Here is a 115343-nt window from a genome sequence, read left to right as displayed (position 1 = left end):
CGGCGGCGGCCTCCTCGCTGGTCAGATCGATCTCGGGCAGCTCGTAATCGTCGCGGTTGATCCGGTAGCCCTCCATCGTGGAATACCGGCTCACCGGCCCTACCTCGAGCGGAATGCCCAGGTCACGCAGCTCGTTCTTGTCCCGCTCGAACATCCGGCTGAACGCTTCGTCGCTGACCGACTCCTCGTAGCCGGCGACGCTGTCCCGAATCCGCTCCGCGGTCAAGAACTGCCGGGTCGACAGCAGCGCGATGACCAGATTCATCAGCCGCTCGACCTTGGATATCGCCACCCGAACAGGGTAATGGGCCGGGCGGCGCAACGGCGCGGCGGCGCACTATTCGCGCGCTACGGACGTGTCACACTTACCGGATGATCGTCGCTTTCTCCGTGACTCCGCTCGGCACCGGCGTCGACGTCGGCCGTGCCGTGGCCGAGGCGGTCCGGGTGGTTCGCGCCAGCGGACTGCCGAACCGCACCGACGCCATGTTCACCACGATCGAGGGTGAATGGGACGAGGTGATGAGTGTCGTGAAGCAGGCCACCGACGCCATCCTCGCGGTAGCACCGCGGTGCAGCCTGGTGCTCAAGGCCGACATCCGGCCCGGCGTCACCGACGCGATGACCACGAAAGTCGAGAAGGTCGAGCGGTATCTGACAGAGTCCTAGCCACGACTGTTCGCTTCGGCCACAAGAGTTTTCGTAGACCAGCAAGCGGGCCTGGGTACGAAAACCCGGGCCCGCTGTCGAGCTGCTCGCTACATCGAGGCGATGAGCCGGTCGACACGCTCGTCGACCGAGCGGAACGGATCCTTGCACAGCACGGTGCGCTGCGCCTGGTCGTTCAGCTTCAAGTGCACCCAGTCGACGGTGAAGTCGCGACCCGCCTCCTGCGCGGCGGTGATGAAGTCGCCGCGCAGCTTGGCCCGGGTGGTCTGCGGCGGAGTGTTGACCGCGGCGTCCACGGCCTCGTCCTCGGTGACCCGCTTGGCCAGGCCCTTGCGCTGCAGCAGGTCGAAGACACCGCGGCCGCGCTTGATGTCGTGATAAGCCAGATCCAGCTGGGCGATCTTCGGATCCGACAGCTCCATGCCGTAGCGGTCCTGATAGCGCTGGAACAGCTTGCGCTTGATCACCCAGTCGACCTCGGTGTCGACCTTCGCGAAGTCCTGTGCCTCGACCGCGTCCAGGGTCCGCCCCCACAGGTCGACGACCTGGTCGACGTGGGGATCGCGGTCGCGGTTACGCAGGTGCTCGACGGCGCGTGCGTAGTACTCGCGCTGGATCTCCAGGGCGCTGGCCTGCCTGCCGCCAGCCAGCCGCACCGGACGCTTGCCGGTCAGGTCGTGGCTGACCTCACGGATGGCGCGGATCGGGTTGTCCAGCGCGAAGTCGCGGAACGAGACCCCCGCCTCGATCATTTCCAGCACCAGCGAGGCCGTGCCGACCTTGAGCATGGTGGTGGTCTCGGACATGTTCGAGTCGCCGACGATCACGTGCAGACGGCGGTATTTCTCCGCGTCCGCGTGCGGCTCGTCGCGAGTGTTGATGATCGGCCGCGACCGGGTGGTCGCCGAGGACACACCCTCCCAAATGTGCTCGGCACGCTGCGACAGGCAGAACGTGGCCGCCTTCGGCGTCTGCAGGATCTTGCCCGCCCCGCAGATCAGCTGGCGGGTGACCAGGAACGGCAGCAGCACGTCGGAGATCCTGGAGAATTCACCGGCCCGGACCACGAGGAAGTTCTCGTGACAACCGTAGGAGTTGCCCGCCGAATCGGTGTTGTTCTTGAACAGGTAGATATCACCGCCGATGCCCTCCTCCGCGAGGCGCTGCTCGGCGTCGATCAACAGCTCCTCCAGCACCCGCTCGCCCGCCCTGTCATGGGTGACCAGCTGAGCCAAGTTGTCGCACTCGGCCGTGGCGTACTCCGGATGCGACCCGACATCGAGGTAGAGCCGAGCACCGTTGCGGAGGAACACGTTCGAGCTACGGCCCCAGGAAACTACCCGGCGGAACAAATACCGGGCTACCTCGTCAGGGCTGAGCCGGCGGTGTCCGTGGAAGGTGCACGTCACACCGAATTCGGTCTCGATCCCCATGATTCGTCGCTGCACACCATCGACATTACAGCCATGTCATGTACCCGCGTGGGAGTGCGGACAACCCGGATGCATACGTCTTCACAACGATTTTGCACGTCGGCGCAACATTCGACGGAAAAGTACCAGCGACGAACGAAACCCCCGGCGCTCCGTGGGACGGAACACCGGGGGCCTCGAGGACCGGATCAGGCGACGATCACTCCGACTTCGGAGCGTCCTCCGCTTCCGCCGCAGCGGTCGCTGCGGCGGCCTTGCTCTTGCTGCCCGATTTACTGCCGGCCAGCAGCCCTTCCAGGGCGGTGTCCGAAACCCGGCGAAACGCCCGCCGCGGCCGGGCCTGCTCCAGTGTGGCGACCTCGAGCGAGCTCACCCCGAGTATGCGCTTCTCCTTGTCCGCGCCCTCGGGAACCCCCGCGGTCAGCGCCTTGACGGCCACGCCGACGGCCGAGGACAGGTCGAGACCCGGCTGGTAGGACGCCTTCAACGCGGTGAGGATCGGCTCGGTCGTGCCGCCCATCACCACGTATTCGCGCTCGTCCACGATCGAACCGTCGAAGGTGATCCGGTAGAGCACCGAGGTCGGCGTCTGCTCCGGATACCCCACCTCGGCCACACAGATCTCCACCTCGTACGGCTTGAGCTGATCGGTGAAGATCGTGCCGAGAGTCTGCGCGTAGGCGTTGGCGAGGCCGCGACCGGTGACATCGCGCCGGTCGTACTGGTAACCCTTCAGGTCGGCCTGCAGGATGCCACCGCGGCGCAGCGCCTCGAACTCGTTGTACTTGCCCACCGCGGCGAACCCGACGCGGTCGTACAGCTCGCTCACCTTGTGCAGCGTCGCCGACGGGTTCTCGGCGACGAACAGCACACCCTTGTCGTACACCAACACGATGACACTGCGACCACGACCGATGCCCTTGCGCGCAAGTTCGGTCTTGTCGCGCATGATCTGTTCGGCCGACGCGTAATACGGCAGTGTCATGCTTGCGCACTCCCTTCTTCCGCGGCCTCGCGGTCGGCGACGATCCCACGCGCGATCTCCGCCAAACGCTCCTCCGGCACCAGATCGGCGCCCTCCTCGTTGACGACGATCGCCGTCGGATAGATGCCGCGCATGATGTCGGGACCACCGGTGGCGGTGTCGTCGTCGGCCGCATCGAAGAGCGACTCGACGGCGATGCGCAGTGCGCGGTCCTCGTCGATTCCCTTGGCGTACAGCTTCTTCAGCGACGACTTGGCGAAATTCGAACCGGATCCGACAGCGGTGTAGCCGAAACGTTCCTCGCTGCGGCCGCCGACCACGTCGTAGGAAACGATGCGGCCCGCTTTGTCCGGATCGGTGGCGTATTCGTCGTAGCCGACGAGCACCGGGACCACCGCAAGACCTTGAAGCGCCGCGGGCAGGTTGTCCCGCACCATCTTCGAGAGCTTGTTCGCCTTACCGTCGAAGGTCAGCGAGACACCTTCGATCTTCTCGTAGTACTCGAGCTCCACCGCGAAAAGCCGCACCATCTCGATGGCCATGCCCGCGGTGCCCGCGATGCCTGCCGCCGAGTAGGTGTCGGTGATGTACACCTTCTCCATGTCCCTGCTGGCCAACAGGTTTCCCATGGTGGCCCGCCGGTCACCGGCGATCAGCACGCCACCGCGATAGGAGACCGCGACGATGGTGGTCCCGTGCGGAGCCAGGTCCTTCGCGGCGGTGCCACCGGAGCTTCCGGTGGCACCCTCTATCGCGGCGAATCTGTTGCCGGGCAACAGTTCCGGTGCGTGCATGCGGAGATGTTCGGTGAATGACGAGAGAGCGTGTCCCGGGTGGAGACGCAGCGGGTCACCTGCTGTCACTGGCCACCCTTCTGCACGTACGCACGAACGAAGTCTTCCGCGTTCTCCTCGAGCACATCATCGATCTCGTCGAGCAGGTCGTCGGTCTCCTCCGCCAGCTTCTCGCGGCGCTCCTGTCCGGCGGCGTCTACGCCCTCCGGGCCCTCATCCTCGTCGCCGCCCCCGGCGCGCTTGGTCTGCTCTTGTGCCATGGCAGCCGACCTCCTCTGTCCTCATCATGACCAGGGCTCATGGTCCGAGCACGGCCCTGATCATGAGCAATGTCCGTGCTCGTCCTTCAACACTACCCAGCGACACCGACACGGTGTCGTATTCCGAGCCGATGTGCGGCCGAGTCGACACCGGATCTCACTCAGGTGGTCAACTGTTCGACAAGCTCGGCGGCGGTGTTGACGCCGTCGAGCAGCTTGCCGACGTGCGCCTTTGTCCCGCGGCGCGGCTCGAGCGTCGGGATGCGCACCAGCGAATCCCCGCCGAGATCGAAGATCACCGAATCCCAGCTCGCGGCAGCGATATCGGCGCCGAAGCGGCGCAGGCACTCACCGCGGAAGTAGGCGCGGGTGTCGGTGGGCGGCTTGGTCATCGCATCGAGAATCTGCTGCTCGGTGACGAGACGTTTCATCGATCCGCGTGCCACGAGGCGGTTGTAGAGCCCCTTGTCCAGCCGCACGTCGGAGTACTGCAGGTCCATCAGGTGCAGTTTGGGCGCGGCCCAGCTCAGGCCCTCACGCTTGCGCATCCCCTCGAGCAGACGCAGCTTGGCGGGCCAGTCGAGCAGGTCGGCGCATTCCATCGGATCACGTTCGAGCAGGTCGAGCACCAGCGCCCAGTTCTCGATGATGTCGCGAACCCGGGGATCGTCGTTGGCGCTGCGTGCCACGTACTTCTCCACCCGATCCAGGTAGATGCGCTGCAAGGCCAGACCGGTGAGCTCACGGCCGTCGGTGAGCGCCACCGTGGCGCGCAGGGTGGGGTCGTGCGAGATCTGGTGCACCGCGGTGACAGGGCGGGCCAGCTGCAGATCCGACAGGTCCTCGCCCGCCTCGATCAGGTCCAGCACCAGCGCGGTGGTGCCGACCTTGAGGTAGGTCGACATTTCGGCCAGATTGGCGTCGCCGATGATGACGTGCAGTCTGCGGTACTTGTCGGCGTCGGCGTGCGGCTCGTCGCGGGTGTTGATGATGCCGCGCTTGAGCGTGGTCTCCAGGCCGACCTCGACCTCGATGTAGTCGGCACGCTGGGACAGCTGGAAACCGGCGTGATCACCGGACTGGCCGATACCGACCCGACCGGAACCCGTGATCACCTGACGCGACACGAAGAACGGGGTGAGACCGACGATGATCTGATTGAACGGGGTTTCGCGGCTCATCAGATAGTTCTCGTGGGTGCCGTAGGAGGCCCCCTTGCCGTCGACATTGTTCTTGTACAACTGCAGCCGCGGTGCGCCCGGCACGCTCGACGCATGCCGCGCCGCGGCTTCCATCACACGTTCACCGGCCTTGTCCCAGATCACCGCGTCCATCGGGTCGACGACCTCGGGTGCGGAGTATTCGGGGTGGGCATGGTCGACATACAGTCGGGCGCCGTTGGTGAGGATCATGTTCGCCGCACCTACCTCGTCGGCGTCGATCACCGGCGCAGGCCCGTTCATCCGACTCAAGTCGAAGCCGCGCGCATCGCGTAGCGGCGACTCCACCTCGTAATCCCATCGAGTTCGCTTCGCGCGTGGCACACCCTCCGCCGCCGCATAGGCGAGGACCGCCTGGGTGGAGGTGAGGATCGGGTTGGCGGACGGCTCGGTGGGAGTGGAGATGCCGTATTCGACCTCGATGCCGATGATGCGCTGCATAGCGACGAGCCTAGTGTGCAGTCGCCCAAGGCCGTCGACAGTCCCACACTTGGACGAATGCGGCTGCGGCCCCGGTGTCCCCGGGGCGGCGTAAAGTCCGTCGTCGGCATCCGCGCTCGATCGAGGGCATCGGCCATCCGGCGGACCTCGATCTCATACCGTGGGTGGTACTTACGGAGGACCCATCCGGCCTCGGTGAACGGGATATTCGGACCATGACCGAATCGATCGCCGATTCCCACTCGGATACCGCGGGGCGACACCGCAAAGCGGATGAGCCGAACATGGCAGCACCGACTCCCGCCGCGCCCTCGCGAGTCGTCGCGCTGGATGTGCTGCGCGGCATCGCCATCCTCGGTACGCTCGGCACGAACATCTGGATCCTCACCGACGTAGCGGGCCTCGTCGGCTACCTCGACGAGCTGCACACCGAGGCGACCGGCTGGATGTGGGCCGAGCGGGTCATGCAGCAGGTGGCGCAGGGTAAGTTCCTCGGGCTGCTCACCATCATGTTCGGCATCGGGCTCGCCATCCAGCAGGGTTCGGCCGCGCGAGCAGGCCGCCGCTGGCCGGGCAGCTATCCGTGGCGGGCCGGGCTGCTATTCCTCGACGGACTGCTGAATTTCTTATTCATCGCCGAGTTCGACGTGCTGATGGGGTACGCGCTCACCGGACTGGTCGTCGCCTTCATCCTCGCGACAAGCACACGCGCGCAACGTCGTTGGCTGATCGTCACGGCGGGCATCCACCTCACGATGTTGACGTCGATCGCGGTCGGCATGGCGTTCGATTCCCGCCAGGACTCGGGGCCGGGACAGGCACTCGACCCGAATCCTTATGCCGACGGATCGTTCTGGGATCTGATGCTGTTCCGGCTGGAGAACGCGGGCATGTTCCGATTGGAGGCGATCTTCGTGTTCCCCATGTCGATCGCGCTGTTCCTGGCTGGTGCTCGGCTGTTCCGGGCCGGAGTCTTCCGACCCGAAGGCGCACGAATCCGCAAGCGGCTCATGATCGCCGGGTTCGTGGTGGCGGCTCCCCTCGATCTGATCGTCGGTGTACTCGGTGGGGGCGACATGCTGCTGTTCACCCGATACGGCACGGCACCGGTCGTCTCGTTCGGCATCCTGGCACTGGTGGCCGAGTTCTCTCTGCACCGCCCGCGTGTCGGATTCGTCGGCCGCCGCCTCACCGACGTCGGCCGCACCGCACTGAGCTGCTACATCCTGCAGAACCTGGTGGCGTCGATCCTGTGCTACGGCTGGGGTTTCGGCCTCGCCGCCCGGGTGTCTCCCGATGCCCGCATCCCGTTCACGCTCGGCATCTATCTGCTGGTCGCGCTGATCATCGTCGTCTTCGCGCACCTCTGGCTGCGCCGCTTCGAGCGCGGACCGGTGGAGTGGCTGTGGAATATCAGTTACCGCGCGCTCACTCGCGAACGGCCCGAGCATGAACACCCGTGACGAATCGGCGGCATAGACCGCGCCGGTCGAGTCGAGGGCAAGTACCCGTGGACGGTCACCGCCGCCGAAGGGCGGGAACGGCAGCTCTACCGCAGTCGCGGAACCGCCCGGTAGGTTCAGCACACTGCTATCGGCCACATATACCGCCCCGGCATCGCGAGCCACCGCGTTCGGCGAAACGAGCGGCGGAAACGGGAGGGTCACGATCCTAGGTCGCGATGATCAAGGCGATGCGCCTTGTCACGGCCGTCGCCCTTCTGCGGTGTGCCGCACCAGGAATGCCTCGATCAGTGCACCACGCTGGTCGGCCGTCGCGCGCTCCAGTTCGATGGTGTCACCATCGATTGTCACCGATATCTTGCGGGCCGCGGCCTGCCGGTTGAGCCAGTCACGCAGCATCTCGGTCAGCGCGGTGAACACTCCGCCGGATGCACTCAATGCGACAACCAGCGCGCCGATTGCGACGGGGTCGGCCGACTTCGCCGAATCCGGCACCGGACTGTCGCGAACCAGTGCCACCGAATCGACATCGAGTTCGGACAGTTCTGCGCGCAATTGCCGTGCCAGCCGGTCCACCTGGTCGGTATCGGATTCCGCGGCAAGGGCCATGACAATTCTTGCCGTCAGCACATGGGCTGCATCGCCTCCATTCATTCGACCACCTCCCGCGGCCATATCTTCAGGCACACATGTTCCCGCACCGAACCTGCCTGCACAAGGCTTCCACCGAAAGCCTGTCATGTGGTCGGCCGATCGCGGCCGAACGGCAAGCCAACAACGCGCTCGATTTATTGCCCGATCACATAACCGCACGTCGGGATACCCACGCGACCAGGCAGCGCCGCCTGCCCACCGGGTCGCGGCGGACCGGAATACGAGTGCGCAGCTACTCGTGCCCTCCATGGGACTGCGCCGGATTCTTACCCTGCGTCACCGATCTCGCGTCGACGTATCAATTCCATCAGCACCTGGAGGAGTGTCATGTCGGATCCGGCACGCGCAATGAGTAAAGATGATGCTTTCGCCGAACTCGAAAGTCATCGCCGATTTCTTCCGCAGCGTCTACGACTTCATCGCCACTGAATGGTAGGACACCTCCGACGGCGCGGACACCGCCGGCGTCACCAGCGCGATCGGCGACAGCAGCTTCATCATGCACCCGGACCACCCGGCGTCGCACCCATTGCCCGCCAAGAGCGGCCGCGAGGCGCATTTCAACCATATACATATGCAGATCGGCAAAACCGGCACAGAATAGCTACCGTCGTCGGTGTGACACTCGCCGACCGGTATCCCTTGCTGCACACCCCCACTCGCTGGGAGTGGGGCGGTCTGGACGTCCAGTTCTCGACCGACCCGCCGCCCGATGGTCTCGTGACAAACATCCATGTCGTCTGTTTCGTCGGCAACGAAATCGTGCTGTGCCGCGACGACCGCGACGTGTGGCTCGTCCCGGGCGGCACCCGCGAGGCGGGCGAGAGCATCGACGAGTGCATGCGGCGTGAGCTGCGCGAGGAGGCGGGTGCCCGGCCGGTGGGCTCGGTCCGGTGGCTCGGCGCCCACTACGCGACCTCCGATCATCCTGCGCCCTATCGCGATTGGCAGCCGCACCCGCACAAGGCGTGGCTGTGGTGCGCTGCCGACGTCGTCCTGGAATCCGCGCCCAGCAATCCCGACGATGCCGAGAACATCATCGAGGTGCGCGCAATTCCGATCCCCGAGGCCATTCGGCTCGCTTGCACCGACGGCGATCACATGGCCGAATTGCTCTCACTCGCAGTGGAACTCCACCGCCCGTAACTGCGCGCACCACACGCTGATCTCGACGGCACACAGCGACCTGCGCGCGAAACGAACACGACTCCGACGCACCCCACGCCCGGCACCATCCCGACATCGCACCCAGCCCGAGTCGCACCCACCGACATGGATGCCGCTCGCGAGCCGCGCCACCGTGCCGCAATGCAATCCAGGTTCCGCCCGTTTTGTCACCGGTGACGCGATCCAGTTCACGGACTCCGGATGACCGGGGCGGAATCGAGCCGTCGAGCACATGAATTTGGTCGAATGCACAAGGCTGCGGGCAACAGTCTTGGTGTTTGCCGCTGGTGCCACTGCTCGGGTATGCGGTGAGGTGAGAGATGCCAACGAGGTCGACCGAGTCGCAGGACGACGGTGCGCCTCGACCGGATGTGAGCAGAAGGTTGGGTCTTGGTTTCATCGACAGTCCCGGCGGGCGCGGCCCGTCCGGACACACTGTGTGCCGCATTTCAGGCGAATGCCGCGAAGTATCCCGACGCCATTGCATTGCGCACCATGGGCGGCGGGGTCACGATCACCTGGCGGGCCTATGCCGATCGAGTGCGCACCATCGCCGCAGGGCTGGCCGGACTCGGCGTGCGCCCCGGCGACACGGTCGCGCTGATGATGACCAACCGTCCCGAATTCCATTTGTGCGACACCGCCGTTCTGCACACCGGCGGCACCCCGTTCTCGGTGTACAACACCAACCCCATCGACCTGCTCGCCTACCAATTCGGCAACGCCGGCAATAAGGTGGTGATCTGCGAGCGCCAGTTCGTGCCACAGATCCGCGCGGCAGCGGCCAAGGCCGCCGAGCACGGCAACCGAGTCGAGCATGTGATCTGCGTCGATGAAGCACCGGACGGCACGACTGCGCTATCGGCCGTCGAGGCAGCGCTACTGGCGGACTTCGATTTCGACACCACCTGGCGCGCAGTGAAACCCGATGATCTACTGACCATCGTCTATACCTCGGGCACCACGGGGCCACCCAAGGGCGTCGAGCTCACCCACACCAACTTCATCGAAAACGCCCGTGTCATCGAACAATTCGGCGGCGGTGGACCGGACGATCGGGTGATCTCTTACCTGCCCGACGCGCACGCCGCCAACCGGTGGTTCGCACACTATCTGACCATGCTCGAGGGCGGCGAGATCACCACCGTCGCCGTTTTCGGGAAGGTGGCGGATGCCCTTACCGAGGTGCATCCGACAGTCTTCCTCGGTGTACCGCGCGTGTGGGTGAAAGTCAAAGGTGCTCTGGAGGATCGGTTCAACGCCGAGCGCCCGATCAAGCGCCGACTGGTGCTCTGGGCGATCGGCGTCGGCCGCGCAAAGGCTCGCGCAATCTCCGACGGTCGTACCCTCGGCCCGCTGGATCGACTCCGGCACCGGCTCGCCGAGCTCCTGGTGCTCGCCCCCATCCGCACCCACCTCGGCCTGGATCGCACGCGCGTCGCAGTCACCGGATCGGTGGCGATTCCGCCGGAGGTGCACGAATTCTTCCTCGGCCTCGGTCTGCCGTTGTGCGAGGGGTACGGCATGACCGAATGCACCGCGGGAGCAACGCTGAACGGGCCGGAGCGGGTCAAAATCGGCACCGTCGGCACGCCGCTACCCGGAGCGGAGGTGAAACTCGGCGACGACGGCGAAGTGCTGATCCGCGGCAAGATGGTGATGCGCGGCTACCGCAACGACCCGGAAAAGACCGCGGAGACGGTGGATGCCGACGGCTGGCTGCACACCGGCGACATCGGCATCATCGACGCCGACGGTTACCTCTCGATCGTCGACCGCAAGAAGGAACTCATCATCAACGCGGCGGGCAAGAACATGTCGCCGTCCAATATCGAGAACACGGTCACCGAGAACTGCCCGCTGGCGGGCACTGTCGTGGTGATCGGCGAGCAGCGCCCATACAACACCGCGCTGATCTGCCTCGACCCCGATCTGACCACTGCGTTCGCGCAACGCAACCAGCTCGCCGCAGCCACCGTCGCCGAGTTGGCGAAGAACCCGGAGGTGCTTGCGGCGATCGAACGAGGCGTGGCGGCCGCCAACAACAAGCTCTCCCGTGTGGAGCAGATCAAGAAATACCTCGTGCTCACCGAGGTGTGGGAGCCGGGCAGCGACGTTTTGACCGCAACCGGCAAACTCCGGCGAATCCCGATCGCCACCCGCTACACCGATACGATCGAGTCCCTGTACTCGACGTAGTCCGGGACGGAGGACAGCAATGATGTCAGCGCGGACCCGGAGGTGCAGATGAGCGATCCTGGCAAAGCCCCGCTCATCGGAACCGACCGGCTGCGGGCGCCCCGGACCGTGCCGGTGTTCGACGATTTGCACTGCAAGGTCGCGTCGATGATCGACGGGTTCTATACGGTGCTCCCGCCTTATCAGCGGCTGCCGCAATCCCTGGTCGAGACCGACTTCGCCCATGGAACGAAGCTGAATGTCGACCTGTTCTTCGAGTATCTGCGCAGCGGCGCGGAGCCGTCCGAGGAAGACACCAGAGAGCTCGTCGAGCTCGCGATGGAGCGGATGCGCGACGGCACACCGCTGCCCGAGGTGCTCGACCGTTACCGGCTCGGCGCGTCCTTTCTCTGGGAGCGGCTGCGCGAATCGGCCTCGCCAGCCGAGCGCGAGCTGCTGCTCGACGCGTCGCTGGTGCTGTTGAAGTACGTCACGCTGGTGACCGGGCGCATTGCCGGCGCCGCCACCCAGCGTTCGCACGATCCGCGCTGGGAGTTGCTCGAGCGCAGACGCGGCATCGCCGATGCCCTGCTCACCGGGCGCGACCCGATCGAGTGGGCCAATGACCCGGTGATCCCGGTGGCCGACGCATTCCTCGTCGCGGTGTTCCGCCTGTGCGGCACCCGAGGCGGGCCCGCAGCCGCACTGCGGCACCGGGTCGAGGCCATCGCCGGGGTGTTCCTGCGCCTGGACGCGGGTGGCTGGACTGCTCTCATTCCGCTGCTACCGGGCGATGACGGCGCGGCGACGCTGACCGCCCTCACTGCGCGCATGCCCGCCCAACTTCCCGGACAGCCGCCGCCGTACTGGGTGGGTGTCTGCGCTGCCCGGTCGCGTGCCGAGATTCCCGCGATGTTCGCCGAGTCGCGGGTGCTCGCGGAACTCGGCCGTTGCCTGGCGCGCCGTGAAATCCTGTGCCGCAGAACGAATTTGCAATTCGAGTACACCGTCGCGGTGAGTGACGCGGCCCGACCGGGACTGGCCTCGGTGCTCGCGCCGCTGGATGCGCAGCCGATGCTGGCCGAGACGCTCGAAGTATTCGTCGACAGCGGCTTCAATCAGCTGGCCACCGCACGTCAGCTCAGTGTGCACCGCAACACGGTCACCTACCGCCTCTCGCGTGTCCATGAACTCACGGGCCTGGACCCGCATCGGCCCGCGGACGCCATGACCCTCTCCGCGGCCCGCCTGGCTCGCCGCTTGGAGTCCGCCGACTTCGCCCCGTAACCGTTCGTTGGGTCGGTGTGCGAGCAATTGCCTGCACAGGTGTCGAGCCAGCTCGTCCGGGCAGGTTCTCGGGGGCTCCGCACACTGCTCGGCACCAGGCTCGACAATGCCTGCACCCTATACAGTTTCGCGCCGTACTTCCTCGGTGCGCTGAGCCGGAGCGAAACATCCACGGTGGTGGTCGGCTTCGACCACGCGATCTGCGACGCCTGGTCGATCACGATCACGATCGCGGTCGCCGAGCTGGACGAGCTCTACCAGGCGGCCAAAGACACAATTCAGCCGCAGCGCACCGCTGGACGACGTGCAGTTGTCGTTCACCCGCAGCTACGACGGCCTCGCGTTGCGCACTCGGTTCCCGGACACCCCCGTGGCCCGGCCTTTGGTCACCGAGTTCCTCGATCGGGTCGCCGATATCCTGACAACCGCCGTGCGCCCGGGATAGTCTCGGCGGGGGATCCGAACCGGGATTCGCAGTCTGCCGGGAGCATCCGATGATGAAGGCTCTGGTTACCTCGACCTCACCTCGATCCGCGAGCGCTGCCGTCGGCCCGCCCGGCGACGCTCGCAGCGAAGGTAGCGCGTTGCTGCGGGCCGGCGTGCTCGCCTTCGGCGGTTCGATCGGCCCGACCGCACTGCATGCCCATCACACCGTGCAGATCGTCGCCGCCTGTACCCCGGTAATCGTGGTGGACGCCAGCGGCATTCGCCATCAGGGCACCCACGTGATCGTCCCCGCCGACGCGCCGCACCGGATCGCCGCGGGCGCCGAGCGCGGCACGGCGATCTACCTCGATCCCGAGACCGTCGCGGGCGCGGCCGCCGACCGTAGGGCGCACACCTACGGTTGGGCAGACAGCGCCCACTCGCTGCCGGTCGATCCAACGGGAGCGGCACTTGCCGACGTGGTGGCCGATGTCGTCCGCGATCTCCAGCACGACGAGCACCACACCGGCAACCCCGCACGGCATGCCGCGGTGACCGAAGCGCTCGGGTTGCTTCCCACGTTGATCCGCAACGGCCCGATCCGCGGCACCGACGTCGCCCGCAGGCTCGGTATTTCAGCGACCCGGCTGACCCATCTGTTCACCGAACAGATGGGAATCCCGATGCGTCCCTACATCCTCTGGTTGCGCCTGCACGTCGCCGTGACCCGGGTCCGATCCGGCGACGACCTGACCGCTGCCGCCCGCGCCGCAGGCTTCGCCGACAGCGCCCAGCTCACCCGCACCTGCCGCCGCATCTTCGGTCTGCCCCCTACGGCGCTGGGCAGCCACGTCGACTGGGATCTCGGCGACGAACCATAGCCACAGGGATCAACGGTCCCGGGTGAACCAGGCCGTGGATTCGCCTCTGCAGAGCAGCACGAGGACCGCGACCGACAGGCCGAGACCGAGAAAGCCCGTCAGCGGGCCGATCGCCACCAGCCCGAGGCATACGACGGCTTCGACCGCAGCGAGAGCGACACCGATCACCTGGACCGGTCGACCGAAGATGCCGAATACGAACGCAACGACGGCAAGCAGCCAGGCGAATAAATATCCGAATACCATGGCGCCCGCCAATTCGACGTTCTCGGCTCGCCAAGCAATGGTAGTGAGTGCGGCTCCGAATGCGCCGAGAGACCAGGCGGCCACCTGGGCCGAACGGATGGTTTCCGGCATCCGCTGCCGACTAACGGGCTGCGAGATTCCCGCACGTGTGAAAGGAACCGCATATTCGGCGCCGCCACCGTGAGTCGATTCGTCGGGGACAGATTCGTAACTCAATGCGCACCCCTCCATTCACCGGTCAAACCTTTGACACCTGTGTGGAGCTCCCGCGAACCATAACTTCGGCGCATGTGTTCGCCGACACGACGCGCTCGAAGATTCGGCACGCAGCGCGATGTCGCAACACCGACCGGGTACGCTCGGGGAATGTTCGCGCGGGTCCAGCTCTCGACGTTTGCGGTTTGCGCAGTCGTCCTGCCCGCGCTCGCACTGATCGTGGCACCCACCAACGAGCACGGCTCACTGGCCTTGCTCGGCGTGGTCGCGGCTTCGGTGGTCTTCGCGCTCATCGCGCTGCAGACCACCCGCAGGCTGCCGCTACTTGTCGCCCGATCCGGCCCGCCGCCCGCCGCGCAACGCCGGCGACGGGGCTCCTTTCTGCGCCAGAGCCATCCTGACACTGCGGGTCGGCCGCGACCTCGAGCGCCCGGTCTCGCCGACGCCTGACGTCCACCTCGCACCCGGTGCGTGGTGTCGTCGGCATTCCGGCTGACCATTCCAATTCCCGTGCGCGCTCGCACGTTTCGCAGTCAGGTATTCCGTCATGCTCGACTTCATCTATTACCCCGTGTCCGCCATTCTCTGGATATGGCACACCGCATTCTGCGCGATCCTCGGCCCGGACAGCGGGCTCTCCTGGGTCCTTGCGGTGGTATTTCTCGTCGTCACCCTGCGCGCGGCGCTATTTCTGCCGTTCCTGAAACAAGCGCGCACCCAAGCCGCCGTCAAGCGCCTGCAACCGCAGATCACGGCGCTGCAGAAGAAATACGCCGACGACCGGCAACGGCAGGCGATCGAGATCCAGAAGCTGCACAAGGAGCACGGTGTCAGCCTGATCGCAGGCTGCCTGCCGATACTCGGACAGGGTCTGGTGTTCTTCGGCCTGTTCCACGTGCTGCGGTCCTTCGACCGAACCGGCACGGCCGGGCACCTGCCCTTCCTCACTGCTACCGCCCCGATGACGGCCGCCCAGAATGCCGTCACACCCAACTACGTGTTCAGCGCCGCGGACGTGCAATCCTTCATGCAGGCCAAACTGTTCGGTGCACCGCTGTCGGCAACGTTGGCCGATACGGGCGGCCTCGCCTCAACCGTTGCTCTGATCGCGATTCCCTTGATGCTGATCGCCGCTGTCGCAACACATTTCACCGCCAGAGCTGCCATCACTCGGCAGGACCCCACCACGAACCAGCTGCCGCTCATGAACACGTTGTCGCTGTGGGTGTTTCCCGCGGGCGCGATCGTCGGTGGCGCACTACTGCCGGTGGCGATCCTGTTGTACTGGGTGTCGAACAATGCGTGGACTCTCGCGCAGCAACACCTCGTCTACCGACGGCTCGACGCCGAATCGGCCACCGAAGCACGACGAGCCGCAGCGGCGCGGGCAAACACCGCTCCCAAGCCAGGCGTGAAGCCGAACCGACGCCGACGGTAAGCACTTCCGCCGCCCTACTTCCCGGGTGAGGCGGCATGGGGCCAGCCGGGCGCGCCTGCACGTAGTACGCGGCTCGACAGCGCGCGGATCACCTCAGCACGGGCGCTCGCTGGGCTCGCACCTCACCAGTTCCATGCTGTTGGCCGATCATGTCTTCCTCGGCGCCGTAATACTCACGATCAACGACAAGATCCTGACGTGGCGCGACCCGCAGCTGGCACCACCGCGTTTCGGCATGAGGGGTCCAGTTGAACGGAAACTGGCGCTAGCGGGTGCTGGCGACCGAAATGCTTTGCTGTGGAGGTTAATTCGCTGGATCGGCGGGTGCTGGCGGGTGTGTGGTGGTTGCATGTCGGTTTTGTGGGTGATGAGGGCGGGGCCGGGTACGGCCCGTTCGGTGTGCTGTCGAGGGTCGAGCTGGAGCAGTTCTTTTATCTCGACAACAAAGGATCGGGAGCTGATCGCGGGCCGCCGGCGGGATTCGAATCGCCTGGGACTCGCGCTTCAGCTGGTCACTGTTCGGTACTTGGAGATGTTCTTGCCTGATCCGCTCGATGTTCCTGGTGAGCTGGTCGATTATCTGGCCGAGCAGTTGGAGATCGCGGATCCGTCGTGCGTGAAGTCCTACATCGACCGGGAGAAGACCAGGTTCGAACACGCTTGGGAGATCCAGCGCAGGGAGGGGCTGGTCTCGTTCGCGCAGGTCGAGGCCGAGCTGCTGGAGTGGATCGCTGATCAGGGGTGGATGACCGGCGACGGCCCGAAGGTCCTGCTCGCGGGCGCGGTGGGCTGGCTGCGGGAACGCAATGCTCTGCTGCCGGGTGTCACGACCCTGGAACGGCTGGTCACCGACGGCAGACATTTCGTGCTGATCGTTACGGCACCCGTGCTGATCGTTACGGCACCCGCGGCAGAACGACCGCGGCGGAGCGAGGACCGAGATTCAACCGTCCACCGCTGAGTTCGAGCCATTCGTCGGTGTCGACTGCCTTGGCGAAGAGCAGCCCGTCGTATCCGTCGACGCGGATAGTGACAGAAGTCGGGCTGGGGTCGTAGTTCGCGACGGCAACCGCTTGGCTGCCGTCCTCGGCCTCGAAGACCGTGTACGGGTGGTGCGCTCGCCCGTTCGCGTGCGTGACACTTGCTCCGACGGTGTCGGTGAAGCGGCCGTCCCACGTCCAGGCCCGCGTTTCTCGACGCAATGCATCCATTCGACCGCCGTACGCCACGGTGCTCGGGAAGTCGGGTAGCCGCCCTTTGAAGTTGAACGGCTCATAGCTCACGATGTAGCGGTACAGCAGGCATTGAGCGATCATGTTGCGGTCGTTGAAGCCGGTGACAGCGGTCATGAACTGCGCGTGCGGCTGGGTGTAGCGATGTAGCGGGAGATGGTGTCGGTCTTCGCTGCGGTGATAGGAGACCGTGTACGCATCGAACTGCCAGTCGTAGATCCCTTCGCCCGCGTAGAGGAAATCCTCTGGCGCTTGGGTGTCGAGGCGATGAATCAGCTCACGATCGTTCGCGTATGTCGGCGCACCGTAGCGATGGCCGTGCTGTTCGTCGAAGCAAAGCAGTGTCGGCGAGTGGTGCTGGCACTCGTCGAAAAGCATCCCGTCAGCGCCCAAGTCGACGATGATCTGGAATTGTCGCGCGCATTCCTCGAGATAGGTCTCGTAGAGGAAGCACATCGGAACCAGGCGTCGGGTGTTGATATCGAGTATCTGCGTGACCGTCTCGTATCTGTATCCGGGGTGCATGTAATAGTCGCCGTACGGATCCTTGACGGCGTGGTCGATGAAGTGCTCACGGAATGCGGCCGTCGACCGGTCTGCCCAATTGAACTTGGCGAACAGGATGACCTTTACACCGAGCGTCTGTACCTCGGCGATCGCGGCTGCGAGGGCGTCGAAACCGCCGAGCCGAGGCTCCGGTTGATGCGACGGGTTGTTGCGATCCTGGCCGCCGTCGTTCCACCCCACGAGCTGGATCGCGGCCACACCGGCTGCGGCGCATTCACGCCCCACCTCGACGAGCCGCTCGAACGGCAGGCGTAGTTCGTCCTCGGGTGAATTGATCTGAATCTGCAGCCAGGAGTGCGGCTCCCGCGCCCATTCGGGCGCGGACGCACGTCGGAACCACGTGTCTCGCCATTTCCTGTAGATATCGGCTCCCACGTGCCAGTCGCCGTCATAGACCTCCAGGAACAGCGGTGTCAGATCGCGCGATTCTCCCGAACGGATGAACGGCAGATGCACTGCCGCGTAGGTGATCGCCACGGGATGACCGTCGATCTCGTCGGTCTCGGGCACAGTCGCCTCGAGCGAGTCACCGTAGCCGGGCCAAAGCTCAGAATGCCAGGCGACGAGCTCGGTGCTGCTGTTCGCCACACCCAGGTACAGACCGTGAGCATCTCCTTGGATAAGTCGGTATGGCGCGGCCGGCGTTCCGTAGTTGCCTTCCGACAGCTGAGTCGGCACATCGACTCCGAAATAGCCGACGTTGTTCTCATAGGTGGGCCACAGCCGCTGTCGGCTCCCGGCGCCGTAGTCATGACCGATCGATTCGAGCCGGGTGTCACCCGGCGCGGGCCGGAGGTCACCGATACAGGGCGAGAAGACGTTCTCGACGATCAGGTCCGATCTGTTGTCGACGTTTGTCTCGACCGTGAGCCGACGGCCATCAAGACGGTATCGCTGCACGATCCCGATGTCGTGCTCTCCGCCGAACTGCGACCGCACGCCGTTCCAGCGCAGCTCGATCGACGTTCCATCCGCCTCGATAGACGGCGGTCGTTGGTGGACGCCGAACACGGAGTTGTTTCGTCGTCCTTCGAGCGGTAGGAGCAGGCGGAACGAGATACCGAGCGGCTCCCGTCCGACCACGCTCCACCCTGAGCCGACATCGACGTACGCCACCAGCGCCCCAGTGTCCGCGGCTATTCCCACCCTCGTCGAGTCGCTCTCCAGCCAGCGGATATCGCCGCTCATATCTTTCTTTCCCATCCTGCACGACCACGCCGATGGTCGCCAAGATGTTGCCGAGCAGCCATCCGCGCAACTGGCTTCCGCCGCGGACCACAGCGACTGGCGAGACGGTCGCACGCCCCGCGGTGACGCCGGCCTTTGCGCATCGCACGAGTCCGCGAGCGGTCGCGCAGCTGACTCCGGAACTGGCTGGTGGTGACTGCGACGACCGTGCCCGCAGGAGAGCGACGTTCGGGTTCCACGGTGGCTCCTTCGCGGCCTGGCTGCATTGGGCAAACGTTTTCCTATGTGCTTCGGCACAGTAGTATTACCGAAGCGCTCGTGACAATGCCCGGGCGACAGAAAGGTAGTGTCATGACGCTGCAACGTAGGGTGACGATCCACGACGTGGCGCGGGTCGCTGGCCTGTCCACGTCGTCCGTGTCGCGAGCCCTGACGGGCGCCCGTCGTGTGAACCCCGATGTGGCCGCGCGTGTGAAGGAGGCCGCGCTGCTGCTCGGGTACCGTCCGGATGCTGTCGGCCGGTCCCTCAGACGGCAGGAGACCGGAACCCTCGGCCTCGTGGTCCCCGACATCACCAATCCGTTCTTCCCGTCGCTCGTGCAGGCTGTCGTGGAACGGTCGCGTGGCGCCGGCTTCGGTCTTCTCTTGGTCGACTCGCGGAACAGCGCCGACCTCGAGGCCGAAAGTGTGCGACTTCTGCTCGACAAACGGATCGACGCACTGTTGATCTCGGCGAGCCACCGATTTCTGAGCAAAGCAACGATCGACATGGCGGCGCAGACAGTTCCGGTGATCCAACTCGACCGCGTCGTCGATGAGCAGCAGGCGTATGTGCGCATGGATCAACGTGCAGCGATTGAACTCCTCGTCGATCATATGGTGGCCCAGAACCGCATCCATCTGGCGTTCCTCGGCTCCGATCCCTCCGTCGCCACCTCATGGGAACGTCAGGAGGCGTTTCTGCAGATCGCGCCCGACAAGGATCCCGCCGCGGCAGGACGAGTCCTGGTCGGAGATTTCACTGTCGAGTGGGGCCGCGACGCTGCCCACAAGGTACGGCGCCTCTGGCCGGAAGTGAACGGCGTGATCTGCGCGAACGATCTCATCGCCCTGGGCGCACTTCAGGAGTTCACGGCGCAGGGCCTGTCCGTGCCCCGCGACATCTTGATCTCAGGCTTCGACGACACGCTTATCGCCCAGGCGAGCGGGCTCACCTCCGTGCGGCAGCCGGTCGACGACATGGCCGAGATCGCCGTGCCAGATCTCGTCGCCGGCGTCCGCGGCGACGACGATCCACTGCACGCAGTCCTCGAGCCCGAGCTCGTCATCCGCGACTCCAGCAGGTTGCACACGGTTACCGGCTGACCCGCCAGTGTTCCCAAGGCTGGACATGCCGTCTTCCGCAAGCCGTGTTGGGATAGAGCACACATCTCGGCAAACGTTTGCCGGATGGGCTATCGAACAGTTCCACTCCCCCGATGCTGGAGTTAGAAGTGGCCATATCCAGGTTCCGTGCGATGGTCGCGCTTGTCGCGAGCGTTGCCGCGCTTATCGGTGTCACAGCATGTTCCTCATCGGACGGCGACGCCAAGCACCTCGTCGTCTACAGCACAGATCCGGGGAACCCGAACTACCAGAAGGTCCTCGACGAGTTCGGCAAGGAGAACGGCGTCTCGATCTCTGTCGTCAGCTATCCGAGCTCGAGCTTCATCCAGCAGTTCACCCCCGCCGTCAACAGCAAGAGCCAAATCGATGTCCTGCTCGCCAACGGGCAGGACATCCGCTACTTGCAGAGCCGCGGGCTCGTGGGCTCTCTCGGAGGTGACGTCGACACCAGTGACCTGATTCCGGCGGCTTACGCGCCTTTCACCATCAACGAGAACCTCTACGCGGTCGGGGTCGGTGGTGTGAACGTGACAGCGTTCGTCTACAACCAGGCGATCTTCGACAAGTACGGACTCACAGTGCCGAAGACGATCGACGACCTCATCGCCGACGCGAAAAAACTGCAGGGCACTGGGGTGGCACCGGTCAGCGTGCCGGGCGGCCAGACATACCTTTGGCCGATGTGGATGATGCAGATGCTTCAGCAGACCACGAAGAACACCTCGACGGAGACGACGTTCAACACGTTGCAAACCGGCAGTCCCGCGTTTGATTCGACGGAGTACACCCAGGCCCTGGCCCAGATGGCCAGGCTCGGTGCCGGTGATGTCTTCGCCAACGGGTGGCAGGGTCTGCAGGAGCCGGCTGCGGTCTCACTGTTCACTCAGGGCAAGGCGGCGATGTTCTTCGGCGGTTCCTGGGACATATCGACCATCGTGCAGCAGGCGCCGTCGATGGATGTCAAGGCGTTCCCGTTCCCGAATTTCGTGCCCGGCGTAACGTCGACAGGATTCGGCGGAGCCGGTGTCGCCGCCGCCAGATACGGGAAGATCAACCCGATCCGTAAGACTCTCGCCGACAAGTTGGTGACGTACATGGCTTCGGCCGCTGTCGACAGGCAGCTCCTGTCCGGAGGCGAGGCCATCTGCCTGCCGACAGTGAAATCCGTCAAGCCGCCGGCATCCACGACGTTGCAGACCCAGCTCATGAACGACGTTGTCCCGACCGCGAGCACCTACCTCGACTGGTACTGGCCCAAGCAGGTGACCGCCGCCTACCAGAACAACATGGTCGGTGTGGTCTCCGGATCGAGAACACCGCAGCAGGCGTCGCAAGACGTGCAGAACGCATTCACCCAAGCCAAGTCAGGCGGATGGAAATTCAATTGATGCACTGCTGCGCAAGTCCGCACAGTCGTCTCAAAACGGTCTGTACGGCCTCCGCACCGTCGCCGCGTGCCCGCTCCACGACCGCCTCGATCGACCGCTGATGGTTGCCGACCTTCTGCGCCGGGCACACCTTTTGCCGTTCTCGTCGACCGTACACACGTGATGCGACGCCTTGCCGAGGTCGATACCGCTCCGACCCTCACTGGTCGGCACCAACCCCAGACACCGACAACCTCAGGAAGAACCGATGGCAGCGCAGACGCAAGCTGTGCACGTACCACGGCGGCGGTCCCGCCGGTTCCACTTCGACCCCTGGGCGCTGATCATGGTGCTGCCCGGGCTCACGCTCTTCGCGATCTTCATGCTGTGGCCATTGGTCAACGCCTTCGCGAACAGCCTGTTCTCCTGGGATGGCCTCGGCCCCAAGGTATTCGCTGGCGTACAGAACTACAAACAAGTCTTCACATCATCGCAGACATACCAGACGCTCGAGCACACGGCGATCTATGCGATCGGAACGGGCGTCGCCAAGGTCGTGCTCGCGCTCCTCATCGCGCTGCTCGTTGCACGACGTACTCGTGGTGTGACCCTATTCCGCTCCGTCATCTTCATACCGGTACTGATGTCGTTCGTGGCCGTCGGTGTACTGTGGACCTTCATTCTCGACCCAAACCAGGGCGTTCTCAACGGAACGCTCGGCGCGCTCGGCTTGCCGCACACCACGCCGTGGCTCGGACAGCCCGGCTTGGCTCTGTGCTCGGTGATGGCCGTCGACGTGTGGAAGTGGCTGGGCTATCACGTCATCCTATTCGTCGCCGGCCTTCAGGCCGTGCGACCCGAACTCTACGAAGCAGCCAAGGTCGATGGTGCGGGGCGAATCGCCTTGTTCTTCCACGTGACGGTGCCGTCCATGCGCACGATGATCGGTTTGAACCTCATCATCGCAATCGCGGGCGGCTTCAATGTCTTTGATCTCGTTTACGTCATGACGAAAGGCGGTCCAGACGGATCCACCGACACCGTCATGACATTCATGTATCGACAGGCATTCGACGTGCAGCAGTACGGGTTCGCCTCCGCCCTTGCTTCAGTCTTGTTCGTAGTCGTGGCCGTCGTCACCCTCATCCAGATCCGGCTGCTTCGTTCGGATTACAACGCATGAAAGGGGATGAATTGATGGTCGACACCGGTGTCGCCGTTCCCGCCGCGGGCCTGGCGACCGCTGCGAATGAACCGGCGCGGAAAACCCGTCGTAAGCGCAGATTTGTATTCGGAATGCCCAGGGCAGTCGCGCTGATCCTGTTGTGCGCCCTATTCGTCTATCCGCTGGTCTGGATGGTGCTCGGCGCGTTCAAAACGCAGAGCACCTTCTTCGCGAACCTTTGGGGCCTGCCCTCCAACTGGGACTTCCAGAACTTCTTCGATGCATGGTCGGTCGGCAACATCGGCCGCTATCTGCTGAACAGCGTGATCGTGACCGGGTTCAGCGTGCTCCTGGTCCTCGTTCTCTCGCTTCCTCTTTCCTTCGCCTTGGCGAGGACCCGGTTCATCGGGGGCAAAGTGATCTTCGGGTTGTTCATCATCACCCTGTTCATGCCACTGCAACTGCTCATCATCCCCATGTACGAGCTCGAAGCGAACCTCGGCATCATCAACACTTATTGGGGACTCATCCTCCCGTATGCTGCCGGTGCGCTTCCCTTTTCTGTGGTGTTCGCGACTTCGTTCTTTCAGGGCCTTCCAGCCGAACTCGACGAGGCCGCACGGTTGGATGGCTGCAACCTAGGACAGATATTCGTATGGATATGCCTGCCTTTGTCACGCCCCGCAATAGCCACGATTGTCATCCTCACGTTCTTGAACACCTGGAACGAATTCATTCTCGCCCTCACGCTGACCCAGTCCGACAGCGTCCGAACAATCCCGGTCGGATTACTGAACTTCAGCCAGCAGATGGGACAGACAAACTATCCGCAGTTGTTTGCGGCCCTGACCATGGCGACGACCCCGATCTTCGTCGTATTTCTCTTGACGCAGAAGCAGTTCATCTCCGGGCTTGTGGAGGGGGCGGTCAAATAGCCGCACATGGAGGTCGCTCGACGGACCCGCAGGCGACGAAACTATACGCGCCCCAGATCTTTCGGCTCTGTGGTTTCGACTGTGGTACTGCACACCAGAATGTCGGATCGCTTTGTGCCGCTGTGATTGTCGGGGTGCGGCGCCCGCACGGTGTGGCTTCCCGACGGTGGCGGTACCGCAGGGGCGACTCTTGTGGTCGAAGTGAAGTTGTTTCGCTCACGTTGACGCGTCGGAAGGAAGTAGCGAAAGGTATGGCAATGATGTCGAGGCGGAGTCGGTGGTGGCGTGTATTGGCTGGGCCTGCCGTCGGGGCCGTGCTGTTGGCCGGATGCAGTGCACCGAGCGTCGGCACGCCCGACCCGAAAACAGCGGAACACACCGAATCCGAAGCGCCGCTGGTCGGTTGGGACACCTACCGCCGGCTGGATCGACTGCCGAATCTACCGGGCGGATCTCGGACACTCGAGTTCTCCAGTTTCGATCGTTCCGGCGGCACGTACGAGGCGTACACCGGCAATCAGAACGGCAGCGGGGGATGTCTGAGCACCGGCGGTGCGGGATGTGTGATCGCCCAAGACGCGGGCGCGGGCGAGATCTCCTCGATCTGGTTCACCAATGATGTCAACGGTGTTCGAGGTGATGTATCGGCCATGGGGGGCATCCAGATCGAGCTCGACGGTCGAACCGTGCTGGACGCGCCGCTGCAGTCGGTGGTGGACGGCCGGCTCGGCGCCCCATACGTGTTCCCGCTTGTGGCGAATGCCGAGCAGGCTGCGGGCGGGGTGTATCTCAAAGTGCCGATGGCGTACCGCGACTCGATGCGCATCAGTGTCCAAGCGAAGTTGAAGTACTACCACGTCTACTATCGTCATTTTCCGGATGCCAACGGGGTGCGGACTTTCGATCCGTCCGACCGCGCCGACGACGTGGTGACGCTCCTTCGGGCGGCCGGGACCCGCGACCCCAAACCCGCGATGCCGGACACTCGCAACGACATCCACACCGTCGACCTCCCACCCGGCGCCGAGGTTCCAGTCGCCACGCCCACCGGATCCGGCAGTATCCTTGCGCTGCGGTTGCGCCTGCCGACCGACAGCGACGAGGTCAGAGCCGGTCTGCAGCTGCGGATCACGTTCGACGGGCACCAGACCGTCGATGCCCCGGTCGGGGAATTCTTCGGCTCGGGATTGGGTGCCGCACCGGTGCGGTCGTTGCTGTTCGCGGCCGATCCGAACGGCTGGATGTCGAGCTGGTGGCCGATGCCGTACGGGCACGACGCGAAAGTAAGCCTGGTCAACACTACGAAGAATCCGGTGACCGGAGTACAGACCGACGTCGCGTCCGCGCCGGATCCCCGCTGGGCGAAGGCGCTGGACAACCGTAGCGTCGGGTATTTCACCACCATCTCTCGCGCCGAGCCGACCACGTCCGGCAAAGACTGGATATTCGCCGATCAACACGGGCACGGCAAGGTCGTCGGCGTCAACGAGACCATGCGCGGCACCCACACCCCGACCTCGTTCTCGCCCGCAGTCCCCACCTTCCTCGAAGGCGCCGACCGCGTCTATGTGGACGGGTTGCGTTCGCCGCAGCTGTATGGCACCGGGACCGAGGACTTCTACGAGGGCGGCTGGTACTACCTGGCGCATATCGAGTGGTATCCCGACAACCCGGCCGAGCCCGATCACTTCCCGGTCGGCGGCACGATCTATACCGCCCCATTCACCGGGATGCCGGCCCACCGCGACGCCGGTCCCGGCTGCCCCGACTATTGCCTGTCCACCTACCGGGTGATGCTCGCCGACGCCATCGGTTACCGGTCCGGGATACGGTTCGGGATGGAACACGGCAAACGCGACCTCATCGACGCCGACTACAGCTCCACCACCTTCCTCTACACCCAGCCCGACGCCGCGACGACCGGCAGCGACAGCATCGATCTCGCCGATCCGGCCAGTCGTGCCCAGCATGCGTACGCCGACCCCGACAGCACCCAGTACCACCTGGTCAGCCAGTACGAGGGGACCGAGGACGCGGTCGCGGTACCCGGCACGGTCGAGGTGGGAAGCGGCAGGGTCACCTTCCGGCTGCGTATACGTCCCGACAACCACGGCGTTGTGTTGCGCCGAATCTCCGACCAGATCGCCGGCAACCAGTCCGCCCAGGTACTCGTCGACGACAAACCCGCCGGAACCTGGCTTCAAGCCCGCAGCAACGATATCCACCGTTGGCTGGAAGACGCCTACCTGCTGCCGGAGTCGACAACCGCCGGCAAAACCGAGATCATGGTGACACTCACGCCCACACCCGGCGCGCCACCGTGGACAGCCACACAGTACTCCGCCGACCCACTGGCAGGATGAAGCTTCATCCCCGGTACGAGGCGTCATTCCTCCAGCTGGGTGCACCCAGCTGGGCCAGAATCCTGAGAGGGGCCTGTCCAAGTTCACCACCAGTACAGTCCCTTCGACGCCTATTCGCCCGCAAGGCGGCACCAGTAGAAGGTGACATCGAAACCTGGCACATCCTCCTCGGCGATTGCGGTGTCAGTTGTGACGAATCACCTACTGACATTCCGGCCACACGGAGCCCGGCTCGGGAAGCGCTGGGGAATCACTGACATACCGTGACGAGACTTACTGACACGATTGACGAATCCGCAGCTCGCTCAACTGACACACGAGTGCCGAGTCTCAGAATGACCAAATTCGAGAAATCTGGCGTGCGCTGCCCTGGCGGCATCACTCATATCGCGCATACCTTCGACAAATTCCCGTGCACCAGCGACACATTGGGTGTGTGCCTCGGAGTAGGCCTGGGCGGCAACGCTTTCCCAGCCGCTGCCGGTCAAGGTTGCGACTCGGTCGTCGATCTCGTCGAGATGCTCGCCTATGAACCCAGCGAGCCCTGACAGACGTGCCACGATCTCATCGAGATGGTCCAAGTCAACCTTGAATTCAGAGCTCATGGCAGATCCAAACTCGACATGTTCAACGCCGTGGCGTTGCCATCGGGGCTGCCGCGGCCGAACGGCGAGTATTCGTCCTTTGCAGCGTGTTTGGAGTGCACCTCGGTGGCCGAGCGGACGATCGATCCGCTAGTGGTGTGGAGAAGTTTCCGCGCTGATCCTGCAACTGCACTCGCGTGGTTCGATGCCAGTACCTATCGGGTCGTTCGTGCTTCGGTTCGACGCTGGATGCGCGAACCCAGGAGTCGAACCCCGAATCCATGTGCACCACACGGGTTTTCTCTCCGACAGGTTCAGACCCGTCGGCGCAAGAATCTCGGTGACCTCGGTTCGGGCAGGGTCGGCATGTTGTTGACTTCGTGGACCAGGACCACGAAGTCGTCCGTGTAGCGGACGACCTTGTAGGTCGCACCCCCGGCACGGTGCAGACGTGTGTGCGACTTGTCGTGCCTGGGCGGCCGATTCGGCGTCTAGCCGCCGGTAGACGAGGTGCTGCTGCGCGATAGTCCACGCATTGCCCAACGTCAAGCATTGCAGGCGGACTATCGGCGCACTCGAGGTCCTTGCTATGGGCTAGGCCGTGCGCGCCTGCAAGTAGTAGACGACCGAGACTGTGCTCAACACCTGCCGTACGCCGACCGGCGCCCAGGTCGCCGACGCGTCGTGTTCGACGACCGGGTCGACGAGCGAGAGGACCCTACCCTTGGCCTCCAGCTCGAAAGCGCCTGCGGCGCAGATGTTCTTGACCCAATCGACATCACGGCCGTAGGTGAGCGCGATACGGTAGACGCCGTCGCTTTCGAAGACCCAGACCGGAGTTCGATAGGCGCGACCGGATTTTCGACCCTTGTGCACGACGACGCCGAAGGGCGGAACCTTGCCTGCGAGGCGGTTCGCGGCGGGATTGGTGACGTGTCGATTGAAATTCGCCAGTGCGCGCGGAAGCACCATCGGGGCGATCCTCTCTCCAGGTGGCGTGCGCCACTCACGTTACTCTCGACCGGTGTCAGCTCAACCGAACTCGGAGATGATCGCGGTCTACGACCAGGCAGGAAGCGTAGTCGGTGCAGCCGATCGCGCCACGGTCTACCGTGACGGAATCTGGCACGCCAGTGCTGGTGTGCTCGTTCGATCCGGCGACGGCACGCGCATCTATGTGCACCGCCGCACCGACACCAAAATGGTGTTTGCCGGCATGCACGATTGCCTGGCCGGTGGCGTCGTCGAGCCCGGTGAGACACCCGCGCAGACCGCGGTCCGCGAACTCGCCGAGGAACTGGGCATCACGCTGCCGGCGGGTACGACCCTGCCGCTGCTGCGCACGATTTCCTGGGATGGCGAATGGCACGGCCAGCCGATGCGCTGCCATCTGTTCGCCTACGAATTGCGCTACGACGGTCCCCTGCGGCATCAGCCCGAAGAGATCGCCGACGGCTGGTGGTGGACCGACGCCGAACTTGCCGCCCACCTGGCCGACCCGACCTGGCCTTTCGTTCCCGACACCCGCATCCTCGTCGAGGGCGTGCTGGGTTGACTCCCCCGGTCGTCCCGGCGGCCGGAGGGAGCCACCTCCACGGTGGATCCCCACGGCCGCCGGGATGACGTCGGCAGACGCTGCCGCGGCAGATCAGCCGGCGCTGCCGCTGCCGACCTTCAGGATGGATTCGACGATCATGGCCACGACTTGGAGCAATTCCATATTTCTTTCCTAGCTTCGTGCGGTGTGCAACATTGACGAAGCTGGAAGTCTCGACGAGGGAGATGTCCGGGAGGTAACCCGTTCGTGAAATGCCTGCTCAGCTCGACGAGGCGACCGATCCCGCCCATGCGGCGAAGGCGCCGGGGTTGCGGGTCTGCAGCAGCACCCGGCCCGGTCCGGCGAAATCGAAGACGAAGCCCTCACCGGATTTCAACGACTGGATCGACCGCCCGGAGACCGCGCGGCGGATGGTGAAGTTCATCGCGAGGTCGTAGGCCACCACGTGTCCGGTGTCGATGGTGATCGGTTCGCCCGGCTGCAGATCAATGACGTCGATCGCGCCGAAAACGCCGACCACGATCTCGCCGTCGCCGTGCGCGCGCAGCCCGAAGCCGCCCTCGCCGCCGAACAGATTCGCGAAGCCACCCCACTTGCTTTCCACCTGCACGCCATGGGAATTCGCGATCCAGCCGCCGCGGCTGATGAAGAACGGGCGGTCCGGCGTGATCTGCAGATTCAGCATGTCGCCGGGCAGCGCGGGCGCCACATCGACCCAACCACCCTGCGGGGGCGCGGTGAACGTGGAGACGAAGAACGATTCACCCGCCAGCACCGAGCGCTTCAACCCGGCCAGAATCCCGCCTTCGGCCTTGGCCTGCAACGTGACTCCCGCCGAATGCGCGACCATGGCGCCGCTTTCGACCCGCATCGGCTCGCCACCCGCGAGGAAGCATCTCGCGATGGTCGACGCGGGGTTATGGCGCAGTTGTACCTTCATATTCGCCGACCCTACCGCGTCCGGACGACAGCCGAGAGGCGGCGATCACGGGCACGTCAGGGCCGAAGATCCCTGCGTCACACCGTCGTCGGTGTCACTCCAGCGATCGCAGGGTGGCGTCGTCTCGCGCGACCACGCCGCCGCCGTCAGGGGTGAGCACGATCGGCCGCTGGATCAGCTTCGGATTCGCGGCGAGCGCCTCGATCCAGCGTTCCCGGTCGGCCGCACCGCGACCCCAGCCGGACATGCCGAGATCCTTGGCGATCTGCTCGCCGGTGCGGGTGATGTCCCACGGCTCCGCGCCGAGCCGCCGCAGCACGGCGCGCAGTTCCTCGGTCGTCGGCGGATCGTCGAGGTAACGCCGGACCGTGTATTCGACGGCCGCCTGATCGAGGAACGCGGTGGCATTGCGGCTCTTGGTGCACCGCGGGTTGTGCCAGATCTCGGTCTGCCCGGAAGTCATGAACGCACACTATCGCCTTCACAGTTACATCCGGACGGGTCACACCCCTTGGCCACCGATAGCGACTTCGTGGCGACGGAACATGAGATACCCGCATCGGAATTACGGCAGACGACGATGTGGATTGGTACCGCCATGACGGCTGGACCGACGGATCAGCCACTTGGACCGGAGGTAACGGCGGCCGCCGGATCGGCAGCGGATGGCAGTTCTACTCCGGGGTCTTCGGTTCATACGATGCCAACGGCCAGATCTATGGAATCACGCACGAGGGCTTCCTCGACTGGTACCGGCACGAGGGCTGGCCCGACGGATCACCCACGTGGGTCGCAGGCGACGGTGGCAGGCGAGTCGGCGTCGCCTTTGATCATTTTTCGCGGGTAGTTCCGGGGCCGGCGGTCGAGCTCGCATAACGAACTCCGGTACCCCACGACCTCACAGATGCATCCACACCGGCCACACCTCTGACCACGGGTGGCGCAGTCCGGTGCACTTCCAGATGGTGACGTTCTGGGTGTTGCCTTCGTAGCCGAGTCTGCTGTCGACCTTGCCGACGGGTGCTATCTGATCGAAGTTCCAGCGCAGGAAGGCTTCGTTGACCCCGACGGCAAGTACCACGGTGGCCGTGTCGGGCGGCGTGCCGAAGTAACCGTAGCCGCGGCTCGGGCTGTAGATCGGGGGCAGCCGGTCACGGGCGAACTGGTCCAATGCACTTGCCTGCCAATAGGTATCGGTCACCACGATGGCCCCGGCCTGTTCGTCGGGAGTCAGCGAATCGTAGGCATCGGTGACCGCCGTCGTCAGCTCCGGCCAGCCGAACTCGCCGTAGACGCCGATATTGATCATCGCCTCGGCATTGTCGGCGGGCGGATCGACGTGTGCCGCGTCCCGCCACGGAGTCGACATCAGCATGTAGGCCATCGCCACCGCAGCGAGCACGATGCCGCCGCCGGTCAGCAAGCGTCGCGGCGCAGGCCGCAACCGCGCGGCCAGTTCGGTGAGCCCGACCGCGCCCGCCGCGAACATCACGCCGTACATTCCGGCCACATAGTAGATACGGCCGCCGATCGTCAGGAAGATCGCGAACAGCAACAGCAGGCTCACCGCGAGGAACCGGTAGGGACGCAGCGAGACCTGCCACAGCAGGGCCAATACGCCGTATATCAGCAGGACTGTGCCCAGGTATCCCGCGGTGAGCAGGGCGAGCGGCACGAACATCACCTTGCCGCCCAGAATTCCCTGTTCACCACTGATCACCATGCCCATTTCCAATTGCGGCCAGTCGTGCCGCGCCTGCCAGATCAGCGTCGGCACCGTCGCGATGACCACGATCAGCCCGCCCAGCCACAGCAGCGGCCGCCGCACCAACTCGCGCGGACCGAAGACCAGCGCGCTGACCGCGACGGTGATCCAGAAGAACGGGATCAACCACTTCACCTGCATGTCGACTGCCGTCACCAGCGCCGCGCACAGCAGCAGCCGGTCGCGCCGCGTGCGCACCCACCGCACCACCAGCCAGGTGATGATCGCCCACAGCACGGTGTCGACGGCGTTGGTGGTGAGCATCTTGCCCTGCAATAGCAGGAACGGCGAGGTGACGTAGGCGAAAGCGGCGAACAGTTGCGCGCCGCGACCGCCACCGAGCTCGCGGGCGATCATCGCGCAGAGCACGGTCGCCAGCACGGTCAGTGCGACCACCGGCAGCCGCAACACGAAATAGGACCCGGGCGCGATGGTGTCCATCAGCCGGGCCAGCATCGGCAGCACCGGACCTTGATCGGCATAACCGAAAGACGGCCGCCGTCCCGCGGCGAGGAAGTAGAGCTCGTCACCGAAGTAGTCGTAGCGGCTGATGGAGAACAGCAGCACACCCGCCGAAACCGCGGCGACGACGGCGATGCCCGTGGTCGCCAGCGGCGGGCGCCCATCGGGCGCGGTGTCGAGCTCGTGACGATCTTCGGTGTCGGTCACGCCAGCTCCTGAAGGAGTTCGAGTCGGACAGCTCGAATGTAGCGGGAAGTGGCCGTCGGGGTGTTTACCGGACGGGCGAGTCCGCTGCTCGGCGTCCGAGCGGGGTCATGGTGACCTCGACCCCGCACCGACAGCCGTCAGGATGCGCCGACGTATTCGTCGGCCACCTCCAGCACCTCGTCCACAATCTCCAAGCCGGTGCGGATTTCGTCCGCCGAGGTGGTGAGCGGCGGCGCGATCTGGAAACGATTGCCGGCGTTGAACGGCCACAATCCGCGCGCCTTCGCGGCGGCGGTCACCCGAGCCATCGGCTCGGCGGCATCGCCCGCGGCCGCGAACGGGATCAGCGGCTGCCGGGTATCCACGTCGCGCACCAATTCCAGCGCCCAGAAGAAGCCGAGGCCACGTACCTCACCGACGCTCGGGTGACGAGTGGCCAACTCCGCCAAGCCTTTTCCGAGCACGTCAGCTCCCACCGACCGCACGTGGTCGAGAATGCCATCGCGCTCGAATACCTCGATCGAGGCGATCCCGGCCGCGCAGGCCAGCGGATGACCCGCATAGGTGAGCCCGCCGGGGTACACCTGGTCGTCATAGCGCTGCGCGATCCGCTCGGCGATCAGCACACCACCGAGCGGGACATAGCCGGAGTTCACGCCCTTGGCGAAGGTGATGATGTCGGGCTCGACCCCGAACGCCTGTACCGCAAACCACTCCCCGACCCGGCCGAAGCCGACCATCACCTCGTCGGCGATGTAGACGATGCCGAATTCGTCGCACAGCGCGCGCACCCCGGCCAGATAGCCGGGCGGCGGGACGAGCACGCCGTTGGTGCCGACCACTGTCTCCAAGATCAGGCCCGCGATGTGCTGCGGACCCTCCAGCTCGATCACCTGACGCAGATGCTTCAGCGCCGCGGCGGTCTCCTCTTCAGGTGTGCTCGTGTCCCACGGTGATCGGTAGGGATAGGGCCCGAAGAATCGCACCACGTCGACATTGGTCGGCTCCGCACCCCAGCGCCGCGGCTCACCGGTCAGGCCGATGGCGACACCCGTGCCGCCGTGATAGGAGCGGTAGGCGGCGAGCATCTTGGTGCGACCGGTGAAGCTGCGCGCCAACCGCACCGCGTGCTCGACGGCCTCCGCACCGCCGGTAGTGAACAGCACGCGGTTCAGGTCACCGGGTGCGCGTTCGACGATCAGTCCGGCCAATTCGCTGCGCGCTTGGTTGCCGACCGTCGGCGAGATGGTCGCTAGTTTCTGGGCCTGCGCAATGATCGCGGCGACCATATCCGGATGCTGGTGGCCGATGTTCACATTCACCAGCTGGGAGGAGAAGTCGAGATATCGCTTGCCGGAGTCGTCCCAGAACCACGAGCCCGACGCACCGGTGATCGGCGTCGGATTCGCGCCACCCTGCGCCATCCACGGATAGAAGACGTGATCGGTAGTCATCTCCGGTCGCTCCGCTCTTGCCCTTCGGCATCCATCGTTCGATCGTCGGCGCTCGGCTTCGGCCGACGCGCCACCTATTTACCGCCCTCGGTCAACGTCACCCGGCTCGGCGCGAAACTCGTTCCGGTGACGTCGATTCCACCGGACTTCAGCAAGTCCAGCGCTTTCGTAACGTACTCGTTGGTGAGAGCACCGGCGTCGGGATCCTTCTTCAGGACCGTGGCGCCCTCTTGGTTACGGGTTTCCTTGGCAATCTTCACGGTGCGATCCCAGGCGGCCTGATCGATGAGCCCGACGCCGGCGGGCGAGGGCCAGATCAATTTGTTCACCTCGTTGATCTGCCACTGCTGATGCGTGGCACCCAGCGTGCTGCCCGCGGCGACGGTGATGTCGCGGCACTTGTCGACATTGTCACGGCAGTAGACCCAGCCCTTCAGCGAGGCCGCGATGAACTTCACCGTCTGGTCCTGATACTTGGCATCCTTCAGCTTTTCGGTGTTCGCCCAGATTGCGTCCTGGAGCATGGCGACGCCCTCGTCGTTCCAGTCGATCGTGGCGAAATCGTCTGCGGTGTAGAGCTTTCCGGTTGCCGGGTTCTTGGTCTCCAGCAGCTGCGCGTATTCGTTGTACGACATGGCCTGTGCGGCATTGATGTCCTTGGCGAGGAAGGCATTCATATCGAACTGCTGCTGGACCAGCTTGACGTCCTTGGCCGGGTCGATGCCCGCCTTGGTCATGCCGGCGAACAGCTCGAACTCATTGCCGTAGCCCCAGTTTCCGACGGTCTTGCCGCGCAGCGCCGCCGGTCCGGCGATATTGTCGGACTTGAAGGAGACCTGTTTGGTGCCCGAGCGCTGGAAGACCTGTGCGACATCGGTGATGCCCGCACCGGCCTCGCGCGATGCCAGCGCCTTCGGCACCCAGGCGATGGCGTAATCGGCCTGGCCCTGAGCGAGTACGGTCTGCGGCACGATGTCAGTGCCCCCGTCGAGTATCTCGACCGATAGGCCCTGCTCGTTGTAGAAGCCCTGATCGACCGCCGCCAGGTAGCCTGCGAACTGCCCCTGCTTGAACCACTGCAGTTGCAGGCGGACCTTCGTCAGTCCGTCGGAGGTCGTCGTCGAGCCGTTTTCGGTGGTGCTGCAGCCGGTCAGCGCCGCGGCGGCCAGCGCTGCCAGCGCCAGACAGGCGCGCAATCGCCTGGGGGTGGATGTCATTTCGTTCTCCAAAAGGTGTTGCGGGGTCGTCGGGTGAGTTGTTCGAGCAGCAGGACAGCGGCCAGGAAGAGCAGGCCGACGAGCATGGCGCCCGCCACATAGGCCCAGGCCCTCGGATATGCGGTATTGGCCGCGGCAGAGGTGATCCGGCTGCCGAGGCCGTTCTGCAAACCGCCGAAGTATTCGGCGATGATCGCGGCTATCACCGCTCCGGGTGCGGCGATGCGCAGACCGGTGAACAGGTAGGGCATGGCCGCGGGCAGCCGGACGGTCCGGGTGATCTGCCAGCCGCCCGCCGCGTAGGAGGTCATCAGATCCGACTGGACCTGCGGAACCTGGCGCAGTCCGCGCGCGGTGCTGACGAACATCGGAAAGAACACCACGATGGTGACGACGATGCGGCGCGGCGTGTCGGTGGTGGTGGAGTACATCGAATTGAGCAACGGCGCGAGCGCGACGATCGGCACCGCCGCCGCGGCCGCGGCCAGCGGTGTGAGTAGGCCATCGACCAGCCGGAAGCGCACGGCCAACATTGCGGCGGCGATGCCGAGCACCGCACCGAGCAGCAGTCCGATGAGCGCGTTCTTCCCGGTCGCGCTCGCGGCGTCGACGATGCGGCCGAAGTTGTCGGTGAACTCGCGCGCGATGGCCGTCGGAGCGGGGAGCAGGAACGAGGGCACGCCTGCGGCGACGGTCAGCAGTTGCCAGAGCGCCAGACCACCGACGCCGAACACCAACGGCGGCAGCACCGTCCGCACCGGTAGTGCACCGGCCGAGAGCGCCGCTTTCATCGCGGGTCCCGTCCGGCCACCGCGGCGTCGGTGCCGTGGCCTTCGCGCAGTGCCGCGCGGACCGCCGCTACCGCATCGAAAAACGCGGTGCTGGAACGCACATCGTCCCCAGCGGCGGCGAGGTCGCGGCCCCAGCCATCGGTCGCGACGATGTCGGTGATGCGGCCGGGGCGCGGTGACATGACCACCACCCGATCGGAGAGGAACACGGCTTCGGGGATCGAGTGCGTCACGAAAACCACGGCCGCACCGGTCTCACCGGTAATCCGCAATAGCTCGCCCTGCATTCGTTCACGTGTCATCTCGTCGAGCGCACCGAACGGTTCGTCCATCAGCAGCAGCGACGGCTTGCGGGCCAGCGCCCGCGCGATCGCGACGCGTTGCTGCATGCCGCCCGAGAGCTCCGCGGGATAGCGGCGCGCGAAATCGGTCAGCCCGGCCATCTCGAGCAGTTCCGCACTGCGGGTCCGGCGCTGGGCCTTCGGCACCTTGTGCAACTCCATCGGCAATTCGACATTAGCCTGCACCGTGCGCCAATCCAGCAACCCCGCCTGCTGGAAGGCAATGCCGTAGTCCTGGTCGATTCTGGCTTGCCGTGTGGTCTTGCCGTGCACCGCGACGGTGCCGCTGCTGGGTTGCTCGAGATCCGCGATGATCCGAAGCAGGGTCGACTTGCCGCAGCCGGAAGGGCCGATCAGCGAGACGAATTCGCCCGCGGCCACGGTGAGCGACACATTCGACAGCGCGGTGACAGCACCGGCCGCGAAGATCTTGCCGACATGTGCGAGCGAGACGGCCGCCACCGACTCGACAGCGCCCGCCGCGCCGGCCGAGTGATCGACCGTCGCGCGCAGGTCCCGGGCCTCGGCCGCTCCGCTCTCCGGGAATGCACCATCGGACCCAGCCGCTGACGAGGTGGCACCGTCGGTTGCTTCCCGGTCTTGCTTGGCGATCAACGGGTACCTCCTGAAGAGCTGCGCGCCCCGATCGGGCGGCTGTAGCGACGTAATACGAACTCGGCGAGGCCGACCACGGCGGTGATCGCGACGCCGAGCAGGGCGGCGGCGAAGACGGCCGCGTACAGCCGCGAGGCGTCACCGGTGGCCTGCTGGGCGAAGACGATGATCTGGCGGCCGATGCCGCCCGCGGTCCCGGTTGAGATCTCCGCGACCACCGCACCGATCACCGAGGCCGCCGCGGCCAACCGCAGCGCGGGAAGGAAATGCGGCACCGCAGCGGGAAACCGCAGGTGCACCAAGGTCTTCCACCAACTCGCCGAATAGCTGTGCAGCAATTCCACCGAGGCCTTCGACGGGGCTTGCAACCCACGCAGCATGCCGACCGCGACCGGGAAGAAAGCGAGGTACGCGGCGATCACCGCGATGCTCATCCACGGCCGCCACGGCTCACCCGCGATGACGATCTTGCCGCCCCACCCAGCGACGAGCGGAGCCAAGGCGATCAGTGGAACCGTCTGCGAGACAATGATGTACGGCAGCAACCCGCGTTCGACAAATGCGAAACGCTGCATCACCACGGCCAGCGCCACCCCGACGACGGTGCCGAGCAACAGCGCGAGCAGTGCCAGTTCAAAGGTGAATCCCGCTGTCCGCAACAGCGTTCCACCCACCGTACCGCTACCGTCTTTTTCTCCCAGCACGGTGATCACCGACCACGCATGCGGCAAAGCGGCATCGCTGGTGCGCGGCAATATCCGTTGATCGCCGATGCTCACACCGCCTTCGGGCACCGCGAACTTCACCAGTTCCCACAGTCCGACAACCAGCACCAGCACGCCGATCGCGTACCCGGCCCGCTGCGCCCGCCATGCCGCACTCATTTCGCACCTGCCGACACCGGCATTGGATGGGCGTCTCGCTTCGTGAGCCCACAGACCGTGTTCGGCGGAAAAGGCCACTGTCGACTCGTCATCGCGTACCCACTGACACTGTCACCGGTTGCCCGGCATGCTCGACGAGCCTGCACCGAACCAGCTCGGCGCACGCTGCCGCGAGTGCCACGGCAGCCGCCACCTGGGCGATCACTCGGCCGCCGCGGTCGCGGTGACGGGGTGCGCGATACGCGGAATAACCGACTCGCCATAGGCTTCCAGCGTCGCGGTCTTCGCGTCGTGCTGGAGGTAGACCGCGAACTGATCGACGCCGAGCTTCTCGAGTTCGCGCAAACGGGCGACCTGATCGTCGGGCGTGCCGATCAGGCAGAAGCGATCCACAATGGCGTCCGGCACGAAATCGGCATGGGTGTTGCCCGCCCTGCCGTGCAGGTTGTAGTCATAGCCCTGCCTGCCCGCGATGTATTCGGTCAGTGCGGCCGGAATATCGCCGCTGGTCCCGTATTTCGTGACGATGTCGGCAACATGGTTGCCGACCATGCCGCCGAACCAGCGGCATTGCTCGCGCGCATGGGTGGTCGCGCCCTCGGAGCCGTCGGTGACATACGCCGGCGCGGCCACACAGATTTTGACCGCGCCGGGATCACGGCCCGCCCGCTCGGCCGCCGCACGCACCCGCGCGATGGTCCACGCGGTGATGTCCGGATCGGCCAGTTGCAGGATGAAGCCGTCGGCAACCTCACCGGTCAGGTCGAGGGCGCGCGGACCGTAGCCGGCGACCCAGACCTCGAGCTGTGAGGCGCCCGCCCATGGAAAGCGCACGACGGTGTCGCCGATGCGGGCGCTGCGACCGTTGCCGAGTTCCCTGATCACCGCGATCGATTCCCGCAGTGTGGCCAGGGTGGCCGGCTTACCGCCCAGTGTCCGCACCGCCGAGTCGCCGCGACCGATACCGCAGACGGTGCGGTTGCCGAACATGTCGTTGAGCGTCGCAAATGTGGAAGCAGTCACCGTCCAATCCCTGGTGGCCGGATTCGTCACCATCGGACCGACGACTACTTTGCGGGTGGCGGCGAGGATCTGGCTGTAGATGACGTACGGCTCCTGCCACAGCAGATGCGAGTCGAAAGTCCACACGTGTGAGAAGCCGTGCGTCTCGGCCTGTCTGGCCAGCTCGACCACCCGCGAGGCAGGGGGTGTGCATTGCAGCACCACACCGATGTCCATGCGGCACTCTCCGTTTCGAATCGAGTGCGTCGTGTTGCGGACGCGCGTCAGATCAGGTTTTGCGACAGCTCGCGGATGATGAACCGGCCGTGCCCCTTGCTGCCGAGGTATTCGCCGCGGTCGATGACCACCCGGCCGCGCGAGAGCACCGTGTCGACATGGCCATCGATCTCGAAGCCCTCCCAGGCCGAGTGGTCCATGTTCATGTGGTGGGTCTTGCCGAAGCCGATGCTGGTGTGCCCACTCGGGTCGTAGATCACGATGTCGGCGTCGGCGCCCGGGCTGATGACACCCTTGCGCGGGTACATGCCGAACATCCGGGCCGGGGTGGTGCAGCAGACCTCTACCCAGCGTTCCAGCGAGATCAAGCCGTTCTTCACGCCCTGGAACATCAGGTCCATCCGGTGTTCCACGCCGCCGATCCCATTGGGGATCTTGCTGAAATCTCCGACGCCGAGCTCTTTCTGGTCCTTCATGCAGAACGGGCAGTGGTCGGTGCTGACGGAGCTGACGTCACCGGTGCGGATATACCGCCACAGCTCGTCCTGATGCCCCTCGGCCCGCGACCGCAGCGGCGTCGAGCACACCCACTTCGCGCCATCGAAACCCGGTGCGCCCAAATGCTCTTCGAGTGAAAGGTACAGATACTGCGGACACGTTTCACCGAAGACGTTCTGCCCGTTTCCCCTCGCGGTGGCGATCTGTTCCATCGCCTGCTTGGCCGAGACGTGCACGACATACAGCGGCGCGCCGGTCAACTGGGCGAGCATGATGGCCCGGTGGGTCGCTTCCTCCTCCATCTGCCACGGCCGTGAGACACCGTGGAAGTACGGCGTGGTCTCGCCGCGGGCGAGCGCCTGCTCGACGAGCACGTCGATAGCAATTCCGTTCTCCGCGTGCATCATCAGCAGCGCGCCGAGATCACCCGCCGCCTGCATGGCCCGCAGGATCTGGCCGTCGGTCGAGTAGAAGACGCCGGGGTAGGCCATGAACAGTTTGAAGCTGGTGACGCCCTCGGCCACCAATTCACTCATCCCCTTCAGGGATTCGTCGTTCACCTCGCCGATGATCTGGTGGAATCCGTAGTCGATAGCGCACTGCCCCGCGGCCTTCTCATGCCAGGCGCCCAGAGTGTCCTGCACTCGCTCCCCGGGCTTCTGCACCGCGAAATCGACGATTGTGGTGGTGCCACCCCAGGCCGCGGCTCTGGTGCCGGTCTCGAAGGTGTCGGACGCCTCGGTACCGCCGAAGGGCAGTTGCATATGGGTGTGCCCATCGACGCCGCCGGGGATCACGTATTTACCGGTGGCGTCGATCACGACGTCCGCGGATTGCGTGAGGTCGGCGCCCAACGCCGTTGCACCGGGTTGTAGAACGGCGACGATGGTTTCGCCGTCCACGAGGACGTCGAGCAATTGCGATCCGGTCGCCGAGACGACCGTGCCGCCGTGGATGAAGGTCTTTGTCATATGAGTCTCACCGGCCTCAGGGTGCTACCAACGGTCCGTAGGCGTCGGGGCGACGGTCGCGGTAGAAGGCCCACCGGTCGCGCACCGTCTTGATCAGGTCCATGTCGAGATCGCGGATGATCAGTTCGGGGGCCGTGTCGGAGGCGACGTCACCGACGAACTTGCCCTCAGGATCGACGAAGTAGCTGGTTCCGTAGAAATCGTCGTCGCCGTATTCGGCCTCGATGCCCACCCGGTTGATCGCGCCGATGTAGTACTCGTTGGCGACCGCGGACGCGGGCTGCTCCAATTTCCACAGATAACCCGAAAGGCCGCGCGAGGTGGCCGATGGATTGAATACGATCTCCGCACCCGCCAAGCCGAGCGCCCGCCAGCCCTCTGGGAAATGCCGGTCGTAACAGATATAGACACCGACCTTGCCGACTGCGGTGTCGAACACTGGCCAGCCCATGTTTCCCGGCCGAAAGTAGAATTTTTCCCAGAACCCGTTGACGTGCGGGATATGGTGCTTGCGGTACTTGCCGAGATAGCTGCCGTCGGCGTCGATCACCGCCGCGGTGTTGTAGAGCAACCCGGGCTGCTCCTGCTCGTACACCGGCAGCACCATGACGAGGCCCAATTCTTTTGCCAGGGCGGCGAATCGTTCCGTGGTCGGACCCGGCACCGATTCCGCGTAGTCATAGAACTTCGCGTCCTGCAACTGGCAGAAGTACGGGCCGTAGAACAACTCCTGGAAGCAGATCACCTTCGCGCCCTGCGCGGCGGCCTGACGTGCATAGTCCTCGTGCACTTTGATCATGGACTCTTTGTCGCCCGTCCAGTTCGTCTGGACGAGCGCCGCTCGAACGATTCCCATGCTTTGTTATACTTCACTCCGATCCAATTCGGTTGTGTTACAAGATTGCGGAAACAGTTTCGTGGCCGTAAACCTTGATGCCGATGATGGTTACGGTCCGGTGCCCGAAGCAGAATGAGCGTGTGACAATCGAGCCCGCGACGACACCCCGCGCACCGAACAACGGCGCGGCGCCCGCTCCGGCCGTTGTGTCACCGGCCGAGTTCACCGCGGATCTCGACGATCGCACCCCGGCGGGCATCGCCGCCGCCGTCAGCCGCCGGATCCGTTCCGGCGCACTCCAACCCGGGTCGCGACTGCCCACCGTCCGCGAGGTCGCCAAGGAGCTACGGGTATCGCCTTCTACGGTGAACCAGGCCTGGCGGGCGCTGGCCGCGACCGGGGCGATCATCGCCCGCGGACGGGCAGGCACCTTCGTCGGCCAACCCGAAATCGCACGGCCCACCACCCCGACCGGCCGCTACCAGCGCCTGCACCCACCGACCGACAGCGCGTTCCGTGTCGATCTGTCCCGCGGCACCCCCGATCCGGATCTGCTCCCCGATCTCGCCGCCGCGCTGCGCGACATCGCCAGCCATGGTGGCGGCGACCTGGCCGCCGACTACATGGGCGAGGCGGTGTTGCCCGACCTCGCCGCCAAGGTGCGCACCGACTGGCCCTTCCGTGCCGAACGTCTCGCCGTCCTCGACGGCGCCCTCGACGCTGTCGATCGGCTGCTCACCGCGCACATCCGACTCGGCGACGCGGTCGCTGTCGAAGACCCGTGTTTCCCGCCGTTTCTGGACCTCTTGGCCCGCATCGGCGCCCGCCCGATACCAGTTCGAATGGACGAATCCGGTCTACTACCCAGCGATCTGGCTCGCGCTGTCGGTTCGCACGCCGCCACCGCACTGATTCTGCAACCCCGCGCACAGAACCCCACCGGCGTTTCCCTCACCGCGAGCCGGGTCCGTGAACTGTCCGACATCCTGCAGAACACCGCCGCCCTGGTGATCGAAGACGACCATTCGGCCGGGATCGCCGCGGCACCATTGCGCTCCCTGGGCAGCAGGCTGCCCAGGCGCACCGTGCATATCCGCTCGTTCTCGAAATCCCACGGCGCCGACCTGCGTCTCGCGGTGGCGGGGGGACCCGCCGGACTCCTCGACCCCGTCGTCGAACGCCGCATGCTCGGCCCCGGCTGGACCAGCCGCCTGTTGCAACGCGTCCTGCTCAGCATGCTCGACAACGAAGATGCCATCCACATCGTCACCGCGGCTCGCGCCGAGTATCGAAGACGCTCGGCCGAACTCCGCCGCGCGCTGTCCAGCAGAGGCATCACCATCGCCCGCAATGACGGCATCAACCTCTGGCTCCCGGTCGCCGACGAGAACGCGGCCATGATCTCGCTCGCCGCCGCAGGCATCAAAGTCGCCCCCGGGGGACCCTTCGAAGTCGGCGACCACCCCGTCTCCGACCACCTGCGCATCACCGTCGCGGCCGTCACCGACAGCGATCTCGACTGGCTGGCAACGGAATTGGCCGCCGCCACCACCGCCGCCCCTACCTATCGACGGGTCCGCCGAGCCTGAAAGCACGGCAACAAGCCGCGCGTGCTCGCGGCCGATCGACGCCGCAAAGCACCAACCTGCCACGCTCTTCGGGGAGAGATGGAATGATCGCCCGGAGCATCGTCCGGTGCGCAACCCGACAGAAGGAGATTCCGACCGGTGAGCAGCGAACTGCAGGCCCGAGAACTCGACCACGATCGGCGCAACCGGCAGCAGCATCGCCGAATGGGCGTCCCCATGCGTGCGGTGCGCTTGCTCGGCGTCCTGGCCGCCGGGGCGGCGGTGGCGGTTCTCGCCGCGGGCGGCGTCTCGGCCGACACCGGGATCCGACTCGAAAAAGCGACGGGCGCGGGCTGTTCCGAGCCAGCCGCGGGCCAGCCCAACGGCAAGCAGTGGCAGGCCGAGCCCGGAATGGTCATCGATACCAGCGCCGGATACACAGCCACGCTGGAAACCACCTGCGGCACGGTGACCATCGCGCTGGAGGCCGCTCAGGCGCCGCGCACGGTCAACTCCTTCGCGTTCCTGTCCGGCGAACAGTACTTCGACCACACCAAATGCCACCGGCTGACCACCCAGGGCATTTATGTGCTCCAGTGCGGTGATCCGACCGCCTCCGGCATGGGCGGCCCCGGCTACAAGTTCCCCGACGAGAACCTCGCCGGCGCGACCTACCCCGCGGGCACGGTCGCGATGGCGAACGCCGGACCCGGCACCAACGGCAGCCAGTTCTTCCTCGTCTACCAGGACACCCGGTTGCCCGCGAACTACACCCCGTTCGGCCGGATCATCGGCGGCATGGACGTGCTCGGCACTATCGCCGCAGCGGGTGTCCAGGACGGATCGGGCGACGGCGCCCCCGCCACCGACATGATTCTCGATTCGGTGACCACCGTGCGCAACTGAGTCCGACCACTCACGAACACCGACAGCCCACCAGACCTCGCGGTCTGGTGGGCTGTTCTCGCTTGTTGACGGTGCACTGGGCGCTGTCGGACACCGGCAGGTTCGATGAGCGCGGCCGCTCGGACCTCCCCCGCTGATGGATGTCTCGTCAGTCCAGCCGGAGCATGTCCGGCCACGCCTGCGACCACATCCGACGCGGCTGCTCACAACGCCAGATCGTGACATCGCGGGTGACGCCCGGGTATCCCAGGCGGGCATCCACGCGGCCGATCGGTGTCACGGTCTCGAAGATCGAGTGCAGGTCCCCTTCGTCGCCGCCGACCCACAGCACCGTCGTCGCGGCGTCCGGTGGGGTGCCGAAATAGCCGAAGCCGCGGTTGGGGCTGTAGATCGCGGGCAGCCCGTAGCGCTCCCGATCCACGTCCAGCGCACTCGCCTGCCAGTAGGAATCGACAATGACGACCGCCTTCTCGCGCGCCGACTCCGGCAGTCCGCGATAGGCTTCGGCGGTTGCCCCGCGCAGCTCCGGCCAGCCGAACTTGCCGTATACCGAGATCTGCAGCCCCGCCTGGGCCTGACTGTCCACCGGATCGATCGTCGACTCGGATTTCAGGGGCAACGAAAACACCACTACCACAATCGAAATCGCGACGAGCGGAACGGCGACGAAGGGCCGCCAGCGTGCGGTGCTCTGGGTCCACCGCACCGCCCCCGCCGCCATGACGGCCGCATAACAGCCTACGGCGTAGTACGGACGGCCATTGGTGATCATGAAAGCGACGGCGAGCAGGATCGGCATCAGACCGAGGAATCGATACGGGCGCAACGATTCCCAACGAAACAGCGCCCAGACGCCTGCGAAGAGCAACACCGCGCCCAACACCCCTGCCGCCACAACGGCGATCGGCAGCCATGTGTAGCGACCGCCGATCACGCTCTGTTCCGCGGCGACCACCGCGCCGAGGCGCAGCTGCGGCCAGTCGTGACCGGCCTGCCAGACCAAGCTCGGCACGGTGGCCACGACCACGATTGCCCCGCCCAGCCACAACGCCGGGCGTCGCAACAGTTCTCGCGGACCATAGATCGACACGCCGATCGCCACCGCAACCCAGAAGAACGGGATCAGCCATTTCACCTGCATGTCGATCGCGGTCACCACGGCCGCCCACACCAGTAAGCCGTCCTGGCGGGTCCGTACCCATCGGATCAGCAGCCAGCTGATCAGCACCCACAGTGCGGTGTCGATGGTGTTGGTGGCCAACTGGCTGCCCTGCACGAGCAGGAACGGCGAGGTCGCGTACGCGGTCGCGGTCAATAGCTGTGCGGCACGGGAGCCGCCGAATTCCCGCGCGATCTGCGCGCTGAGGAAGATCGCCGCGATGGTGACCAGCACGGCCGGAATCCGCAGTGCTATCAGCGATCCCGGTGCGAGCAGATCCATCAGTCGCGCGATCGCGGGCAACAGCGGACCCTGATCGGCGTATCCGACAGCGAGCCTGCGCCCGGCGGACACGAAATACAGTTCGTCACCGAAGAAGCCGTAGCGCCCGAGGGTCGCCAGCAACGCGATGGCCGACACCAGGGCGATCGCCGTGACACCGACGAGCGCGTACGGCTGCCGGGCTTCGGGTCTATCACCCTCCCGCACATCGGCTTCCACCACACTAGTCATCGTCCCCCACCTTCCGCGTCGCCAAATCGAACATCCTCCTCAAATGCGCCGAGTACTTGCCCATGTCGAAATCCGGCTCCCGGATCGAGCGTCCGGCTGCGCTGTCGATGGAGTCACGGATCGACTTGGCCATGATCACCACATCGAACTCGCCGAAAACCCCGGTGTCCTGGCCCTCGCGCAGCATCCCCACCAGCGGCTCGAGCACCGCTCGCTCGCCGTCCGGATTGGCGAAGACCGACTTCCCTTCCGCGTCACGAAGATTCACCACCACGTCGGTCATCGCCGCGACGTAGTTCTTGTTCGCCTCGATGAAAGCCAGATTCGAATCCAGGTACGCCAATAGCCGATTGCGCGGCCCTTCGGCCGCGGCGACCACCGGAACCATGTACTCCGCGCCGGACACATACAGCTGAATCACCAACTGCATCATCAGATCGTCTTTGCCCTCGAAGTGATAGGAGATCACGCCTTTCGAGATGCCGGCGTGCTTGGCGATCCGCGCCAAGGACGCCTTCCCGTACCCGACCTCCGAGATCACCTCCACCGCGGACGCAATGATCTGCCGCCGCCGCGCCTCCTCGATAAAGGACCGCTGCTGGCCCATCGGACTATTTTCTGGCCGCACGGCCAAATTTTAGCACGGACGGTCAGTGCGGGTTCCGCCACATCGCCCACAACGTCGGGCCGCCGTCGGCCAGCGCAACCCGGTTGACGACTTCGAAGCCGAAGCGCTCGTAGTAGGGAACGTTGTCCGGGTGGCTGGATTCCAGGTAAGCCGGGTGCTGGTCGGCGTCGCATTGGTCCAGGCGATGTTGCATCAGCGCTCGCCCGTACCCGGCTCCACGGACCTGCGGGTCACTGCCGATCGCCGCGAGGTACCAGTGCGGCTCGGGCGGGTGGCTACGCGCGAGGGTGTCGCCTATTGCCTTTCCCGCCAGAATTCGAGTGCCGAAGCCACTGATGAGGGTGGGCAGCATGCGCAGTTCCGACAGTGTCGAATGCTCCCATCGGCCGGGCCGGTTCCACAATGCCACGCCCGCCAGCGCACCCACGGTGTCGTAGGCGATGTCCGCGCCGCCCGCAGCGAGGTGGTGGTGGCGTGTCATGGCCGCGAAGAAGCGCGGCAGGCCGTGTGCCCGTTTGTCCTCGCGCGACCACAACCAGGTCATGACCGGGTCGTTGTGGAAGGCGCGGGCCAACGTTCGCGACAATGGCGCGACATCGGTCCGGTGCGCGGAACGCACATCGACAGTTCTGCCCATGTTTGCCCTTTCTGACAATCCGTTCACTGGACGGCTCGATCTGCGAAGTGGTGGGTTGTGCCGCGCGCCCAGCCCGGATCACCGTGTCGGACGAAGCCGGTCCAGCCGGCGCGGACCTCGGCCACGAGGCCGGCCGGGCGCACACCGTTGAGCATCGGCGCATGTCGCCATGCCATCGCGTGGCCGAGCAGGAACGGCAGCTCGATGCCATGGCAGGCACCGAACGGGCTGGTGCCGGGATGCCAATCGAAGCGGTACAGCCACGGTGGCTCGCCCCGGTCGGTGAGCGACTTCGCCAGCTGCCGCGTCGGCTCGTGAAACATCCGGTCTGTCACGGTCGCCACGGCATTCCGATCGCCTGCGAAGAACGCTGCCGCCTCGTCGCGCGTTGTGCCCATGAGGATCTCGACCCCGTCCGCGCCGCGCCGCTCGATCGCCTCGACCAGATCGGCGGCGACCATCGTGCCGTCGGCGACGAGTTGGAACGGCGGGACCGGGCTCGTCGGGCCCGCCGTGCGGCGCGCGACCGCGCCTTGCGCGGCGAGCAACCGCGCCACCGGCACGTCGATGATCCGCTCCGCACGGTTCGGACCGATGTCCAACTCCCGCAACAACATTCTCCCGATATCCGCTGCTGCATCGGGTGCTGCCGGGGGCATGCCGAGCGGCGCACTCTGCACGATCGCGCGGCGGACCAGCCCGCGCGCACGGTTCCCCGACAGCAACGCCATAGTCGAGATCGCGCCCGCGGACTGTCCTGCGACGGTGACCTTCTCGGGATCACCACCGAAGGCGGAGATGTTGTCGCGCACCCAATTCAGCGCTGCGAGCGTGTCCGACAGCCCCATGTTGCCCTCGCACACCCCGGGCAGACGCAGGTAGCCGAGCGCGCCGAGCCGATAGTTCGCGGTCACCACCACGATGTCGCCCTGCGCCGCGAATTCCGCGCCGTCGTACCATGGCAGCCCACCCGAGCCGGTGAGGAACCCGCCGCCGTGGATGAACACCAGGACCGGATGGCCGCTGCCCGCGGGCGCCCACACGTTCAGCGACAAGCAGTCCTCCGACTGTTGCGGTGCCGCGCCGGGCCCCATCACCGGTGCCATGCGAGATGGCGGCTGCGGTGCGGCCGGGCCGGGTGCGACAGCCTCACGCACCCCCTGCCACGGCGTCGCGGCTTGCGGCGGCCCGAATCGCGTGGCGCGAGCGAACGGTATGCCGAGGTAGGCACCAACCCGCCCGTCGGGGACGCCGCGAACGCGGCCAGAGGTCGTCTCGACGATCATCGCGCCGCGAAGTACAAAGCGGCGCCGTAGGCGTCACGCGCGGAGACGAAGAACCCGTCCGAGGTGGACCGAGTCTCGGTGCCTGCGCCTTCCACGATCCCGCGGGCATGATTCACGTCGTCGACCTGGATGGTCATCGCCGCGAGGTAGGACTGCGCGAGGAGGGGTTCGCCGGGCAGTGCGTCCGACACGTCCGAGGCGCGAACCAGCTCGAGCCGCACATCTTTTCGCTCCAGTACTGTGCGCGCACCCTCCGGCCTGGAATCGGTTTCCAGCACTCGGCGATACCGCTCCACGACCGCGTCGAACTGATCATCGGCGGCCACGATCAGCACGGCCGCAATGCCCCGGGCGCCGTTCGGGTGGTCGAGGTAGCGCGGCTGGTGTACATACTCCCTGGTGAGGTGCTGCGCGATGCCGATGTAGCCCTCGACGGTGGTGCGCGGATCGACGTGCAGGGAGCGAGCCCGCATGGTGCGGGTGCCCTCCTCGGTGTCGACATCGCGTTCCAGATCGAGGACGCCCGAGGTGCGCAGTCCGGCGGCTGTCAGTGCACGGTCGACGCCCTCGGCGTTGTCGGTATCGAAGTTCAGGATCTGGAAACCGTCGGCCATCGACTTGGTGCGCCATGGGTCCGGCGCGGACTCGTCGATGATGCCGAGCAACTCTATGTACGAGCCGCCGAACAACAGGCACGCATTGGCCGTGCACACCGGCTGCGGCGGCTCGCCCGGCCGCTCGCTGAGCAGGTGGCGAGAACGTGGGCTCGCGGTGAAGCCGAAGGAGCGGTACGTGCGTTCCAGTCCGTCGAGGTCGCGCGTCAGGATTCCGGTGTGGTGAAAGGCGTTGATGCTGTATGTCATAGGCCGATTCTGCGATCGCGGCGGCTGCCGGGACCCCCAGCACGGGGCGCTACGCCGGTATCCGACACTCACCTACCCTGGACTGGTGGAATCGGACACGCACCACCCGCTCGACAACCTCGACCTGCAGCTACTGCACGCGCTGCAGATCGACGGGCGCGCGTCGTTCAGCAGGATCGCCGAAGTACTCGGCGTCTCCGACCGCACCGTCGCCCGACGCTATGAACGGCTGCGCGCCGCGGGAAAGCTGCGGGTGACCAGCGCGACCGACAGCGACCTATCCGGGGCGGCCGAGTGGGTGGTGCGCATGCGCGTGCTCCCGCACGGGACCGACGTCCTGGCCCGTGCACTGGCCCGGCGCCCCGACACCGCCTGGGTCACCACGATGTCGAGCGGCACGGAGATCGCCTGCGTCTTTCGTGTCCCCGACGGTGGGGCGGTGCCGCTGGCGGCTCTTGCACGCCACCCACAGGTTCGAGACGTGTCCGCGCAACAACTGCTGGCCCAACTGATGGACGGCCGTTGGCGTGGCCGCACCTCGGCGCTCACGGGGTCTCAGATCGATGCGCTGCGGCCGCCACATGAGGACGAGGCCGCCCCGGTCTCCCCGATCGATCTCGACCGGGCGCTGGTCCCGGCGCTTGCGGTGGACGGCCGCGCCACCTACCCCGACCTGGCGCGCAGGCTCGGCTGGTCGGAATCCGCGGTCCGACGCCGTCTGGAAGAACTGCGGCGTGCCCAGGTGCTGCGGCTCGAGGTCGAGGTCGAGCCCGTGGTGTTCGGCTACTCGACGCAGTGCGTGCTCTGGCTCACCGTGGCGCCGACCCATCTGATCGACGTCGCTCGCGCGCTGGCCGCCGACAACGAAGTGGCGTTCATCGGCGCGATGACCGGTGTGCACAACCTGATCGTCATCACGGTCCTACGAGATTCGGCCGCCCTCTCCACCTACCTGACCGACCGGATCAGCGCACTGAACGGCATCGAACGCATGGAAGCGACACCGGTCACCTCCTATGCCAAACGCACCGCGCCCCGGCACTGATCGCCACACACCAAAAGGCCGCGCTTCCCATGGAAAGCGCGGCCCTCGGTCTCGAACCTACAGGTACTGACCCGTATTCGACTCGGTGTCGATCGCGCGACTGGCCGAGGCGTTCTTGCCGGTCACCAGCGTGCGGATGTAGACGATCCGCTCGCCCTTCTTACCCGAAATACGAGCCCAGTCATCGGGATTCGTGGTGTTGGGCAGGTCCTCGTTCTCGGAGAACTCGTCCACGATCGAATCGTAGAGATGCTGGATGCGCAGACCCGGGCTGCCGGTGTCGAGCACCGCCTTGATGGCGTACTTCTTGGAGCGGTCCACGATGTTCTGGATCATGGCGCCGGAGTTGAAGTCCTTGAAGTACAGGACTTCCTTGTCACCGTTGGCGTAGGTGACCTCCAGGAAGCGGTTGTCCTCGCTCTCGGCGTACATCCGGTCGACGACCCGTTCGATCATCGCGCGGATGCACTTGGCCTTGTCGCCGTCGAACTCGGCGAGATCGTCCTGGTGCAGCGGCAGGAACTCGGTCAGGTACTTCGAGAAGATGTCCTGCGCCGATTCCGCGTCCGGCCGCTCGATCTTGATCTTCACATCGAGACGACCCGGTCGCAGGATCGCGGGGTCGATCATGTCCTCGCGGTTGGAAGCGCCGATCACGATGACATTCTCGAGGCCCTCGACACCGTCGATCTCCGACAACAGCTGCGGCACGACCGTGGTCTCCACATCGGAGGACACGCCCGATCCGCGGGTGCGGAAGATCGAGTCCATCTCGTCGAAGAACACGATCACCGGCGTGCCTTCGGACGCCTTCTCCCGTGCCCGCTGGAAGATGATCCTGATGTGCCGCTCGGTCTCACCCACGAACTTGTTCAGCAGCTCGGGGCCCTTGATGTTGAGGAAGAACGACTTGGCTTCCTTGGCATCTTCACCACGGGACTCGGCGATCTTCTTGGCCAACGAATTGGCCACCGCCTTCGCGATCAGCGTCTTGCCGCAGCCGGGCGGACCGTAGAGCAGCACGCCCTTGGGCGGGCGCAGCGCGTACTCACGGAACAGCTCCTTGTGCAGGAAGGGCAGTTCCACCGCGTCGCGGATCTGCTCGATCTGGCGACCGAGGCCACCGATATCGGTGTAGCCGACATCGGGCACCTCCTCCAGCACGAGGTCTTCGACCTCGGCCTTGGGAATGCGCTCAAAGGCGAAGCCCGCCTTGGTATCCACCAATAGCGAGTCGCCAGGGCGCAGCTTGCGAATGGGCGAATCGGGGTCGTCGATATCGTCGACCTCGGCGACCTTGGCAAGCGGACCCGCCAACCACACCACGCGCTCTTCATCGGCGTGGCCGACGACAAGGGCCCGGCGGCCGTCGTCGAGGATCTCGCGCAGGGTGCCGATCTCGCCGACCTTGTCGAAGTAGTTCGCCTCGACAACCGTCAGCGCCTCGTTGAGGCGGACGGTCTGGCCGTATTCGAGGGTCGTGGTGTCGATGTTCGGTGAACACGTCAACCGCATCTTGCGACCCGAAGTGAACACGTCGACCGTCTGATCCTCGTACACGCCGATCAGAACGCCGTATCCGCTCGGTGGCTGACCCAGCCGATCGACTTCCTCACGCAACGCGACGAGCTGCTGCCGCGCTTCCTTGAGTGTGTCCATCAGCTTGCCGTTGCGAATGGTCAGCGAATCGATGCGGGCTTCCAATTCCCGCGCATGATCCGGCGAATCGGCAAGTTGCCTTCGGAGTGCAGCCGCTTCGGCGCGTACCGCCTCGAGCTCTCTCCAGGCCGCCGAATCCGAATTCTCGATGGGGCTCATGTGCTGCTCCTCCCAGTCCCGGTCTATCAACGCTACCGGGCGCGAACTGTTCTCGCTTTCCGACATGGTTTCGTCGTGATCACATCTAGGCTGCGGTCAGCGGCCGGACGAACCATGTTAGCCTGCCCTAACCTGCTTCCGGCGACCTACTCCGCCGACTGAACTGAAAGGTTGCTGACGATGCTCCTTCCCGCTAGGACACTGCGCGTTTCCGTGGCTACCGCCGCAGCGGCCGTCACCGTTACCCTCGGGCTCACCGCCTGTGGCTCCGACGACAAGTCCGACACCGCAACGGCGACAACCACCAGCGCGGTGGCCACCAGCGCCGACCACGGTGCGCACGGCACCGCGACCGCACCGACGGCGGACGAACTGAAGGCCACCCTGATGCTGGTCGCCGATCCGGCCAAGTCGACCGCCGAGAAGACCGCGCTCATCGTCAACGGCGACAAGCGCACCGCCAATATCGATCAGATGAATCAGGCGCTCGCCGGCTACGGCGCGCTGACCTTCGCCGTCACCGACGTCAAGGTCGAAGGCACCACCGCGACCGCACAGGTCGTCATCACCTCCCCGCACGGAGCCGCCCCGGCCATGCCGATGACCTGGGAACACGTCGATGGCAAGTGGAAGCTCTCCGACGCCACCGCCTGCACCATGCTCGGCTTCGCCCAGGCGCCCTGCACGTCGTAGCGGGCACGGACCCGAGGCCGCCCCCGCCCGATACGACGGGACGAGGGCGGTCTGTGTTCGATCGGTCATGTTGCGCTCGCTACATCAGCCCTTGGACGGCCTGCGCTGCGGCTTCGGCGTGACGGTGCCCTCGGCCAGTCGCCGTGCACTCACCAGGAAGGCGGTGTGGCCCTGCATGCGATGTTCCGGCCGAACCGCAAGACCGACGACATGCCAGCCACGCACCATCGATTCCCATGAGCGCGGCTCGGTCCAGCACTCCTGCTCACGCAAGGCCTCCACGACTTTCGACAGCTGTGTGACGGTGGCCACATAGACGATCAGCACACCGCCGGGCACCAGCGCCTTGCTCACCGCGGGCAGCGCATCCCATGGGGCGAGCATGTCGAGCACGACGCGATCGACCGGCGGGCCGTCATAGGCCGCGACGTCGGCGACGGTCAGCGACCAGTTAGCCGGACATTCGCCGAAGAACGTCTCGACATTGCGAACGGCGTGCTCGGCATGGTCATCGCGGATCTCGTAGGAGATAACTTCCCCCTGCGGACCGACCGCGCGAAGTAGCGAACATGTGAGCGCGCCGGAGCCTGCTCCGGCCTCCAACACCCGCGCGCCGGGGAACATATCGCCCTCGTGCACGATCTGCGCGGCGTCTTTGGGGTAGATGACCGCGGCACCGCGCGGCATCGACAGCACGTAATCGACCAGCAGCGGGCGCAGCGCGAGATAGGGCGTGCCGTTCGTCGAGTTCACCACGGTGCCCTCGTCGGCGCCGATCAGGCTGTCGTGCTTGATCCCGCCGCGATGCGTGTGGAACTCCTTACCGGGTTCCAGCACCACTGTGTAGAGGCGCCCTTTGGCATCGGTCAGCTGTACCCGGTCACCGGTGGTGAATGGCCCGGTCCGTCTGGCCGTCATGAATCTCCGTTTCGATCGGTCGATGCGGTCCTACAGTGTTGGCACCGGCGTGTCGGTACCGCCGGATAGCCTGCCAGGTATGCCAGTGCCCGTGACCACGCCCCCCGCCGACGCCGATTCGGCGCCCGAGCCCGGAGTGATGCCAGATCGCTCCCGGCCAGCGTTGTCCCCTTCGCGGGCAATGGATTTCAAGCAGTGCCCACTGAAATACCGCTTCCGCGCCATCGATCGGATCCCGGAGCCGCCGTCGCGCAACGCCGTGCGCGGCACGGTGGTGCATGCGGTGCTGGAGGACCTCTACGGGCTTCCGGCGGCCGAGCGCAGCCCTGAGCGCGCCGCCCTGCTCGCCGAACCGGCCTGGGCCCGTGTGCTCGCCGAACAACCCGAGATCGACGAACTCGTGGCCGACGATGGTCTTGCCGAGTTCCTCGGCGAGGTGCGCACACTCGTCGAGACGTACTACCGGCTCGAAGATCCGACCCGGTTCGACCCGGAATCCTGCGAGTCGCGAGTCGAGGTCGAACTCGACGACGGAGTGCTGCTGCGCGGCTTCGTCGATCGCATCGATGTCGCGCCAACCGGTCAGCTTCGCGTGGTCGACTACAAGACCGGTCGCGCGCCGGGAGTGGCACAGGAGGCCAAGGCGCTGTTCCAGCTGAAGTTCTACGCGCTGGTCGTGCTGCGCACCCGCGGCATTCTGCCCACCCAACTACGGCTGATCTATCTGGCCGACGAACAGCTGCTCACCTACGCCCCTGACGAGGACGAGCTGCTGCGCTTCGAACGCACCCTCTCCGCGCTGTGGCAGGCGATTCTCGAGGCGGGCCGCACCGGGGACTTCCGCCCGAACACCAGCTGGCTCTGCGGCTACTGTGCCTATAAAGACCTATGCCCCGAATTCGGCGGCACACCCCCGCCGTACCCCGGCTGGCCTGATGGCGGCACCCGCGAATCAGCGGATGAGACGCTGGCCGACGCGCTCTCGGAGTGAGCGCCTACTTCGCGCGGAACGCCAGTAACGCATCCAGCGCGCCGCCATGGGATCCGAGCACGTACACCGCCCCGCTCAACACCATCACGCCCACCACGTCCCCCGCGGCGATCAGCATATTTCGAGTTCTCCGCCACGGGCTGGCCGTTTCGACGCCGATATCCATCACTGTCCTCCGATAGTCACAACGCTGTGGCACCACGGCGCCCCAAACATCTTCCGACACTTTAGTCATCCAGTATCGGGAACGAATCGTTAACATTTCGTGAGCAATCGACGCTGGTCACCGCGCCGCACCCACCAACGTGTGGATGCGGCACGCGCCGGTCAAACCGTGAAGTTGTGGAACAGCAGCACCGAAAGGCCGAGGCCGACAAGAAGATTCACCACGACAGCCGAACCGAAGACCACAATCGGGCGCCAGCCCGCCTCGCGCAGGCCGCGCAGCGAGAACTCCAGGCCGATGGAAACGAACGCGAAGATCAGAAACCAGGTGCGCAGGTCGTTGATGATCGCGATGTGGGCCGCGCCGGCCTTCTTGTCCACCGACTGTAGGTAGAGGGTGCCGATGACGGAGGCGGCCACGAAGCCGATCACGAACTTCGGGAACCGCTCCCAGAACTGCCCGAGCGACGGCCGCGCCGTGCCCGCGCTCCGCTCGACCCGCAGGGTGAAGTAGGCGGTCAGCGCGATCGCGACAATGCCGATCAGTGCGTTCTGGGTGGTCTTCACGATGGTGGCGATCTGTAACGCCTTCTCCCCCGCGATGGCGCCGGAGGCGGCGACGGCAGCGGTGGTGTCGATATTGCCGCCGATCCACGCTCCGGCCACGGCGTCGGACAGCCCGAAAACATCAGCGAGCCATGGCAATACGAAGATCGAGGGCAGCGCAAAAATGATCACCAGCGATGCGGCGTAGGCGATCTGCTCACGTCGGGCCTGCACCGCGCCCGCGGCCGCGATCGCCGCGCTCACGCCGCAGATCGACACCGCGGACGACAGCAGGGCGCGCAGCTTGTCGTCGAGCCCGAGGCGACCGCCGAGCCACCAGGTGAAGGCGAACACCGAGGTGATCAGCAGCAGCGCCTGCAGGATCGACGGACCCGCGGCGGTCACCAGAATCTTCAGGTTGATCGATGCGCCGAGCAGTACCACACCGGTCTTGATGAAGAACTCGGTGCGGAAGCCGGCCGAAAGCCGTTCGCGCAAGTCGAGTTTGGCGAGTACCCCATTGCCGAGCAGGCCGATGACGATCGCATAGACCGGGAACTCGATCGACCTGGCGACCCGCTGCAGCGGAGTGTCGACAGCCCAGCGCGGCACATGGGTATCGAAGTAGCGGGTCAGCGCACCGAGCAGGATGACGACGGCAATGCCTACCACCACCTCCGTCACCGTCGGGCGGGCGATCGCCTGCAGCGCAGCGGTTTCCGACCGCACCGGCACATCGGTGTCCGACTGCGCAGGAGCATCGACGTCCGACTGAGCAGAGGCATCGGTTGTCGCCGCCGGCTGCTCGGTGTCGATCGTATTGTCAGCCTCGGCTACCGCGGGTACTTCCGCATCGGTCTCCGACATCACGGCACCAGCCAATCCGGGATGACGCCGACGAGAACCAGCGCAATGAGGGCGAGTCCGACAATTGCCGCCAGCCAGTCCTCACTCCACGCGAATGTGCTGCCCGAACGTTCCTCAGGCGGTGTCTGTGACACGATGTGCTCCTTGCGTTTCCTCATCGAGAGGCCGCACAGTAGCAACGTTCGACGAGGCAGCACACCGGTTGCGCTCGACGTGAATTAATCACCCGGACAACACAAACCGACCGTGCGCATGGGTAGGACACCTGCTCGCGGCCGCCCGAACACTCGGCAACTCAGACGCGCCGAACGGCCGATGCCATGGCGACGAAATCGCGCGCATCGGCCATTCTCGGGCAGCAAACACGACCAGACAAGGCACCCGCCACCCGCCGAGGCGCCTCAGAAGGCGCGGCAGGACCGGATATCGGTGGCGAGAATCGCCTTGGCACCCAACTCGGCAAGCTGATCCATGACCTCGTTGCCCTGTTTGCGCGGCACCAGGGCGCGGACGGCGACCCAGCCGGGATCGGTCAGCGGCGAGACCGTCGGCGACTCCAAACCCGGGGTGACCTGTACCGCGGCGTCCAGGAGCTCCTTCGGGCAGTCGTAATCCAGCATCAGGTACTGCTGTGCGAACACCACGCCCTGAACGCGCGCGATGAGCTGGTTGCGGGCGCGGTCCTTCTGATCGGAGCCGGTCCGTTCGATCAGCACGCCCTCCGAATCGCACAGCGTCTCACCGAACGCGACCAGATTGTGCTGACGCAGCGTGCGCCCGGAGCCGACCACATCGGCGATGGCGTCGGCGACGCCGAGCTGGATGGAGATCTCGACCGCGCCGTCGAGGCGGATCACCTCGGCCTCGATGCCGCGTGCACGCAAATCGCTGAGTACCAGGTTCGGGTAGGAGGTGGCGATGCGCTTGTCGTAGAGGTCCTCGACCTTCCATTCGCGACCGGCCGGGGCGGCATAGCGGAAGGTGGAGCGGCCGAAGCCGAGCGAGAGCCGTTCCTGGACGGTGGCACCGGAATCCAGCGCGAGGTCGCGACCGGTGATGCCCAGGTCGAGCTCGCCCGACCCGACGTAGATGGCGATGTCCTTGGGCCGCAGGAAGAAGAACTCCACCTGGTTGGCCGGATCGAGGACGGTCAGGTCGCGGGAATCGGTGCGCTTGCGGTAGCCGGCCTCGGACAGGATCGAGGTGGCGGATTCGGACAGGGCGCCTTTATTGGGGACTGCGACGCGCAGCATGGGGAGGGTGTCCTTTCGGAAGGGAGAAACTACGGAATCCGGCGACCGTCACAGATGTCGGTACACGTCTTCGAGCTTCAATCCGCGGCCGACCATCAGCACCTGGACCCAATAGAGCAGTTGCGAGATCTCCTCCGCGAGCGACTCGTCGCTCTCGTGCTCGGCGGCGAGCCACACTTCACCGGCTTCCTCGAGCACCTTCTTGCCCTGGCTATGCACGCCTGCGTCCAGCGCAGCGACAGTCCCAGACCCCTCGGGGCGGGTGACTGCACGATCCTGGAGCTCGGCGAACAGGGTTTCGAAGTTCTTCACGAGAGGTCATTCTTTCAGACCCGCATGCGGGCCTGTTGCTGCGGTCCGCACGCACCGCTACGCCGCCTGTCATCCCCGCCGACCACCACATGCCCGGCAGGACACCGGCGGCGACGGCCAACCGGACCCGTCATCCGCGTGCACATGCCACCGATGTGATCCGGCCGCCGCCACCACGACGGCCGGTACATCGGAACTGCCTGATCACGCGCCCGAGAGCAGCGCCTCCAGATCAGCAACAGCCGTGCGCAGATGATCGGCGAACGCATGCATCTCGTTCGCGACCGCGCGCGGCGTCGCGAGGTACAGATTCCACCGGTCCGGCAGCAGCACGTATGCGACGCCGATGCACTTGGGACTGGTGGACCCGAATCCGAAGTAGCGGATGTTGACCGACGGCGCCGAGCTAGTGCTCAGATAGTCGTCGCGCATGATCGTCCAGCCCGGGCTGTCGTAGAGCGGGATCGGCGCTTCGACGCCGAGCTCGGCGCCGCGGCGGCGTTGAATCCACTGCAGCTCCCAGAGGTGCTGTTCGGGCGCGTCCCCCGCCTGGCACTGTTTGGCCCGCTCGACGTGCGCGGTCGCCGCGGCCCGTGCCGCGGTCACCCGGTCGGCGGGAGCGGTCGCGGGATCCTGCATGGCGTCGACGAAGGCCACCAGCTGCGGGGTCACTACCCGCATCGCCTCGGTGCGGCCGTTGCGGTATTGGCGCGTCGCGATGGATTCGTAGGTGGCGCCGGTGAGACCTTTGCTGCGGCGGTGGGCCAGCTGATAGCTCAACTGCGCGAAGGCATCCGGCGAGATGCCGAGCTGCTTGGCCCGAGCGGTGCCGAAGTTCTCGAAGGTGACTGTGGTGGTGGCGTTCTCGGCCGCATACCGAGCGAAGGCCGCACCCGCCGCCGCGATATCGCTGCGCTGGGCAGCATCGAGCACGAACTCGATCGGTTCGACCGGGGGCAGCCCCTGCGGCTGTGCGCCGGACCGGTCGGCATGCTCTTGCGCGGGCTTTTCCAGCAGCGTGTCCACGAACGACAGGATGGTGGTGCCGTCCAACCCGCAGTGCTCGATATTGATGCCGGCCTGCCCGTCGCCGAAGACGATGAACGACACGGCCTTGTCGAACCACCTATTGGCGCTGTCGCCATGCAGCAGCTGATCGCAGGCCTGCAATTCGTCGCGTGGGGTGAAGTCCTCCAGACACAGGCAGAACAATGCGGTCTCGATGGTGTCCAGCGCCGCGATGTTGGCCGGTTCGGCGCGCAACCCTTGTCTACTCGCCGCCCATTCGGCGCGCGCTTTGGTGGTGAGATGCCCGACCGCGGTGTCGGTGCGGGCCGAGCGCGCACCGGCCTTCAATACCGCGCGCAGACCGTCGGCGAGGTCGTCGAGCGAGTAGGGCGCGCCGTCGGGCCCGATCACATCCATCCGGAACATGCTCCCGCGGAAGAACACGACGATGTGCCCGGCCTGCGACGGCCCCGGCCATTCCGCGCTGTAGGGCACCCGTACGGAATCCTGTTCCGCGCCGGGAATCCGCGTCTCGGAGAACAGGTATTTGTGCTGCCACATCGTCAGCAACTGCCCACGCTGGGTGGCGGGCGGGATCTCCTCGGCGTCCAGCGCCAGCTTGTAGTCGACGGCGGCCGCGACGATCCCCGCCGCACGCTCCACCTGGTCGGGAGCGGTCGAGGTGGCCAAGGGGGTGTCGTCGCGGAAGAGGAAGAAGAAGTTGGCGTTCAAGGCGATTCGATCGCGCCTGCCGAGGTAGCGCGACGGCCAGAACAGATCCAGCCAGCTCCCGACGCCAGGGGTCGCGTCGTATTCCGCCAGTGCGGCGTGCAGAGTCCGGCCGGGGCCGTCCGCGCGCAGCAGGTCGGCGACGGCCGCCTCGGTGGTGGCGATTTCATCGGCGGTCAGCAGCGGTGCGCACCATTCCAGGAATCGGGCGCAGCTGTCCTCCAGCGTCGGCAGCGGCACCCGGGGCAGGTGTTCGTCGGCGGCGAAGGTGCGTTGACTCAATGCAGTTCCTCGGGGTCGGCGTGTTCGGTCAGCGGGCGAGAGAGGTACAGGTTGGCGTAGAGCCAGCCTTCGGTTTCGTGATCGGTGGTGTCGATGCCATTGTCGGACAGAGTATTCAGCACCTGCGTGCGTTCGGCGTCGGAGGCAAACCTGCGTTGCTCGAAGATGCCGGGCGCCTGCTCGGTGCGGTAGCCGAGCGCGGCAAGCTCCGCGGCCATCGGCTCGAAGCTGAACATGCGCAAGACGAAGTGTGCCATCCACGGCCGCCGGTGTGGGTGCGCGAGCGCAACCCGGGACAAGGTTTTTTCGGTCACGTAGCCGACACAGCCGGTGGACACGACGATATCCGCAGTCGCCAGGATGGCCCGCTGCTGCTCGGTCGGGTCCGCGGCCTCCAGGTCGGCGTGCACGGTGTCGTGCAGGAATCCGGCGGCGTTGGCGTAGGACAGGGCAGGGTGAGCGGCATCCATGCCGATGAAGCGAACCTCGGGCAGCCGGTCCTGCGCGGCCAGCCGGGCCCGATCGCGGGCGATGAGCGCGGTCTGGTCGCCTTCGGCCCGCCGGTAGTGCCCGGCGAGTTCGCCGATAGTGGTGTCCAGGCGCAGCAGCGCTGCATTGACGCCGTAGGAGCAGCCGATGTCGAGCACCGTCGGGGTACTCACCCGCGCCGAGGCGCAATACTCCCGAATCTGTTGCTGAAAGAACGGTTTCGCCAGTTCCGGAATCCGATAGTCGAGTTCGGCCATCCGGGCGTAGTAGTCGCGGGGATCGGGACGGGTGTAGATATCGTCGAAGGAAGCTTTCCCGGTCGTGTGTAACGGCACTGACACTAGTTCGTTCCTCTCGGGTCGAGCTCTGCACTGTCCAGGCAGCGTCGTTGTACTCAGTCGAGCAATCGGTCGCCTCGGACGGCGTCGGCCGCGGCGGCCAGGTGGTCGGGCAGCACCCGCCCGAACAGCTGGCGAGTGCGCTCCACGGTGCCGATGACACCGGGACGATTCGTGTAGGCGAAGATCGCCGAATGTCGTTGCGTGCCGCCCTCGACCGGCGACACCCGGTGCAGCGAGAAGCGGCCCTTGAACAGCTGCAGGTCGCCGGGCCGCAGGTCCAGTCGCCGGATCAGCCGTGCCCCCGCGCCGGTGAGCACGCCGCGCACGTCGTCGAGGTTCTCGGCCTCGGTCGAGCGGATATTGGGGCAATACTCGAAGACACCGCCCGTCTCGGCGGGCTGGGTCAGCATGCTGACGGTGAATTCGTTGGTGTCGAAATGCCACGGATGCGACATTCCGGGCGCGACGACATTCAGACAGAGTCCGGCCAGCGGATCGGCGAATTCGTGCAGTTCGGCCAGTCCGAAACAATCCGCGACGAACCGCTGGAACACCGCGCTGGTGTAGAGGCGGTAGATCAGCGCGTCGACCGGGATCCGATCGCGCGGCACGAACGCATTTCCGCGGGTTAGCACGATCCGTCCCGGATGGTCTTCCGGCAGTTCGGTATCCAGCGGAATGTTGTACGCATTCACCCGCTCGACCTTGTAATACGCCTCGGGCGCTACGGCCTCCCCCTGCGCGCGCAGCGTCTCGATCAGCTCCGGCCGGATGAATTCCCGCAGCACAGTGCAACCGACCTCGGCCAATTCCGCGCGCGCCTGCGCCACCGCATCCTGCCAGGACGATCCCCCGGGGTCCGCGAGCGAATACCGTGCCGTATCGACGATTTCATCCAGCACTCCCGTCGCTGCCATGGCGTAATTTTGGTGCAGCATTCGCAGACACGCCCGGGATTCGGAAAGATTGCCCGTGACTACGGTCACACCTCCGAACAGCACTCATTTGTGTTGCGGGACAGTAACTCTCACTGAGACTCGCCCGGCATCAGCGACGCATACCTATCGGTCACAATGGCGTCGACCGAATTGTTGTGGCGCAGAACAAGATCAACGCCGATGGCCGGATTCTGCCGAACCCGCTATCGCGTCGCGCACGCGCAATGCGTCGTGCAGATCGCCGAGAGTCAACCCGACCAGCGAATCACGGAAGACGCGGCCCGGCAGCTGCGGCACCGGAATCTCGCACGGGATCACGATCACCGCGCAGCCCGCGGCCTGGGCCGCACGTGCGCCGGTCGGCGAATCCTCGATGGCGACGCAGTTGCGCGGGTCGACACCGAGCAGCTCCGCGGCGCGCAGATAGACGTCGGGTTCGGGCTTGCCGTTGGCCACCTCGTCGCCGCAGACCGACTCGTCGAAGAAGTCACGGCCGAGGGTGTCGAGTCCGAATTCGGTGAGCGACCGTTTGGTGTTGGTGACCAGTGCCGTGGCAAGTCCCGCCGTCCGCACCAGAGCCAGTGCGTCCTTCGCGCCGGGACGCCACGGAATCGGGCCCGTCATCAGCTCGGTCACCCGCCGCTCCAGGAACTCGCCCGCGGCGCGAACGGCGGCGGCCGTGTGCTCGATACCGAGGCCGTCGAACATGATGCGCAGCGCATCGGGGCCCGAAGCGCCGATCAATGCGTGCCGCAGGTCCTGGGTCATCTCGTGGCCGTGCCGGCGCGCCAGCTCACGGACACCGATGTCCCACAGCTTCTCCGAATCCAGCAGCGTGCCGTCCATGTCCCACAGCACACCCGCCAGTTCTGATCGCGCTGTCACCTTTGGTACGTCTCCTTCGTGTCGCCGACTACGTGCCAGAGGCCGCGATCAGCAGTCGCCCATTGTCCGACGCGATCTGGAACCACCGGTTCTCCGATGAAGTCGTGCCGTCCTTCAGGTTATAGGTCAGCGAAGCGACCGCTCGGTTCTCACCGTTCGGTGTGACGGCACCCACGCTCACCGAGCGGACCGAACCCCAGAACCGGGCGTAGGCGTCGTAGCCGCCGGTCTGGGCCTGATAGGCGGGCGACAACTGGGACCACGCGGCGCCCACATTGCCGGGCAGCATTCCGTAGTAGCCCTGGATGAATTGTGCGATCCGCTCGGCAGTGGGCGGGCCGAACGGTGTGGTGGTGATGGTGGTAGCCGGCGGTCGAGTGGTGGTCGGTTTGACCGTTGAGCTCGGCGTGACCGACGCCGATGAGGCACCGGGAGTCCTCGCCTGCGATGCGCCGGACGGCTCCTGCTGCGCGGGTCCCATGGCATTCGTCGACGGGTCCGCCGGGTTTTCCGCGGCGCCCGAGAGGACGGCACCGGTCGACGGCGCGGCGGTCGGGCCGTCCGTGCCGTCCCCGTTGGTCGAGGCCACGATCAGTCCGACCACGATGAGCACCGCGACGACCGCGATAGCCGCGACGGCAAGCAACCGCCCACGCGACTGACCGTCACCGGAACCGCCGGGCAGCGTGCCACCCGAGCGGCTCGGCGGCGCGGGCGGTGCGGCGACCGCGGCGACGGCAGGCGCGCCCGACGCCGCGGCGGCGGAGATCATCTCGGTGGCCCCGGTGGCATTGCCCGCCATGGCCACACCGTCGGAGCCGGGGGCGGCCAGCACCGTCGTCGCGTCCGCTCCTGGAGCAGGCAGCGTCTTCGTCGATGCCGGTGCCGACGCCAAGGCCGGGATACGCCCCGCGGCAACGGCTTCCATGGCCTCCTGCGCCTCGCGCATGGTGGGGCGCGCATCGATCGTCGGCGCGAGCAGCCGCAACAGCACCGGTCCGAGCGCACCGGCCTGCTTCGGCGGCGGTATCTCCCCGCGTGCCACCGCATGCAGCACCGCCAACGGGTTGTCGCCCTCGCCGAACGGTGGCGAACCCTCGACCGCCGCGTACAGGGTGGAACCGAGCGCGAACACGTCGGAGGCCGGCTCAGGATTCTCGCCGCGCGCCACTTCCGGCGCCAAGTAGGCAGGTGTGCCCGCCAGGAAACCGGTCGCAGTGACAGTCACATCGCCGACCGCGCGGGAGATGCCGAAGTCGGTGATCTTCACCGTCCCGTCATCGCCGACAAGCAGATTCGCCGGTTTCACGTCCCGGTGCATGATGCCCGCGTCGTGCGCGGCGGCCAGTGCACCGGCGGCCTGGGCGCCGATCTTGGCCACCTCCATCGGCGTGAGCGTGCGCTTGCCGGACAGTTTGGCCGCCAGACTCGGAGCGTTCATGTACTCCATCACCAGCCACGGCTGGCCGTCCTCTTCGGCGACATCGAAAACGGTGATCGCATTGGGATGATGCAGACGGGCCGCGATCCGACCCTCACGCATCGCCCGCAGCCTGGCCTCGATGGCGGCCGACCGGGACAGACCCGGTGCGAGTAGCAGTTGCTTCACCGCGACGGTACGGCGCAATCGGACGTCGGTCCCCCGCCACACAACCCCCATCGCACCGGTACCGATCGGATCCGTGATCCGATACCGTCCCGCGATCAACCGATCCGAGGTCATGGTGTTGTGCCCCTCCTACTTGCCCGCCGAGTCGTCCAGCACTCCGCGCGTAAGCGGAAATCGTCCAAAATCCTACGCGCTGAAGTACATTGCACCCGAATACAGCAGGATGACGGCATCCGCCGACTGCTCCGGATGCAGTTGCAATGCTTCCGACAATGTCATACCCGGCTGACATACATCCACCATCGCGCGCGATCTTCCGCGATTCCGCAGGTCACCGCAGGCCCTGTCAGCAAAACAGCACGGCGCGCCCCGGCTACGGAATTTCCCGCGACCGGCCTGGACCTGCATCGCGATCGCATATTTCGAGGCAATCACGGCAATAGCCAGTCGAACGGCGCTGCGACCCTTCGGGATCCGATGCGTCGAGAATCACACCGTCCCCTTCGGTCCGATCACCGACGACGGCGGCGGCCGGGCAGCAGCCGAAGGTCCGCTTCGGCCCGGATCGGCGATCCGGGAACCCGGAGCGCGAGACCTCCGTGGTAGCAGAAAGCTACGACAGTTTCCGGTGCTGATCACGGCGGGCTCGATGCTCGTTCCACTAACCGCCGTCAACCGCCGTGCGGGCCAGGACAGTTTTCTCATCAGCCCGGCCCGCGCAGCGCGGGTACTTCTTTCCGCTCACTGAGCTTATGTGTGGGTCGAGGCCGGGCTCACCCGTTCCGCGAACTGGATGATCTGAAGATAGTTTCCGTCAGGGTCGGCGAACGTCGCGAAGCGGCCGGACGGGCGATCCTCGGCGGGGGCGATCCAATCCACGCCCGCCGCCTGCAGCTGTTCCTCGACCTCGTCGAAATTGTCGACGTGGAAGTTGAGGATCACCCGGCCCGGCTCATTGGTTTTCGAGCCGACGTCGTCCCGTTGATCGATGACTAGCAGAAACCCTCCGAGATCGATCGGTCCTTCGCCCGTGTGCTCTGGCGCGAGTGCCTTGCGGTACCAGTCGCGCAGGACCGCGGGCTGGGTGGTGCCGAGCAGGATGCTGCCGGGTTTCGGGGTGGTCATTGGCGAATCTCCTTATTGTGTGCGAGTGCTGGTAGTACGCGGCAGGCCCGGAGTGGGCCTGCTGCCGATTCATGCGTGGGATTCGAGACCGTGTCTCATGTCGTGGATGCCGACTTGACCTCAACGAGAATCACGTTCACTTCGCCCGCCAGCAATTCCCAGGCGTGATCGAAAGCGTTCTCTTGCCAGACGACCGCACCAGGGTTCAGATCCACGATCTGCGTCGTCCCATCCGCCCAGGTCACTTTCTGTCGCCCGGAGCCGAGGTTGACCACCAGCATCGGCGGGTGCGAGTGCATCGCACTTTCCCAACCGTGCGAGGCGCGCGCATGGATCACCCGAACGTGTTCATTCTCGAACAAGACTTGGTGCGCATCGGGATCCACGATCGATGCATGCTGGGGCTTCTGAGCTGAGGCCGGGGTCGAAATACTCATTGCAGGCTCCTATTTGCCGGGTTATTGCGCGACCTTGACGCTGGCTCCACCGCCGGATCGGGGTGATCTCGGAGTGGGCACTGGCTGTCGCATGGATCTGTCCTTCCGAGCGCCAGATCGCCGCCGAGCGCCATCGCCTGACCTCACTGGCTCCGCCGGGTCGACTTCTAAACAATAACCACAAGGAGTTGTGAAAAACAACCGCTATGAGTGGCAGTTTCGAATCGGAGTGGGACAAGGAGGGAGTAGTCATGCCGACCAGCCGTAGCTATCGGGGCTCATGTGGGATGGCTCGGGCTCTCGACGTTGCCGGAGAGCGGTGGGCAAAGAGTTGTGAAAAGCAACTACTATGAGTGGCAGTTTCGAATCGGAGTGGGACAAGGAGGAAGTAGCCATGCCGACCAGCCGTAGCTATCGGGACTCATGTGGGATAGCTCGGGCTCTCGACGTTGTCGGGGAGCGGTGGGCACTGCTGGTCGTCCGGGAGCTGCTCTTGGTGCCACAACGCTTCTCCGAGCTTCGGCACGCCCTGCCTAACGCCAGCTCGAACCTGCTTGCCGATCGACTTCGAGAACTCGAACATCACGGAGTGATCCGTCGCCGCAAACTGGCGTCAACGGCAGGCCCACAGGTCTACGAACTGACAGAGTGGGGCCGGAAGCTGGAACCGATCGTGCTAGCTCTGGGCGATTGGGGGATCGATGCCCCCAACCCCACGGAGCCCACCTCACTCAGCGCCACCTCGGTGCTGATCTTCCTGCGAGGTGCCGCTCGTCCCGACCCGGCAGCGCCGCCGATCGTTTGTCGCCTCGACCTCGACGGCTCGGTCTGGACGGTCTGCGCAGACTCCGGAAACGTTCAGGTGCACAGCGGTGAACCTGCCACGGCCGACATCTCGCTTCGTACGGACCCTAAGACGCTCGGCAGTCTGCTGGCCGATCCAGCCTCGCTCGACGCTGCGCTCGCCGAAGGGAGCGTTGCCTTTGTGGGCGACCTTCTGGCCCTCAACCGGCTGCTATACGGAGGTTGAGGACCAGATCTGCGAAAAGTCCCGCTGAGACCGCGTCTCATGTGGTTGATTTCGCGAGTTTCTTGCCGCAGGTCAGTGCTACAGCGAGGGCTGGGGCTGTACCACCACCACGTGAGACGTGGTCTAATCGCGAGCCGAGTCGACCGACCGCTGAATCCACCGGGATGCGTGAATTGTCTCCCAGCGCTTTCCAACCTCGGACCGACGCGCGGAATCTACGCATTCTTCGCCGTCGCCGGCTTCTGGCGTGCATCGCCAGTCCGACCGCCAGCGATGACTGCGACACGAAAGTTGCTCGTGGACCGGCGCGACTTCACCGAATAAGCACTGGTCGCAATAGGGTTTGAAGCCGACCGACCGCGTGGATCACTCCTGCACTGGAGCCAACTATGAAACGCTGAATTCTATGACACGTACGGCTCCGAAGAACATGGAGTGGATCCCGGGCGGGACTTTCTGGATGGGATCCCAAAACTTCTATCCGGAAGAAAGTCCCGTTCATCAGGCCACCGTGGATGGTTTCTGGATGGATACCCATCCGGTGACAGTGGCGGAGTTCCGGCGGTTCATGAAGGACACCGGATACGTCACCACCGCAGAAACACCGCCAGAACCGGTGCAACACCCGCAAGCAGACCCGTCGTTACTGGTGCCCGGTTCCTTGGTGTTCACCCCCACCCCAGGACCGGTGCCGCTCGACGACTACTGGCGCTGGTGGTCGTTTACGCCGGGTGCGGATTGGCGCCATCCGCAGGGCCCCGGCAGCAGTCTCGATGGACGGCAACGCCATCCGGTCACCCACGTGTCCTGGTTCGACGCCTCGGCCTACGTCCAGTGGGCCGGCAAGCAACTGCCGACCGAAGCAGAGTGGGAATTCGCCGCCCGGGGTGGCCTGGACCGGCAACCGTTCGTATGGGGCGCAACGCACGAACCTGGCGGCAGGCGCGCCGCCAACGTCTGGCAGGGCCGGTTTCCCTGGGAGAACCTCAATGGGGACGGCGTCGCGGGCACGTCGCCGGTGGGCCGGTTCCCGTCGAACGGCTATCGGACTCCGCGATATGGCGGGCAATGTGTGGGAGTGGACGGTGGACTACTACACCGCCGACCATTCCAAGGCAAGCGCGCCGATCGAGTACGAACGGTTGCGGATGTTGACCGCGACGGACTCGGGTACCTCGGCTCCACCGGGTCGATAGACGTACCGGTTTCGAGGCGGCGCGAGCTGCGGACGCGGGGTGGTGACGATCTCGACGGCGGCGCGATCGTCGAGCGGCAACGCCTGGTTCGCACCGGCTTCGTGGAACCACAACCCAACCAGCTCGGCGAGCCGCACGGGCTCCTCGGCGGAGAGATCGCGAAGCTCCGATCGGTCCGCCTGGCAGTGGTAGAGCTCCCAGGTATCCTCCGGGAAGTGACCCCAGCCGCTGATCGCGGGATGGGTGGTGACGGCCTTCCAGCCGTCGTGCCAGATACCCCGGGTGCCGAGCATCGAATAGAACTGGGTGCGCTTGGCGGTGGGGATGTTGGCGGCATCGAAGCTGTAGCGCATGCTCACACCCTGCAGGGGGTGCTGGGTGTACCCCTTCACCGTGTCCGGAAGTTCGATGCCGATGCAGTCCAACAACGTCGGGACCACGTCGATCGCGTGGTGGTACTGGTCCCGGGTCTCGCCGCGCGCTTCGATCCCCGCGGGCCACGAGAAGATGCACGGGTCGGCGGTACCGCCGTTGAACGAGTAGCGTTTCCACATCTTGAACGGGGTGTTGAAGGCCATCGCCCACCCGTTCGGGTAGTGGTTGTAGGTCTTGGTGCCACCCAACTCGTCCAGTTTGGCGAGATTTTCGGCCAGATCGTCCGAAACACCGTTGGCGAACTTGTTCTCATTGACCGACCCGGTGGGGCCGCCTTCGCCACTGGCGCCGTTGTCGGAGACCACCACGATGATGGTGTTGTCGAGCTGCTCGATGTCATCGAGATAGTTCAGCAGCCGACCGATCTGATCATCGCAGTGCGAGACGAATCCCGCGTACACCTCGGCCATCCGGGCGAACAGACGTTTCTCGTCGTCGGAGAGGGTGTCCCACGGTTTGGTGTAGTCCAATGCCGGGAAGGGTTTCCCATCTGGGCCGGTGCGAGTCTCGGGAGTGCCGATCGGGTTCAGCGGCGGCAACTCGGTGTCGGCGGGGACCAGACCCATCTCCTTCTGCCGGGCCAGGATCTGCTCCCGCATTGCCTCGTAGCCGGCGTCGAACCGGCCGCGGTAGCGGTCTGCCCATTCGCGGGGCACCTGATGCGGGGCGTGGGCGCAGCCGGGCGCGTAGTACAGGAACACCGGCCGGTCCGGTGCAATCGCCTTGACGTCTCCGAGGTAGTCGAGGGCCTTGTCGGTGATGTCGACACTGAAGTGGTAGCCCTGCTCCGGGGTGGCGGGCTGCTCGACGGGATGGTTGTCGTGGACCAGGTCGGGGTACCACTGGTTGGTCTCGGCGCCGAGGAAGCCGTAGAAACGCTCGAATCCGCGGCCGATCGGCCAATTCCTTTTGGTGGACGCCAAATTCATCTCGTCCTCGGCACACAGATGCCATTTGCCGACCATCGCGGTGGAAAAGCCTTGCTCGACCAGGACCTCGGCGAGGGTGGCGCATTCCGGCGGGATGTGCCCGTTCGCACCGGGGAAGCCGACCGCCGCCTCACTGATGCATGCCATGCCGTTGGTGGTGTGGTTGCGGCCGGTCAGCAGGCAGGATCGGGTCGGGGAACACAGCGCTGTGGTGTGCCACTGGCCGTAGCGCAGACCGTTGGCCGCGATCCGGTCGATGTTCGGAGTGTCGATCGGGCCGCCATAGCAGCCCAGGGCCCCGAATCCTACGTCGTCGAGCACGATGTACAGCACGTTCGGCGACCCCGGTGGCGCCTTCGGTTGCTCGTACGGTCCCCAGTCGGGGATCGAGTCGCGAATGTCGAGATTGACGAGACCTCTGAATGGCTTGGCCATTGCCTGCTCCTCGTACGGGGGATCCCCCTCTTCGTCCACTACACCACCGGCAAACCCACTTGAACAGGGCCGTTAGCGCAGGTAAACGTGCGTAACAGCACCCACCTCGAAGCCTGCTGGAGGCGACTCCTACCGGTGTGGCACCCGCCGAAAGCTCCGCACAAAAGATCACTCGGATCCAGAACCTGATCAAGATCAAGAGCGATCGGTTGGAGCGCGAACGTGACCGAGTCAGCAGCCGATCGATCCGTTGTTCCCAGCAGCGGTAAGGCAGATCAGGCGTTGAAGTACTTCGCCTCGGGATGCAGCAGCACGAACGCGTCGGTCGACTGCTCGGGATGCAACTGCAACTCCTCGGAGAGGACCACCCCGATGCGAGCGGCTTCCAGCAGGTCCACCAGCTTCGCGCGGTCTTCCAATTCGGGGCAGGCGCCATAGCCGAAGGAGTAGCGAGCGCCGCGGTAGCCGAGTTTGAAGTAGTCCTGCACGTCCGCCGGGTCGGATTCGGCGACCGAGTGCCCTTCCAGAACCAACTCTTCGCGGACGCGGCGGTGCCAGTACTCGGCCAGCGCCTCGGTGAGCTGCACGCCGATGCCGTGCACCTCGAGGTAGTCGCGGTAGTTGTCGGCGGCGAACAGTTCATTGGCGAAGTCGGCGATCGGCTGACCCATGGTCACCAGCTGGAACGGCAGCACATCCACCTGGCCGGTCTGCTTCGCCTGCTCGCGGGAGCGAATGAAGTCGGCGATGCAGAGGAAGCGGTCGCGCTGCTGACGCGGGAAGGTGAACCGATACCGTTCCGGCGCATCCGGACTCGGCTCGGTCAGCACGATGACGTCATCGCCCTCGGATACGGCGGGGAAGTATCCGTACACCACCGCGGCATGCTGCAGCACGCTCTCGGTGCTGAGCCGGTCGAGCCAGTACCGCAGCCGCGGCCTGCCCTCGGTCTCCACCAGTTCCTCATAGCCTGGCCCCTCGCCGCCGCGCTGGCCGCGCAGACCCCACTGGCCGAGGAACAGCGCGCGCTCGTCGAGTAGCCCCGAATATTCCTGCAGCGAAAGACCTTTCACCACGCGGGTGCCCCAGAACGGCGGCACCGGCACCGGCAGATCCGCGGCCACATCCGAGCGTGCGGGCACCTCGACCGGCACCTCGACCGCCTTGCGCTGTTCGGCGATGCGCTTGGAACGCTCGTGGCGAGCCTTGCGTTCGGCGGCCTTCTCGCGCTCCGCGATCGCCTCCGGGCTGTCGGGGTCGATACCGCCGCCGCGCTTGCGGGTCATGATGTCGTCCATCAGCCGCAGGCCTTCGAACGCATCGCGGGCGTAGTGCACGTCGCCCTCGTATACCTCGGTCAGGTCGTTCTCGACATAGCCGCGGGTCAGCGCCGCACCACCCAGCAGCACGGGGAACTGCTCGGCAACACCCTTGGAGTTGAGCTCTTGTAGGTTCTCCTTCATCACCACCGTCGACTTCACCAGCAGCCCGGACATGCCGATCACGTCGGCCTTCTTGTCCACGGCCGCGTCCAGGATGGTCGCGATGGGCTGCTTGATGCCGAGGTTCACCACCTCGTAGCCGTTGTTCGACAGGATGATGTCGACGAGGTTCTTGCCGATGTCGTGCACATCGCCCTTGACGGTGGCCAGCACGATGCGGCCCTTGCCGCTGTCGTCGGTGGCCTCCATATGCGGCTCCAGGTGCGCGACAGCCGCCTTCATCACTTCGGCCGACTGCAGCACGAACGGCAGCTGCATCTGGCCGGAACCGAAGAGCTCACCGACCGTTTTCATGCCCGACAGCAATGTTTCGTTGATGATCTGCAGCGGCGGCACCTCCTGCATCGCCACGTTCAGATCGTCTTCCATGCCGTTGCGCTCGCCGTCCACGATGCGCCGGGCGAGGCGCTCGAACAGCGGCAGCGCGGCCAGTTCCTCGGCACGCGAGGCGCGCGAGGACGACGTCGACACCCCCTCGAACAGTCCCATCAGCTTCTGCAGCGGGTCGTAATCCTCGGTGCGGCGGTCGTACACCAGATCCAGTGCTGTTTCGCGCTGCTCGTCAGGGATGCGCGCCATCGGCAGGATCTTCGAGGCGTGCACGATCGCGGAATCCAGTCCGGCCTGGACGCATTCGTGCATGAACACCGAGTTCAGCACCTGACGGGCCGCGGGATTCAGGCCGAAGGAGATGTTCGACAGGCCGAGAGTCGTCTGCACCTCGGGGTGCTTGCTCTTGAGCAACCGGATGGCCTCGATGGTTTCGATGCCGTCGCGGCGCGACTCCTCCTGACCGGTACCGAGGGTGAAGGTCAGCGTGTCGATGATGATGTCGCTCTCGCGCACACCCCAGTTGCCGGTGATGTCGGCAATGAGCCGCTCGGCGATCGCCACCTTCGTCTCGGCGGTACGGGCCTGGCCTTCCTCGTCGATGGTCAGCGCGACCACGGCGGCGCCGTGCTCGGCGACCAGCTTCATCGTCTGCTGGAAGCGCGAATCCGGGCCGTCGCCGTCCTCGTAGTTCACCGAGTTCACCGCGCAGCGGCCACCGAGATGCTCCAAACCGGCCTGCAGCACCGGTGTTTCGGTGGAGTCGAGCATGATCGGCAGTGTCGATGCTGTCGCCAGCCTGCTGGCCAGCGCCTCCATGTCCTTGGTGCCGTCACGGCCGACGTAGTCAACGCAGAGGTCGAGCATGTGGGCGCCGTCGCGGGTCTGATCCTTGGCGATGTCCAAGCACTTCTGCCAGTCCTCTGCGAGCATCGCATCGCGGAAAGCCTTGGAGCCGTTGGCGTTCGTGCGCTCACCGATCATCAAGATGCTGGCGTCCTGCTCGAACGGCACCGCCGTATACATACTCGACACACTCGGCTCGTGTACTGGCGTACGGCGAGCATTGATGGGTGGCAGCGTCGATTCGACCTCGCGCACCGCCGCGGTGACTTGACGGATGTGCTCGGGCGTGGTGCCGCAGCAACCGCCGACCAGTGCGAGCCCGAACTCGGAAACGAAGCCGCGCAACGCGATTGCCAATTCTTCGGGCGTCAGCGGGTACTCCGCGCCGTGCGCGCCGAGGATAGGCAGGCCCGCGTTCGGCATCACCGACACCGGCACCTGCGCGTGCCGGGACAGATGGCGCAGATGCTCGCTCATCTCATCCGGTCCGGTCGCGCAGTTCAACCCGATCATGTCGATGCCGAGCGGCTCCAGCGCGCTCAGCGCCGCGCCGATCTCGCTGCCGACCAGCATGGTCCCGGTGGTTTCCACGGTGACGTGGGTGATGATCGGAATCCGTCTGCCCAGCTTCGCCATCGCGTGCTGGCTGCCGGTCACCGCGGCCTTCACCTGCAGCAGGTCCTGACAGGTCTCGATCAGAATGGCATCGGCGCCGCCGTCGAGCATGCCGAGCGCGGCCTCGCCGTAGGCATCGCGCAGCGCGACGTACGGGGCGTGACCCAGGGTGGGCAGCTTGGTGCCGGGCCCCATCGACCCGAGCACATAGCGCGGCGTGCCGTCGGCGCTCGGCCCCATCTCGTCGGCGACCTCGCGCGCCAGCCGGGTCCCACGCTCGGACAGATCGCGAATTCGGTCCGCGATGTCGTAGTCGGCCAGATTCGGCAGATTGCAGCCGAAGGTATTGGTCTCGACCGCGTCGGCGCCCGCCTCGAAGTACGCGCGATGAATATCGCGCAGCACATCCGGACGAGTGTCGTTGAGGATCTCGTTACACCCCTCGAGCCCGCGGAAGTCGTCGAGTGTCAGATCCGCCGCCTGCAACATGGTGCCCATCGCGCCATCGCCGATCACAACACGCCGGCTGAGCGTGTCGAGAAGCGTGGTATCGAACTCGGCGGGAATGGGCGCAGACATGGGCTCAAGCCTAATGGGCAGGTGCGACAACCCGTACCACCGTACGGGTGTCCGCCGCCACACCGACCCAGACGGCACCCGCAGCCACGGCGAACACGCAGCGCTGCAGGCGTGGCAAAGTCAACAGAGCTTCCTCACACACCGTAGGCTGAGCGGGGTGAACTCCAGTGAATCCCCGGTGTCACCCGAGCCGGAACTGCCCACTTTGCGGGATCCGGTGCTCGTCGCCGCCTTCGAGGGCTGGAACGATGCGGGTGACGCGGCCAGTGGCGCCGTTGAGCATCTGGAACTGATCTGGGATGCCGAGCCGCTTGCCGAACTCGATTCCGAGGACTACTACGACTACCAGGTCAATCGGCCGACCGTGCGTCAGGTCGACGGTGTGACCAGGGAAATCCAGTGGCCCTCGACCATGCTGTCGGTGTGCTCGCCGCCGGGCAGCGATCGCGACGTGGTGCTGCTGCGCGGCATCGAGCCGAACATGCGCTGGCGCAGCTTCTGTTCGGACCTGCTCGAGTTCATCGAACAGCTCGGCGTGCAGACCGTGGTCATTCTCGGTGCGCTGCTCGCCGACACCCCGCACACCCGCCCGGTTCCCGTCACCGGCTCGGCCTATAGCAAGGAAGCAGCCGAACGGTTCAATCTGGAACAGACCCGCTACGAGGGTCCGACCGGGATCACCGGAGTACTGCAGGATCAGTGCGTGAAGGCGGGAGTGCCCGCGGTGTCGTTCTGGGCCGCTGTGCCGCACTACGTCTCACAGCCGCCGAATCCGAAGGCGACCATCGCCCTGCTGCACCGCGTCGAGGACGTCCTCGACATCGAAGTGCCCCTCGGCGAACTGCCCAAGCAGGCCGAGGACTGGGAGGTCGCGGTCAACGAGATGACCGTCGGCGACGACGAGATCAGCGAGTACGTGCGCTCGCTCGAGGAACGTGGCGACGCGGCAGTCGATGTGAACGACGCGATGGCCAAGATCGATGGCGATGCTATCGCCGCCGAGTTCGAAAAGTACCTGCGCAGGCGTGGTCCTGGCAGTTTCGGGCTGTAATCGCCGCGGCGTTAGCACAGTTCACCGGATGTTCGCCGTGGGGCCACGTGTCGGTGAGGAAAGGCTTCCCACATAGACTTTTACGGTGACTATTTCCCCGATCGTCGCGCACCTTCGCAGTTATGACGACCGGATCGCCGTGCTCTGCTCTCGATCTCCTTCGGCGGGTGTCACAGCAGCGGGATCGGTGGCGGATGGTTTGCAGCGGGTCACCTATGCGCAGCTGGCGACACTCGTCGAGGGATACGCGACGCAACTGGGACCGCACCGGCGGCTCGTCGCACTTGCGGCGCGCAACGACATCGATTCGCTCGTCGCGTATCTCGGCGCGCTGAGCACCGGCTCTGCCGTTCTGCTCGCCGCCGAGATCACCGAAGAATTGCTCGACACCTACGATCCGGATGTCGTAGTCGATGCCGGTGCGCCCGTTGCGCACCGCGCGAAGTCGGCGCACGACCTGCACCCGGATCTCGCGCTGCTGCTGAGCACTTCGGGGTCGACCGGTTCCCCGAAGCTGGTGCGATTGTCCACCATGAATCTGATGTCGAACGCGTCCGCCATCGCCGAGTACCTGTCCATCGGTCCGGACGACCGCGCCGCCACCACGTTGCCGATGTTCTACTGCTACGGGCTCTCGGTCGTCCACAGCTATCTCCTGCGCGGCGCGAGCCTGCTGCTCACCGAGCGGTCCGTCCTGGACGACAAGTTCTGGGATCAGGTGCGCAGTCATCGTGTGACGTCCTTCGCCGCCGTCCCGTACACGATCGATCTGCTCGACCGGGTCGGCTTCGACCGGATGCGGTTGCCCGATCTGCGCTACATCACGCAGGCGGGCGGGCGTCTTGCGCCCGAGCGGGTGCGCGCCTACGCGCAGCTCGGGGCACGTTCGGGCTGGGATTTCTTCGTCATGTACGGCCAGACCGAGGCAACCGCCCGGATGGCCTACCTCCCGCCCGAGCTCGCCGCCGAACACCCGGAGTGCATCGGCGTTCCGATCCCCGGCGGGCGTTTCAGCCTGGAGCAGGTGGACGACGACTCCGCGGCCGAGCTCGTCTATCACGGCCCCAACGTGATGATGGGGTACGCGCAGTCCCCCGCTGATCTCGCGCTCGGCCACACCGTCGAGGCGCTGCGGACCGGCGACCTGGCGCGCCGCACCGCCGACGGCCTGTATCAGGTGGTCGGCCGGCGCAGTAGGTTCGCGAAGATCTTCGGCCTGCGCATCGATCTGCAGCGGCTCGAATCACGCTTGGCTGCAGCGGGATTCACGACCAATTGCACCGAGAGTGGGGAACACCTGGTGATCGCGGCCCAGCGCGATGCCGATGTCCGCTCGAGCACCGAGGTCACCGCCACCGCGGCCCGACTGTCCGGACTGCCCGCCGCCGCCATCCGCACCTGCCCGGTCGACGAACTGCCCCGCCTGGCCAACGGAAAGCCGGACTATCCGGCGATCCGTAGCCTGCCCGGCGCCGTACCGTCGACCACCCGAGACATCCGCGCCCTCTACTCCGACGCGCTCGGCCTCGACCCCGCATTGATCCGACCCGACAGCAGCTTCGTCGATCTCGGTGGCAACTCGCTCACCTACGTGACGACCTCCGCCCGACTCGAACGCGCGCTCGGCAGGCTCCCGGCCGATTGGCCCGCGCTCACCGTCGCCGAGCTCGAACGGATCCCGAGCGGCAACACTACGTTCGGCCGCTCGCTCGACCCCTCGACATTGCTGCGGGCAGTAGGCATCGTGCTGATCGCGGGATCGCACATCGGCATCTTCACTTTGTGGGGCGGTGCACATGTGCTGCTCGGCGTGGCGGGATTCAACTTCGCCCGCTTCGCGGTGACCGCGGCGCCGCGCGCGCAGCGGCTGCACCACGCGCTGCGCACCGCCGCCCTGATCGCGATTCCGACCGCAGCGTGGGTGGCGCTCACGCTACTGTTCTCCGACTATTACGGTTGGCAGAACGTGTTGCTGCTCAACAAGATTCTCGGGCCGCACGACAGCGACACGGCCGGGCACCTGTGGTTCATCGAGGTGCTGGTGCTGTTCATGATCGCGGCCGCGCTACTGGTTCGTATTCCGTTCTTCGACAGGCTCGAGCGGCGCGATCCGTTCTGGTTCGCCATGGTGCTCGTCGCAGTCACCCTGCTGTTCCGGGTCAAGTCTTTCGGCCTGTACTCCGCGCACGATGTACCCTTCTCGCCGCTGGCCTGCTGGTTCTTCGCGCTGGGCTGGGCGGCCGCGAAAGCGCGCACGATCTGGCAACGGCTGCTGGTGAGCGCGGTCATGCTGATGTCGGTGACGGGCTACTTCGACATTCCCGATGTCGATGTCGCCGATCGGGAGCGCCTCGTCATGGCGGGTCTGCTGCTGTTGTTCTGGCTGCCCGCAGTACGGGTTCCTGCGCTCATCGCCGGCGTGGCCGCAGTGCTGGCCGACAGCTCACTGTTCGTCTACCTGTTGCACTGGCAGGTGTATCCGCTCTTCGGGCAACACCATGTTGCGGCGCTGCTCGCAGCACTCGGGGCGGGTGTCGCCGCGACGAGGGTGGTGGCGGGCCTGCGGCGATGGTCGTTGCCGAGAGGCTCAGCTCTCGAGAGTCAGGACTTCGGCCGCCGCTTCCTGAGCCAGTTTCGCGATCAGCATGTCTCGCGGAATCGTCTGGCCGGCAAAGTGATCGAGTGACGGCACCACCACGTGGTGCGCATCCGCACGCTTGAGCTCCTGTGTCAGCTCGACCAAGGCCGTGCCGTCACCTGAGGTCGATTCATGGAACGTTGCGGCGAAGCAGAGCCCTTCTGCGCGGGCATGGGTGCGTAGTGCATCCTCGAGCTCTTCGCTCTGGCCGTCGGCCAGATCGTCACGCAAGTATCCATAGATCAACGCTTCCACCCGAACCTCCGTTGGATTGGGGATCGCTGTTCTCTTATGTGGATCTCCCCATTGGTGGGGTACTGCGTTCCTGCAAGAGCAGATGTTCTTGCATTCGGGGGCGGCAAACTCTCCGCGCCCATACCCAGCATGTAGGACGACATGCTGCGAATGCAGCTGTCAACCAGTGACATCTAAATGCCCTATCCGGGCCACCGAACGTTAACTGGTGCGATACTACAGACGTGGCCGCTGGAGACGATCGACCCGTCTGGGCTGTCCGGATGCGCTCCGAGCGCGACGCACGGGGGTGGTCACAAGCAGATGCCGTCCGCGTTATGCGCCTCAAGTCATCCCACAACTTGCCGACCGACAGTACACTCCTGCGTAACTGGCGACGCTGGGAATCGGGCGAGTCGCGTCCCGATGATTTCTATGCCCCTATCATCGCCGCCGCCTTCGACACCGTGACCGCGGCGTTCTTCCCCAAAGCCAGGCCGAACCGGGACGATGAACTGCTCTCGGCCACCGGCATGGACACCCTGGAGTTCATCGGCAGGCTCCGCATGTCCGACGTCTCCACGGCCACCCTCGATGCCATTCGAATCACCGCCGAGCGGTTGTGCTGCGAGTACCCCTACGCCGACCCGCACGATCTGCACATCGAGGGAACCGCATGGTTGCGGCGTATCACCTCGTTGCTCGACGGCCGCCTGACGTTGTTGCAACACAGGGAAATACTGGTGCTCGCCGGTTGGGTCGCGCTGCTGGTCGGCTGCGTCGACTACGACCTCGGCCGGCGGACCACCGCGGAGGCGACCCGTCGCGCCGCCTACTCGCTCGGCAAGGAGGCCGAAAACGCCGAAATCATCGGGTGGAGTGCGGAAATGGCGGCCTGGTTCGCCCTCACCCAGGGCAATTATCGTGGCGCCATCGAGGCCGTCGACCTGGCCTTGCAGACCAGCCGGAACCTCGGTGTCGGCGTCCAGCTGTCCGCACAACGTGCGAAGGCGTGGGCTCGCCTCGGCGAGCGCTGCGAGGTCGAGGCGTCGCTCGACGAGGGCCGAGCAATCTTGGAGCGACTCGACCATCCCTCGAATCTGGACAACCATTTCGTCGTCGATCCGAACAAGTTCGATTTCTACGCCATGGATTGCTGCCGCGTGGCCGGAGAGGATTCGCGCGCCGAATCCTTTGCCCGAGAAGTCATCCGCAACTCGACCCGCGCGGACGGCACCGTCCGCAACCCGATGCGAGTGTCGGAGGCCCGTCTCACCCTCGCCGTAGTGGCCGTGCGCGACCGTGACCTGGAGTTGGCGTTGCACGAGGGCATGCGGGCGTTCGCGGGGAGACGCCGATCGCTGCCCTCCCTGATGTGGATCGCGGGCGAGACGGCTCGGGAAATTATCGAGCGGTTCCCCGGCGATCCGCGCACGCTGGTGTACCTCGACCAGCTGCGGTCGCTGGCGACCGAGTGATCATTTGCCGGTCGGCACATGCTGATTCGCCGTAGCGTTCGATACACCACGGCCGGTCATGACCGACGAACCGAGGGCCGAGCCGCCTTCGCCACCGCGACGACATCGACATCGATACTTCGGACGCGTCCGTGCCCGGGGCGAAACGCTCGTCTGGTACCTCGGCGCCTTCGGTAGCCTGCGACTTCGCACAACCGCGTGGCGAACGCTCGCAAACCGGACACAGCCACGCCGAATGGGGGTCGTTCTTGTAGGCGGCGACCACCCCGCTACTACCCTGTTCCCGGTGACCGACTCCGTCGACGGCTTGCCGAGTGCCGCGCCCGCGCTGTGGGATGAACGGCTGCGGCTGTTTTCTTTCGCTACCGCTGAGAAGCGGACCGAGTACCTGTGGGTGCTGCGGGCATTCGACAGTGCTCGGGCGGCGTATGTCGTGTTGTTGCACGCCGACGATGTGGCCGAGTGGATCGACCGCAACGGCGGACGTCCGCAGGCCGAACTGGTCGAGGGTGACGGGCAGTTGGAGGTGCCGCGGCTGACGGGGGCGGAGATCGGGCCGCTGCTCGACCAGTTGCATCAGTGGGGGGTGCTCGAGCGCAGTTATGACGGCACCCGGGCCGCCACGCTGGCCGAGTATCGCAATCGGCATTACGTCTATCAGCTCACGCAGGCCGGGTTCCAGGCCTATCGTGCGGTCGCAGGTGTGCTGGAGTCCCGATTGGACGAGGCGTCGTTGTCGCGGCTGGTGCTGCCGGAACTATTGGCCGATCTCCATGCGCTCGCCGAGGCCAACCGGGCCGGCGACGCGGAGCGCGTCTACCGGACGCTGCGGCGGCTCGACGCCACCCTGTCGGATATGGCCGCCCGGGCCGCGCACTTCTATCTTTCGCTCGGCGACATGGTGCGCACCACCGAGATCACCCCGGAGTCGTTTCTCGCGCACAAGGATGCCTTGCTCGCGCACATGCGCGACTTCAGCATGGACCTCGCGCGCTTCGCGCCACGGCTGGCCGCTGCGATCGGGGAGATCGACGAGACCGGCGCGGCGGAACTCGTCGAGCGGGCGGCGAGCTGCGATGAGCGGGTTTTGCTGAGTCTTGCCGAACGGCAAGCCGATTGGCGGGCGCGATGGCACGGGTTGCGGACCTGGTTCGTAGCGGCGGCGGCCGAAACCGGCGAGTCGTCGTCGACCGAGGCCGAGCGGCTGCGCGAGGCGACCATGAGCGCGATCGCCGCGGTCTTGTCGCTGTTGCGACGGGTGACCGAAACCCGACGGGGTGGTGTGAGCCGGGAGTCCGCGTTGCGGCACCTGGCCGGCTGGTTCACCGCCGCGCCCACGACCGACAGTGCACATGCACTGTTCGATGCGGTGTTCGGCTTGGGCAGGCCGCGACATGTGGCGCTGGAGCATCCAGACGCGGAACTGATTCCGGCCACTCGATCCTGGTGGGACGCGCCGCCACTCGAGATTTCGCGGACCTTGGCCGAGACCGGTCGCACGCCGACGGCGGGTGCTCCCGCGCGAATTCAGCGCAATGATGCAGGAATTCGGCGATTGCGCGAAGCGCAGTTGGATGCGCAGCGGGCACGCGCCGAGGCCGCGAGGTCCCTCGCCGCCGCGGACGTCCACGAACGGGTGCTCGACGAGCGGGAGACCGAGGTGTTGTTGCGGCTGCTCGATGCGGCCTCGACGGCATGGGTGCCGGTGAGTGGGCGGGTGGACGGGACAACGGGCTCCGATAGCGGAGTCACACTCACGGTGTCGGAGCATGCCGGCCCGACGGTGGTACGCACCACGCGCGGGCTGCTGCATCTGAATAATCGCAAACTCGATGTCCGGCAGACGACCCGGACACGCACCGCCGCCGGAAAGTCCGAATCACGCGGGGGCCGCGCATGATCCACGCACGCCGCATCGACTCGCTGGCGCTGGACAACTACCAGCGCGCAGCCAGGGTGATCCTGGCGAATCACCTGGTGACCCGGGCCTACCCGGATCGGATCGCGCTGCCGCTGATCCGCCGCTGGGCCACCGAATTGCGGGAAGACCTCGCGGAGCTGTTCGGCTATCGGCTGGAGGTCACCGAGACCACGGCTCGGGTCTTCCCGGTGATCGACCGGCTCGATGCGGGCAAGCCCGCCCGTACCGTCGCCGACCGCGTTTTCGATCGCCGCCGATACGCCTACCTCGCGCTGGCGCTGGCCGCGCTCGGCCGCGCGGGCGACCAGATCACCTTGTCGGAGTTGGCCGATCAGGTCGCCGCCTACACCGGCAGGGTCGACGGACTCGACCTCGCCCCGGATCGGGCGGCGGACCGCGACGCCTTCGTCGATGCGGTCGGCTGGCTGGCAGCGCGCGGCGCACTCACACTCGCCGACGGCGATGCGGGCGGTTGGGCGGCGGACCCGGAAGCGGGCGAGGCTCTCTACGACATCGACCGCCCTGTGGTGTTCGCACTGTTCCGTCCGCCACGGGCGCTGCAGCACCTGCACAGTGTGGAAGGGCTGCTCACCGAGGATGCGATGGCCCATCCGGCCGGGCCCGCGCATCTTTCCGATAGTGCCCGCCGGGTGCGCAGGACCCTCGTCGAGCGCCCCGTCGTCTATGCCGAGGACCTCGCCGACGACGAACGCCCGCTGCTCGTGCAGGACCGGGTCGTCGCGGACGTGGAGCTGTTCACCGGTCTGCGCGCCGAACGCCGGGCCGAGGGCGTCGCGCTCATCGATACCTCTGGGCGATTCTCGGACATCAGGTTTCCCGGCACCGGGACCCTGGCCCAGGTGGCGCTGCTGCTGGTCGGTGAGATCGCCGATCGGGTGCTCGACATCGACAATCCGGTGCCGCGACGCCCAGCCGCGCCGGACCCGGCGACCGCACTGGCAGCGCAACTCGACGACGTCATCCCGGCAGCCACGGTGTTCGCCCCGCTAGCCGATCTGCCGTCGACGGATTTCGGTGCGGGCAAACCGGATTCGGTGCGGGAAGCATCCGCGGAAACGCCGGAGGAAGTGACCTACCCGTTCATCGAGTCGGCCTGGGTGCGGGAAACGGTCCAGGCGCTGACCGACCGTTACGGCCTCACCTTCGCCGCGCAGTGGCAGGCCGACGTCCCTGGTCTCACCACCGAGGTCGTCGCGCTGCTGGAGCGCCTGCGCCTGCTCCGCGCGGTCTCGGACGGGCTGGTCATTCTGCCCGCTCTGGCCCGTTATCGCGGCGCGGTCGTCACGGTGCGGACCAAGCGAACCGCGGAACTCTTCGTCACCGCCTCCGACACCATCGGGGCCGACAGCGTTGGTACGGAAGGGATGTAGATCATGTCGCTCATTCATGGCGGAGTGCGGTTCGTCCCGACCCGCGCCGGAATCGTCAACCTGTGGGACTACCGCGATCAGGAATTCTGTTTCGCCGACGGCAGGTTGGTGCTGCGCGGCCCCAATGGTTCCGGCAAGACCAAGGCGCTCGAGGTGCTGTTCCCGTTCGTGCTGGACGGCAGGATCGAGCCGCGCAGGCTCAATCCGTTCGCCGGTGAAGAGCGCACAATGAAGTCGAACCTGTTGTACCGCAAGCAGGAATCGGCCTACTCCTATGTGTGGATGGAGTTCGCGCGCGGCAGCTGGGAGGACCCGGAGGTGGTGACTGTCGGCATCGGCATGCGGGCGACGCGCTCCTCCGACAAGGTCACCCGCTGGTATTTCGTCGCCGATGGTCGTGCGGGCGTCGACTTTTCGCTCATCGGACCCGACGACAGGCCGCTGACACGAAAACAGCTCGCCGAGCAGATCGGCACCGACGCCATCGTCGATCGGCCGGTCGAATATCGCACCGCCATCGACGCGCGCATGTTCGGTCTCGGCACCCAGCGCTACGACCAGCTGATCAACCTGATCCTCACGCTGCGCCGTCCACAGCTAGCCAAGAACCTGGACCCGCGCGGCCTTTCGCAGGCGCTGACCGACGGACTGCGCCCGCTCGACGAGCAGCTGATCCTCGACGCCGCACGGTCCTTCAGCGATATGGAGGAGGTCGGTCGTACCCTGGAGGGCCTGGTCCATGCCGACACGGCGACCAGGGCTTTCGTCGGCGTGTACCGGAAATACCTTGCGGTGCAGGCGAAGACGGATGTCGATCAAGTGCGCGCCCGCCTGGACGCAGTGACCCACGCCGGCACCGCTCTTTTCGCCGCGACCGCGCTGCGCGAGCGGCGCGAGAGCGAACGCACCGCCGCCGAGGCACGCGCCGACGATGCCGACCGCTCCTACGAGCAGGCTCTCTCCGATCGGGAAACGCTGCAGCGCTCCAGCGCCTACGAGGGCAAGCAGCAGCTCGACGATCTCGCCGACGCCGTGCGCAAGCTGGAGACCTCGGCCGGCGTGCACGGCGACAAGGCGCTCAAGGCGCGCCAGACCCTCGATCAACGCGGCCAGGAGGCCGAGCGCGCCAAGGCGGCGGTGCGCAATGCGGCGGCCGCACTGGCTCGCGGCGAGGACGAGCTGCGCGCCGCGGCCGAGGAAGCGGGCATCAACTGGACCGCGCTGCCCGAACAGACCCGCGCCGACCAGCTGACGGCGGCGGTGCGCGGTCAGGCCGAGGAACGCGACGCCGATGTGCGCGCGGTCCGCAAGGCGCTCGGTGTGATGGATTCGGCGGCCGCAGAACGGACCAGGGCCGAGCGACTGGCCGAGCGGGCAAGGGAATTGCGTGAGTCGGCCGCGGCCGAGGTCGCACACACCGAGGCGGCGGTAGTGCTGGCGCGCACCGAGGCGTCGGGCGCACTGCGGTCCTGGTGGGACGCGCACCGAGAGGTCTACTCCCCCATCGCGAAAGGGCTGTTCCAGGCACTCGACGCGGCGCTGGCACACGCGGGAACCGATGAGGCCGCGAGTATGTCCGAGGTGCTCACCGAACACGCCGAACCGCTGCTGGAAGAGATCCGCAACCGCCGCCGAGAGGCACGAGCCACCGCGGCGGCGGCAGGCGAACGGATCACCGAACTCACCATCGAGCGCGATCGGGTGGCTGCCCAACGCGATGAGGCGCCACCGGTTTACCTCGCCCGCACCGATGCCAGGGAGGGCAGGCCCGGCGCACCGCTGTGGCGGCTGGTCCGGTTCGCCGACGATGTCACTCCGGCGACAGCAGCGGGTATCGAGGCCGCGCTGCATGCCGCGGACCTGCTCGACAGCTGGGTCTGCGCGGAATCCGAGCTGCCGTCCGACTACGCCTCCGATCAGTTCCTGGTTCCCCTGCCCGCGACGGCACGACCGACGGGGCGCACACTCGCCGATGTCCTTGTCGTCGAGGACGATTCCGACGAACTCACCGTGCCGAAGCCGATTGTCGCCGAAGTGCTGGCCTCGATCGCGTTGCACGACAGCGACGCCGATCTCGGTGCGGCAGTGGCGGTCAGCACGACCGGTGGCTTCCGTCAGGGCGTTCAGGTCGGCCGCCACCACAAGCCCGACGCAGAGTTCATCGGCGCGACCGCACGTGCCAAGCGCCGCGAAATCCGCATGACCGAACTCTCGGCGGCGATCGAGGCCGCCGAGAGTGTGCGGCAGCAGGCGCAGGACCAGGAGGCCGCGGCCGCGGCCGAGCTCGCCCGCATCTCCGCGGCCGCGAAGGCACTTCCCCGCCCGACCGCAGTGGCGGCGGCGCTGCGCGCGGTCTCGGAGACCGCGGGCATGATGCGTTCCCGCTCCGAGGCGGTCCAACAGGCCGAGCGCGATCTCGACCAAGCTGTTGCGGACGTGTCGGCGGTCGAGAAGAAGCTACGTGCCGTCGCGGTCCAGCACCGCACGCCGCGCGATGCCCGCGATATCGACGCACTCGCCGCCGCCATCCGGCATTTCGAGAACACCGGAATGGGCCTGCTGCGCTTGCGCACCGACCACGAGCGGGAGCGTGAACGCGAACGCGAAGGCGTCGACCGTTTCGACGAGGCCCGTGATCTCGCCGAGGCATTCGCCGAGGAGGCCGAAGCCGCGCAGGCCGGCTACCAGGAACAGTTGCGGAAGCTGGAGACGCTGCGCGAGGCGCTCGGTGCGGGCGCCGCCGACATCGATCGGGAACTCGACCAGGCGCGGGAAAAGATCGAGGCGACACGGGCCGAGCAGAAGGCCGCCCGCAAGGCCGCCAACGAAGCGATCGAAGCGGTCGGCGATGCCGAGGCCGCCTACCGCACCGCACACGAATCGCTCGGCACCGCACTCACCGAGGTGCTCGCCGATGTGAAAAGTCTTGCCCCGTACGCACAACCGGACCTGCTCACACTCCTGGGCGCGCCCGCCGACGGTCGCTGGCCCAGCAGTGCGGCCGCGTGGTCGACTCCCGAACAGTTGCTGTACCGGATCGCCGCGGCGGGGCCAGCGGCCGAACCGCAGGTGCTGCCGGAGGAAGTCGCCGAGCTGTTCGAAAATCTCTCCACGGCAACAGCTTCGGTGCGCGCGGGTGAGGCCGCCCGTAAGTCCACCCGCAGCGCGGTCACCGCTGCGCTGCAGGAGTTCGATGCCGCACTCGCCGGGTGCGGCCGGGACTATCGGCTGCAATGGGACGCCGCCGACGGACTGACCGTCGTCCAGGTCCAGGACGACCACGGACTGTCGGCGCTCGCGGATTTCGCGACCCGCATCGACCAGGCCCGCCATGATCAAGAGCTGTTGCTCACCGACGCCGAACGCCGCATCCTGGAAGACGCGCTGCTGACCGGACTCGCCCAGCAGATCTACGAACGCACCAGCGACGCCCGCGATCTCATCGCCCGCATGGGCGCGGAAATGAAGCAGCGGCGGATGTCCTCGGGCAACACCATCGGCGTGCACTGGGTACTGGGCGACACCCTGTCGGATCCGGCGCGCGCGATGTGCAAGCTTCTCGACCGCGACTCCTCGTCACTGGTCGCCGAGGATCTCGCCGCCATCCGCGCTCACTTCGCCTCCGAAATCCGCACCGCGCGCGCCGCCCACCCCGAACGCTCCTACCCCGAAATCCTTGCCGCAACACTGGACTACCGGACCTGGCGAGTCTTCTCTTTCACCCTCATCTCCGCCGACGGCAGCGAAGACAAACTCACCGTCGCCCGCCACAGCGCGTTGTCCGGCGGCGAGCAGTCGGTGTCGCTGCACCTGCCTTTGTTCGCCGCCGCCCATGTCATGCTCGACTCCGCCGACCCCCAGGCCCCCCGCCTCCTGGCACTCGACGAAGCCTTCGCAGGCGTCGACGACAACGGCCGCAGCGAACTACTCGGCCTCAGCGTCCAATTCGATCTCGACCTGTTCATGACCGGCTACGACCTCTGGATCACCTACACCCACGTCCCCGGCTGTGCGCACTACGACCTCGCCCACTCTGCCGCCGAAAACACCGTCAGCGCAACCCTTTTGGTCTGGGACAGCGGCGACCTCCTCGCCGAACACGACGGCACCGACCTCACCACAGCCCTCGGCTCCCCCAACCGCCGCCGGGTAGCGAACACGATCGAAGGGGGACTCACATTGCCGGACATGCCAGGAAACGAAGCCGGTACAGCGACCCGGGCCGAAACCGTCCAGGTCAGCTGAACATGTCCGACTCGGTGGTCCCGGCAGACGCTTCCGGGCCACCGGACCAGGTCGCTAGTGGAAGATCATGAGACATGCGGCGGGCGGTCCGGCACGACGACGGCACCGATCGCGGTGCCGATGGGGACGGCGTTGTTGAGGTTGGCGTCGGCCCTCGGCCCGAGGGTGACGTAGACGACGATGGTCGTCTTGGTTTCCGTGTCGTACAGGGCAACACCGTTGTAGCCGCCGAATGCCGGGTTCATGAAGAGCCAGTCGTCGAAATGAACGACGCCGAAGGCGAAGAACTTCTGTGCAGTCAGTGGGCCGAGCCCGGCCGTCGACGCCGCCATCATCTCGTGGAACTGCGTATCGGAGAGCAGCTTGCCCGTGCCGAGCGCACGCACCCACACGGCAACATCGGCGACGGTGGAGTTCATGTTGCCGCTGTGCAGAAAGGCCGTGGGATTCCAGAACGTGGAGTCCTCGAATACGTGGCGCTCGTTCGTGTAGCCGTGCAGGATCGGCTCGGCTATCTGCGGAGTGAGCACCACCGCGCTGTGGTGCATGCCCAGCGGGTCCAAGACGTGCTGCTCGAGCAGGTCGCCGAGGGCTTGACCGGTCGCCTTCTCCAGCACCACGCCGAGCAGGGTGAGGTCACTGTGGGCATACGCCCAGCTGGTGCCGGGTTCGAACAGCGGCGGACGTGAGTTGGCCAGCTCGAAGATCTCCTGCGCGGTCCACCCCGCGATCGGGTTCGTGTAGAAGCGCCGCAGGAACTCTGGATCGGTGACATAGTCCGCGATGCCCGTGGTGCCGTTGGCGAGCATCCGCGGGGTGATCTTGTCGGCGCGGGGGAAGTCGGGAACCCACTTGGCAATGGGCTCGTCCAGCCGCACCACCCCCGCCTTGTCGAGCTGCAACAGCACCGTCGAAAGCATCGGCTCCATCGGCTGCCCCACCCGCAGCCGCATATCGGATGTCGCCGAAATGCCGAGCGGGGATCCCCCGAGCGCACCGCGGACGATCTCGTCGTCGCCATGCCACACACCGAATACGGCAGCGCTGAGATTGAGCTCGGCTACTTGGCCGCGGACGATCTCGACGATCCGCGCGGCTTCGGGGCTGTCGACGTCGACGCGCGAGGTCTCCGTTCCCGGCGCGGTCGCGTGTTCCCCGACGTCATTGCGACGGTCCGATCCGCAAGCTCCGGCAGCGAATGCGACAACAACCGCGAGCGCAGCGCATACGGTGCTGCGCATCCATCGGCGATCAGGCACGCTCATGACGGCGATCCCTTCGCATAGGAAACAGCCCGAGGAAAGTTCCCTGAATGTACGCGGGTGCCACGCGGCGCGAATGAAAAACGCCGGTTGTCTCGCCGGGGCGTCACCGATCACTCGCCCTGCTCCGACCGATCGAGCCTGATCGGGGCGGTGCCCGCAGCCCGGATACGGCGGTAAGGGACCCCGGATAGCCAGCCCAACCTATCCGCACGAGGCACTAGCAGGCAGGTTGCTGGGCGGGCTCCCACATCCGCTGAGACCGGTCAGATGACTCCGACCCCGACCGGATTTGGGCAGTGCGCTCGGGGTCGACCCAGAATGCGAGGTCGTCGAGGCTGCCGATGACGGGGCCGAAGTTGTCGCCATCGGTAGAGGTGGGCTCGGCGGGGAGATCGGAGACGGCGGCGACTCGTACAGGGGATCACCACGACGAACCCATTGCTCGCCCAGTGCCGCGCCAATGCGTCGTACATGCCGGCATTGGCGCTGAATCCGGACATGAAGACCAGCAGCGGCGCATTCGGCACGCTCCGAGCCACACCGAAATTCTGAGACCACGTGGTATCAGATCACAGAGGCTACCGTGGAGTGCCCTGCGACACAATGGCGAAACGACACCGACGAAGGAATCTGACATGCGGATGACCTACGACCCGGCCGCCGACGCCGCGTACTGCTACATCGCCGACGGCATCGCCGCAGGTGCGGCTGCGCAACGGGTCGTCACGGCGATCGAAAGAGGGACCGTGGTGCTCGACATGAGCACGTCGGGCACGCTGCTCGGCCTCGAAGTCCTCGGCGCACAGCAGGTGCTGCCGCCCGAAGCGCTGGAGCGCACCCGGACCAGTCCGTACGTCGCGGTGGCGCTGTACAAATCGACCTCCGACGCACCCGACTACCGGCCGCTCTACGAAGAGTGCTTCATCCTCGTGTTCGCCGATTCGGTGGAATCCGCGCGGGCGGCAGCGCGGACCAAGGCCGAGGACCAGGAAGCGCGATATCGCAACGAGCGCGGCGACACCGTCACCTGGTCACTTGAACACCTTGTCGACGTGGCCCCCGCCGTCGATGACAATCTCGAGACCGGCGGAACTTTCTACTCCCGCCACTTCCGCGACTACGACGCCTACCGCCGCATGGAACCGCTACTGGACGGCGATCCGCTGTAGCGGCCCAGCTACCGCCCACTGGCATCCGCGCGCAGCGGCGGGCACGCGAGGCCGGGCAAGGCGGCGAGCTCGAAGTGCCACCACTCGTTCTCGTAGATCCGGCACAACCCCCACCGGCTACCGTTCACTTCCAGCCACTGCGCACCACCGCGCGGCCCCACATCGATCGCCTGACCCGACACATGGGTCGACTCCGAGGGCGGCAGCACCCAGCGCCGCGCCTCGTCCGGGCTGCCGTAGGTCTGCAGCCCGTTGAGCCACAGCTCTTCCTGCTGCTCCGGCGTGCGATAGCCCGAGGTGATCGACAGCTCCACTCCCTCCGCCTCGGCCTGGTCATGAGCCAGCGAATAGGCCAACGCAAGCTTTGGCTCGAGCCCCTCGGTGCCGCTCGCCGACCCGGTCGCCACCCGCTCGTCGACGGGCGTGGCGGACGCGGTCGGCAGGGCCAGTGCGGTGGCGACCAGCGCGGGGAACACCGCGACAGGCAGGCCGAGCAGGATCCGATTCCTTTGCACTCCGCGCTTCAGCATGGGGGCGATACTAACGGCTTCCTGCGGCAGGTTGCCTCAGGTCCGATCCAGCGGCGCAACGGCCGCACGCTGCTCGACAGGCTCGCATACGCCGGAACCGCAGGCCGCGTGGCGCGACGAATTCAGCGACATGCCCGGCGAACGGGGTGACAACACCTTGTCCTCGGGACGCCGTTGTCCGGAATCCACATCTGGCGTAAGGAGTTACCGTCGAGCAAGGCCGAATCGGCGTGTCCCACAGCGTGTTATCCACAGGAATGACCCTTGTCCACAATCTATTCCAGTGTTGTGGATCACCGAGACGTGAGTGCTGCTATCACCGAATCCGGAATCTACGGCGCCTTCACCAGTTTCATGACAGCGTCCGCATCCGTACCATCGACGAACTCGACCCACACCCGATCCCCCGTCCGCAATGGACCGTCGGCCTCGATGAGCGCGTCCCGCACCATGAGCTCGTCGCACGACTCGGTGGTCACGACACCGAACCCGCCGTCACGATCGGGTATCCACCGCCCGACGATCGCCCACATCGCACGAACCTTATTGCACGACACCCTTTCCCGCACGACGAAACATGAGGAGGCGCACCGACGGGAAGGTCACCGATGCACACCGCATCGGCGACCTCGAGTTCCCCTTGACCACCTGTTCACACTGGTCGACTACACACACCCGGTGACGTCGAGCTCGCCCACACCCCCCGCCGGATCTCCTCTGCGGCTTCACGATTCCGGACAATTCGCTCAACGATCTCGCTGCCGTGATCACGCGCATAGGCGACGGCGAGCTCGATCTTGCGGGAATGCAGATCCGATTGCTGGCTCAATACCGCGATCCGGCGTTCGAACGGCCCATCGAGTTCCTCCAGTCGCGCAACGACTTCCCACACGTCGGGCCCGGCCGCGAGGGCCGCACGGCGGTCGGTGATGGGGCCGCGGAAAACGATGCCGGGGTGATCGAGCTGGTCGAACCCCTCGCGGATCAGGCGGCTGAGCAATGCGATCGAGCTGGTTCCCTCGCGTGCGGCGCGTTCGGCCAACCGGCGGCTGGCTGATTCCGAGATACGAAACGTCGTACTCATTGCCCTCCTCGACCTCCATGGCACAACTGTGCGGCGACGTCCTCGATTAAGAGTGCCCGCTGTGACGGCAAACGCCACCCCGGCGATCGGGGTGACATTCGGATGTCCGGATAGTTGCCCGCGATGCGGTCAAACGGCCATATCAGACGCGTTCTTTGGAGCGCGTACGCACCCGGAGCGCAATAGGCTTCTGCGTTTCGGCAAAGAAATCGTTGCCCTTGTCGTCGACCACGATGAAGGCGGGAAAATCTTCGACCTCGATCTTCCAGACCGCTTCCATACCCAGCTCTTCATACTCGAGCACCTCGACGGATTTGATGCAGTCCAGCGCGAGTCGCGCGGCCGGCCCACCGATGGAACCGAGGTAGAAGCCGCCGTGTTCGTTGCACGCCTTGGTCACCTGGGCCGAGCGATTGCCCTTGGCGAGCATGACGAACGAGCCGCCCGCGGCCTGGAACTGGTCGACATAGGAATCCATCCGGCCTGCTGTGGTCGGGCCGAACGAACCCGATGCGTAGCCCTCGGGGGTCTTGGCCGGGCCCGCGTAATAGACGGCCATATCGCGCAGGTACTGCGGCATCGGCTCGCCCGCGTCGAGGCGTTCCTTGATCTTGGCGTGCGCGATATCGCGCGCCACCACCAGCGGACCGGTCAGCGAAAGCCGGGTCTTCACCGGATATTTCGACAGTTCCGCGCGGATCTCCGACATCGGCCGGTTCAGATCGATCTTCACCACGTCGCCGCCGAGAATGGAGTCGGTCTGCTCGGGGAGGTAGTGCGCGGGCTCGCGCTCGAGCTGTTCCAGGAACACACCCTCCGGGGTGATCTTGGCGAGAGCCTGCCGGTCGGCCGAGCAAGAGACCGCGATCGCCACCGGGCAGCTGGCGCCGTGACGCGGCAGCCGCACCACGCGCACATCGTGGCAGAAGTACTTGCCGCCGAATTGCGCACCGATACCGAAGGATTGGGTGAGCTTGAAGACCTCTTCCTCGAGCTCGAGGTCGCGGAAAGCGTGCGCTGCGAGTGAACCCTCGGTCGGCAGGTTGTCCAGGTAGTGCGCCGAGGCGTATTTCGCCGTCTTCAAAGCGAATTCGGCGCTGGTGCCGCCGATGACCACCGCGAGGTGATACGGCGGACAGGCCGCGGTGCCGAGCGAGCGGATCTTCTCGTCGAGGAACTCCAGCATGCGCTCGGGGTTCAGGACCGCCTTGGTCTCCTGGTAGAGGAACGACTTGTTCGCCGAGCCGCCGCCTTTGGCCATGAACAAGAACTTGTAGGACGGATGCGCGGGATCACCCTGGGTGGAGTACAACTCGATCTGCGCGGGCAGGTTGGTCCCGGTGTTCTTCTCGTCCCACATGGTGATCGGCGCGAGCTGGGAGTAGCGCAGGTTCAGCTTTGTATAGGCATCGAACACGCCCCTGCTGATCCATTCGGCGTCGTCTACGCCGGTCAGCACACCCTCGGACTTCTTGCCCATGACAATTGCGGTGCCGGTATCCTGACACATCGGCAGGATGCCGCCCGCCGAGATGTTCACGTTCTTGAGCAGGTCGAGCGCGACGAAGCGGTCGTTGCCGCTGGACTCCGGGTCATCGATGATCTTGCGCAGCTGGGACAGGTGCGCGGGTCGCAGATAGTGGCTGATGTCGTGCATCGCCTCGGCGGTGAGCAGCCGCAGCGCCTCGGGCTCGACCTGCAGGAACGTCCGGCCGTTGACTTCGAAGGTGCTGACGCCCTCGGTGGTGATCAACCGGTAGGGGGTGTCGTCGGCCCCGATCGGCAGCAGATCTGAATAGCGGAAATCCGGCGCGGTCACGGGACGCACTCCTTCGGGCGGGCCTGCGGCTGAGTGCAGCCGGGGCTGGTCATGAGCACAGGAAGCGTATCCACCACCCAGGAGCCGACCGATGCTTAGGCAAGCCTAATAGGCATCGTCGGACGAGGTCCATCCGCGGCCTGCGTTGGGCCGAGCGAAGGCGAGTCGGCCGCCTTCCTGTGGACATTGCCAATAAGGTTGCACGTTCAACCCCGTGGTGCTACCTCTCAGTTCTGACAAGTTGTCAGCGGGTCGACTGGCACGCGACAATTTATATGACATGTCAGAGTTTGGAGCGCTATCGTGACCGATCCCCAGTGGCTCGATGACGTCGAAATGCGTGCGTGGCTCGGCTTCGTGCGCACCCGCGATCTCATCGCCGCGGCGGTCGGGCGCGACTCGTCCCGCGAGTCGAACCTCACCTACGTCGAATACTCGGTCCTTGCCTATCTCGCCGACTCCCCCGACCATCGGCTCACCTTCGCCGACCTGGCCGCGAAGCTCGAGTGGTCGCAGAGCAGGCTCTCCCACCAGATCACCAGGATGGAGAAACGCTGCTTGGTCGCACGGGAGCCGATCCCCGACGACGCCCGCCGCACAGCGGCACGGTTGACACCGCGCGGCGCCGACGTCCTCGCGACCGCCGCGCCCGCCCACGTCGACAGCGTGCGCCGACACATGGTCGACATCCTCGACCGTCAGCAACTAGCCGCGCTCGCAGATATTTACGACACCCTGCTCGCCCACCATCGCAAGGCGGCGGCTCCGGACTGACCGAACATGGCTGGCTCGCAACGCAAGCCACAGCCCGCGGCGCAAGCCACAGCCCTGCGGCGCAGATCCCAGGTCTGCCCACGCTGCCCCGGACGCGGTCCGGGGCAGCCATCCACCGACTATCCGGCGACGACCGGCCCCGAGGCCGGGCGCGCTGGAACGTCGACAGGGCGCGCGGGGATCCCGAGCGCACGCTCGAAGCCCTCCGGCATGATCAGGTCCGACCGATCCAGGTCCTGCACCGAGGTCTTACGCAGCCCGAGCAGCGCCGAGTCGATGCCGCCGCGCAGGATGTCGAGGACATTCTCGACGCCGGCCTGGCCGTTGGCGGCCAGGCCCCACAGGTAGGCGCGACCGATCATCACCGCGCGCGCACCGAGCGCGACCGCCTTCACCACATCGCTGCCGCGACGGATGCCGCCGTCGAGCACCACGTCGATCTGCGAGCCGACGGCATCGGCGACGACGGGCAGTGCTCGGATTGCGGCGGGGGTGCCGTCGAGATTGTTGCCGCCGTGGTTCGAGACAGAGATAGCGGCCACGCCCGAATCGACCGCGCGCAGTGCGTCGTCCACGCGCATCACACCCTTGAGCATGACCGGGCCCGCCCATTGTTCGCAGATCCACTGCACGTCGGCCCAGTCGGGTGCGGGGGTGCCCATCCATTCGCCGTAGGCGCCGAAGAACCCCGGTGCGGGTCCGTCGCCGATGGCCATATTCGGCGCGGTGAGGTCGGGAATGTGGCCCGACTTCAAGTAGGTGCTCAGCCACCGCGGCTTGATCAGGGTCTGCGGCGCGAAGCGCAGCATGGCACGCAGATCGAGCTTCTCCGGAATCACCGGACTGCCCCAGTCGCGGCCGTGCGAGAACGACCAGTCGAGGGTCAGGATCAGCCCGACGGCGCCCGCTGTCTTCGCCCGTTCCATCCGCTGCAGGATCTCGTCTTTGCTGCCGCACCAGTAGAGCTGGAAGAAGGTCGACGGGTTGGCCGCGATCACCTCTTCGATGGGCTTGCTGGCGAAGGAGCTGAGCCCCATAGCGATCCCGCGTGCCGCCGCGGCACGGGCGACAGCCACTTCACCATCGGGGTGCACGGCCTGCACGCCGGTCGGCGAGATCAGCACCGGCATCGAAAGCTGCTGCCCCAGTATGGTTGTCGACTGATCTCGGTCACCGATCGGACCAGCGACATGGGGTGCGAAGCCGAGCTCGGTGAGGGCGAGCTGGTTCTCCTCGATGGTCTGGCCACGCTCGGATCCGGCAATCAGCGCGCCGTACACGGACTTCGGCAAACGTTTCTTCGCACGCCGCTGCGCCTCGGCGACTGTTTCGAACCACGGGTTCATGTTCCGGTCCTTTCCCGGGAAGCTGCCGGCCACCACAGCCGGATCTGGTCGTTCAGATCGGTGATCAGATGCGCGAGCAGCGCTGTACCTTCGTCCGCAGTCGCGCCCGCCGGGTCGCCGAGCACGCCGTTGGCACTCACCGCACGAACTCCCCCCGCGCGCATCAGCGGCAGGATCTCGGTCAACGGCCGTGTATCACCGGCAACCGCGCGCTCGGCGCGGACCCGGCCCGGCGCCAGCGCCAGCTGAATCGAGGTCTCCGAGCGCCCCGCGTGCGGATCGCCCTGATATCGGGGCATATACATGTGCACGTCACAGGATTCGCCGCGCAACAGTGCGCACGCCTTGCGCAGCGGCTCCAGATTGCCGCCGTGCCCGCTGACCAGCAGGATGCGGTCGAACGTTTCGGTGGCCGAACGGCACAGCTCGATGATCAGCAGCTCCAACGCGGCCTGCCCGATCGACAGGGTGCCGGGGAAGCCCGCGTGCTCACCGCTGGAGCCATACGGGACAGCAGGCGCGACAAACACATCCGGCCGCAGCACGGCCAGCCGCGTGCACAGTGCCACCGCGATGTCGGTGTCCGTGGACAGTGGCAGATGCGGACCGTGCTGTTCGGTGGCGCCCACCGGCACGGCCAGAATCACCCCCGCGGCGGCACGCTCGCCCGCCTCGGGCCACGTGAGATCCGCCACCTGGACATTTTCGAACACGTCGCGAGATTATCGTCAGTCACTGACATAATCAATAGCCGTGACACCTCCGACGCGCGGTCGCCCCAGGGGCACAACCAAGCGCGAACTCGAGCTGATCGCCATGCGCCTGTTCACCGAACAGGGCTTCGACGAGACGACCGTCGAGCAGATCGCTGCGGCCGCGGGCATCAGCGGACGCACCTTCTTCCGCTATTTCCCCACCAAGGCGGAAGTGCTCTGGTACCAGTTCGACGACGAGGTCGCCGCGCTGCGCGAAGCCTTCGCCACGGTGCCCGACGAGGTGCCGATGATGGCCGCCGTACGCCGAGTTGTGGTGAACGCCAACCGATATCGCGCCGAAGACGTCGCCGAGCTGCGCACCCGCATGCAGCTCGTCGGCGCTGTCCCCGCACTCGCCGCCACCGCGGGCGCGCACTACGACGCCTGGGAACGCGCGGTCAGCGCCTTCGCCGCGCAACGGCTCGGCGAGCCGGAGGACGCACTGCTCCCCCTCGCCGTCGGGCGCACCACCCTCGCCGCCGCGCGCGCCGCCTTCGACGCCTGGCTCGCCAGGGCCGACGCAGACCTGACGGTCTACCTCGACGCGGCGCTGGCCGGTCTGGCTCGCGGATTCGCGCCGCCACCGTGAAACCCGGCGAACGACCGGCAGGTTTCGCCAGCAACTCCGGTGGGGTATGACTAGGCTCGGTAGCGGCTCGCAGCCGAACGTACGAATCCCGACCCACCCGTCGAAAGGGGCTGGAGTTTCCATGTCCGAGGTGTCCATGAGCCTTTCGGCGGATTCCCTGACCGCAGGACCGGTCGACAACCTGCTTCCACAGTTGGTCGAACACCTGCGGCAGAACCGCACCGCACTGCGCGAGGAATGGGCCCGGCGTATCACCGATGCCCAGCTGCTGACCGCAATGACCCCCGAGGAGATCTTCTCGGAGGCGACCTCCGTCTACGACAACTACGTCGAGGTGCTCGAGACCGGTAGCGTCGAAGCGCTGCAGGCCTACGCACGCGATCTCTCCGAACGCATCATTCCGAGAGGTGTCGAGACCGACGAGGTCCTGGGCATCGTGCTGTTGCTGCGTGACGTGCTCGCCCGCTCGCTGTTCGAGAAGTACCAAGCCGACTTCGAGCTACTGAATGCTGTGCTCGACGCATACGAACCGGCCGCCAACCGCATCGCGAGCACCGTGGCCATCTCCTTCGTGCAGGAGCGCGAGCGAGTTATCCGGCAGCAGCAGGAAGCCATTCGCGAGCTGTCGACCCCGGTGCTGCAGGTCCGTGAGCAGCTGCTCATCCTGCCGATCATCGGTGTGCTCGACAGTCAGCGTGCGCGCCAGCTCACCGAGCAGCTGCTGCGCGCGATCCGCGCCAACCGCGCGAAGGTCGTCGTCATCGACATCACCGGTGTGCCCGCGATCGACTCCACGGTGGCCAACCACCTGGTGCAGACCGTCGACGCGTCGGGCCTGATGGGCGCGAATGTCATCATCACCGGTCTGTCCTCGGAGATCGCACTGACACTGGTGACCATCGGACTCGATCTGTCCAAGATGAATGCCGTCGGCGACCTGCAGGGCGGTATCGAGGAAGCCGAACGTTTGCTGGGCTACGAGGTGACCCGCGTGACGGATCGGCCCATCGAACGCGACGGACGCTGATCAGGCGAACTGATGCCGGTCCCGATACTCAAGCAAGGCACATTCCTCATCGCGTCGGTACAGTCCGCACTGACCGACGCCGACACCGAGCGCCTGCAAGACGATCTGATGAAGCAGGTCAGCAAATATCGGGCGCACGGCATCATCGTCGACGTCACGGCGATCGATGTAATGGATTCTTTCGCAGCGAGATCGCTGCGTACCATCGCGCACATGACGCAGCTCCGCGGTGCCGAAACGGTCATCGTCGGATTGCAACCCGAAGTCGCGTTCGCCATGGTTCAGCTCGGGCTCACGTTCGAAGACATGCACACGGCCCTCGACCTCGAAGAGGGCCTCGCCTGGCTGAACCGCAAAACTCCAGCCCGTCGCCAGCGAGATGGTCGTGACAGTGGCCGCTGAGAACTTGGTGATCGCGGTCAGGGTGTCCGGGGACATCGTGATCGCACGACAGGCCGGACGTGAACTGGCAGCCAAGCTCGGATTCTCTCTGACCGATCGAACAATGATCTCGACAGCTATCTCCGAGATTGCTCGCAACATCACCAGCTACGCAGGCAGCGGCGAGATCCGGCTGCTGGTCGACGACCGGGAGGGTCGTCAAGCGCTGGTGGTTCAGGCCGAGGACCAAGGTCCCGGCATCATCGACATCGCCCGCGCGCTGGACGACGGCTACTCCACCGGACGCGGCCTCGGTCTCGGCCTGCCCGGCGCCCGACGATTGATGGACCGCCTGATCATCGATTCGGCGCCCGGACGCGGCACGTTGATCGAGATGTGGAAGTGGGTACCCAACGGTGCATGAGGACGGGTTCATCGGCCGAATCGAGTGGGCGGTGGCCGGTCGCGCGCTCCCGGGCCAACAAGTTTCCGGTGATCGCTGCGTGGTCCTCGACGCGGGCAACGGCACCGTGCTCTTCGCCGTGCTCGACGGCCTCGGCCATGGCGCCGCCGCCGCCGACGCCTCCGATCGCGCCGCACAGATACTCGCGGAAAACCGCGCCGAACCATTGGACGTCCTGATGGTGCTGTGTCATCGAGCCATGGCCGAAACCCGCGGCGCGGCAGTGTCTTTAGTGCTTTTCGACGATGCGGACACGGTGCGCTGGCTCGGCGTCGGGAACGTCGACTCCCAGGTGCTCACCCGTGGCCCCGTCGGGCTGACGATCCGCGCGACGGTGCTGCTGACCGGCGGCATCGTCGGCTACCGGCTACCGCAGAACCTACAATCGCAGACGGTGGCGGTGCGTCAGGGCGACCTACTATTGATGTCGACCGACGGTATCGTCATCGACTCGCTCGACAGCATCGATCTGTCGAAGTCCACGGCCGACATCACCGCCGATATCCTCGCCAAGCATGCCAAAGACACCGATGACGCCTTGGTCCTCGCCGCACGTCATCGGGGCGGCCCACCGGATGTGATGACATGACCGCTGCGCTGGCCGCATTTCGGGACGCCTACGCGGATGCGCTTCGGCGGCACTTGGATGCGCCGACGCAGGCCGGCCTCGCCGAAGGCTACGACCTCGGCCGCCGCGCTCTCGTCGAAGGCATCAGCCTGCTCGACCTCACCGAAAACCACTTCCGCGTCGTACAAGCCGCCCAGCAGCCCGCCGACGACCAGGACGTCAAGCTCGCCGAGACGGCGCTGGAATTCCTATTGCAGACCCTCGCCGCGCTGGACATCGCCACCAGAGGGTTCCTCGACGGCAACCGCCGCTACGAGCAACAGCGTTCCCGCGCAGACGATCTCGCGGGCCGCGACGCCTTCCGCACCGCGCTGGTCGAATCACTGCAGGACGGCTTCTTCGTTGCCGACTCGCACGGCACCATCGTCGAGGTCAATTCCGCCTTCGGCGCGCTGACCGGGTACGGCGCCGCCGACATCCCCTACCCGCTGCCGCATCCGTGGTCGATGCCGGAGGGCCCGCGCTATCCCGATCTCGGCACCGAGGCACAGCGCTTCGTCATTCCGATCCAGCACCGCGACGGCCGCACGGTCTGGCTCGCGGTGAGCACGAGTGCCCTCATCAAGCCGGACGACCATGAGCAGATCTTCGTCGGCACCATTCGCGATGTGACGGCCGAACACGACGCCCAGGCCCGCGATCAAGCCGCCTCCCGGCTGGCCACCGCCGTCGGCGCGGCCACCAGCGTGGTCGAGGTGCTCGCCGTCGGGCTGGACGAGCTGCGGCGCACGGTCGGCGCCGAGACCGCGGTGGTTTCGGTCTGGCCGAGCCGCAACACCGGTCCCGAGGTTTATGTCTCCGGCGGCACGCAGGTCACCGACCGCCCCGCGAACACCGGCCAGATCCAGGCGACAGGCGATGCGACCAGAAAACCCTCGCCTGCGGGCAACGCGCTCGAGGCACGGGCTCGTGCGCTGCTCGATCGGGCACGACGCAGGCCCGGCCGCAGCCTGATCGCGATCCCGGAGGGCACCGAAAGCTCCGAGGGCATCGTCGCTCCACTCGGCGAGACCGGTGATGCCGCGTTGTGGTTGCGCTTCGCCGCGCCGCGCGCGATCAGTGCCGCGGACTGGACCTTGTTCTCCCTGCTCATCGGCCACTTGAGCCTGGCGGTGCAGCGGGCGCGCAACTTCGATCAAGCGCGTTCCACCTCGCTGACATTGCAGCGTGCCATGCTCGGCCCGATCGAGCTGCCGCCGCGGTTCTCCGTGCACTACGAGCCCGCGTTGCCGCCCTTGGAAATCGGCGGCGACTGGTACGACGTGGTGCCGCTGCGGGACGGGACAATCGGCATCGTGGTCGGCGACTGCGTTGGACGAGGGCTGTCCGCCGCCGTGGTGATGGGCCAATTGCGCACGGCCGCACAGACGTTGCTGCTCGGGGGCGCGGGGCCGGCCCAATTGCTCGCCGAGCTCGATACCGTCGCAGCGCGCATTCCCGGTGCCATGTGCACCACCGTGTGCGCGGCGGTGCTCGACCCGGTGCGCGGGCTGGTCCGCTACAGCAGCGCCGGTCATATGCCGCCGATCCTCGCCGACGTGAGCGAACCGGGCAGGCTGCTCGAGGGCGGCCGATCGGTGCCGCTGGCCACCTTCGACGTGCCGCGGCGCCCGGAGGCGACCACAGCGCTCGCACCCGGCTCGACCCTGGTGCTGTTCACCGACGGGTTGGTCGAGCAGCGCGGTGTCGACATCGATGACAGCTTCGCGAAGATCTGCGCGGTACTCGCGGACACCCCCGGCCGACTACCACGGGAGGTTGCCGACGCGGTGCTGTCGCGGCTGCGCCCGGCCGCGGGCTACGACGACGACGTCGCCATGGTTGTCTACCGCCAGCCGCCCGCTGCACTGCGACTGGACGTGCCCGCCAACCCCGATCAGCTCTCGGCGATGCGCCGGAGCCTGAAGGCCTGGCTGGCCGCCGCCGCGGTGCCGCACGATCTCGCCTCGGATCTGATCGCGGCCGCGAACGAGGCGTGCAGCAACAGCATCGAACACGCCTACCGCGACGGTGCGCTGCCCGTGAGCCGACCCGTGCGGTCCACCGATGCATCGATGGGCCGCGCCACCGGTGCCACCGACGCGCCGGACGCGGGCCGAGTCCAGCTCACGGCCGAATGCGACACCCAGACGGTGGTCATCGTGGTCACCGACGCCGGAACATGGAAGCCACGCTCGGCCGACCCCGGCTATCGCGGCCGCGGCATCGACATGATGCGAGCACTGACCGAGGAGCTGGAGATCGACCACATCGGCCCCGGCACCACCGTCCGCATGTCGGTCACCCTGCCCGCGATCAAATCCCCGGTGGCGAACCCGCTGCGCGGCACACAGCGCCGCATTTCCAGCTGACGACGCGTCGATATCGGCGTACCGGAGGTTCCGATCGCACCGCCGCCGGCGGGGCAGGCGAGGTGGTTTCCCGATCACGTCCGCATAGTGCCCCAGACGCGACCGGGAAAACCTCGGGCGCGCGCCGATCCTTTTCCCACACAACGGGTTTCGGTGAAGTTGTTCGAGACTGTCACGCGTGCAATAACAGTCGCGGCGGGTTATTGACGGTGACCGGATGCCCTCCCGGGATGTGACAGATCGCCGGTTGCGTCGCTCGGAGCGGCCATCACGCGACGCCACCAGGCGTCCAACGGGCTAGGGTCGGGCCAGATCACCGGCACCTGCTCGAAGTCGTCGTCGTGTTCGGTTCCGATTCCCTGGACCATCATCGTCTCCTCGGCAGGCAGATTCTCCGTGCCGGGTACCCCAACTCTGCGGCACCCCGGCCGAATGCATTACCCGGGCCCCGCCAGCCGAATCAATCTTCAGATCGTGGGGCGCAACGAGGGCGCCAGGTCGGACCGCGTGGGTCCTACATGCCCTCATTTTAGATCAGAATTCGTCGGTAAATGAGGGTTACGGCGAGTGCGGACAACAGAATCCGACATTCAGCAGGTCAACATGCATCGATGTGCTTACACTGTCGCGCATTTCACCAACTGACGGTCCGGCCGGAGCCGAGGTGGTCATGCCGGAACACTCGGGCGACACGACCGACCTCGGAGCATCCGGTATCAGATCGGTTGGCTCAGTGGCACATTCACCCCGCTCGATGTCTCGGGTCCGATGCCGAATTATCGTGCGCCGCAGCAGCTGCGGCGCACGATCTCGAGTCGACGAGGTGTCAGTCGCACACGGCGCCGTAGGACGCCGACCCCACCAGCTTCGAGTACTTGGCCAGCACACCACGGGTGTAGCGGGGCGGCAACGGTTCCCAGTCCTCGCGGCGGCGGTTGAGCTCCTCGGATTCGATCAGTAGGTCGAGGGTTCCCGCGCCGACGTCGAGGCGGATCTGGTCACCGTCGCGCACGAACGCGATCGGGCCGCCGTCCACCGCTTCCGGGGCGACATGGCCGACGCACAGTCCGGTGGTGCCGCCCGAGAAACGTCCGTCGGTGAGCAGCAGGACATCCTTACCCAAGCCCGCACCCTTGATGGCCGCAGTAATAGCGAGCATCTCGCGCATCCCCGGACCACCCTTGGGTCCCTCGTACCGGATCACCACCACATCACCGGCCGCGATGGTGCCATCTTCGAGTGCGTCCATCGCGGTGCGCTCGCGATCGAAAACCCTTGCAGTGCCGGTGAATACCTCGGAATCGAAGCCTGCCGACTTCACCACGGCTCCGCCGGGTGCGAGCGATCCCTCGAGGATGGTGATGCCGCCGGTCGGATGGATCGGGGACTTCATGGCACGGACCACCTTGCCGTCGGGGTCCGGTGGGTGGATCTCGGCCAAATTCTCCGCCACGGTCCGCCCCGTCACCGTCAAGCAGTCGCCGTGCAGCAGCCCGGCATCCAGCAGCGCCTTCATCATGACCGGGACACCGCCGATTCGGTCCACATCGGTCATCACGTGCTTGCCGAAGGGTTTCACGTCGGCGAGGTGCGGTACTCGGCGGCCGACGCGGGCGAAATCCTTCAGCGTCAGTTCGACATTCGCGTCGTGCGCGATCGCCAGCAGGTGCAGCACGGCGTTGGTAGAGCCGCCGAATGCCATCACCACGGCGATCGCGTTCTCGAAGGCCTCTTTGGTGAGAATGTCGGCCGTGGTGATCCCGCGCCGCAGCAACTCGACGACGGCCTCGCCGCTGCGCCGGGCATAGCCGTCGCGGCGGCGGTCGGTCGCGGGCGGCGCCGCGCTGCCGGGCAGCGACATGCCCATGGCCTCGGCCGCGCTGGCCATCGTGTTCGCGGTGTACATCCCGCCGCAAGCGCCCTCACCCGGGCAAATTGCCCGCTCGATGGCGTCGACATCTTCGCGGCTCATCAGCCCGCGCGAACACGCGCCGACCGCCTCGAACGCATCGATGATCGTCACCTCGCGCTCACTGCCGTCGGACATTTTCGCAATCCCCGGCAGGATCGAGCCCGCATACAGGAACACGCTGGCCAGGTTCAGCCGGGCCGCCGCCATCAGCATGCCGGGCAAGGATTTGTCACACCCGGCCAGCAGCACCGAGCCGTCGAGGCGCTCGGCCTGCATGACCGTCTCGACGCTGTCGGCGATCACCTCACGCGACACCAGCGAGAAGTGCATGCCCTCGTGCCCCATGGAGATGCCGTCGGAGACCGAAATGGTTCCGAACTGCATGGGATAGCCACCCCCGGCGAACACACCTTCTTTGCTGGCCTTCGCGAGCCGATCCAACGACAGATTGCACGGGGTGATCTCGTTCCACGAGGATGCCACCCCGATCTGCGACTTCCCCCAGTCGCCATCGCCCATCCCGACCGCTCGCAACATCCCTCGAGCGGCGGTCTTCTCCAACCCATCGGTGACATCGCGGCTGCGCGGCTTGATATCGGGACCATTCGGATCATTGGACACGACGTTCATCATCCTCCCACCACATCGCCCGCAGCCGTCGACCACGCCGGTGGGCGCCGAGATCGGATACCCGGCAACGCCGCAGTGGTGTTCGTCGACCGCGCCGCACCTGACGGTCCGACGGTACAAATGCAGACGCAGGTGCGGTTGATGAAACTCGAAATCGTCACTGTCGAGCCGGAATACCAGCACCGGCGCATTGCCTCCGCCATGGTCGAATGTGCCCTAGACGTGCTGGAAGAGGCCCAGGTGCAACTAGTGCACGGATCCTTTCCCGCTGATCGGCAACTGGGGCCGTCCTATCGGTTTCCGAGACTCGTCGGCGCCAGCGTGACGCCGCCCCTGCTGCCGATACTTACCGCAGGACGGCTGCATCGCGTGCCCTCTCAGGAGCCGTCCCACCACGGCTGCGTGTCCTCCACGGCGACGAACTCGTAAAAATCCATGTTGCTGATCTCCAGGTTGCACGCCATCGATCCGACCATGCGGCAGGGAAGGACGGCGGTCTGCCCCGGGGTGTCGTGTAGGTCGACAACGGTCAGCGGTCGGCCGGGCTCGGCAAAGGTCCTGGCGTCGGCGATCACGACCAGCGCGGTGTGCTCCTTGGGCGGCGGGACCTGCGCCGGGACCTGCCCCGGCAGGAGGCCATCGAAGGCCCGGTCGTCGACGACCAACGCCGTCAACGGATAGTGCTCCACGTCGATCTCGTCCGAGTCCAGGTCTGCGCCGCCCCAGCCATCCTCGTCGGCCCCGCCCAGCTCGTCGAGCAGGGTGCGCCAGCCCTCCTCGTCGTCGAAGAAGGTACGGACCAGCAGTACGGCAGCGGTGGAGGGCAGTGCCGGGAAGGACCGGTGCGGCGGCGCCGTCGGCGCGGGGAAGGCCGGCCGGCCGCCGTCCCCCTGGTACATGCCGCACACGTCCATGTTGCGCACCAGGTGGTCGAACGCGAGTGCGCCGCCCAGCAGGGCGGCCAGGATCTCGCCGAGCCGGGCTGACGGGACCCGTACGCCGCGCCCGGGTATCGCTGCCAAGTCCACCAGCAACGGCCCGTCCCCGCCGTATACCACCGGAATGTCCGCCAAGACGACGATCGGCGGCACCGGGCCGTCGTCCGCGGCAAGCGCGGGAACGTTTCCGCCGTGCAGGAAGTCCCACCCGGTGTCCTCGATCGGTCGCACCCGCACCCCGTTGCGCCCGACGACGAGCACATCGCCTTCCCGGCGGCCCCCGATCTCGTCGAACAGCCCGCCCCACAGTGCCATGCCGTCCTCGTAGCAAGTACAGACCAACAGCACTTCACCGGGCTCCGGCTGGGGAAGCTTGGGCAAGGACATGATTCTCCTCCGAAAGGCTGCTGCGGTCACTCGTCGTAATGGGTCCTGGCCATGGTGATGCCTGCTGCAGGACATCACGCTCAGGTCAGCACCGTCTAAAGACGCTGTGCGCCTTGCCGAACAGTACGTGACAGGCACGATAGAGATCATGAATGTCGGGTGCAGCAACACTGTGTTCGCCCACACGATCGACGATCTACGTGACGGTTTCCTACGCGGGGTGACCAGCGGAAAAACACTCGACGGAGTTCGTTATCGACCCGGCGGTGCGTTCGGGCGGGCTGTATGGCGAGCGGCGGCACCCGGTTGCCCGGATCGCGGATATGCGGCGTGGCCGTGAGCTGCCGGGACTTCAGCTGGGGCGGGCAGCCAGGCGGATGATCGGGATTTCCCGGTCGGTCTTCTGCTGATATCCGGCGAATCGGGGTGCGGTGGTCGTGATCTGCTGCCACGCCTTGTCGCGTTCGGTGCCGTGGAGTTGTTCGGCGGTCACGTCGAGGGTTCGGCCATCGACGTCGATGCGGACCTTGTCGGGGTTGGCGGCGAGGTTGTGGTACCAGGCGGGGTTTCCGGCGGCGCCGGCCGCCGAGGCAGCGATGAGGTAGGTGCCGTTGTCTCCGGGAAACCAGGCTACCGGTGTGGAACGTTCGACGCCGCTCTTGCGGCCGAGCGTGGTCAGGACGAGAGCGTCCATTCCCATGAATTTGCCGCCGCCCTTGCGGCGCAGGCGTTCAGCCATGAACTTGTTCATCCACGTGGTGAACCGGCCGGATGGTTGGCGGGCGCCGCGGGTGCCCGCGGGGGTTCCGAAGCTCATCGGATTCTCGCTTTCGCTGTGTTCCGGCAATTGGGGTCAGAAAGCTTCGGCTGGGGTGTGGACGGTGCGCTGTACCTGGACGTCGTGCCGGGCTAGACCAGCAGCGTGCGGTGCTGGAGGTCGGTGACGTATTTGGTGATGAGCTGCGGCGATAGATGTGGGATGTCGTTGTCCGGGCCGATTCGCACGTTGTGGACGGCGGTCTGAAACGCCTTGGCCGGGATGACCGAGCCGCGGATCGGGTGCTCCGGACGGGCGTAGGCGTGCAGCAGCGGCAGTACCGAGGCCTGGCGCTGCTTCTCGGGCAATGCGCGCAGTGCGGTCTCGAAACGGTCGAACCAGTCGCGGTAGTCGGTGATGCGCTGGATCGGGTGGCCTGAGTCGATCAGCCAGTCCACGACGTTGTCCAGGGATATGCCGTCGTCGTGCGGATTCACCACATCGAAGGTATGGAATCCTGCCGTGCCGAGGCTACCGAGTGTGGTGATCGCCTCAGCGGTGAAGTCGGCGGGCAGCCCGTCATAGTGGGAGCGCCGTCGCGTGCCGTCGGAGTGGGTCTCGTAGAAGGAGGACGGCGCGATCCCGGTCGCGACCAGACTCAGCACCAGGCGCGTGAACATGTCCGGCACGTTGAGCTGCCCGCGGTAGCGGCTGTGCGCGAGGATCATGTCGGAGCGGAAGACCGTGACCGGCAGACCGCACAGGTCGTTGGCTTCACGCAGCAGCACCTCCCCCGCCCACTTGCTGTTGCCGTAGCCGTTGGCATAACTCTCATCGATGACACGCATCGAGCTGAAATCACGGATGTCACCGTCCTCGTCGAACCGCCCTGGCTCGACTTGCGCGGCGACGCCCACCGTCGAGAGATAGGTGACGGGCTTGAGCCGCCTGCTGATCGCGAGGCGAATCACCTCGGCGGTGCCGACCACGTTCGGCCCGAACAACTGGCTGTAGGGCAGCACATGGTTGACAAGGGCAGCCGGGTGGACGATCAGATCGACGCTGTCGGCCAACCGATTCCAGGTCGCGCTGTCCAGGCCGAGGTTCGCCTCGCCGATATCGCCTGACAGGACTTCGAGGCGGCGGGCGGCCAGCTCCTGGAAATGCTCGACCAGCTCCGGGTCGCCGCTGTCGAATGCCTCGTCGAGCCGCTGCCTTGCTGCCACCGCGTCGCTGCCGCGCACCACGCAGATCAGCGTGCCACCCGACTCATCCAGCCGCTCCAGCCATTCCAGGCACAAAAAGCGCCCCAGGTAGCCGTTCGCTCCGGTCAGCAGCACCGTCCGGGTGATGCCGTCGGGCGCGGGCAATGCCTCGGCGGCGCTCAGGGTCCTCGCATCGATGAACTTGTCGAGGGTCAGGTCACCGGCGTAGATCGCCGATCCGTCGCGGCCGTGGACCGCGGCGAGGGTGGGCCGCCGCACAGCCGAATTCCGCGCCCTTTCCACGTAATCGGCGAGATCACGTAGCCCGTTCGCGGGGCTGATGACCACGCCGACCGGCACGTCCACCGCGAAAATATCCTGGAGTAGGTTCGAAAACGACAGCGCCGAAAGGGAATCGCCGCCCAGTTCTGTGAACTGGGCTTCCGGACGGATATCTGTTGTCGCGCAACCCAGTAGTGCGCGGGCGGCCCGGCTGATCGTTTCCAGCACCGGCAGCTCGGCAGCGGTATGCCGCAGGGCGAGCAGTTCGTTGTCCTGCTGTTCTGCCAGGTCGCTGTACAACTGGTCGAGTCGAGCGCCGTATTGCGCTGTGAGCTTGGGCCGCAACAGTTTACCGATGCCGGAGAGCAGACCGTTCTCGATCGTGAATGGCTCGGTCTCGATCAGGAAGTCGCGCGGGATCTCGTAAGAGTTCAGTTCGGCTTCGTTCGCGATCTGCTGCAACGACGCGGCGATCGCGCCCTTCAGCGCGTCGGTGTCCAGAGCCGCCGCGGTGGGCACAACCACCGCGAGCAAGTAGGCGCGTTCGCTGCTGCCGTAGACGAATATCTGCCGGACCAAGGGGCTGCCCGCGTAGACGGCCTCCAACTGGGAGACGGCGACGAACTCGCCCTGCGACAGCTTCAGCACGTTGTTGCGACGGTCGACGTAGACGAGTTGATCTGGACCGATCTCGGCCATGATGTCGCCGGTCTTGTAGAAGCCGTCCGGGTCGAAGATCTGCGCGGTGACCTCGGGACGCTTGTAGTACCCAGGAATCATGGTGCGCGTCTTCAGCAGCAGTTCGCCGCGAGGATGCGGCTGGTCGGTCCGGAAATATCCCAGCTCGGGGACGTCGACGAGTTTGTAGTCGAGCACCGGCGGCCGGCGCAGCTGGTTGTCGACCAGCACCCCGCCCGCCTCGGTGGAACCGTAGCCATCGCGCAACTCCACATCCAGGACAGACTCCATGAAGGTCTTCAGCTCCGCGGCCAGCGGTGCCGAGCCCACCGAGGCGGAGATGACACGCCCGCCGAGGAAGTCCTGGCGCAGTTCGGTTTTCACCTGCTGTTCGGTGGCGCCGCGCCGGTCGAGCTCGCTCTGATAGCGCTGGAAAATCAGGTCGCACACGCGTGGAACGAATATCACGGCCGTCGGGCGCACCAGACCGATGTCCTCGAACAGCGTCGACATATCGCTTCTTGCCGTGAAGTAGGCAGTGCCGCCGCGCGCGAGAATCCCCGACAGGGTGAGACGGCCCGCGAGGTGGCTCATGGGCAGATAGTTCACGCCGATCGTGGGCGCTGTGGTCGAATCGAACCAGGCCGTCGTCTCCACCCAGATGCCGGCAGCAAGCCGATCGGTGTACATGGCGCCCTTGGGCGTGCCTGTACTTCCCGAGGTGTAGATGAGCACGGCCAGCGGGTCGGCGTCGGCGTCGGGGACGAACGGCGGCGCGGGCGGTGCGGCACGGCCGCGGGTGCGCACCGAATCGAGCGTTTCGACGACAATCGCGCTACCGGCGTCCGCAAGCCGCTGTAGCGCCGAATCGACCGCCGCACGTTGCGCGTCGTCCTCGGGGTGGTAGTCGAAGACGACAAGATGTTCGGTGGGCACCTCGTCGAGCAAGCAATCGACGGCGGCATCGAGCAGTTCCGGCGTCGCGGCGAGAACCCGAGGGCTGGTCTCGGCCATGATCGCCCGCAGTTGGGCGACCGCGGCCCCCGCCTGCAGCGGCACCGACACCGCGCCCAGCTCTGCACAGGCCAGATCGAGCGTGACGTAGTCACAACTCGTGAAGCCGAGTATGGCGACGAAATCGCCTGCGCGCACAGGATGTTCGACGTCGTGATGCCACGCGGCGGCCACCGCTCCGATTCGCTCGCCCAGTTCCCGGTAGGTGATGGTCTCGAATCTGGGCAGCAGACGAAGCGTGCGCCGACCCGCCACATCCGTGGTGAACTCGAATGCCCGCTGCCCGAGCGCGGGACGTTCGGCATAACCTTCCAGCACCGTCGCAATTACCTGCGCATACCGCAGTCCTGGTCGGCTCAGCGCTGTGCTGATCTCTTCGGATGGCTCGGCGTCGCGAACCTGCTGATCACAGGCATACAACTCGGCGATGCGCTGTTCGCGCCGCCCTGCTGGAGTATCGATCGACATGATCCAGCCTCCCTTGGTCGGATATCGCTCACACGAGAGACCGACGCCGGATGAAGCGGCTGACGTCGGTGAGGGAGGCAACCACAGGACTTCCCTCTTTCGATCTGTAGTTAGCTCAGACAACTACCCTTTCCGGTATACACCTATAGCGTCCAGCTTCTGATGTGACCCACATCTCATACACTTCGGCCCGTCGGCGCTCCGTCCGCGGCGAGCCGACCTGGGCGATTCGGCACGCCGAGCCGTTGCCGCGCGCTCGCTCCGAAGGACGCGACCCCAAGGACAATCCAGGGCGGTAAGGTGTGACGGCAAGAAAACTCGCATGGCACGCGAACATGCCAGGTTTGCTGCATGTTTTGTGTCAGTACAGCGAGATCGGGCGGTTCATGGCAGATTGTGAAGATGTGACCAATACTTCCGGAGACGCGTATCCCCTCGCGGACACGATGACCACCACGGTGACAACGCCCGAGGGCGCGACTGTGCTGACGGTGTCCGGCGAGGTCGACCTGGCGACAGCGCCCGCGCTCGAAGCCGCGATCGAGGGCATTCTCGCCGGTAAACCCGTGGCCCTGATCATCGACCTGTCCGCGGTCAGCTTCCTCGCCTCGGCGGGGATGGCCGCCCTGGTCGGGGCGCATCAGCGGGCGGGAGCGTCGACCTCGATCGCCGTCGTCGCCGATGGCCCGGCGACCAGTCGCCAGCTGAAGATGACCAGCCTGGATCAGGTCTTCGCGCTGCATTCGACCCTCGATCAGGCCCTGGCGTCGTTCCGCTGATCCTGAAGTCCCACAGCCCTGCTCGTTGCGGTGGACCGTGGAATGCTGGAGCCTGTGGGAGATCACGGCACGCATGACACCGTCCGCCGCAGCTACGACACCGTCGCCGAGAATTACGCCACCGATCTCCGCGATGAGCTCCGCGGCAAACCGCTCGACCGGGCACTGCTGAGCAGTCTCATCGAGCAGACCGAATCGGGAAAACCGATCGCCGACCTCGGCTGCGGCCCTGGACATATTGCGGCCTGGCTCGCCGATCACGGTGCGACGACAGTCGGCATCGACCTATCCGCCGCCATGGTCGCGTTGGGACGCAAACACTATTCAGCGGTCGAGTTCCGTGCGGGCGATTTGCTCGAACTGCCCGCCGCCGATGGCGAATTCGGCGCCGCGGTCGCGTTCTACTCGATCATCCATCTCGCGCCTGGCGAACTGCGCAGCGCCTTCGAACAGGTGCATCGCGTGCTGCGCCCGTCGGGCCTGTTCCTTGTCTCGTTCCACATCGGCTCGGAGATCCGGCATTTCGATACCTGGTGGGGACACGAGGTGGATGTCGACTTCCGCTTCTTCGATCCGGATCAGATCATCGCCGACCTGGCGGCGGCGGGGTTCGAGGTGCGGATGCGCATGGAGCGCCCGAACTATCCGCACGAGGTCGACACTCGCCGCGCCTACCTGTTGGCTCGCCGGGCCGACCCGGCGAGCCAACAGGATCTCAGCAGAGTTCGCGCAGCTGCTCGATCAGCTTGATCCGCTCGGCCGGGGTCGCGGCCATCGGAACGACGTTGAGGACGGTCACGCCCGCCTCACGGAACGCGGCGACCCGCTCCTTGACGTAGCCGGCGGGGCCGACGAGGGAGATGTCGCGCACCAGGTCGTCCGGAACGACCTTGGCGGCCTCTTCCTTCTTGCCGGCCAGGTACAGCTCCTGAATACGGTCGGCCTCTGCGCCGTAGCCGTACTTCGTGGCGAGGGCGTGATAGAAGTTCTTGCCCTTCGCGCCCATGCCGCCGATATACAGCGCGAGGTGCGGTTTCACGAATTCCAGTAGCGGCGTGACGTTTTCACCGATCGCCAGCGCAGGTCCGGCATACACGTCGAGTTCGCCGAGGATCGGATCACGTTTGGCCAGACCGGCATCCAGCGATTCACCCCAGATTTCCTTGGCCTTCTCGGGCACGAAGAAGATCGGCTGCCAGCCCTCGGCGATCTCGGCGGCCAGCTGCACATTCTTCGGGCCGAGCGCGGCGAGCAACACTGGAATGCGTTCGCGCACCGGGTGATTGATCAACTTGAGCGGCTTGCCGAGGCCGGTACCATCGCCTGCGGGCAGCGGAATCTTGTAGTACTTGCCGTCGTATTCGAGCCGCTCACGCCGCCACACCTTGCGGCATATCTCGACCAGTTCCCTGGTGCGGCCGATCGGCGAGTCGTAGGCGACGCCGTGGAACCCCTCGATCACCTGCGGGCCCGACGCGCCGAGGCCGAGCACGTAGCGGCCGTCGGAGACGAAGTCCAGGCCCGCTGCGGTCATCGCGGTCAGGCTGGGGGTGCGGGTGTAGATCTGCAGGATGCCCGAGGCCAGCTGCAGACGGGTGGTCTTGGCGGCCAGGTAGCCCAGCGCACTGACGGCGTCGAAGGAGTACGCCTCGGGGACGAACACGATGTCCAGACCGGCCTGCTCGAGGTCGGCCACTTCCGCCGCCGCCTCTTTGAATCCGCCCGAGTAATTGATGCCCAATCCGATCCGCATAACACTCAACATAACCGCAGCTACGGACCGGGCGCGCACCGGCCACCCACGCGCGGGCGGTAGCGTAATCGCCGAGACTTCCCCGTGATCGCCGAAGAAACGAAAGGCCACCCGCCGTGTCGCAGCCCACCACGTCGTCCCAGGAAACTGCACCCTCCTTCGGCAGGGCCACGCTCGCGCAGTACCTGACCGACCTGGCCGCAAAGGTGCCCGCACCCGGTGGCGGCGCGGTCGCCGCACTGCACGCCGCTCAGGGCGCCGCACTGGTTGCGATGGTCGCCCGCTACACCACCCGCGCCAAGGACGCCGAGCACCGCCCGATCGTCGACCGCATCATCGAGGCCGCCGACGCCGCGCGGGACCGCGCACTCGCCCTTGCCGACGCCGACGCTGCCGCCTTCACCGCCGTTGGTGCTGCCTACAAGCTGCCGAAGGCCACTCCGGAAGACGCCGCCGAGCGCAACGAGGCCATCACCGCCGCACTGATCCAGGCCGCCCGGGTGCCCGCCGCCGTCGTCGACGAGGCCGACGAAATCCTGTCGCTTGCTGCGGAACTGCTTCCGATCGGAAACCCGAACGTGGTCACCGATATCGGCGCGGCCGCCGACGCCGCTCGCGCGGCCGCCACCAGTTCGCAGCTCAATATCGAGATCAACGTCGCCTCCCTCAGCGCCGCGGAAGGCGACCGATTCGCACCCGTGCTGATGCGCGTGGAGGAGATCACCGCACGTGCCGATGCCCTGCACGCCGACGTGCTGCACGCCGTACGCAGCTGATAGCGGGCCCGGGAATACCGGGTGTTTCCGCGCCGCGGTGCCGGGTACGCCCGATATAGACCGGCAACCAGGTCCGAGTTCGCGATGACCTCCGGCGCACGAGGCAGAAGGCCGCCGGCCCTGCTCGCTCACCGGCGCTCGCGAACACCACGCCTGGCACCGCTGCCGCGCCGACACTGGCGGTCGTGGCACTCATGCGCCTCGGCCCGACAGGGACACCGCCGCCAAGATGGTGCTCGGCACCTCGCGCTGGGCGCTGACCGGCTGGAACGCCACGGCCGAGCTGCCGAACCCCGGCCATGTCACGGCCGCGTCCGCCACGGTCGGAGAGGAGGACCTGCCGCCACGGTTCACCTACAGCCGGGGGCCGTTACGGATTCGGTACCTCGAGTTGATCATGAAGTCCTAGAATGGATTTCTGCCACCACACCATCTAGAAGGGGTGGAGCCATGAGGAGCGCACTCAGATATCTGTTCCTCGCGGCCTTGGTCATGGCCTTGGCTGCGTTCGGGTCCGGAACAGCATTCGCGACCTCTATCGGAACACCATCGGCTGCCTCGGTAGCGGCCGTCACGCCATCGGCCGGCCAAGAAGTCGGCATCGCACATCCGGTCACGATCCAGTTCACGGCGGCTGTCGCGGATCGCGCTCGCGCCGAACGAGCCATCGATATCACGTCCACCCGATCGATCCCGGGTACGTTCGCATGGGCGAACGACCGCGAAGTGACGTGGACACCCACGGGATTCCTTCCCGCCCGCTCCCCGATCTCGGTTCGAATAGGTAGTGCGCGAACGGAATTCAGGACCAACGCCGGGGTGATCGCCGACGCCGACATGTCCAACCACACCTTCACTGTCACCATCGGCGGCCAGGCGCCGCGCACGATGCCCGCCTCGATGGGCAAACCGGGCTACGAGACACCATCGGGCATCTTCCCGATTCTCGAGATTTTCCGCTCGGTGGTCTTCGACTCACGCACCATCGGCATCCCGTTGAGTTCCCCCGAGGGTTACGTCATCAACGGTGAATATGCCGAACGCCTCACGTGGGGTGGAGTTTTCGTGCACTCGGCACCCTGGTCGGTGGATTCCCAGGGCTATGCGAACGTCAGCCACGGCTGCATCAACCTCGCACCCGACGACGCAGCCTGGTACTACGAAATCGCCAGCATCGGCGACCCGGTCAGCGTGCACTGGTAGACCGACCGCACTCCCCCGCCTCCTGACCGCGATACCACCGAAACGTACCGCTGGTAACGAGCGGGGAGCCGGCTGTCCATGTGTGAGTTCGACATTCGAGCACCGGGCGACCATTCGTGCCGACTGAGGGGTAATCGGATGACGTGGCCGGGCGCGTTCGCTTGCATTGCGGTCGATGCGCAGTATCCTCCGGAGCTATCAGAGTGGGGAACGAACCTGACGGTATGAGCTGATGAAGGTGGGGCAATGGATCGACCAGACATGCAAGGACGGCCTGGGGAGGCCTATCGAGGCGACTGGTCCGAGTGGGCCCATCGAATGCCCGCCGAACCCGAGCCGCATGCGGCCTACGCCCCCGACTATGCCGACGACGATGACGATGTCTTTGCGCGCCTGATCGATCGGTCGCGGGTGCGGCGGCGCTGGTATCAACTCCCGAAGGGCAGTCGGCGCTGGATGCCCGCACTGCTCGCCTCGCTCGGCGCCGCGGCACTGCTCGCCGCCGCCTTTGTCCAATTCCGCGGCGCCCCGGCGCCGGCGCCGACCGCGGCGTCCAGCTCAGCCGATATCCCTGTCTCGGCCACCATTCCCGCAACCCGATGCCCCGCCGAAAAAGTCGGCAATCGCATCCAAGGCAATGGCGCAGGCGGCGTCGACTCCGGCCCTGCGGCGATCTTCGCGTTCCAATACGCCTACTACGTGACACGCTCCAGCGAACAGGCCCGCGCTGTTATAGCGCCCAACGCGGCCGTGTCGTCGGCCACCGACATCCAGCACGGCATCGACACGATCCCCGCGGGCACCACGCACTGTGTCACCATCACCCCCGGTGCGTTCGTCGGCCAGTACCTCGTCCGAGTGAGTGAACAGCGCCCCAATGCACTGCCGGTGGCCTACAACGCCCAACTGGTGACGACCGCCCGTGCGGGCGGTCGTACGCTCATCACCGGTATCTCCGCGGCCGAGTAGACGGGCTGTGGCCGGTCGGCGTACCGCGCATACCGACACGGAAGTCGGCCGCAGGTCTCCATCCACCTCATCCTTTCGGCGAATCGGTGATGGGCCGAAGTCGGTTGTACGGGCGTCGAACGCACGGGCTCGCCGCGCTCTCGACGGGCTCACCGCACGATAGCTCGACAGCGCCCGCGCAATCGCACCAGGGTTGTCCAACACCGAGATCGCCGAGGAGCTCTACCCACCGTGAAATCGCACACCGGCAGACTGTTCACCAAGCTCGCGGTCGAGAATCGAGTTCAGCTTGCCCTCCCTATCCGCGACGCCCAAGACTGAGTCGTCCAGCGCGGCACTACCCTTCGCGACGGCTGCGGTCGTCCGATGACCTGCTGCGGATCGCGAACACGGTCACCACCAGCAACGCGATCAGTTCCAGCACGTTCCAGGGAATCGGATCCGACGCGGGCTCGGCGGTCGTGGGACGCGGGAGCACCGGTGGCAACGCGACGACCGGCCTCTCCAGCGCGATCACGGGCACTGCCGCGGGCGGCCGCGCAGGCACAGATTCGGCAACAGTCCGGCTCGGCGGCACCAACGGCGGGCTGAGCAGGAGTGGAGCACCGGGCGCCGGGGGCGCGCTGTTCGGCAACAACAACAGACATGTCAGTAGCGCACTGCCGGTGGCGGCGCTCCCGACGACGACACTGCCGAGGCCCGAACCGCCGCTCGAGCCAGATCCGATCAGCCCGCTGCCCACTCCACTTCTGGTGGCGGAACCGACAAGGATTCCGGCGGCACCGACTGCGGCGCTCCCGGAACACGCTAGCTCGACGCTGCCCTGGTTCAACCCGAGTGCCTCGACCGAACCGACTGGCGTTGCGGTCGTTTCGGGCTCAGCACCTCCCGTGGCGGGCAGTCGGCCTTCTGCGCTGCCGGTATCGAACCCGTCGACGGTGCCTGGCGCGCCAGCATTCGAACCGATCGCGTTATCCGCGCTTCCGGTCGAGATGCTGCTCGAGCCGAGACTCAGCGCTGTACCGGAACCAGAGCTTCCAGTCGACACATCGGTGACTCCCGGCGTCGCGCTCCCGGTCGCGATACTGTCCACGAGCGACTGCCACGGCGGGTCCGCGGCAGCGGTCGTCGGCCTGCCCGCCAGCAACGCCACCGTCACCGGGATCAGCACCGCGAAGCGCAGACCCCCTCTGCACCTTCGAATTCGTGGCACAGCGATTGCACATGCCATCTGCAGCTACCCCTGTCCGTCAGCTCGTCTGCACCAGTTTCCGAAGCTCGAACAACTCGTCAGGTGATCTGCTGGAAGCGCGCCAGCGCTAGTTCGAAGGCATCCCTCGGGACGGTGTTCCCACCAGAGAAGGGCTGGTCCAGGTTGTGGACCTCCAGAATCGCGGCGGCGACCACGACACCGAGCAGCGCCATCATCAGAACACTGCGCCTGGTGACCCGCACACCCGATAGCACAGGGCTCAGCAACAGCAGCAGTGTGCCGAAATACAAGGCCACATATAGGAATCCCGGAATCCCGTACCCCACCACGAGCGCACGATCGTGACGTGCCCCTGCGACTCTGTCCAGGCTCGCCAAGGCGGTAGCGCGCAGGTTGTTCACGTACGGATCCGACGATCGCATCGAATCCACGCTGTCGCGAAGCACATCGAGCGTCTCCTGGGCCTTTTGACTCAGGTGACCGTCTCGATCCATCACCGACCACTCCTGGTCGACGACCTGTGTGGTGTAGTCACGCACCAATCCCTGGATCCGGTGATGCTCGGGATCCGGCATGGCATGTGCCGCCGTGTAGGCGTCGACCAGCGACTTCGCCTCGGCCACAGTGTAACTGCGCGCGGTCTGATACTGCTGCCAGCAGATGACAACCACGAACGCCACGGTTGCCGCGAAGAACGTCTTGATCAGATCGAAAACCAGCGTCCCCGCAGCTTCGTCACCCGTCTGCCGCCACGAATCCGGACGCAACCTGTCCCCCAGCACGAACACCAGCACCGCGAGGGCCGCAATCCCTATCGCCACGACCAATTCCCTTGCCATATCAGCGATCCCACCTTTCGCACGACCGGCATAACGTGTCTCGGACACAGATCGACACCCGCCGAGGGATACCTCGGCGCGAGGCGCGATCGGAGGAAGCTTCGATCAACAGGTATTCGCCGCGGCGGGGCCGCCGGATGACGATGAGAATAAGAACGACGCCACTTC

99 protein-coding genes and 2 pseudogenes (1 of these 101 cut by a window edge) are annotated in these 115343 nt (G+C 65.9%); 43 read left to right on the top strand and 58 right to left on the bottom strand.

Going from position 1 to position 115343, the window contains the following annotated elements; all coding sequences use genetic code 11:
• Positions 1–292, bottom strand: the 5' end (the start) of a protein-coding gene (locus tag OHA42_RS22355) for a helix-turn-helix transcriptional regulator (protein WP_406229818.1). It extends 704 nt beyond the left edge of the window; the window shows 292 of its 996 coding nt (coding positions 1–292); it begins with the start codon at positions 290–292; the stop codon falls past the left edge of the window.
• 80 nt (positions 293–372) lie between these two features.
• On the opposite strand from OHA42_RS22355, the gene OHA42_RS22350 reads away from it, so the two are divergent.
• Complete coding sequence (locus OHA42_RS22350) at positions 373–669, top strand: MTH1187 family thiamine-binding protein (protein WP_406229817.1); 297 nt, start codon at positions 373–375, stop codon at positions 667–669.
• Between the two features lie 89 nt (positions 670–758).
• Here the strand turns inward: OHA42_RS22350 and pafA are convergent, their stop codons facing one another.
• The 5 genes from pafA to dop form a co-directional block, all read right to left on the bottom strand.
• Positions 759–2117, bottom strand: a complete 1359-nt coding sequence (pafA, locus tag OHA42_RS22345; RefSeq protein ID WP_406229816.1) for a Pup--protein ligase — start codon at positions 2115–2117, stop codon at positions 759–761.
• 184 nt (positions 2118–2301) lie between these two features.
• On the bottom strand, positions 2302–3087 hold the full coding sequence (gene prcA, locus OHA42_RS22340) for a proteasome subunit alpha (RefSeq protein ID WP_406229815.1): 786 nt from the start codon (positions 3085–3087) through the stop codon (positions 2302–2304).
• Entirely contained in the window at positions 3084–3881 is a 798-nt protein-coding gene (gene prcB, locus OHA42_RS22335) for a proteasome subunit beta (protein ID WP_379063792.1), read from the bottom strand. The genes prcA and prcB overlap by 4 nt, the downstream gene beginning before the upstream one ends.
• A gap of 65 nt (positions 3882–3946) precedes the next feature.
• Positions 3947–4141 carry a ubiquitin-like protein Pup gene (locus OHA42_RS22330; protein ID WP_019047503.1) on the bottom strand — a complete coding sequence of 65 codons (195 nt, stop codon included), beginning with the start codon at positions 4139–4141 and terminating at the stop codon, positions 3947–3949.
• Positions 4142–4302: 161 nt separating this feature from the next.
• Positions 4303–5802, bottom strand: coding sequence for a depupylase/deamidase Dop (gene dop, locus OHA42_RS22325; RefSeq protein ID WP_406229814.1), 1500 nt, complete (start codon positions 5800–5802; stop codon positions 4303–4305).
• A gap of 284 nt (positions 5803–6086) precedes the next feature.
• On the opposite strand from dop, the gene OHA42_RS22320 reads away from it, so the two are divergent.
• On the top strand, positions 6087–7265 hold the full coding sequence (locus OHA42_RS22320) for a DUF418 domain-containing protein (protein WP_406239541.1): 1179 nt from the start codon (positions 6087–6089) through the stop codon (positions 7263–7265).
• A 240-nt stretch (positions 7266–7505) separates the two neighbouring features.
• Here OHA42_RS22320 and OHA42_RS22315 read toward each other — a convergent pair whose 3' ends face one another.
• Positions 7506–7919 carry a hypothetical protein gene (locus tag OHA42_RS22315; RefSeq protein WP_406229813.1) on the bottom strand — a complete coding sequence of 138 codons (414 nt, stop codon included), beginning with the start codon at positions 7917–7919 and terminating at the stop codon, positions 7506–7508.
• Positions 7920–8537: 618 nt separating this feature from the next.
• Between OHA42_RS22315 and OHA42_RS22310 the strand changes: the two genes are divergently transcribed.
• From OHA42_RS22310 to OHA42_RS22290, 5 genes are all read left to right on the top strand, one after another.
• Positions 8538–9065, top strand: coding sequence for an NUDIX hydrolase (locus OHA42_RS22310; protein ID WP_406229812.1), 528 nt, complete (start codon positions 8538–8540; stop codon positions 9063–9065).
• Between the two features lie 411 nt (positions 9066–9476).
• Positions 9477–11285 (top strand): AMP-dependent synthetase/ligase, encoded by a 1809-nt coding sequence (locus OHA42_RS22305; protein ID WP_406229811.1) that lies wholly within the window; start codon positions 9477–9479, stop codon positions 11283–11285.
• Positions 11286–11333: 48 nt separating this feature from the next.
• Positions 11334–12551, top strand: coding sequence for a PucR family transcriptional regulator (locus OHA42_RS22300; protein WP_406229810.1), 1218 nt, complete (start codon positions 11334–11336; stop codon positions 12549–12551).
• A gap of 304 nt (positions 12552–12855) precedes the next feature.
• The gene (locus tag OHA42_RS22295; RefSeq protein ID WP_406229809.1) at positions 12856–12996 is read left to right on the top strand and encodes a hypothetical protein; all 141 of its coding nucleotides are present in this window, start codon (positions 12856–12858) and stop codon (positions 12994–12996) included.
• Positions 12997–13045: 49 nt separating this feature from the next.
• Positions 13046–13858 (top strand): helix-turn-helix domain-containing protein, encoded by an 813-nt coding sequence (locus tag OHA42_RS22290; RefSeq protein WP_406229808.1) that lies wholly within the window; start codon positions 13046–13048, stop codon positions 13856–13858.
• Positions 13859–13867: 9 nt separating this feature from the next.
• On the opposite strand, the gene OHA42_RS22285 is transcribed toward OHA42_RS22290, so the two are convergent.
• A complete protein-coding gene (locus tag OHA42_RS22285; RefSeq protein WP_406229807.1) occupies positions 13868–14215 on the bottom strand; it encodes a hypothetical protein in 348 nt (115 codons plus the stop codon).
• Between the two features lie 255 nt (positions 14216–14470).
• Here OHA42_RS22285 and OHA42_RS22280 point away from each other — a divergent pair, with 255 nt between their 5' ends.
• The 3 genes from OHA42_RS22280 (at position 14471) to OHA42_RS22270 (ending at position 16719) form a co-directional block, all read left to right on the top strand.
• A complete protein-coding gene (locus OHA42_RS22280) occupies positions 14471–14770 on the top strand; it encodes a DUF6412 domain-containing protein (RefSeq protein WP_406229806.1) in 300 nt (99 codons plus the stop codon).
• 97 nt (positions 14771–14867) lie between these two features.
• Positions 14868–15758 (top strand): membrane protein insertase YidC, encoded by an 891-nt coding sequence (gene yidC, locus OHA42_RS22275; RefSeq protein WP_406229805.1) that lies wholly within the window; start codon positions 14868–14870, stop codon positions 15756–15758.
• 133 nt (positions 15759–15891) lie between these two features.
• Complete coding sequence (locus OHA42_RS22270) at positions 15892–16719, top strand: DUF4158 domain-containing protein (protein WP_406229804.1); 828 nt, start codon at positions 15892–15894, stop codon at positions 16717–16719.
• Here OHA42_RS22270 and OHA42_RS22265 read toward each other — a convergent pair.
• Positions 16655–18745, bottom strand: coding sequence for a DUF6259 domain-containing protein (locus OHA42_RS22265; protein ID WP_406239540.1), 2091 nt, complete (start codon positions 18743–18745; stop codon positions 16655–16657). The genes OHA42_RS22270 and OHA42_RS22265 overlap by 65 nt on opposite strands.
• 324 nt (positions 18746–19069) lie before the next feature.
• Here OHA42_RS22265 and OHA42_RS22260 point away from each other — a divergent pair, with 324 nt between their 5' ends.
• From OHA42_RS22260 to OHA42_RS22240, 5 genes are all read left to right on the top strand, one after another.
• Complete coding sequence (locus OHA42_RS22260; RefSeq protein ID WP_406239538.1) at positions 19070–20110, top strand: LacI family DNA-binding transcriptional regulator; 1041 nt, start codon at positions 19070–19072, stop codon at positions 20108–20110.
• Positions 20111–20223: 113 nt separating this feature from the next.
• On the top strand, positions 20224–21519 hold the full coding sequence (locus tag OHA42_RS22255) for an ABC transporter substrate-binding protein (RefSeq protein ID WP_406229803.1): 1296 nt from the start codon (positions 20224–20226) through the stop codon (positions 21517–21519).
• 325 nt (positions 21520–21844) lie between these two features.
• Positions 21845–22681 carry a carbohydrate ABC transporter permease gene (locus OHA42_RS22250; protein ID WP_406229802.1) on the top strand — a complete coding sequence of 279 codons (837 nt, stop codon included), beginning with the start codon at positions 21845–21847 and terminating at the stop codon, positions 22679–22681.
• Positions 22678–23598: a carbohydrate ABC transporter permease gene (locus OHA42_RS22245; RefSeq protein ID WP_406229801.1), complete on the top strand. Its 921-nt coding sequence runs from the start codon at positions 22678–22680 to the stop codon at positions 23596–23598. Before OHA42_RS22250 ends, OHA42_RS22245 begins: the two co-directional genes overlap by 4 nt.
• Positions 23599–23858: 260 nt before the next feature.
• Positions 23859–25961, top strand: coding sequence for a glycoside hydrolase family 172 protein (locus tag OHA42_RS22240; protein WP_406239536.1), 2103 nt, complete (start codon positions 23859–23861; stop codon positions 25959–25961).
• Between the two features lie 305 nt (positions 25962–26266).
• On the opposite strand, the gene OHA42_RS22235 is transcribed toward OHA42_RS22240, so the two are convergent.
• Both OHA42_RS22235 and OHA42_RS22230 read right to left on the bottom strand, forming a co-directional pair.
• Positions 26267–26566, bottom strand: a complete 300-nt coding sequence (locus tag OHA42_RS22235; RefSeq protein ID WP_406229800.1) for a WXG100 family type VII secretion target — start codon at positions 26564–26566, stop codon at positions 26267–26269.
• Positions 26567–27139: 573 nt separating this feature from the next.
• Positions 27140–27517, bottom strand: coding sequence for a nitroreductase family deazaflavin-dependent oxidoreductase (locus OHA42_RS22230; RefSeq protein ID WP_406229799.1), 378 nt, complete (start codon positions 27515–27517; stop codon positions 27140–27142).
• A gap of 76 nt (positions 27518–27593) precedes the next feature.
• Here OHA42_RS22230 and OHA42_RS22225 point away from each other — a divergent pair, with 76 nt between their 5' ends.
• Positions 27594–28100, top strand: a complete 507-nt coding sequence (locus OHA42_RS22225) for an NUDIX domain-containing protein (protein ID WP_406239534.1) — start codon at positions 27594–27596, stop codon at positions 28098–28100.
• Positions 28101–28362: 262 nt separating this feature from the next.
• Here the strand turns inward: OHA42_RS22225 and OHA42_RS22220 are convergent, their stop codons facing one another.
• The 11 genes from OHA42_RS22220 to OHA42_RS22170 all read right to left on the bottom strand — a co-directional run bounded on the left by OHA42_RS22220 (position 28363) and on the right by OHA42_RS22170 (position 40343).
• The gene (locus tag OHA42_RS22220) at positions 28363–29043 is read right to left on the bottom strand and encodes a TIGR00266 family protein (RefSeq protein ID WP_406229798.1); all 681 of its coding nucleotides are present in this window, start codon (positions 29041–29043) and stop codon (positions 28363–28365) included.
• A gap of 94 nt (positions 29044–29137) precedes the next feature.
• On the bottom strand, positions 29138–29506 hold the full coding sequence (locus tag OHA42_RS22215; protein WP_406229797.1) for an arsenate reductase family protein: 369 nt from the start codon (positions 29504–29506) through the stop codon (positions 29138–29140).
• A gap of 435 nt (positions 29507–29941) precedes the next feature.
• The gene (locus tag OHA42_RS22210) at positions 29942–31477 is read right to left on the bottom strand and encodes a glycosyltransferase family 39 protein (protein ID WP_406229796.1); all 1536 of its coding nucleotides are present in this window, start codon (positions 31475–31477) and stop codon (positions 29942–29944) included.
• Between the two features lie 137 nt (positions 31478–31614).
• Positions 31615–32931, bottom strand: coding sequence for an aspartate aminotransferase family protein (locus OHA42_RS22205; RefSeq protein WP_406229795.1), 1317 nt, complete (start codon positions 32929–32931; stop codon positions 31615–31617).
• 74 nt (positions 32932–33005) lie between these two features.
• Positions 33006–34148 (bottom strand): ABC transporter substrate-binding protein, encoded by a 1143-nt coding sequence (locus tag OHA42_RS22200; RefSeq protein ID WP_406229794.1) that lies wholly within the window; start codon positions 34146–34148, stop codon positions 33006–33008.
• Entirely contained in the window at positions 34145–34939 is a 795-nt protein-coding gene (locus OHA42_RS22195) for an ABC transporter permease (protein WP_406229793.1), read from the bottom strand. Before OHA42_RS22195 ends, OHA42_RS22200 begins: the two co-directional genes overlap by 4 nt.
• A complete protein-coding gene (locus tag OHA42_RS22190) occupies positions 34936–35793 on the bottom strand; it encodes an ABC transporter ATP-binding protein (protein WP_406239533.1) in 858 nt (285 codons plus the stop codon). Before OHA42_RS22190 ends, OHA42_RS22195 begins: the two co-directional genes overlap by 4 nt.
• Before the next feature lie 98 nt (positions 35794–35891).
• Entirely contained in the window at positions 35892–36779 is an 888-nt protein-coding gene (locus tag OHA42_RS22185) for an ABC transporter permease (protein WP_406229792.1), read from the bottom strand.
• Between the two features lie 201 nt (positions 36780–36980).
• On the bottom strand, positions 36981–38018 hold the full coding sequence (locus OHA42_RS22180; protein WP_406229791.1) for a TIGR03842 family LLM class F420-dependent oxidoreductase: 1038 nt from the start codon (positions 38016–38018) through the stop codon (positions 36981–36983).
• 47 nt (positions 38019–38065) lie between these two features.
• Entirely contained in the window at positions 38066–39487 is a 1422-nt protein-coding gene (gene hydA / locus OHA42_RS22175) for a dihydropyrimidinase (protein ID WP_406229790.1), read from the bottom strand.
• Between the two features lie 16 nt (positions 39488–39503).
• Positions 39504–40343, bottom strand: a complete 840-nt coding sequence (locus tag OHA42_RS22170) for a nitrilase-related carbon-nitrogen hydrolase (RefSeq protein ID WP_406229789.1) — start codon at positions 40341–40343, stop codon at positions 39504–39506.
• A 122-nt stretch (positions 40344–40465) separates the two neighbouring features.
• On the opposite strand from OHA42_RS22170, the gene OHA42_RS22165 reads away from it, so the two are divergent.
• A complete protein-coding gene (locus OHA42_RS22165; RefSeq protein WP_406229788.1) occupies positions 40466–41914 on the top strand; it encodes a PLP-dependent aminotransferase family protein in 1449 nt (482 codons plus the stop codon).
• Between the two features lie 138 nt (positions 41915–42052).
• On the top strand, positions 42053–42799 hold the full coding sequence (locus tag OHA42_RS22160; RefSeq protein ID WP_406229787.1) for a peptidylprolyl isomerase: 747 nt from the start codon (positions 42053–42055) through the stop codon (positions 42797–42799).
• Positions 42800–42947: 148 nt separating this feature from the next.
• On the opposite strand, the gene OHA42_RS22155 is transcribed toward OHA42_RS22160, so the two are convergent.
• From OHA42_RS22155 to OHA42_RS22135, 5 genes are read right to left on the bottom strand one after another with little or no spacing between them, the layout of a single operon-like run.
• Positions 42948–44471, bottom strand: a complete 1524-nt coding sequence (locus OHA42_RS22155; RefSeq protein WP_406229786.1) for an ArnT family glycosyltransferase — start codon at positions 44469–44471, stop codon at positions 42948–42950.
• Positions 44464–45078: a TetR/AcrR family transcriptional regulator gene (locus OHA42_RS22150; RefSeq protein WP_406229785.1), complete on the bottom strand. Its 615-nt coding sequence runs from the start codon at positions 45076–45078 to the stop codon at positions 44464–44466. The genes OHA42_RS22155 and OHA42_RS22150 overlap by 8 nt, the downstream gene beginning before the upstream one ends.
• Before the next feature lie 43 nt (positions 45079–45121).
• Positions 45122–45736: a GNAT family N-acetyltransferase gene (locus OHA42_RS22145; protein ID WP_406229784.1), complete on the bottom strand. Its 615-nt coding sequence runs from the start codon at positions 45734–45736 to the stop codon at positions 45122–45124.
• Between the two features lie 23 nt (positions 45737–45759).
• Positions 45760–47022 (bottom strand): carboxylesterase family protein, encoded by a 1263-nt coding sequence (locus tag OHA42_RS22140; RefSeq protein WP_406229783.1) that lies wholly within the window; start codon positions 47020–47022, stop codon positions 45760–45762.
• Positions 47019–47885 carry a VOC family protein gene (locus OHA42_RS22135; RefSeq protein ID WP_406229782.1) on the bottom strand — a complete coding sequence of 289 codons (867 nt, stop codon included), beginning with the start codon at positions 47883–47885 and terminating at the stop codon, positions 47019–47021. Before OHA42_RS22135 ends, OHA42_RS22140 begins: the two co-directional genes overlap by 4 nt.
• A gap of 85 nt (positions 47886–47970) precedes the next feature.
• On the opposite strand from OHA42_RS22135, the gene OHA42_RS22130 reads away from it, so the two are divergent.
• Entirely contained in the window at positions 47971–48930 is a 960-nt protein-coding gene (locus OHA42_RS22130; protein WP_406229781.1) for an Lrp/AsnC family transcriptional regulator, read from the top strand.
• 57 nt (positions 48931–48987) lie between these two features.
• On the opposite strand, the gene arc is transcribed toward OHA42_RS22130, so the two are convergent.
• Complete coding sequence (gene arc / locus OHA42_RS22125; RefSeq protein ID WP_406229780.1) at positions 48988–50814, bottom strand: proteasome ATPase; 1827 nt, start codon at positions 50812–50814, stop codon at positions 48988–48990.
• A 114-nt stretch (positions 50815–50928) separates the two neighbouring features.
• Between arc and OHA42_RS22120 the strand changes: the two genes are divergently transcribed.
• Positions 50929–51441, top strand: a complete 513-nt coding sequence (locus OHA42_RS22120) for a hypothetical protein (RefSeq protein ID WP_406229779.1) — start codon at positions 50929–50931, stop codon at positions 51439–51441.
• A gap of 84 nt (positions 51442–51525) precedes the next feature.
• Here OHA42_RS22120 and OHA42_RS22115 read toward each other — a convergent pair whose 3' ends face one another.
• Positions 51526–52359: a tRNA (adenine-N1)-methyltransferase gene (locus tag OHA42_RS22115; RefSeq protein WP_406229778.1), complete on the bottom strand. Its 834-nt coding sequence runs from the start codon at positions 52357–52359 to the stop codon at positions 51526–51528.
• A gap of 139 nt (positions 52360–52498) precedes the next feature.
• Here OHA42_RS22115 and OHA42_RS22110 point away from each other — a divergent pair, with 139 nt between their 5' ends.
• On the top strand, positions 52499–53350 hold the full coding sequence (locus OHA42_RS22110; RefSeq protein ID WP_406239531.1) for a RecB family exonuclease: 852 nt from the start codon (positions 52499–52501) through the stop codon (positions 53348–53350).
• Between the two features lie 4 nt (positions 53351–53354).
• Here the strand turns inward: OHA42_RS22110 and OHA42_RS22105 are convergent, their stop codons facing one another.
• The 12 genes from OHA42_RS22105 to OHA42_RS22050 all read right to left on the bottom strand — a co-directional run bounded on the left by OHA42_RS22105 (position 53355) and on the right by OHA42_RS22050 (position 64336).
• The gene (locus OHA42_RS22105) at positions 53355–53516 is read right to left on the bottom strand and encodes a hypothetical protein (protein WP_406229777.1); all 162 of its coding nucleotides are present in this window, start codon (positions 53514–53516) and stop codon (positions 53355–53357) included.
• 161 nt (positions 53517–53677) lie between these two features.
• The gene (locus OHA42_RS22100) at positions 53678–54928 is read right to left on the bottom strand and encodes a YeiH family protein (RefSeq protein ID WP_406229776.1); all 1251 of its coding nucleotides are present in this window, start codon (positions 54926–54928) and stop codon (positions 53678–53680) included.
• A complete protein-coding gene (locus tag OHA42_RS22095) occupies positions 54928–55062 on the bottom strand; it encodes a hypothetical protein (protein ID WP_328400346.1) in 135 nt (44 codons plus the stop codon). The genes OHA42_RS22100 and OHA42_RS22095 overlap by 1 nt, the downstream gene beginning before the upstream one ends.
• A gap of 267 nt (positions 55063–55329) precedes the next feature.
• The gene (hisG, locus tag OHA42_RS22090) at positions 55330–56181 is read right to left on the bottom strand and encodes an ATP phosphoribosyltransferase (protein WP_406229775.1); all 852 of its coding nucleotides are present in this window, start codon (positions 56179–56181) and stop codon (positions 55330–55332) included.
• Positions 56182–56229: 48 nt separating this feature from the next.
• Entirely contained in the window at positions 56230–56493 is a 264-nt protein-coding gene (locus OHA42_RS22085; protein WP_040735712.1) for a phosphoribosyl-ATP diphosphatase, read from the bottom strand.
• Positions 56494–56697: 204 nt separating this feature from the next.
• Positions 56698–58512 carry a choline/carnitine O-acyltransferase gene (locus OHA42_RS22080; RefSeq protein ID WP_406229774.1) on the bottom strand — a complete coding sequence of 605 codons (1815 nt, stop codon included), beginning with the start codon at positions 58510–58512 and terminating at the stop codon, positions 56698–56700.
• Positions 58509–59342, bottom strand: coding sequence for a class I SAM-dependent methyltransferase (locus OHA42_RS22075; protein ID WP_406229773.1), 834 nt, complete (start codon positions 59340–59342; stop codon positions 58509–58511). The genes OHA42_RS22080 and OHA42_RS22075 overlap by 4 nt, the downstream gene beginning before the upstream one ends.
• Before the next feature lie 53 nt (positions 59343–59395).
• Complete coding sequence (locus OHA42_RS22070; protein WP_406229772.1) at positions 59396–60259, bottom strand: arpA protein; 864 nt, start codon at positions 60257–60259, stop codon at positions 59396–59398.
• A gap of 192 nt (positions 60260–60451) precedes the next feature.
• Positions 60452–61126, bottom strand: a complete 675-nt coding sequence (locus OHA42_RS22065) for an HAD family hydrolase (protein WP_406239529.1) — start codon at positions 61124–61126, stop codon at positions 60452–60454.
• A 67-nt stretch (positions 61127–61193) separates the two neighbouring features.
• Positions 61194–62888 carry a serine/threonine-protein kinase gene (locus OHA42_RS22060; protein WP_406229771.1) on the bottom strand — a complete coding sequence of 565 codons (1695 nt, stop codon included), beginning with the start codon at positions 62886–62888 and terminating at the stop codon, positions 61194–61196.
• 636 nt (positions 62889–63524) lie between these two features.
• On the bottom strand, positions 63525–63899 hold the full coding sequence (locus OHA42_RS22055) for a VOC family protein (protein WP_406229770.1): 375 nt from the start codon (positions 63897–63899) through the stop codon (positions 63525–63527).
• Positions 63900–63994: 95 nt separating this feature from the next.
• Positions 63995–64336 (bottom strand): hypothetical protein, encoded by a 342-nt coding sequence (locus tag OHA42_RS22050; protein WP_406229769.1) that lies wholly within the window; start codon positions 64334–64336, stop codon positions 63995–63997.
• A gap of 349 nt (positions 64337–64685) precedes the next feature.
• Between OHA42_RS22050 and OHA42_RS22045 the strand changes: the two genes are divergently transcribed.
• Positions 64686–65366, top strand: coding sequence for a winged helix-turn-helix transcriptional regulator (locus tag OHA42_RS22045; protein WP_406229768.1), 681 nt, complete (start codon positions 64686–64688; stop codon positions 65364–65366).
• Positions 65367–65772: 406 nt separating this feature from the next.
• A pseudogene (locus tag OHA42_RS22040) lies at positions 65773–66478 on the top strand (formylglycine-generating enzyme family protein); the annotation flags it as partial.
• A gap of 5 nt (positions 66479–66483) precedes the next feature.
• On the opposite strand, the pseudogene OHA42_RS22035 reads toward OHA42_RS22040, so the two are convergent.
• Positions 66484–68361 (bottom strand): annotated as a pseudogene (locus OHA42_RS22035) (arylsulfatase); the annotation flags it as partial.
• Between the two features lie 275 nt (positions 68362–68636).
• On the bottom strand, positions 68637–72233 hold the full coding sequence (gene metH, locus OHA42_RS22030; RefSeq protein ID WP_406229767.1) for a methionine synthase: 3597 nt from the start codon (positions 72231–72233) through the stop codon (positions 68637–68639).
• A 148-nt stretch (positions 72234–72381) separates the two neighbouring features.
• Here metH and OHA42_RS22025 point away from each other — a divergent pair, with 148 nt between their 5' ends.
• Both OHA42_RS22025 and OHA42_RS22020 read left to right on the top strand, forming a co-directional pair.
• Complete coding sequence (locus tag OHA42_RS22025) at positions 72382–73284, top strand: PAC2 family protein (RefSeq protein WP_406239527.1); 903 nt, start codon at positions 72382–72384, stop codon at positions 73282–73284.
• 85 nt (positions 73285–73369) lie between these two features.
• Positions 73370–75970 (top strand): AMP-binding protein, encoded by a 2601-nt coding sequence (locus OHA42_RS22020; RefSeq protein ID WP_406229766.1) that lies wholly within the window; start codon positions 73370–73372, stop codon positions 75968–75970.
• Here OHA42_RS22020 and OHA42_RS22015 read toward each other — a convergent pair.
• Complete coding sequence (locus tag OHA42_RS22015) at positions 75872–76177, bottom strand: hypothetical protein (RefSeq protein WP_406229765.1); 306 nt, start codon at positions 76175–76177, stop codon at positions 75872–75874. The genes OHA42_RS22020 and OHA42_RS22015 overlap by 99 nt on opposite strands.
• A gap of 341 nt (positions 76178–76518) precedes the next feature.
• On the opposite strand from OHA42_RS22015, the gene OHA42_RS22010 reads away from it, so the two are divergent.
• The 4 genes from OHA42_RS22010 to OHA42_RS21995 all read left to right on the top strand — a co-directional run bounded on the left by OHA42_RS22010 (position 76519) and on the right by OHA42_RS21995 (position 85191).
• Positions 76519–77634: an XRE family transcriptional regulator gene (locus tag OHA42_RS22010; protein WP_406229764.1), complete on the top strand. Its 1116-nt coding sequence runs from the start codon at positions 76519–76521 to the stop codon at positions 77632–77634.
• A gap of 343 nt (positions 77635–77977) precedes the next feature.
• Positions 77978–79534 carry a TIGR02677 family protein gene (locus OHA42_RS22005; protein WP_406239525.1) on the top strand — a complete coding sequence of 519 codons (1557 nt, stop codon included), beginning with the start codon at positions 77978–77980 and terminating at the stop codon, positions 79532–79534.
• Positions 79534–80946 carry a TIGR02678 family protein gene (locus tag OHA42_RS22000; RefSeq protein ID WP_406239523.1) on the top strand — a complete coding sequence of 471 codons (1413 nt, stop codon included), beginning with the start codon at positions 79534–79536 and terminating at the stop codon, positions 80944–80946. The genes OHA42_RS22005 and OHA42_RS22000 overlap by 1 nt, the downstream gene beginning before the upstream one ends.
• Before the next feature lie 3 nt (positions 80947–80949).
• The gene (locus OHA42_RS21995) at positions 80950–85191 is read left to right on the top strand and encodes a TIGR02680 family protein (RefSeq protein ID WP_406229763.1); all 4242 of its coding nucleotides are present in this window, start codon (positions 80950–80952) and stop codon (positions 85189–85191) included.
• Positions 85192–85256: 65 nt separating this feature from the next.
• Here the strand turns inward: OHA42_RS21995 and OHA42_RS21990 are convergent, their stop codons facing one another.
• Entirely contained in the window at positions 85257–86456 is a 1200-nt protein-coding gene (locus OHA42_RS21990) for a serine hydrolase domain-containing protein (protein ID WP_406229762.1), read from the bottom strand.
• A gap of 635 nt (positions 86457–87091) precedes the next feature.
• On the opposite strand from OHA42_RS21990, the gene OHA42_RS21985 reads away from it, so the two are divergent.
• Positions 87092–87625, top strand: a complete 534-nt coding sequence (locus OHA42_RS21985) for a DUF4288 domain-containing protein (RefSeq protein ID WP_406229761.1) — start codon at positions 87092–87094, stop codon at positions 87623–87625.
• A gap of 8 nt (positions 87626–87633) precedes the next feature.
• On the opposite strand, the gene OHA42_RS21980 is transcribed toward OHA42_RS21985, so the two are convergent.
• From OHA42_RS21980 to OHA42_RS21965, 4 genes are all read right to left on the bottom strand, one after another.
• The gene (locus OHA42_RS21980) at positions 87634–88155 is read right to left on the bottom strand and encodes a M15 family metallopeptidase (RefSeq protein WP_406229759.1); all 522 of its coding nucleotides are present in this window, start codon (positions 88153–88155) and stop codon (positions 87634–87636) included.
• A 332-nt stretch (positions 88156–88487) separates the two neighbouring features.
• Positions 88488–88688: a hypothetical protein gene (locus tag OHA42_RS21975; protein WP_406229758.1), complete on the bottom strand. Its 201-nt coding sequence runs from the start codon at positions 88686–88688 to the stop codon at positions 88488–88490.
• Positions 88689–88807: 119 nt separating this feature from the next.
• Positions 88808–89239 (bottom strand): hypothetical protein, encoded by a 432-nt coding sequence (locus OHA42_RS21970; protein ID WP_406229757.1) that lies wholly within the window; start codon positions 89237–89239, stop codon positions 88808–88810.
• Positions 89240–89381: 142 nt separating this feature from the next.
• Positions 89382–91058: a fumarate hydratase gene (locus OHA42_RS21965; RefSeq protein WP_406229756.1), complete on the bottom strand. Its 1677-nt coding sequence runs from the start codon at positions 91056–91058 to the stop codon at positions 89382–89384.
• A gap of 303 nt (positions 91059–91361) precedes the next feature.
• On the opposite strand from OHA42_RS21965, the gene OHA42_RS21960 reads away from it, so the two are divergent.
• Positions 91362–91832 carry a MarR family winged helix-turn-helix transcriptional regulator gene (locus OHA42_RS21960; protein WP_406229755.1) on the top strand — a complete coding sequence of 157 codons (471 nt, stop codon included), beginning with the start codon at positions 91362–91364 and terminating at the stop codon, positions 91830–91832.
• A 119-nt stretch (positions 91833–91951) separates the two neighbouring features.
• Here the strand turns inward: OHA42_RS21960 and mftD are convergent, their stop codons facing one another.
• Both mftD and mftE read right to left on the bottom strand, forming a co-directional pair.
• Complete coding sequence (mftD, locus tag OHA42_RS21955; RefSeq protein WP_406229754.1) at positions 91952–93178, bottom strand: pre-mycofactocin synthase MftD; 1227 nt, start codon at positions 93176–93178, stop codon at positions 91952–91954.
• Positions 93175–93891 carry a mycofactocin biosynthesis peptidyl-dipeptidase MftE gene (gene mftE / locus OHA42_RS21950; RefSeq protein WP_406229753.1) on the bottom strand — a complete coding sequence of 239 codons (717 nt, stop codon included), beginning with the start codon at positions 93889–93891 and terminating at the stop codon, positions 93175–93177. The genes mftD and mftE overlap by 4 nt, the downstream gene beginning before the upstream one ends.
• 40 nt (positions 93892–93931) lie before the next feature.
• Here mftE and mftR point away from each other — a divergent pair, with 40 nt between their 5' ends.
• The 6 genes from mftR to OHA42_RS21920 all read left to right on the top strand — a co-directional run bounded on the left by mftR (position 93932) and on the right by OHA42_RS21920 (position 99372).
• On the top strand, positions 93932–94522 hold the full coding sequence (mftR, locus tag OHA42_RS21945) for a mycofactocin system transcriptional regulator (RefSeq protein ID WP_406229752.1): 591 nt from the start codon (positions 93932–93934) through the stop codon (positions 94520–94522).
• Between the two features lie 121 nt (positions 94523–94643).
• On the top strand, positions 94644–95549 hold the full coding sequence (locus OHA42_RS21940; protein ID WP_328400289.1) for an STAS domain-containing protein: 906 nt from the start codon (positions 94644–94646) through the stop codon (positions 95547–95549).
• 12 nt (positions 95550–95561) lie between these two features.
• On the top strand, positions 95562–95951 hold the full coding sequence (locus OHA42_RS21935; RefSeq protein WP_328400287.1) for an STAS domain-containing protein: 390 nt from the start codon (positions 95562–95564) through the stop codon (positions 95949–95951).
• Positions 95929–96354: an ATP-binding protein gene (locus tag OHA42_RS21930; RefSeq protein ID WP_328400284.1), complete on the top strand. Its 426-nt coding sequence runs from the start codon at positions 95929–95931 to the stop codon at positions 96352–96354. The genes OHA42_RS21935 and OHA42_RS21930 overlap by 23 nt, the downstream gene beginning before the upstream one ends.
• A complete protein-coding gene (locus OHA42_RS21925) occupies positions 96347–96982 on the top strand; it encodes a SpoIIE family protein phosphatase (protein WP_406229751.1) in 636 nt (211 codons plus the stop codon). The genes OHA42_RS21930 and OHA42_RS21925 overlap by 8 nt, the downstream gene beginning before the upstream one ends.
• Positions 96979–99372: a SpoIIE family protein phosphatase gene (locus OHA42_RS21920; protein ID WP_406229750.1), complete on the top strand. Its 2394-nt coding sequence runs from the start codon at positions 96979–96981 to the stop codon at positions 99370–99372. Before OHA42_RS21925 ends, OHA42_RS21920 begins: the two co-directional genes overlap by 4 nt.
• Positions 99373–100198: 826 nt before the next feature.
• On the opposite strand, the gene ilvD is transcribed toward OHA42_RS21920, so the two are convergent.
• The 4 genes from ilvD to car all read right to left on the bottom strand — a co-directional run bounded on the left by ilvD (position 100199) and on the right by car (position 107643).
• Positions 100199–101914, bottom strand: a complete 1716-nt coding sequence (gene ilvD / locus OHA42_RS21915; RefSeq protein ID WP_406239521.1) for a dihydroxy-acid dehydratase — start codon at positions 101912–101914, stop codon at positions 100199–100201.
• A 377-nt stretch (positions 101915–102291) separates the two neighbouring features.
• On the bottom strand, positions 102292–103239 hold the full coding sequence (locus OHA42_RS21910) for a DUF6924 domain-containing protein (protein WP_406229749.1): 948 nt from the start codon (positions 103237–103239) through the stop codon (positions 102292–102294).
• Between the two features lie 352 nt (positions 103240–103591).
• Positions 103592–104056, bottom strand: coding sequence for a nitroreductase/quinone reductase family protein (locus OHA42_RS21905; RefSeq protein ID WP_406229748.1), 465 nt, complete (start codon positions 104054–104056; stop codon positions 103592–103594).
• A 92-nt stretch (positions 104057–104148) separates the two neighbouring features.
• Complete coding sequence (car, locus tag OHA42_RS21900; protein ID WP_406229747.1) at positions 104149–107643, bottom strand: carboxylic acid reductase; 3495 nt, start codon at positions 107641–107643, stop codon at positions 104149–104151.
• A 446-nt stretch (positions 107644–108089) separates the two neighbouring features.
• Here car and OHA42_RS21895 point away from each other — a divergent pair, with 446 nt between their 5' ends.
• On the top strand, positions 108090–108422 hold the full coding sequence (locus OHA42_RS21895; RefSeq protein ID WP_328413017.1) for an STAS domain-containing protein: 333 nt from the start codon (positions 108090–108092) through the stop codon (positions 108420–108422).
• 42 nt (positions 108423–108464) lie between these two features.
• The gene (locus OHA42_RS21890; RefSeq protein WP_406229746.1) at positions 108465–109172 is read left to right on the top strand and encodes a class I SAM-dependent DNA methyltransferase; all 708 of its coding nucleotides are present in this window, start codon (positions 108465–108467) and stop codon (positions 109170–109172) included.
• Here OHA42_RS21890 and OHA42_RS21885 read toward each other — a convergent pair.
• Positions 109138–110175: an LLM class F420-dependent oxidoreductase gene (locus OHA42_RS21885; protein WP_406229745.1), complete on the bottom strand. Its 1038-nt coding sequence runs from the start codon at positions 110173–110175 to the stop codon at positions 109138–109140. The two genes, OHA42_RS21890 and OHA42_RS21885, sit on opposite strands and share 35 nt — an antisense overlap.
• A 116-nt stretch (positions 110176–110291) precedes the next feature.
• Here OHA42_RS21885 and OHA42_RS21880 point away from each other — a divergent pair, with 116 nt between their 5' ends.
• The 4 genes from OHA42_RS21880 to OHA42_RS21865 all read left to right on the top strand — a co-directional run bounded on the left by OHA42_RS21880 (position 110292) and on the right by OHA42_RS21865 (position 113123).
• A complete protein-coding gene (locus OHA42_RS21880) occupies positions 110292–110951 on the top strand; it encodes a cyclodeaminase/cyclohydrolase family protein (protein WP_406229744.1) in 660 nt (219 codons plus the stop codon).
• Between the two features lie 229 nt (positions 110952–111180).
• Entirely contained in the window at positions 111181–111360 is a 180-nt protein-coding gene (locus OHA42_RS21875) for a hypothetical protein (protein WP_406229743.1), read from the top strand.
• 41 nt (positions 111361–111401) lie between these two features.
• Positions 111402–112154 (top strand): L,D-transpeptidase family protein, encoded by a 753-nt coding sequence (locus OHA42_RS21870; RefSeq protein ID WP_406229742.1) that lies wholly within the window; start codon positions 111402–111404, stop codon positions 112152–112154.
• Positions 112155–112400: 246 nt separating this feature from the next.
• On the top strand, positions 112401–113123 hold the full coding sequence (locus OHA42_RS21865) for a hypothetical protein (RefSeq protein WP_406229741.1): 723 nt from the start codon (positions 112401–112403) through the stop codon (positions 113121–113123).
• Positions 113124–113460: 337 nt separating this feature from the next.
• Here the strand turns inward: OHA42_RS21865 and OHA42_RS21860 are convergent, their stop codons facing one another.
• Positions 113461–114282 carry a hypothetical protein gene (locus OHA42_RS21860; protein WP_406229740.1) on the bottom strand — a complete coding sequence of 274 codons (822 nt, stop codon included), beginning with the start codon at positions 114280–114282 and terminating at the stop codon, positions 113461–113463.
• Between the two features lie 131 nt (positions 114283–114413).
• Positions 114414–115175, bottom strand: coding sequence for a DUF4239 domain-containing protein (locus OHA42_RS21855; RefSeq protein WP_406229739.1), 762 nt, complete (start codon positions 115173–115175; stop codon positions 114414–114416).
• Between the last annotated feature and the right edge of the window lie 168 nt (positions 115176–115343).

Source organism: Nocardia sp. NBC_01009, from assembly GCF_045208035.1.
Lineage (GTDB): Bacteria > Actinomycetota > Actinomycetes > Mycobacteriales > Mycobacteriaceae > Nocardia.
This window is presented reverse-complemented; position numbering and strand designations above follow the sequence as displayed.

Excerpts from the sequence above, each read along its gene's own strand:
- OHA42_RS22350 (WP_406229817.1), top strand. The coding sequence starts at position 373 with ATGATCGTCGCTTTCTCCGTGACTCCGCTCGGCACCGGCGTCGACGTC.
- prcA (WP_406229815.1), bottom strand. The coding sequence starts at position 3,087 with ATGACACTGCCGTATTACGCGTCGGCCGAACAGATCATGCGCGACAAG.
- prcB (WP_379063792.1), bottom strand. The coding sequence starts at position 3,881 with ATGCACGCACCGGAACTGTTGCCCGGCAACAGATTCGCCGCGATAGAG.
- OHA42_RS22330 (WP_019047503.1), bottom strand. The coding sequence starts at position 4,141 with ATGGCACAAGAGCAGACCAAGCGCGCCGGGGGCGGCGACGAGGATGAG.
- dop (WP_406229814.1), bottom strand. The coding sequence starts at position 5,802 with ATGCAGCGCATCATCGGCATCGAGGTCGAATACGGCATCTCCACTCCC.
- OHA42_RS22320 (WP_406239541.1), top strand. The coding sequence starts at position 6,087 with ATGGCAGCACCGACTCCCGCCGCGCCCTCGCGAGTCGTCGCGCTGGAT.
- OHA42_RS22315 (WP_406229813.1), bottom strand. The coding sequence starts at position 7,919 with ATGAATGGAGGCGATGCAGCCCATGTGCTGACGGCAAGAATTGTCATG.
- OHA42_RS22300 (WP_406229810.1), top strand. The coding sequence starts at position 11,334 with ATGAGCGATCCTGGCAAAGCCCCGCTCATCGGAACCGACCGGCTGCGG.
- OHA42_RS22290 (WP_406229808.1), top strand. The coding sequence starts at position 13,046 with ATGATGAAGGCTCTGGTTACCTCGACCTCACCTCGATCCGCGAGCGCT.
- OHA42_RS22285 (WP_406229807.1), bottom strand. The coding sequence starts at position 14,215 with ATGCCGGAAACCATCCGTTCGGCCCAGGTGGCCGCCTGGTCTCTCGGC.
- OHA42_RS22280 (WP_406229806.1), top strand. The coding sequence starts at position 14,471 with ATGTTCGCGCGGGTCCAGCTCTCGACGTTTGCGGTTTGCGCAGTCGTC.
- yidC (WP_406229805.1), top strand. The coding sequence starts at position 14,868 with ATGCTCGACTTCATCTATTACCCCGTGTCCGCCATTCTCTGGATATGG.
- OHA42_RS22270 (WP_406229804.1), top strand. The coding sequence starts at position 15,892 with ATGCTGTTGGCCGATCATGTCTTCCTCGGCGCCGTAATACTCACGATC.
- OHA42_RS22265 (WP_406239540.1), bottom strand. The coding sequence starts at position 18,745 with ATGAGCGGCGATATCCGCTGGCTGGAGAGCGACTCGACGAGGGTGGGA.
- OHA42_RS22260 (WP_406239538.1), top strand. The coding sequence starts at position 19,070 with ATGCCCGGGCGACAGAAAGGTAGTGTCATGACGCTGCAACGTAGGGTG.
- OHA42_RS22255 (WP_406229803.1), top strand. The coding sequence starts at position 20,224 with ATGCTGGAGTTAGAAGTGGCCATATCCAGGTTCCGTGCGATGGTCGCG.
- OHA42_RS22250 (WP_406229802.1), top strand. The coding sequence starts at position 21,845 with ATGGTGCTGCCCGGGCTCACGCTCTTCGCGATCTTCATGCTGTGGCCA.
- OHA42_RS22245 (WP_406229801.1), top strand. The coding sequence starts at position 22,678 with ATGAAAGGGGATGAATTGATGGTCGACACCGGTGTCGCCGTTCCCGCC.
- OHA42_RS22240 (WP_406239536.1), top strand. The coding sequence starts at position 23,859 with ATGTCGAGGCGGAGTCGGTGGTGGCGTGTATTGGCTGGGCCTGCCGTC.
- OHA42_RS22235 (WP_406229800.1), bottom strand. The coding sequence starts at position 26,566 with ATGAGCTCTGAATTCAAGGTTGACTTGGACCATCTCGATGAGATCGTG.
- OHA42_RS22230 (WP_406229799.1), bottom strand. The coding sequence starts at position 27,517 with ATGGTGCTTCCGCGCGCACTGGCGAATTTCAATCGACACGTCACCAAT.
- OHA42_RS22225 (WP_406239534.1), top strand. The coding sequence starts at position 27,594 with ATGATCGCGGTCTACGACCAGGCAGGAAGCGTAGTCGGTGCAGCCGAT.
- OHA42_RS22220 (WP_406229798.1), bottom strand. The coding sequence starts at position 29,043 with ATGAAGGTACAACTGCGCCATAACCCCGCGTCGACCATCGCGAGATGC.
- OHA42_RS22215 (WP_406229797.1), bottom strand. The coding sequence starts at position 29,506 with ATGACTTCCGGGCAGACCGAGATCTGGCACAACCCGCGGTGCACCAAG.
- OHA42_RS22205 (WP_406229795.1), bottom strand. The coding sequence starts at position 32,931 with ATGACTACCGATCACGTCTTCTATCCGTGGATGGCGCAGGGTGGCGCG.
- OHA42_RS22200 (WP_406229794.1), bottom strand. The coding sequence starts at position 34,148 with ATGACATCCACCCCCAGGCGATTGCGCGCCTGTCTGGCGCTGGCAGCG.
- OHA42_RS22195 (WP_406229793.1), bottom strand. The coding sequence starts at position 34,939 with ATGAAAGCGGCGCTCTCGGCCGGTGCACTACCGGTGCGGACGGTGCTG.
- OHA42_RS22185 (WP_406229792.1), bottom strand. The coding sequence starts at position 36,779 with ATGAGTGCGGCATGGCGGGCGCAGCGGGCCGGGTACGCGATCGGCGTG.
- OHA42_RS22180 (WP_406229791.1), bottom strand. The coding sequence starts at position 38,018 with ATGGACATCGGTGTGGTGCTGCAATGCACACCCCCTGCCTCGCGGGTG.
- hydA (WP_406229790.1), bottom strand. The coding sequence starts at position 39,487 with ATGACAAAGACCTTCATCCACGGCGGCACGGTCGTCTCGGCGACCGGA.
- OHA42_RS22170 (WP_406229789.1), bottom strand. The coding sequence starts at position 40,343 with ATGGGAATCGTTCGAGCGGCGCTCGTCCAGACGAACTGGACGGGCGAC.
- OHA42_RS22155 (WP_406229786.1), bottom strand. The coding sequence starts at position 44,471 with ATGACTAGTGTGGTGGAAGCCGATGTGCGGGAGGGTGATAGACCCGAA.
- OHA42_RS22150 (WP_406229785.1), bottom strand. The coding sequence starts at position 45,078 with ATGGGCCAGCAGCGGTCCTTTATCGAGGAGGCGCGGCGGCGGCAGATC.
- OHA42_RS22145 (WP_406229784.1), bottom strand. The coding sequence starts at position 45,736 with ATGGGCAGAACTGTCGATGTGCGTTCCGCGCACCGGACCGATGTCGCG.
- OHA42_RS22140 (WP_406229783.1), bottom strand. The coding sequence starts at position 47,022 with ATGATCGTCGAGACGACCTCTGGCCGCGTTCGCGGCGTCCCCGACGGG.
- OHA42_RS22135 (WP_406229782.1), bottom strand. The coding sequence starts at position 47,885 with ATGACATACAGCATCAACGCCTTTCACCACACCGGAATCCTGACGCGC.
- arc (WP_406229780.1), bottom strand. The coding sequence starts at position 50,814 with ATGTCGGAAAGCGAGAACAGTTCGCGCCCGGTAGCGTTGATAGACCGG.
- OHA42_RS22120 (WP_406229779.1), top strand. The coding sequence starts at position 50,929 with ATGCTCCTTCCCGCTAGGACACTGCGCGTTTCCGTGGCTACCGCCGCA.
- OHA42_RS22115 (WP_406229778.1), bottom strand. The coding sequence starts at position 52,359 with ATGACGGCCAGACGGACCGGGCCATTCACCACCGGTGACCGGGTACAG.
- OHA42_RS22110 (WP_406239531.1), top strand. The coding sequence starts at position 52,499 with ATGCCAGATCGCTCCCGGCCAGCGTTGTCCCCTTCGCGGGCAATGGAT.
- OHA42_RS22105 (WP_406229777.1), bottom strand. The coding sequence starts at position 53,516 with ATGGATATCGGCGTCGAAACGGCCAGCCCGTGGCGGAGAACTCGAAAT.
- OHA42_RS22100 (WP_406229776.1), bottom strand. The coding sequence starts at position 54,928 with ATGTCGGAGACCGATGCGGAAGTACCCGCGGTAGCCGAGGCTGACAAT.
- hisG (WP_406229775.1), bottom strand. The coding sequence starts at position 56,181 with ATGCTGCGCGTCGCAGTCCCCAATAAAGGCGCCCTGTCCGAATCCGCC.
- OHA42_RS22070 (WP_406229772.1), bottom strand. The coding sequence starts at position 60,259 with ATGGCAGCGACGGGAGTGCTGGATGAAATCGTCGATACGGCACGGTAT.
- OHA42_RS22065 (WP_406239529.1), bottom strand. The coding sequence starts at position 61,126 with ATGGACGGCACGCTGCTGGATTCGGAGAAGCTGTGGGACATCGGTGTC.
- OHA42_RS22060 (WP_406229771.1), bottom strand. The coding sequence starts at position 62,888 with ATGACCTCGGATCGGTTGATCGCGGGACGGTATCGGATCACGGATCCG.
- OHA42_RS22055 (WP_406229770.1), bottom strand. The coding sequence starts at position 63,899 with ATGACCACCCCGAAACCCGGCAGCATCCTGCTCGGCACCACCCAGCCC.
- OHA42_RS22050 (WP_406229769.1), bottom strand. The coding sequence starts at position 64,336 with ATGAGTATTTCGACCCCGGCCTCAGCTCAGAAGCCCCAGCATGCATCG.
- OHA42_RS22045 (WP_406229768.1), top strand. The coding sequence starts at position 64,686 with ATGAGTGGCAGTTTCGAATCGGAGTGGGACAAGGAGGAAGTAGCCATG.
- metH (WP_406229767.1), bottom strand. The coding sequence starts at position 72,233 with ATGTCTGCGCCCATTCCCGCCGAGTTCGATACCACGCTTCTCGACACG.
- OHA42_RS21995 (WP_406229763.1), top strand. The coding sequence starts at position 80,950 with ATGTCGCTCATTCATGGCGGAGTGCGGTTCGTCCCGACCCGCGCCGGA.
- OHA42_RS21990 (WP_406229762.1), bottom strand. The coding sequence starts at position 86,456 with ATGAGCGTGCCTGATCGCCGATGGATGCGCAGCACCGTATGCGCTGCG.
- OHA42_RS21985 (WP_406229761.1), top strand. The coding sequence starts at position 87,092 with ATGCGGATGACCTACGACCCGGCCGCCGACGCCGCGTACTGCTACATC.
- OHA42_RS21980 (WP_406229759.1), bottom strand. The coding sequence starts at position 88,155 with ATGCTGAAGCGCGGAGTGCAAAGGAATCGGATCCTGCTCGGCCTGCCT.
- OHA42_RS21975 (WP_406229758.1), bottom strand. The coding sequence starts at position 88,688 with ATGTGGGCGATCGTCGGGCGGTGGATACCCGATCGTGACGGCGGGTTC.
- OHA42_RS21970 (WP_406229757.1), bottom strand. The coding sequence starts at position 89,239 with ATGAGTACGACGTTTCGTATCTCGGAATCAGCCAGCCGCCGGTTGGCC.
- mftD (WP_406229754.1), bottom strand. The coding sequence starts at position 93,178 with ATGAACCCGTGGTTCGAAACAGTCGCCGAGGCGCAGCGGCGTGCGAAG.
- OHA42_RS21940 (WP_328400289.1), top strand. The coding sequence starts at position 94,644 with ATGTCCGAGGTGTCCATGAGCCTTTCGGCGGATTCCCTGACCGCAGGA.
- OHA42_RS21935 (WP_328400287.1), top strand. The coding sequence starts at position 95,562 with ATGCCGGTCCCGATACTCAAGCAAGGCACATTCCTCATCGCGTCGGTA.
- OHA42_RS21930 (WP_328400284.1), top strand. The coding sequence starts at position 95,929 with ATGGTCGTGACAGTGGCCGCTGAGAACTTGGTGATCGCGGTCAGGGTG.
- OHA42_RS21920 (WP_406229750.1), top strand. The coding sequence starts at position 96,979 with ATGACCGCTGCGCTGGCCGCATTTCGGGACGCCTACGCGGATGCGCTT.
- ilvD (WP_406239521.1), bottom strand. The coding sequence starts at position 101,914 with ATGAACGTCGTGTCCAATGATCCGAATGGTCCCGATATCAAGCCGCGC.
- OHA42_RS21910 (WP_406229749.1), bottom strand. The coding sequence starts at position 103,239 with ATGTCCTTGCCCAAGCTTCCCCAGCCGGAGCCCGGTGAAGTGCTGTTG.
- OHA42_RS21905 (WP_406229748.1), bottom strand. The coding sequence starts at position 104,056 with ATGAGCTTCGGAACCCCCGCGGGCACCCGCGGCGCCCGCCAACCATCC.
- car (WP_406229747.1), bottom strand. The coding sequence starts at position 107,643 with ATGTCGATCGATACTCCAGCAGGGCGGCGCGAACAGCGCATCGCCGAG.
- OHA42_RS21895 (WP_328413017.1), top strand. The coding sequence starts at position 108,090 with ATGACCACCACGGTGACAACGCCCGAGGGCGCGACTGTGCTGACGGTG.
- OHA42_RS21890 (WP_406229746.1), top strand. The coding sequence starts at position 108,465 with ATGCTGGAGCCTGTGGGAGATCACGGCACGCATGACACCGTCCGCCGC.
- OHA42_RS21885 (WP_406229745.1), bottom strand. The coding sequence starts at position 110,175 with ATGCGGATCGGATTGGGCATCAATTACTCGGGCGGATTCAAAGAGGCG.
- OHA42_RS21875 (WP_406229743.1), top strand. The coding sequence starts at position 111,181 with ATGGTGCTCGGCACCTCGCGCTGGGCGCTGACCGGCTGGAACGCCACG.
- OHA42_RS21870 (WP_406229742.1), top strand. The coding sequence starts at position 111,402 with ATGAGGAGCGCACTCAGATATCTGTTCCTCGCGGCCTTGGTCATGGCC.
- OHA42_RS21865 (WP_406229741.1), top strand. The coding sequence starts at position 112,401 with ATGGATCGACCAGACATGCAAGGACGGCCTGGGGAGGCCTATCGAGGC.
- OHA42_RS21855 (WP_406229739.1), bottom strand. The coding sequence starts at position 115,175 with ATGGCAAGGGAATTGGTCGTGGCGATAGGGATTGCGGCCCTCGCGGTG.